The 113,906-nt window shown below is 68.3% G+C and carries 98 protein-coding genes, 1 tRNA gene and 1 pseudogene (1 of these 100 running past the window's edge); 52 read left to right on the top strand and 48 right to left on the bottom strand.

What is annotated here, in order from left to right; all coding sequences use genetic code 11:
* Both WFQ05_RS15950 and WFQ05_RS15945 read right to left on the bottom strand, forming a co-directional pair.
* Nucleotides 1-501, bottom strand: the 5' portion of a protein-coding gene (locus WFQ05_RS15950) for a 2-dehydro-3-deoxy-6-phosphogalactonate aldolase (protein WP_337054519.1). The gene continues 126 nt to the left of window position 1, outside the view; the window shows 501 of its 627 coding nt (coding positions 1-501); it begins with the start codon at nucleotides 499-501; its stop codon lies beyond the left edge, outside the window.
* 4 nt (nucleotides 502-505) lie between these two features.
* A complete protein-coding gene (locus WFQ05_RS15945; RefSeq protein WP_130529310.1) occupies nucleotides 506-1,246 on the bottom strand; it encodes an SDR family oxidoreductase in 741 nt (246 codons plus the stop codon).
* A 285-nt stretch (nucleotides 1,247-1,531) separates the two neighbouring features.
* Here WFQ05_RS15945 and WFQ05_RS15940 point away from each other — a divergent pair, with 285 nt between their 5' ends.
* From WFQ05_RS15940 to galA, 4 genes and pseudogenes are all read left to right on the top strand, one after another.
* Entirely contained in the window at nucleotides 1,532-2,449 is a 918-nt protein-coding gene (locus WFQ05_RS15940; RefSeq protein ID WP_337054518.1) for a LysR substrate-binding domain-containing protein, read from the top strand.
* Nucleotides 2,450-2,750: 301 nt separating this feature from the next.
* Nucleotides 2,751-5,432: a TonB-dependent receptor gene (locus tag WFQ05_RS15935; protein WP_337054517.1), complete on the top strand. Its 2,682-nt coding sequence runs from the start codon at nucleotides 2,751-2,753 to the stop codon at nucleotides 5,430-5,432.
* Between the two features lie 49 nt (nucleotides 5,433-5,481).
* Nucleotides 5,482-6,567: pseudogene (locus tag WFQ05_RS15930) on the top strand (arabinogalactan endo-1,4-beta-galactosidase); the annotation flags it as partial.
* 17 nt (nucleotides 6,568-6,584) lie between these two features.
* Nucleotides 6,585-9,137, top strand: coding sequence for a beta-galactosidase GalA (gene galA, locus WFQ05_RS15925; RefSeq protein WP_337054516.1), 2,553 nt, complete (start codon nucleotides 6,585-6,587; stop codon nucleotides 9,135-9,137).
* Between the two features lie 99 nt (nucleotides 9,138-9,236).
* On the opposite strand, the gene WFQ05_RS15920 is transcribed toward galA, so the two are convergent.
* From WFQ05_RS15920 to WFQ05_RS15910, 3 genes are all read right to left on the bottom strand, one after another.
* Complete coding sequence (locus tag WFQ05_RS15920) at nucleotides 9,237-10,769, bottom strand: aldehyde dehydrogenase family protein (RefSeq protein ID WP_130561818.1); 1,533 nt, start codon at nucleotides 10,767-10,769, stop codon at nucleotides 9,237-9,239.
* A gap of 669 nt (nucleotides 10,770-11,438) precedes the next feature.
* Entirely contained in the window at nucleotides 11,439-12,266 is an 828-nt protein-coding gene (locus WFQ05_RS15915) for a S1/P1 nuclease (RefSeq protein WP_337054568.1), read from the bottom strand.
* Nucleotides 12,267-12,460: 194 nt separating this feature from the next.
* Nucleotides 12,461-13,084 carry an OmpW family outer membrane protein gene (locus WFQ05_RS15910; RefSeq protein ID WP_130523572.1) on the bottom strand — a complete coding sequence of 208 codons (624 nt, stop codon included), beginning with the start codon at nucleotides 13,082-13,084 and terminating at the stop codon, nucleotides 12,461-12,463.
* A gap of 224 nt (nucleotides 13,085-13,308) precedes the next feature.
* Here WFQ05_RS15910 and gap point away from each other — a divergent pair, with 224 nt between their 5' ends.
* The 6 genes from gap (at nucleotide 13,309) to WFQ05_RS15880 (ending at nucleotide 20,545) form a co-directional block, all read left to right on the top strand.
* The gene (gene gap, locus WFQ05_RS15905) at nucleotides 13,309-14,313 is read left to right on the top strand and encodes a type I glyceraldehyde-3-phosphate dehydrogenase (protein WP_130520189.1); all 1,005 of its coding nucleotides are present in this window, start codon (nucleotides 13,309-13,311) and stop codon (nucleotides 14,311-14,313) included.
* A 230-nt stretch (nucleotides 14,314-14,543) separates the two neighbouring features.
* Nucleotides 14,544-15,056, top strand: coding sequence for a hypothetical protein (locus tag WFQ05_RS15900; RefSeq protein ID WP_130520191.1), 513 nt, complete (start codon nucleotides 14,544-14,546; stop codon nucleotides 15,054-15,056).
* 845 nt (nucleotides 15,057-15,901) lie between these two features.
* Nucleotides 15,902-17,077 (top strand): phosphoglycerate kinase, encoded by a 1,176-nt coding sequence (locus tag WFQ05_RS15895; RefSeq protein WP_130519304.1) that lies wholly within the window; start codon nucleotides 15,902-15,904, stop codon nucleotides 17,075-17,077.
* Between the two features lie 75 nt (nucleotides 17,078-17,152).
* Nucleotides 17,153-17,815 (top strand): HAD-IA family hydrolase, encoded by a 663-nt coding sequence (locus tag WFQ05_RS15890; RefSeq protein ID WP_337054515.1) that lies wholly within the window; start codon nucleotides 17,153-17,155, stop codon nucleotides 17,813-17,815.
* A gap of 185 nt (nucleotides 17,816-18,000) precedes the next feature.
* Nucleotides 18,001-19,470 (top strand): pyruvate kinase, encoded by a 1,470-nt coding sequence (pyk, locus tag WFQ05_RS15885; RefSeq protein ID WP_130523576.1) that lies wholly within the window; start codon nucleotides 18,001-18,003, stop codon nucleotides 19,468-19,470.
* A 70-nt stretch (nucleotides 19,471-19,540) separates the two neighbouring features.
* The gene (locus tag WFQ05_RS15880; RefSeq protein ID WP_337054514.1) at nucleotides 19,541-20,545 is read left to right on the top strand and encodes a class I fructose-bisphosphate aldolase; all 1,005 of its coding nucleotides are present in this window, start codon (nucleotides 19,541-19,543) and stop codon (nucleotides 20,543-20,545) included.
* Nucleotides 20,546-20,783: 238 nt separating this feature from the next.
* Here WFQ05_RS15880 and WFQ05_RS15875 read toward each other — a convergent pair whose 3' ends face one another.
* The 3 genes from WFQ05_RS15875 to pilB form a co-directional block, all read right to left on the bottom strand.
* Entirely contained in the window at nucleotides 20,784-21,647 is an 864-nt protein-coding gene (locus WFQ05_RS15875) for an A24 family peptidase (protein WP_130523577.1), read from the bottom strand.
* Between the two features lie 3 nt (nucleotides 21,648-21,650).
* The gene (locus WFQ05_RS15870) at nucleotides 21,651-22,910 is read right to left on the bottom strand and encodes a type II secretion system F family protein (protein WP_337054513.1); all 1,260 of its coding nucleotides are present in this window, start codon (nucleotides 22,908-22,910) and stop codon (nucleotides 21,651-21,653) included.
* A 140-nt stretch (nucleotides 22,911-23,050) separates the two neighbouring features.
* Nucleotides 23,051-24,787 carry a type IV-A pilus assembly ATPase PilB gene (gene pilB / locus WFQ05_RS15865; RefSeq protein WP_337054512.1) on the bottom strand — a complete coding sequence of 579 codons (1,737 nt, stop codon included), beginning with the start codon at nucleotides 24,785-24,787 and terminating at the stop codon, nucleotides 23,051-23,053.
* A 145-nt stretch (nucleotides 24,788-24,932) separates the two neighbouring features.
* Between pilB and WFQ05_RS15860 the strand changes: the two genes are divergently transcribed.
* Together WFQ05_RS15860 and WFQ05_RS15855 are read left to right on the top strand one after the other, a co-directional pair.
* Nucleotides 24,933-25,784 (top strand): glycosyltransferase family 2 protein, encoded by an 852-nt coding sequence (locus WFQ05_RS15860; RefSeq protein WP_337054511.1) that lies wholly within the window; start codon nucleotides 24,933-24,935, stop codon nucleotides 25,782-25,784.
* Complete coding sequence (locus WFQ05_RS15855; RefSeq protein ID WP_337054510.1) at nucleotides 25,777-26,931, top strand: glycosyltransferase family 4 protein; 1,155 nt, start codon at nucleotides 25,777-25,779, stop codon at nucleotides 26,929-26,931. Before WFQ05_RS15860 ends, WFQ05_RS15855 begins: the two co-directional genes overlap by 8 nt.
* An 18-nt stretch (nucleotides 26,932-26,949) precedes the next feature.
* Here the strand turns inward: WFQ05_RS15855 and WFQ05_RS15850 are convergent, their stop codons facing one another.
* The 15 genes from WFQ05_RS15850 to WFQ05_RS15780 all read right to left on the bottom strand — a co-directional run bounded on the left by WFQ05_RS15850 (nucleotide 26,950) and on the right by WFQ05_RS15780 (nucleotide 44,202).
* Nucleotides 26,950-28,026, bottom strand: coding sequence for a glycosyltransferase (locus WFQ05_RS15850; RefSeq protein ID WP_337054509.1), 1,077 nt, complete (start codon nucleotides 28,024-28,026; stop codon nucleotides 26,950-26,952).
* The gene (locus WFQ05_RS15845; RefSeq protein ID WP_337054508.1) at nucleotides 28,023-29,204 is read right to left on the bottom strand and encodes a glycosyltransferase family 1 protein; all 1,182 of its coding nucleotides are present in this window, start codon (nucleotides 29,202-29,204) and stop codon (nucleotides 28,023-28,025) included. Before WFQ05_RS15845 ends, WFQ05_RS15850 begins: the two co-directional genes overlap by 4 nt.
* Nucleotides 29,201-29,956 (bottom strand): methyltransferase domain-containing protein, encoded by a 756-nt coding sequence (locus WFQ05_RS15840; protein WP_337054507.1) that lies wholly within the window; start codon nucleotides 29,954-29,956, stop codon nucleotides 29,201-29,203. Before WFQ05_RS15840 ends, WFQ05_RS15845 begins: the two co-directional genes overlap by 4 nt.
* Nucleotides 29,953-31,074, bottom strand: a complete 1,122-nt coding sequence (locus tag WFQ05_RS15835; protein ID WP_337054506.1) for a DegT/DnrJ/EryC1/StrS family aminotransferase — start codon at nucleotides 31,072-31,074, stop codon at nucleotides 29,953-29,955. Before WFQ05_RS15835 ends, WFQ05_RS15840 begins: the two co-directional genes overlap by 4 nt.
* Nucleotides 31,071-31,526 carry a hypothetical protein gene (locus tag WFQ05_RS15830; protein WP_337054505.1) on the bottom strand — a complete coding sequence of 152 codons (456 nt, stop codon included), beginning with the start codon at nucleotides 31,524-31,526 and terminating at the stop codon, nucleotides 31,071-31,073. Before WFQ05_RS15830 ends, WFQ05_RS15835 begins: the two co-directional genes overlap by 4 nt.
* Nucleotides 31,519-31,953: a hypothetical protein gene (locus WFQ05_RS15825; protein WP_337054504.1), complete on the bottom strand. Its 435-nt coding sequence runs from the start codon at nucleotides 31,951-31,953 to the stop codon at nucleotides 31,519-31,521. Before WFQ05_RS15825 ends, WFQ05_RS15830 begins: the two co-directional genes overlap by 8 nt.
* A gap of 274 nt (nucleotides 31,954-32,227) precedes the next feature.
* Complete coding sequence (locus WFQ05_RS15820) at nucleotides 32,228-33,568, bottom strand: oligosaccharide flippase family protein (protein WP_337054503.1); 1,341 nt, start codon at nucleotides 33,566-33,568, stop codon at nucleotides 32,228-32,230.
* The gene (locus tag WFQ05_RS15815; RefSeq protein WP_337054502.1) at nucleotides 33,568-34,503 is read right to left on the bottom strand and encodes a GDP-L-fucose synthase; all 936 of its coding nucleotides are present in this window, start codon (nucleotides 34,501-34,503) and stop codon (nucleotides 33,568-33,570) included. The genes WFQ05_RS15820 and WFQ05_RS15815 overlap by 1 nt, the downstream gene beginning before the upstream one ends.
* Before the next feature lie 4 nt (nucleotides 34,504-34,507).
* Nucleotides 34,508-35,617: a GDP-mannose 4,6-dehydratase gene (gene gmd, locus WFQ05_RS15810; protein ID WP_337054567.1), complete on the bottom strand. Its 1,110-nt coding sequence runs from the start codon at nucleotides 35,615-35,617 to the stop codon at nucleotides 34,508-34,510.
* Between the two features lie 197 nt (nucleotides 35,618-35,814).
* The gene (locus WFQ05_RS15805; RefSeq protein WP_337054501.1) at nucleotides 35,815-37,854 is read right to left on the bottom strand and encodes a tetratricopeptide repeat protein; all 2,040 of its coding nucleotides are present in this window, start codon (nucleotides 37,852-37,854) and stop codon (nucleotides 35,815-35,817) included.
* Nucleotides 37,851-38,213: a hypothetical protein gene (locus tag WFQ05_RS15800; RefSeq protein ID WP_337054500.1), complete on the bottom strand. Its 363-nt coding sequence runs from the start codon at nucleotides 38,211-38,213 to the stop codon at nucleotides 37,851-37,853. Before WFQ05_RS15800 ends, WFQ05_RS15805 begins: the two co-directional genes overlap by 4 nt.
* A 41-nt stretch (nucleotides 38,214-38,254) precedes the next feature.
* On the bottom strand, nucleotides 38,255-40,165 hold the full coding sequence (locus tag WFQ05_RS15795) for a hypothetical protein (RefSeq protein WP_337054499.1): 1,911 nt from the start codon (nucleotides 40,163-40,165) through the stop codon (nucleotides 38,255-38,257).
* Nucleotides 40,166-40,233: 68 nt separating this feature from the next.
* Nucleotides 40,234-40,668: a pilin gene (locus WFQ05_RS15790; protein WP_337054498.1), complete on the bottom strand. Its 435-nt coding sequence runs from the start codon at nucleotides 40,666-40,668 to the stop codon at nucleotides 40,234-40,236.
* 351 nt (nucleotides 40,669-41,019) lie between these two features.
* Entirely contained in the window at nucleotides 41,020-42,483 is a 1,464-nt protein-coding gene (locus tag WFQ05_RS15785) for a sigma-54 dependent transcriptional regulator (protein WP_337054497.1), read from the bottom strand.
* A 90-nt stretch (nucleotides 42,484-42,573) separates the two neighbouring features.
* Nucleotides 42,574-44,202, bottom strand: a complete 1,629-nt coding sequence (locus tag WFQ05_RS15780) for an ATP-binding protein (RefSeq protein ID WP_337054496.1) — start codon at nucleotides 44,200-44,202, stop codon at nucleotides 42,574-42,576.
* A 188-nt stretch (nucleotides 44,203-44,390) separates the two neighbouring features.
* Between WFQ05_RS15780 and sucC the strand changes: the two genes are divergently transcribed.
* From sucC to tsaB, 3 genes are all read left to right on the top strand, one after another.
* A complete protein-coding gene (gene sucC, locus WFQ05_RS15775) occupies nucleotides 44,391-45,560 on the top strand; it encodes an ADP-forming succinate--CoA ligase subunit beta (RefSeq protein ID WP_130519285.1) in 1,170 nt (389 codons plus the stop codon).
* A 23-nt stretch (nucleotides 45,561-45,583) separates the two neighbouring features.
* On the top strand, nucleotides 45,584-46,459 hold the full coding sequence (gene sucD / locus WFQ05_RS15770; protein ID WP_130519284.1) for a succinate--CoA ligase subunit alpha: 876 nt from the start codon (nucleotides 45,584-45,586) through the stop codon (nucleotides 46,457-46,459).
* A 403-nt stretch (nucleotides 46,460-46,862) separates the two neighbouring features.
* The gene (gene tsaB, locus WFQ05_RS15765; RefSeq protein WP_337054495.1) at nucleotides 46,863-47,582 is read left to right on the top strand and encodes a tRNA (adenosine(37)-N6)-threonylcarbamoyltransferase complex dimerization subunit type 1 TsaB; all 720 of its coding nucleotides are present in this window, start codon (nucleotides 46,863-46,865) and stop codon (nucleotides 47,580-47,582) included.
* 288 nt (nucleotides 47,583-47,870) lie between these two features.
* Here tsaB and WFQ05_RS15760 read toward each other — a convergent pair whose 3' ends face one another.
* Together WFQ05_RS15760 and gshB are read right to left on the bottom strand one after the other, a co-directional pair.
* Nucleotides 47,871-48,746, bottom strand: a complete 876-nt coding sequence (locus WFQ05_RS15760; protein WP_130523587.1) for a TonB family protein — start codon at nucleotides 48,744-48,746, stop codon at nucleotides 47,871-47,873.
* A gap of 8 nt (nucleotides 48,747-48,754) precedes the next feature.
* Nucleotides 48,755-49,705, bottom strand: a complete 951-nt coding sequence (gene gshB, locus WFQ05_RS15755) for a glutathione synthase (RefSeq protein WP_337054494.1) — start codon at nucleotides 49,703-49,705, stop codon at nucleotides 48,755-48,757.
* 196 nt (nucleotides 49,706-49,901) lie between these two features.
* On the opposite strand from gshB, the gene pilG reads away from it, so the two are divergent.
* From pilG to WFQ05_RS15725, 6 genes are all read left to right on the top strand, one after another.
* Entirely contained in the window at nucleotides 49,902-50,303 is a 402-nt protein-coding gene (gene pilG, locus WFQ05_RS15750) for a twitching motility response regulator PilG (RefSeq protein ID WP_130519276.1), read from the top strand.
* An 83-nt stretch (nucleotides 50,304-50,386) separates the two neighbouring features.
* Entirely contained in the window at nucleotides 50,387-50,917 is a 531-nt protein-coding gene (locus WFQ05_RS15745) for a chemotaxis protein CheW (protein ID WP_337054566.1), read from the top strand.
* Nucleotides 50,918-50,993: 76 nt separating this feature from the next.
* A complete protein-coding gene (locus WFQ05_RS15740) occupies nucleotides 50,994-53,027 on the top strand; it encodes a methyl-accepting chemotaxis protein (RefSeq protein WP_130519273.1) in 2,034 nt (677 codons plus the stop codon).
* A 60-nt stretch (nucleotides 53,028-53,087) separates the two neighbouring features.
* Nucleotides 53,088-60,446, top strand: a complete 7,359-nt coding sequence (locus tag WFQ05_RS15735; protein ID WP_337054493.1) for an Hpt domain-containing protein — start codon at nucleotides 53,088-53,090, stop codon at nucleotides 60,444-60,446.
* Nucleotides 60,433-61,980 (top strand): chemotaxis protein CheB, encoded by a 1,548-nt coding sequence (locus WFQ05_RS15730; protein ID WP_337054492.1) that lies wholly within the window; start codon nucleotides 60,433-60,435, stop codon nucleotides 61,978-61,980. Before WFQ05_RS15735 ends, WFQ05_RS15730 begins: the two co-directional genes overlap by 14 nt.
* 4 nt (nucleotides 61,981-61,984) lie before the next feature.
* On the top strand, nucleotides 61,985-62,455 hold the full coding sequence (locus WFQ05_RS15725; protein WP_130519269.1) for a chemotaxis protein CheW: 471 nt from the start codon (nucleotides 61,985-61,987) through the stop codon (nucleotides 62,453-62,455).
* A 241-nt stretch (nucleotides 62,456-62,696) separates the two neighbouring features.
* Here the strand turns inward: WFQ05_RS15725 and WFQ05_RS15720 are convergent, their stop codons facing one another.
* Nucleotides 62,697-63,431 (bottom strand): 16S rRNA (uracil(1498)-N(3))-methyltransferase, encoded by a 735-nt coding sequence (locus tag WFQ05_RS15720; protein WP_130519268.1) that lies wholly within the window; start codon nucleotides 63,429-63,431, stop codon nucleotides 62,697-62,699.
* 118 nt (nucleotides 63,432-63,549) lie between these two features.
* On the opposite strand from WFQ05_RS15720, the gene nudE reads away from it, so the two are divergent.
* From nudE to WFQ05_RS15680, 8 genes are all read left to right on the top strand, one after another.
* A complete protein-coding gene (gene nudE, locus WFQ05_RS15715; RefSeq protein ID WP_286577184.1) occupies nucleotides 63,550-64,098 on the top strand; it encodes an ADP compounds hydrolase NudE in 549 nt (182 codons plus the stop codon).
* Nucleotides 64,095-64,889, top strand: a complete 795-nt coding sequence (gene cysQ, locus WFQ05_RS15710; RefSeq protein ID WP_130519264.1) for a 3'(2'),5'-bisphosphate nucleotidase CysQ — start codon at nucleotides 64,095-64,097, stop codon at nucleotides 64,887-64,889. Before nudE ends, cysQ begins: the two co-directional genes overlap by 4 nt.
* A gap of 39 nt (nucleotides 64,890-64,928) precedes the next feature.
* Nucleotides 64,929-65,750, top strand: coding sequence for a nucleoside triphosphate pyrophosphohydrolase (mazG, locus tag WFQ05_RS15705; protein WP_130523593.1), 822 nt, complete (start codon nucleotides 64,929-64,931; stop codon nucleotides 65,748-65,750).
* Nucleotides 65,747-66,070: a YnfA family protein gene (locus WFQ05_RS15700; RefSeq protein ID WP_130523594.1), complete on the top strand. Its 324-nt coding sequence runs from the start codon at nucleotides 65,747-65,749 to the stop codon at nucleotides 66,068-66,070. Before mazG ends, WFQ05_RS15700 begins: the two co-directional genes overlap by 4 nt.
* A 73-nt stretch (nucleotides 66,071-66,143) precedes the next feature.
* Nucleotides 66,144-66,446, top strand: a complete 303-nt coding sequence (locus WFQ05_RS15695; protein ID WP_130519258.1) for a DUF962 domain-containing protein — start codon at nucleotides 66,144-66,146, stop codon at nucleotides 66,444-66,446.
* 179 nt (nucleotides 66,447-66,625) lie between these two features.
* A complete protein-coding gene (locus WFQ05_RS15690) occupies nucleotides 66,626-67,327 on the top strand; it encodes a response regulator transcription factor (RefSeq protein WP_014159900.1) in 702 nt (233 codons plus the stop codon).
* Between the two features lie 60 nt (nucleotides 67,328-67,387).
* Entirely contained in the window at nucleotides 67,388-68,650 is a 1,263-nt protein-coding gene (locus WFQ05_RS15685; protein WP_337054491.1) for a HAMP domain-containing sensor histidine kinase, read from the top strand.
* 12 nt (nucleotides 68,651-68,662) lie between these two features.
* Entirely contained in the window at nucleotides 68,663-69,592 is a 930-nt protein-coding gene (locus WFQ05_RS15680; RefSeq protein ID WP_337054490.1) for an isoaspartyl peptidase/L-asparaginase, read from the top strand.
* A 4-nt stretch (nucleotides 69,593-69,596) separates the two neighbouring features.
* Here WFQ05_RS15680 and WFQ05_RS15675 read toward each other — a convergent pair whose 3' ends face one another.
* Complete coding sequence (locus WFQ05_RS15675) at nucleotides 69,597-70,175, bottom strand: SGNH/GDSL hydrolase family protein (protein WP_130519337.1); 579 nt, start codon at nucleotides 70,173-70,175, stop codon at nucleotides 69,597-69,599.
* A 419-nt stretch (nucleotides 70,176-70,594) separates the two neighbouring features.
* Between WFQ05_RS15675 and WFQ05_RS15670 the strand changes: the two genes are divergently transcribed.
* From WFQ05_RS15670 to WFQ05_RS15630, 9 genes are all read left to right on the top strand, one after another.
* Nucleotides 70,595-70,996, top strand: coding sequence for a diacylglycerol kinase (locus WFQ05_RS15670; RefSeq protein WP_130519253.1), 402 nt, complete (start codon nucleotides 70,595-70,597; stop codon nucleotides 70,994-70,996).
* 16 nt (nucleotides 70,997-71,012) lie between these two features.
* On the top strand, nucleotides 71,013-71,750 hold the full coding sequence (locus tag WFQ05_RS15665; protein ID WP_130523597.1) for a TerC family protein: 738 nt from the start codon (nucleotides 71,013-71,015) through the stop codon (nucleotides 71,748-71,750).
* A gap of 94 nt (nucleotides 71,751-71,844) precedes the next feature.
* A complete protein-coding gene (locus WFQ05_RS15660) occupies nucleotides 71,845-72,513 on the top strand; it encodes a LemA family protein (RefSeq protein ID WP_130519249.1) in 669 nt (222 codons plus the stop codon).
* Between the two features lie 19 nt (nucleotides 72,514-72,532).
* On the top strand, nucleotides 72,533-73,435 hold the full coding sequence (locus WFQ05_RS15655) for a TPM domain-containing protein (RefSeq protein WP_337054489.1): 903 nt from the start codon (nucleotides 72,533-72,535) through the stop codon (nucleotides 73,433-73,435).
* Nucleotides 73,435-73,923: a TPM domain-containing protein gene (locus WFQ05_RS15650; RefSeq protein WP_130529356.1), complete on the top strand. Its 489-nt coding sequence runs from the start codon at nucleotides 73,435-73,437 to the stop codon at nucleotides 73,921-73,923. Before WFQ05_RS15655 ends, WFQ05_RS15650 begins: the two co-directional genes overlap by 1 nt.
* 365 nt (nucleotides 73,924-74,288) lie before the next feature.
* The gene (locus WFQ05_RS15645; RefSeq protein ID WP_131660052.1) at nucleotides 74,289-74,858 is read left to right on the top strand and encodes a hypothetical protein; all 570 of its coding nucleotides are present in this window, start codon (nucleotides 74,289-74,291) and stop codon (nucleotides 74,856-74,858) included.
* 108 nt (nucleotides 74,859-74,966) lie between these two features.
* Nucleotides 74,967-75,866: a prolipoprotein diacylglyceryl transferase gene (gene lgt / locus WFQ05_RS15640; protein ID WP_130519243.1), complete on the top strand. Its 900-nt coding sequence runs from the start codon at nucleotides 74,967-74,969 to the stop codon at nucleotides 75,864-75,866.
* Nucleotides 75,866-76,660: a thymidylate synthase gene (locus WFQ05_RS15635; protein ID WP_130519240.1), complete on the top strand. Its 795-nt coding sequence runs from the start codon at nucleotides 75,866-75,868 to the stop codon at nucleotides 76,658-76,660. The genes lgt and WFQ05_RS15635 overlap by 1 nt, the downstream gene beginning before the upstream one ends.
* Nucleotides 76,657-77,193, top strand: a complete 537-nt coding sequence (locus WFQ05_RS15630) for a dihydrofolate reductase (protein WP_337054488.1) — start codon at nucleotides 76,657-76,659, stop codon at nucleotides 77,191-77,193. The genes WFQ05_RS15635 and WFQ05_RS15630 overlap by 4 nt, the downstream gene beginning before the upstream one ends.
* A 141-nt stretch (nucleotides 77,194-77,334) precedes the next feature.
* Here WFQ05_RS15630 and WFQ05_RS15625 read toward each other — a convergent pair whose 3' ends face one another.
* The 9 genes from WFQ05_RS15625 to WFQ05_RS15585 form a co-directional block, all read right to left on the bottom strand.
* Nucleotides 77,335-78,180: a symmetrical bis(5'-nucleosyl)-tetraphosphatase gene (locus WFQ05_RS15625; protein ID WP_130523602.1), complete on the bottom strand. Its 846-nt coding sequence runs from the start codon at nucleotides 78,178-78,180 to the stop codon at nucleotides 77,335-77,337.
* 5 nt (nucleotides 78,181-78,185) lie between these two features.
* Nucleotides 78,186-78,566: a Co2+/Mg2+ efflux protein ApaG gene (gene apaG, locus WFQ05_RS15620; protein WP_130519236.1), complete on the bottom strand. Its 381-nt coding sequence runs from the start codon at nucleotides 78,564-78,566 to the stop codon at nucleotides 78,186-78,188.
* Between the two features lie 20 nt (nucleotides 78,567-78,586).
* Complete coding sequence (rsmA, locus tag WFQ05_RS15615; protein WP_337054487.1) at nucleotides 78,587-79,399, bottom strand: 16S rRNA (adenine(1518)-N(6)/adenine(1519)-N(6))-dimethyltransferase RsmA; 813 nt, start codon at nucleotides 79,397-79,399, stop codon at nucleotides 78,587-78,589.
* A gap of 171 nt (nucleotides 79,400-79,570) precedes the next feature.
* A complete protein-coding gene (gene pdxA / locus WFQ05_RS15610; RefSeq protein WP_337054486.1) occupies nucleotides 79,571-80,551 on the bottom strand; it encodes a 4-hydroxythreonine-4-phosphate dehydrogenase PdxA in 981 nt (326 codons plus the stop codon).
* A gap of 10 nt (nucleotides 80,552-80,561) precedes the next feature.
* Nucleotides 80,562-81,995, bottom strand: coding sequence for a peptidylprolyl isomerase (locus tag WFQ05_RS15605; RefSeq protein ID WP_130519232.1), 1,434 nt, complete (start codon nucleotides 81,993-81,995; stop codon nucleotides 80,562-80,564).
* A gap of 8 nt (nucleotides 81,996-82,003) precedes the next feature.
* The gene (gene lptD, locus WFQ05_RS15600; RefSeq protein ID WP_130523604.1) at nucleotides 82,004-84,433 is read right to left on the bottom strand and encodes an LPS assembly protein LptD; all 2,430 of its coding nucleotides are present in this window, start codon (nucleotides 84,431-84,433) and stop codon (nucleotides 82,004-82,006) included.
* 113 nt (nucleotides 84,434-84,546) lie between these two features.
* Nucleotides 84,547-85,455 (bottom strand): histone deacetylase family protein, encoded by a 909-nt coding sequence (locus tag WFQ05_RS15595; RefSeq protein WP_130529370.1) that lies wholly within the window; start codon nucleotides 85,453-85,455, stop codon nucleotides 84,547-84,549.
* Nucleotides 85,452-86,015 carry a cob(I)yrinic acid a,c-diamide adenosyltransferase gene (locus tag WFQ05_RS15590; RefSeq protein ID WP_130519226.1) on the bottom strand — a complete coding sequence of 188 codons (564 nt, stop codon included), beginning with the start codon at nucleotides 86,013-86,015 and terminating at the stop codon, nucleotides 85,452-85,454. The genes WFQ05_RS15595 and WFQ05_RS15590 overlap by 4 nt, the downstream gene beginning before the upstream one ends.
* 16 nt (nucleotides 86,016-86,031) lie before the next feature.
* Entirely contained in the window at nucleotides 86,032-86,652 is a 621-nt protein-coding gene (locus WFQ05_RS15585) for a hypothetical protein (RefSeq protein ID WP_337054485.1), read from the bottom strand.
* On the opposite strand from WFQ05_RS15585, the gene WFQ05_RS15580 reads away from it, so the two are divergent.
* The 8 genes from WFQ05_RS15580 to WFQ05_RS15545 are packed head-to-tail and all read left to right on the top strand — an operon-like array spanning nucleotide 86,546 to nucleotide 97,189.
* Nucleotides 86,546-87,478 carry a GspH/FimT family pseudopilin gene (locus tag WFQ05_RS15580; RefSeq protein ID WP_337054484.1) on the top strand — a complete coding sequence of 311 codons (933 nt, stop codon included), beginning with the start codon at nucleotides 86,546-86,548 and terminating at the stop codon, nucleotides 87,476-87,478. The two genes, WFQ05_RS15585 and WFQ05_RS15580, sit on opposite strands and share 107 nt — an antisense overlap.
* On the top strand, nucleotides 87,475-87,960 hold the full coding sequence (pilV, locus tag WFQ05_RS15575) for a type IV pilus modification protein PilV (protein ID WP_235872411.1): 486 nt from the start codon (nucleotides 87,475-87,477) through the stop codon (nucleotides 87,958-87,960). The genes WFQ05_RS15580 and pilV overlap by 4 nt, the downstream gene beginning before the upstream one ends.
* Nucleotides 87,957-89,150, top strand: a complete 1,194-nt coding sequence (locus WFQ05_RS15570) for a PilW family protein (RefSeq protein WP_337054483.1) — start codon at nucleotides 87,957-87,959, stop codon at nucleotides 89,148-89,150. Before pilV ends, WFQ05_RS15570 begins: the two co-directional genes overlap by 4 nt.
* Nucleotides 89,140-89,619, top strand: coding sequence for a PilX N-terminal domain-containing pilus assembly protein (locus WFQ05_RS15565; RefSeq protein WP_130519218.1), 480 nt, complete (start codon nucleotides 89,140-89,142; stop codon nucleotides 89,617-89,619). The genes WFQ05_RS15570 and WFQ05_RS15565 overlap by 11 nt, the downstream gene beginning before the upstream one ends.
* Nucleotides 89,616-94,331, top strand: coding sequence for a PilC/PilY family type IV pilus protein (locus WFQ05_RS15560; protein WP_337054482.1), 4,716 nt, complete (start codon nucleotides 89,616-89,618; stop codon nucleotides 94,329-94,331). The genes WFQ05_RS15565 and WFQ05_RS15560 overlap by 4 nt, the downstream gene beginning before the upstream one ends.
* Nucleotides 94,332-94,352: 21 nt before the next feature.
* Complete coding sequence (locus WFQ05_RS15555; RefSeq protein WP_337054481.1) at nucleotides 94,353-94,760, top strand: type IV pilin protein; 408 nt, start codon at nucleotides 94,353-94,355, stop codon at nucleotides 94,758-94,760.
* 45 nt (nucleotides 94,761-94,805) lie between these two features.
* Entirely contained in the window at nucleotides 94,806-96,014 is a 1,209-nt protein-coding gene (gene ubiH / locus WFQ05_RS15550) for a 2-octaprenyl-6-methoxyphenyl hydroxylase (protein WP_337054480.1), read from the top strand.
* Nucleotides 96,011-97,189 (top strand): UbiH/UbiF family hydroxylase, encoded by a 1,179-nt coding sequence (locus WFQ05_RS15545; RefSeq protein ID WP_337054479.1) that lies wholly within the window; start codon nucleotides 96,011-96,013, stop codon nucleotides 97,187-97,189. Before ubiH ends, WFQ05_RS15545 begins: the two co-directional genes overlap by 4 nt.
* Nucleotides 97,190-97,488: 299 nt before the next feature.
* Here the strand turns inward: WFQ05_RS15545 and WFQ05_RS15540 are convergent, their stop codons facing one another.
* From WFQ05_RS15540 to WFQ05_RS15515, 6 genes are all read right to left on the bottom strand, one after another.
* Nucleotides 97,489-98,208, bottom strand: a complete 720-nt coding sequence (locus tag WFQ05_RS15540) for a hypothetical protein (protein WP_130519209.1) — start codon at nucleotides 98,206-98,208, stop codon at nucleotides 97,489-97,491.
* Nucleotides 98,209-98,358: 150 nt separating this feature from the next.
* Entirely contained in the window at nucleotides 98,359-99,408 is a 1,050-nt protein-coding gene (gene rlmM / locus WFQ05_RS15535; RefSeq protein ID WP_337054477.1) for a 23S rRNA (cytidine(2498)-2'-O)-methyltransferase RlmM, read from the bottom strand.
* A 49-nt stretch (nucleotides 99,409-99,457) separates the two neighbouring features.
* Complete coding sequence (locus WFQ05_RS15530; RefSeq protein WP_337054476.1) at nucleotides 99,458-99,967, bottom strand: GNAT family N-acetyltransferase; 510 nt, start codon at nucleotides 99,965-99,967, stop codon at nucleotides 99,458-99,460.
* A gap of 53 nt (nucleotides 99,968-100,020) precedes the next feature.
* Complete coding sequence (locus tag WFQ05_RS15525) at nucleotides 100,021-100,578, bottom strand: nucleoside deaminase (protein ID WP_130519203.1); 558 nt, start codon at nucleotides 100,576-100,578, stop codon at nucleotides 100,021-100,023.
* A complete protein-coding gene (locus WFQ05_RS15520; protein WP_337054475.1) occupies nucleotides 100,578-101,021 on the bottom strand; it encodes a hypothetical protein in 444 nt (147 codons plus the stop codon). Before WFQ05_RS15520 ends, WFQ05_RS15525 begins: the two co-directional genes overlap by 1 nt.
* The gene (locus WFQ05_RS15515) at nucleotides 101,021-102,799 is read right to left on the bottom strand and encodes a glutamine--tRNA ligase/YqeY domain fusion protein (RefSeq protein ID WP_337054474.1); all 1,779 of its coding nucleotides are present in this window, start codon (nucleotides 102,797-102,799) and stop codon (nucleotides 101,021-101,023) included. Before WFQ05_RS15515 ends, WFQ05_RS15520 begins: the two co-directional genes overlap by 1 nt.
* A gap of 427 nt (nucleotides 102,800-103,226) precedes the next feature.
* Between WFQ05_RS15515 and WFQ05_RS15510 the strand changes: the two genes are divergently transcribed.
* The 3 genes from WFQ05_RS15510 to WFQ05_RS15500 all read left to right on the top strand — a co-directional run bounded on the left by WFQ05_RS15510 (nucleotide 103,227) and on the right by WFQ05_RS15500 (nucleotide 105,024).
* Nucleotides 103,227-103,493, top strand: coding sequence for a DUF2007 domain-containing protein (locus tag WFQ05_RS15510; RefSeq protein ID WP_130519198.1), 267 nt, complete (start codon nucleotides 103,227-103,229; stop codon nucleotides 103,491-103,493).
* A gap of 93 nt (nucleotides 103,494-103,586) precedes the next feature.
* On the top strand, nucleotides 103,587-104,258 hold the full coding sequence (gene msrA, locus WFQ05_RS15505; RefSeq protein ID WP_337054473.1) for a peptide-methionine (S)-S-oxide reductase MsrA: 672 nt from the start codon (nucleotides 103,587-103,589) through the stop codon (nucleotides 104,256-104,258).
* 124 nt (nucleotides 104,259-104,382) lie between these two features.
* Nucleotides 104,383-105,024: a hypothetical protein gene (locus WFQ05_RS15500; protein ID WP_337054472.1), complete on the top strand. Its 642-nt coding sequence runs from the start codon at nucleotides 104,383-104,385 to the stop codon at nucleotides 105,022-105,024.
* A gap of 30 nt (nucleotides 105,025-105,054) precedes the next feature.
* Here the strand turns inward: WFQ05_RS15500 and WFQ05_RS15495 are convergent, their stop codons facing one another.
* Nucleotides 105,055-105,630, bottom strand: coding sequence for a type 1 glutamine amidotransferase family protein (locus tag WFQ05_RS15495; protein ID WP_337054471.1), 576 nt, complete (start codon nucleotides 105,628-105,630; stop codon nucleotides 105,055-105,057).
* A gap of 120 nt (nucleotides 105,631-105,750) precedes the next feature.
* Here WFQ05_RS15495 and WFQ05_RS15490 point away from each other — a divergent pair, with 120 nt between their 5' ends.
* From WFQ05_RS15490 to WFQ05_RS15480, 3 genes are all read left to right on the top strand, one after another.
* Nucleotides 105,751-106,317, top strand: a complete 567-nt coding sequence (locus WFQ05_RS15490) for a YqgE/AlgH family protein (protein WP_130529401.1) — start codon at nucleotides 105,751-105,753, stop codon at nucleotides 106,315-106,317.
* 76 nt (nucleotides 106,318-106,393) lie between these two features.
* On the top strand, nucleotides 106,394-106,843 hold the full coding sequence (ruvX, locus tag WFQ05_RS15485) for a Holliday junction resolvase RuvX (RefSeq protein ID WP_337054470.1): 450 nt from the start codon (nucleotides 106,394-106,396) through the stop codon (nucleotides 106,841-106,843).
* Between the two features lie 93 nt (nucleotides 106,844-106,936).
* The gene (locus WFQ05_RS15480) at nucleotides 106,937-107,878 is read left to right on the top strand and encodes an aspartate carbamoyltransferase catalytic subunit (protein WP_130519186.1); all 942 of its coding nucleotides are present in this window, start codon (nucleotides 106,937-106,939) and stop codon (nucleotides 107,876-107,878) included.
* 52 nt (nucleotides 107,879-107,930) lie between these two features.
* Here the strand turns inward: WFQ05_RS15480 and WFQ05_RS15475 are convergent, their stop codons facing one another.
* The 5 genes from WFQ05_RS15475 to WFQ05_RS15455 all read right to left on the bottom strand — a co-directional run bounded on the left by WFQ05_RS15475 (nucleotide 107,931) and on the right by WFQ05_RS15455 (nucleotide 113,338).
* Nucleotides 107,931-108,587, bottom strand: coding sequence for a thiopurine S-methyltransferase (locus WFQ05_RS15475; RefSeq protein ID WP_130529403.1), 657 nt, complete (start codon nucleotides 108,585-108,587; stop codon nucleotides 107,931-107,933).
* A gap of 33 nt (nucleotides 108,588-108,620) precedes the next feature.
* Nucleotides 108,621-108,860, bottom strand: a complete 240-nt coding sequence (locus WFQ05_RS15470) for a hypothetical protein (protein ID WP_130529405.1) — start codon at nucleotides 108,858-108,860, stop codon at nucleotides 108,621-108,623.
* An 84-nt stretch (nucleotides 108,861-108,944) separates the two neighbouring features.
* Nucleotides 108,945-111,191 carry a DNA topoisomerase IV subunit A gene (gene parC, locus WFQ05_RS15465; protein ID WP_130519180.1) on the bottom strand — a complete coding sequence of 749 codons (2,247 nt, stop codon included), beginning with the start codon at nucleotides 111,189-111,191 and terminating at the stop codon, nucleotides 108,945-108,947.
* A gap of 79 nt (nucleotides 111,192-111,270) precedes the next feature.
* Nucleotides 111,271-113,097, bottom strand: a complete 1,827-nt coding sequence (locus WFQ05_RS15460; protein WP_130523733.1) for an SLC13 family permease — start codon at nucleotides 113,095-113,097, stop codon at nucleotides 111,271-111,273.
* 156 nt (nucleotides 113,098-113,253) lie between these two features.
* A tRNA-Leu gene (locus WFQ05_RS15455) sits at nucleotides 113,254-113,338 on the bottom strand.
* Between the last annotated feature and the right edge of the window lie 568 nt (nucleotides 113,339-113,906).

The following is a 113,906-nucleotide window of genomic DNA, read 5'->3' as shown; positions in this document are numbered from 1 at the left end:
GCCGGCCAGCGTGTCGGGGGTGACGCCGCCGACCACGTACACCGGCACCGTCGCCGGCAGCACCGAGCGCAGCGCGCGCACATGGCCGGCGCCGTAGGTGGCGGCGGGGAACAGCTTGAGGATCTGCGCGCCGGCATCGATCGCATCGAAGGCCTCGCTGGCCGTGGCGAAGCCGGCCACCACCGTCATGCCGCGTTCGACCGCATGGCGGATCAGCGAGGGCCGGGCGTTGGGCGTGACGATGAAGCGCGTGCCGATCTCGGCCAGCGCATCGACCTGCTCGTTGCGCAGCACGGTGCCGGCGCCGATCCGCGCGTGCGCGCCGTATTCGCGATGGGCCAGGGCGATGCTGTCGCGCCAACGTGGCGAATTGAGCGGGATCTCGATGGCATCGAAACCGGCGCCCACCAGGGCGTCGACATGCGCCGCGGTCTCTTCCGGCGTGATGCCGCGCAGGATCGCGACCAGCGGCAGCTTGAACAGGCGCGTGTCGTGGGACATGGACTTACTCGTGATAGAGCTGGGAGCGGCCGCCATCGATCAGGATGTCGGTGGCGTTGATGAAGCGGGCCTCGTCGCTGGCCAGGAACAGGGCGGTGTAGGCCACTTCCTGCGGCGTGCCGATGCGGCCGGGCGGCAGCAGCGCGGTCTGGCGTTCGCGCGCGCCCGGCTCGCGGGCGAACCAGGCCTCGATGCGCGGCACCAGGATCAGGCCGGGCGAGATCGAGTTCACCCGCACGCCGTGCGCGGCGTATTCGATGCCCAGCGCCTTGGTCATGCCGATCAGGCCGTGCTTGGCGACCGGGTAGGGGAAGGCGTGCGGGATGATCTTGTGGCCGTGCACCGAGGCGATGTTGACGATGCTGCCGGCGCCGGCGGCGACCATCGCCGGCAGCGCCGCCTTGCATAGGTTCCAGGCGCCCTTGAGATTGAGATCCAGGCAGCGCTGCCAGTCGGCGTCGGTGAGCTGGAGCGGATCGGAGAACACGTCCGCGCCCGCGTTGTTGACCAGCACGTCGAGGCGGCCGTGGCGCGCCAGGATGTCGGCGACGAGCGCCTGCACGCCCTCACCGTCGGTGATGTCGCCCTGCACCAGCGCCAGGCGCGCGTCGGCCGCGGCCGGCGCGTTGCGATCCAGGCCGATCACCGTGGCGCCGTGCTCGGCGAACAGCGCGGCCGTGGCCGCGCCGATGCCGCTGGCCGCGCCGGTGACCAGCGCGACCTTGCCGGACAGCCGGCCGCTCATGCGCAAGGCGCCGGCGATGGGCCGGCGTCTGTCTGCGAATGCGTCATGGAACCCCTCCTCGGTTCATCACGATCCGTGACGGAATGGTCCGGTGCGTCCGTCAGGACGCGACGCTACCGGATTGGACACCCCGGCGGACCATGCGGGGCCGGAGCGGCGCTGATTATTGGAAGCCAAGCTATACCTGGCAAATGAAATTTTTCGAGTGTTCTATTTCGCCACGGAATACGTTACGGTCCGCCACCGTCCGCGTCGTCGACGCCGGTTGAGAATGGGGGCTGGACCATGCTGCTGAAGACGCGCCACCTGCTGCTCTTGCAGCACCTGCACGAGCAACGCTCGGTCCTGCGCGCCGCCGAGGCGACGCGGATGACCCAGCCGGCCGCCTCCAAGCTGCTGGCCGAGATGGAGAGCCTGCTGGGCGTGCCCTTGTTCGAGCGCCACGCGCGCGGCGTCGAACCGACCCGCTACGGCGAGGTGCTGGCGCGCCACGCGCGGGCGGCGCTGTCCGAGCTGGCCCACGCCGGCGATGAGATCGCCGCGCTGCGCGAGGGCCGGCTGGGCCAGGCGGCGCTGGGCACAGTGGTCAACCCGGGCACCAACCTGGTGCCGCTGGCGGTGGCGCGGGTCAAGCGCGCCTTCCCCGGCATCCTGGTGCGGGTGGAGATGGACTACAGCCGGCCGCTGGTCTCGCGCCTGCTCGATGGCCAGCTGGACATCGTGGTGGGGCGGATCATGGATGCCGAGCTGCGCGATGAGCTGGAGTTCGAGCGCCTGGCCGACGAGCCGCACGCGGTGATCGCCCGCGCCGGCCATCCGCTGGGCGGGCGCTCGCTGTCGCATGCCGACCTGGCCGGATGCGGCTGGATCGTCCCGCCGCGCGAGAGCGTGCTGCGCGCGCGGCTGGGCACGGCCTTCATGCGCTACGGCATGCCCTGGCCGGACAACGTCATCGAGACCTCGGCCCTGCCGGTGATCACCGCGCTGCTGGCCGAGAGCGACTTCCTGACCGTGCTGCCGGCGCGCTCGGTCGCCGCCCACGTCCAGGCCGGGCAGCTGGCCGTGCTGCCGATCGACATGGACGTGCAGATGGAGGATTTCGGCATCGTGCGCCGCCGCGGCCATCAGCTCTCGCCCGCGGCGGCCTGCGTGCTGGAGGCGCTGCGCGAGACGGCCCGGACGCTCTACGACACGCCGGACTAAGGCGCGCACGTATTCCAGGGCTGGATAGCTCCCTGTGAATATTTCATTTGTGCGGCATGTCTGCCGTTCCTATGCTGCCGCCCGTAGACACACCGTGGCCCTGCGGGGTCCTGCCGAACCTGCCCAGCGTGGCGGGCCAGGCTCCCCTGACACGGGTGCGCCCCCGGCGGGACCTGAGGGTCCGGCCGATCGGCACCGCGGCACCGCCTTCGGGTGACTGCCGCACGGTGGGGCCGCCACGGGCGACCCGTGCACATCACAACTTAAGTTCGGCCAATTTGTCCTTGGGAGGGAGCAAATCATGCCAATGCACCAAGTGCGCGCCCCGCAACGCGGCGCGTCGGAACGTCTCGTCCGTCATCTGCTCACCGTCGCCGTGCTGGGCATCCTGGGTGGTGTGGCCGGGCAGGCGCTGGCCCAGGACGCGGCCGCCAAGCCGGACGCGGCCCAGGACGGCGAGGCCGTCACCCGTCTGGACACCGTCACCGTCACCGGCCAGCGCGCCGCGCTGGACAAGGCGGTGTCGGTCAAGCAGATGGAAGATCACGTGGTCGAGGTGATCTCGGCCGACAACATGGGCCAGATGCCCAACGTCACCGTGGCCGAGGCGCTGGCGCGCCTGCCCGGCGTGACCGCCTCGCTGGACCGCGGCAACGCCAGCCTGGCCACCGTGCGCGGCCTGGGCCCGCGGATGACCATGGGTACGGTCAACGGCCGCGAGATCGCCTCCTCCGAGCCGGACCGCGCGGTGCGCTGGGAGATCTTTCCCACCGAGATCGTCTCCACCGTCAAGGTCTACAAGACGCCCTCGGCCGACCTGATCGCCGGCGGCATCGCCGCCACGGTGGACATCGCCACGATCGATCCGCTGACCTATACCGGCCCGCGGTTCGTGGCCAGCGCCGGCCCGGTGTTCTACGACCAGGGCAAGGACGTGGACGGCTACAGCCCCTGGGGCAGCCGCTTCGGCGCCAGCTGGGTGCACAAGATCAACGACGACCTGGCCATCGCCATCGGCGCGACCTACCAGAAGCAGAAGAACGCCAACGCGCTGATCGGCAGCTGGGGCTATACCGACGACGCCAGCGCGGTGGACGTGGATGGCGACGGCACGCGCGACTACACCCCCTGGGGCGCGGCCGACCAGCTCAAGCTGATCGACCAGACGCGCACCGGCGCGATGGCCGCGCTGCAGTGGCGCAGCGGCAACTTCGAACTCAAGGCCGACGCGCTCTATTCGAGGGTGCGCATCGACGAGGACCAGTCGCAGACCTGGTACCGCAACTGGGACGACAGCATCTGGTCGTGGTGGAACCCCTACGGCCAGCCGGGCTCGTCGATCCACATGATCGACCACAGCGTGGTTGGCGGCACGCTGATCAACTCGCAGTGGGGCACGCCGCTGGAGATGGACCAGGTGCTGGCCAAGTACAGCGAGGTCAAGACGCTGACCGCCGGCGGCCTCAACGGCAAGTGGACCGGCGAGGTGTGGACCCTCGGCGCCGACCTGTCGGCCTCGGAGGCCAAGCGCGAGAACCGCTGGCGCTCGGTGCAGTTCGGGCTCAACCCGGACAGCGTGTCCTTCGACTTCGCGCCGGGCCACGCGCCCTGGATCTCGGCCAGCAGCGCCACGCCGGCCTGGGGCATCGCCGGCAGCGACGAGCCGCAGGCGCTGCACGACCGCATCGCCGCGCTGGCGCTGGATGCCAGCCGCCCGCTCGATGGCGCGTTCAACCGCCTGTCCTTCGGCGCGCGCGTCTCCGACCGGGTCAAGCGCAACCGCCACGAACTGGCCAACTACTCGGACTACAACCAGCCGATCTCGGCCTATGCCGACCTGATCCATCCCCTGGACATTCCCGGCCTGAACGTGCCGCCGGTCTATGCCGGCAACGTGGACGACATCGCCGAGCGCGGCTTCGGCGGCTTCGCCCCCTCGGCGCTGGCCGAACAGATGCTGGACCACTGGAAGGTGCAGGAGCGGGTCAAGGAAGCCTTCGCCAAGGCCAACTTCAGCTCCAACTGGCTGGGCGTGGATGTCACCGGCAACGTCGGCGTGCGCGTGGTCGGCACGCATACCCGCAGCGATGGCTACGACACCGTCGATGGCAATACCTATGCGCCCAGCAGCGCCAGCAAGGACTACACCGACGTGCTGCCCAGCGCGACGGTCAACTTCCTGATCGCCGACGACAAGATCCTGCGCCTGTCCGCGGCCAAGGTGGTCGCGCGGCCGCCGCTGGACGAGCTGCGCACCGGCCGCTATCTGGACAATCCGGCCACGGTCAGCGGCCAGCTCACCGGCAGCGGCGGCAACCCGCGGCTGGATCCGTTCCGCGCCACCCAGCTCGACCTGTCCTACGAGTGGTACTTCCACAAGGAGGCGCTGGCCGCCGTGGCGGTGTACCGCAAGTGGGTCGATTCGAGCATCGGCTACAAGACCGAGCACGAGACCATCGACGGCCGCGACTATCTGATCAGCGGCCCGTTCAACGGCGGCGGCGGTTACATCGACGGCGTCGAGCTGACCTTCCAGACCCCGTTCTGGTTCATCCCGGGCATGGAGAACTTCGGCATCTATTCCAACCTGTCGCTGGTGGATTCCAACCTGCACGAGTTCTCGCCGGCCAACAATCCGCTGCCGCTGAGCGGGCTGGCGCGGCGCACCGGTTCGGCCGACCTGTGGTACAGCAACGGCAAGCTGGAGGCGCGCGCGGGCTATAGCTACCACAGCCCCTACAGCACGGCGTACGGCTGGAACGCTTCCCATCTGGTGCGCCTGGACAGCATGGGCACCTGGGACGCCAGCCTGGGCTGGCAGTTCAATCCGCGCTGGGCGATGAAGCTGCAGGTCAGCAACCTCACCAACGAGGCCATGCGCGCCTATACCGACAACCTGCCGTATCGCCTGGCCAACATGGACGATGGCGGCTACCAGTTGTTCGGCCGGCGCTTCTCGCTCGAAGCCACGTTCCGGTTCTGAGAGGGCGATGACTGTGAGCGATCGAAACAGAGGCTGGCTGCGTGCGGCGATGCTGGCGGCGGTGCTGTTCGCGCTGCCGGCCGGCGGCGAGGAGCGCGCACGGCCGTTCTACCTGGGGGCGGACCTGTCCTTCGCCAACGAGATGGAGGACTGCGGCGTGCAGTACCGCGACGGCGGCAAGGTCGAGGACGTGTTCTCGATCTTCCGCGCCCATGGCGCCAACCTGGTGCGCGTGCGGCTGTGGAACGACGCGCGCTGGACGCGCTACAGCGACCTGTCCGACGTCAAGAAGACCGTACGCCGGGCCCGCGCCCAAGGCATGCAGGTGCTGCTGGACCTGCACTACTCCGACGACTGGGCCGACGGCGACAAACAGTACATCCCCAAGGCCTGGGCCGATATCGCCGACACCGACGACCTGGCGCGCACGCTCTACAACTTCACCTACGACACGCTGATGGCGCTGGACCGCGAAGGGCTGATGCCCGAGCTGGTCCAGGTCGGCAACGAGACCAATCCCGAGCTGATGAGCTCCAGGGTCTGGGACAAGCGGAAGGACCGCATCGACTGGACGCGCAACGCGGCCCTGTTCAACGCCGGCATCCGCGCGGTCCACGATGCCGGCGCCCACTCCAGGATCCAGCCGCGGGTGATGCTGCATATCGCCCAGCCGGAGAACGTGGAGCCGTGGTTCGCGGCGGCCGACCGCGCCGGGGTGCGCGGCTTCGACCTGATCGGCATCAGCTACTACCGCAAGTGGTCCACGCAGACGATGGCGCAGCTGGGCCAGACCATCGCGCGCCTGCGCAAGACCTATCCGGACAGGGACGTGGTGGTGGTGGAGACGGCCTACCCGTGGACGCTGGAGGCGGGCGATGAATCGCACAACCTGCTCGGCGAGGACTCGCTGATTCCGGGCTATCCGGCCACGCCCGATGGGCAGCTGCGCTACCTCACCGACCTGACCCAGCTGGTGGCCGACAACGACGGCAGCGGCGTGGTCTATTGGGCGCCGGAGTGGACCACCAGCCGCTGCAAGACGCGCTGGGGCACCGGTTCGTCCTGGGAGAACGCCACGTTCTTCGATTTCCGGCACGGCAATGCGTTGCTGCCGGGCATCGACTTCATGCGCCACGACTACCGTCTGCCGCGATGAGCGAGCTGAGCCGTCGCGAACTGCTGCGCGCGCTGATGGCCGGCGGCGTGGCGGTCACCGTGCCGGCGGGCCGCGCGGCGGCGACGCCGAGCGCCGCCGGTGACGCGGCCGTCGCGCAGGCATCCTCGGCACTCGCATTGCCGCGGGCGCCGGCCGGGCGTCCAACGCCTGGCGCGCGCCAGCGCGACCGTCTGGATGCCGACTGGCGCTTCGCCTTCGGCCATGCCGACGACCCGACGCGCGACTTCAACTTCGGCACCTACCAGCGCACCTACGCCAAGGCCGGCAAGGACACCGCCGATGCGGCGCTGATCGCTTACGACGATGCGGGCTGGCGCGCGCTGTCGCTGCCGCACGACTGGGCGGTGGAACTGCCCTTCGTGCCCAATCCCCATCCGCCCGCCGGCGTGGACGATCCGGCCGCCGCGCACGGCTATCGCCCCGTGGGCCGCGACCATCCCGAGACCAGCATCGGCTGGTACCGGCGTGAGCTGGACATTCCCGCCAGCGATGCGGGCCGGCGCCTAGTGCTGGAATTCGACGGGGTGTTCCGCGACTGCATCGTGTTCTGCAACGGCCATATCGTCGGCACCAACGCCAGCGGCTATATCGGCTTCGAGGTGGACATCACCGATGTGGTCGACTACGGCGCGCGCAATGTGATCGCGGTGCGCGTGGACGCCACCCTGGGCGAGGGCTGGTTCTACGAAGGCGCCGGGATCTATCGCCATGTCTGGCTGCGCAGGACCGACCCGCTGTACATTCCTGCCGGCGGGCTCGTGGTGCGGGCCACACCCCGCGCTGGGCAGGCCGCCTGCGCTGTAGAGGCGACGCTGCACAACGCGGGCGACCAGGCCGAGGCCTGCGTGCTGGTGCTGCAGGTCCTGGACGACGACGGGCGCATGGTGGCCAAGGCGCAGCTGCCGGCAACGCAGGTGGCGCCCGGCGATGCGACCACGGTGCAACACGCGCTGGCCTTCGACGCACCGCAGCTGTGGTCGCCCGAAAACCCGGTCCTGTACCGGCTGCTGGCCGAGCTGCGTGTGGACGGTGTCGCATGCGACGCAGTCCAGGTCGCGTTCGGCGTGCGCAGCATCGCCTTCGACGCCCAGCGCGGCTTCCTGCTCAATGGCGCGCCGTACAAGCTCAAGGGCACCTGCAACCACCAGGATCATGCCGGCGTGGGCACCGCCATCCCCGACGCCTTGCACGCCTGGCGCCTGCAGCAGCTCAAGGCCCTGGGCTGCAACGCCTGGCGCATGGCGCACAACCCGGCCAGCCCGGCGCTGATGGACCTGTGCGACCGTCTGGGCATGCTGGTGATCGCCGAGACCCGGCGCATGTCCTCCGACCCTGAGGCGATGCGCGAACTGCAGCGCTTGCTGCTGCGCGACCGCAACCGGCCCAGCGTGATCGCCTGGTCGCTGGGCAACGAAGAGCCGCAGATGGTCACCGCGCGCGGCGCGCGCATCGTCGGCACGATGCAGGCGCTGGTGCGCCGGCTCGATCCGACCCGGCCGACCACCTTCGCCATGGACAAGGGCTTCGGCGAGGGCGTGGGGCAGGTGGTGGACGTGGTCGGCTTCAACTACCGCACCAACCAGATGGACGCCTTCCACGCGCGTGAGCCGCAGCGGCCGGTGTACGGCAGCGAGACCGCCAGCACCGTGTCGGTGCGCGGCAACTATTTCGTCGACGACGCCCGCGGCTATACGCGCGCCTACGACGTCGACCACCCGTGGTGGGCATCCACGTCCGAGTCGTGGTGGGCGTTCGTGGCCGAGCGGCCGTGGATCGCCGGCGGCTTCGTCTGGACCGGGTTCGACTATCGCGGCGAGCCCACGCCGTACAACCGCTGGCCCAACGTGGCCTCGCAGTTCGGCGTGCTCGACAGCTGCGGCTTCCCCAAGGACAACGCCTGGTACTACCGCGCGCAGTGGACGCAGGCGCCGGTGCTGCACCTGTTCCCGCACTGGAACTGGGACGCGCTGCCGGCCTTGGCCAACGGCATGGTGGATGTATGGGTCCACAGCAACCTGGACGAGGTCGAGCTGTGGGTCAACGGCGTCAGCCAGGGCCGGCGCCGCGTGCCGCGCTACGGCCATGTGGAGTGGCGCGTGCGCTACGCGCCGGGCGCGATCGAGGCGCGCGGCTATCGCGGCGGTGAGCAGGTGCTGGTGCAGCGGCGCGAGACCACCGGTGCGCCGGCCGCCATCGCACTGCGCTGCGAGCGCGACAGTCTGCTGGCCGACGGCCAGGACGTGGGCATGATCGAAGTGGCCATCGTGGACGCGCAGGGCCGGCAGGTGCCGACTGCCGCCGACGAGGTCCGCTTCCAGGTGAGCGGGGCGGGAGCGCTGATCGGCGTCGGCAACGGCGACCCGGCCAGCCACGAGGCCGACAAGGCCGATCGGCGCCGCGCCTTCAACGGGCTGTGCCAGGCGATCGTGCAGAGCGCGCGTGCGCCGGGCCGCCTGCGGCTGCAGGCCAGCGCGCCAGGCTTGCGGGGTGCGACGCTGGAGCTGGAAGTTTTGGACGCGCTCGCCTAGGTGAGCGCGGCCTGAGTTACGCCGTCTCCGAGCGTGCGGCGACGACGACAAGGTCAGGCACGGATCGGCCCCAAGGCCGGTCCGTGCCGTTCGGACCCTTTAAAGATCGAACTTGATGCCCTGCGCCAGCGGTAGCGAATCGGAGTAGTTGATCGTATTGGTCTGGCGGCGCATGTAGGCCTTCCACGCATCCGAGCCGGACTCGCGCCCGCCGCCAGTGTCCTTCTCGCCGCCGAACGCGCCGCCGATCTCCGCACCGGAGGTGCCGATATTGACGTTGGCGATGCCGCAGTCGCTGCCGGCCGCGGAGAGGAACTTCTCGGCCGCCTTCAGGCTGTTGGTGAAGATCGACGAGGACAGGCCCTGCGGCACGCCGTTCTGCATGTCGATGGCCTCCTCCAGCGTCTCGTACTTCATCACGTACAGGATCGGGGCGAAGGTCTCGTGCTGGACGATGGCGTCGGTGTTCTTGAGGCCGGAGATGATGGTCGGCAGGACGAAGTTGCCCGCGCGCTCCAGCGCCTTGCCGCCGGTTTCCACCGTGCCGCCGGCGGCCTTGGCCTGCTCGACGGACTTCAGGAAGGCATCGACCGCGGCCTTGCTGTTGAGCGGGCCCATCAGATTGGCCGCATCCAGCGGATCGCCGATCTTGCCTTCCACCTGCTTGTAGGCCTTGACCAGCGTGGCCAGCACGGTGTCGTAGATCGAGGCGTGCACGATCAGGCGGCGGGTGGTGGTGCAGCGCTGGCCGGCGGTGCCCACCGCGCCGAACACGATGCCCGGCACGGCCAGCTTCAGGTCGGCGGTCTCGTCCAGGATGATGGCGTTGTTGCCGCCCAGTTCCAGCAGGCTGCGGCCCAGGCGCCGCGCCACGCGTTCGCCGACGATGCGGCCGACCTCGGTCGAGCCGGTGAAGCTGATCAGCGGCACGCGCTTGTCGTCCACCAGCTGCTGGGACAGTTCGATGCCGGCATCGTTGATCAGGAAGAACAGGTCGGGGAAGCCGGCGTCCTTGAGCGCGTCGTTGCAGATCTTCTGCGTGGCCAGCGCGGTCAGCGGGGTCTTATTGGACGGCTTCCAGATGCAGATGTCGCCGCAGATGGCAGCCAGGAACGCATTCCACGCCCACACCGCGACCGGGAAGTTGAACGCGCTGATGATGCCGACCAGGCCGATCGGGTGGTACTGCTCGTACATGCGGTGACCCGGGCGCTCCGAATGCATGGTGTAGCCGTAGAGCATGCGGCTCTGGCCCACCGCGAAGTCGGCGATGTCGATCATTTCCTGTACTTCGCCGTCGCCCTCGGGCTTGGACTTGCCCATCTCCAGCGCCACCAGCGAGCCGAGCAGATCCTTGTGCTTGCGCAGCGCCTCGCCGCACAGGCGCACGGCCTCGCCGCGACGCGGCGCCGGCGTGGTGCGCCAGGTCTTGAACGCCGCCTGCGCGCGTTCGATGACCGTGTCGTAGTCGGACTGGCTGCTGGCATGCACCGTGGCGATGACGGCATTGGTGGTCGGGTTGACCGACTCCAGCACCCCGGCATCGGTGGTGCTGGACCACTGGCCGTTGCCGAGATAGGTGCCGGGATTGGTCGGGCCAAGGCCCAAGGCCTTGAGCAGGTCAGCAGACATGGAAACTCCGTGTTCGGGGACGCGATGCGCCGCGGGCGGGGGACGCGGCAGGGCCGGCAATTTTAGCAGGCCGTCCGGGCCGGACTGGGCTGGGTCAGGGATGGCCATCTTGTGGCAGCTGCGTCGCTAGCTCCGGCCGTGAATTTATGGCGCGCGGGCAGGTGCCGTCAGCGCCACGATCGTCGGGATTCGGGATTCGGGATTCGGGATTCGGGATTCGGGAATCGGGAATCGGGAATCGGGAATCGGGAATCGGGAATCGGGAATCGGGAATCGGGAATCGGGAATCGGGACCAGGGACCAGGGACCAGGGACCAGGGACCAGGGACCAGGGACCAGGGACCAGGGACCAGGGGCTCGCAGCCAACATCAAGACCTCACCAAAGCCGCCCCCTCCCTTGCGCGCAGCGCAGGGGAGGGTTGGGGAGGGGTGCTTTTCGCGGTAAAGCTAAGGGAGGCGAAAAGCAGCAAGTGCTGACAGCACAGCGCCCGCAAGCGCTAGGAGCAACGGCAAAGACAAAAGCCAACCCCTCCCCAACCCTCCCCTGCGCTGCGCGCAAGGGAGGGGGCGCATCATTGGGAGCCGACCAACTTTGCGAGGCGGCGAGCGACCTTGAAGTGGCGCGCCCAAATCTCTGCGTTTCGCGCGCTCACGACAAGAAGCTTTCGTCAGCCGCCCTGCGCCTGCCCCAGCGCCGCGTTCAGCACAGCCGCCAGGCGCACGCCGGCCAGACGCAGCTGCTGCTCGGCCACCGGTGTCCAGGTGGTGAAGTAGGCCGGGTCCAGCTTGGCCCGGGCCGGGTAGAACCCCGGCGAGCGGACGATGCGGCAGGACGCCTCGGCCCACGAGGTCGCGTCCGGCGGGAAGCCGGTGCCGGCGCCGGGCGCGGGCCGGGGCAGGGCGCGGATCTGCGCCAGCAGCGCGTCCTCGTCCAGGCCGGTGCGGCGCAGCAGCCCGCTGTCCCACAGCGAATGCAGATTGCTGCCCTGGCCGTCCACGTTGATCTGCACGGTGTTGCCGCCCTTGTCGCGGGCGAAGCCGGCGTGCAGCGGCTGGTGGGCATCGCCGACCAGATGCACGACGAACTTCAGCGCCTGCAGGCGGGCGGCGGCCGGTGCGCTGCGGTCGGCCAGCAGCTTGGTCTGCGCGGTGAGCGCGGCGATCGTGCAGTCGCCGTTGCGGCAGTCGCGCGGCGGGTCGTAATGGCAGTCGTCCTCACCCAGGTTGACGTAATGCCAGGCGGCGGTGCGCTTGCCCAGGTTAGGGTCGGATTCGCGCAGTTCGTCGGGCCAACTGGCGATGCCGGGCAGCGTCGCGCCGGGCTCCAGCGCCAGCAGGGCGTCGATCTGCGCGCGCGTCTGCGCGGTGAGGTCGGGCTCGGCCAGCTCGGCCACTAGCCGATGGCCGGTGCGGCCCCAGGCCAGAGCGGACACGGGGCAAGCCAACAGGCTCAGGGACAGCAGCGCGGCCAGCGGCCGCACGAACGGGATCTTCAACACGCAGCATCCGGCTTTCGAAGCACGAGGGCCCGGATGATACCCGCGCCTGCGCGCCGGCTCGATGTCACCTCCGCGCGGCGACGCGCCTGAACCGCCCTCCGTGGCGGCGACACACCCGGCCTCCCTGGCCGGTCCCCATCCGGCCCGCGCTGCGTGCGTACGCTGCCGGCCCGCGCGCATCGCAGGCTGGCTCAGAAGCGGTACACCCAGGCGGCGCCGTAGACCATCGGATCGATGTTGGCCGTGCCCAGCTTGGCCCCGTTGAGCTTGACCTTGGTGTCGATATCGGCCCAGCGCACGTCCACGCGCAGGGCGCTGCGCGCGCTCAGCGCGAAGTCCAGGCCGGCGTGCGCGGCCAGGCCCCAGGAGTCGCCCAGATCCAGGTCGCTGCCAGCCAGGGCGCCCTTGGCGTCGGTGCTGAAGAACTTGGTGTAGTTCACGCCCAGCCCCACGAACGGCGACACCTTGCCGGCGCTGTTGAAGTGGTACTGCAGCGACACCACCGGCGGCAGCTGCTTGGTGGTGCCGACCTTGCCCAGGCCCTTGATGTTGATGTCGTGCTGGAACGGCCAGGCGGCCAGCACCTCGATGCCCAGGTTGTCGGCCACGAAGTACTCGCCGGTGACGCTGGGGCGGGTGCTGCTGTCCACGCTGACCGGCAGCGTGCCGCCGGCCAGCTTGCCGTTGTCCGACTTCGGATTGACCTGGTGGATGCCGACGCCGACGGTGAAATCGCCGCGCGACTGGGCAGCGGCCTGGAGGCAGACGCCGCCCAGGGCCAGGGCGAGCAGGCAGGGGAGGAGGGACTTGCGCATGACGATGAGACTCCGTTGTGTGTGGCGCACATGCTCCAACCGGGCCTGGGCGCCCGCCTTGATCCGGATCAAGGCGCACGGCGGGCGGCTGTCGTCCTGGGATCGCCGCCGGGTTCAGCCCGGCGCGGGTCACGACCCGGCGGCAACGGGGCGCGCTGCTAGAATGCGGACCCCTTCACCGCCGCGTCGCGCACCCGCGTGCCGCTTACAGGAGTCCTCCAGCAATGAGCATCAAGGTAGGCATCAACGGCTTCGGCCGCATCGGCCGCAATGTGCTGCGTTCGGCCGTGCAGAATTTCGAGGGCGAGATCGAGATCGTCGCCATCAACGACCTGCTCGAACCCGACTACCTGGCCTACATGCTGCAGTACGACTCGGTGCACGGGCGCTTTGAGGGCACCATCTCGGTCGAGGGCACCACGCTGATCGTCAACGGCAAGAAGATCCGCCTGACCGCCGAACGCGACCCGGCCGCGCTGAAGTGGGACGAGGTGGGCGCCGAGGTGGTCATCGAGTCCACCGGCATCTTCCTGACCAAGGAAGGCGCGCAGAAGCACCTGGACGCCGGCGCCAAGAAGGTCATCCTGTCCGCGCCGTCCAAGGACGACACGCCGATGTTCGTCTTCGGCGTCAACGACAAGACCTACGCCGGCCAGGCGATCATCTCCAACGCCTCGTGCACCACCAACTGCCTGGCGCCGCTGGCCAAGGTCATCAATGACAAGTGGGGCATCAAGCGCGGCCTGATGACCACCGTGCACGCCGCCACCGCCACGCAGAAGACCGTCGACGGCCCGTCCAACAAGGACTGGCGCGGCGGCCGCGGCATCCTGGAGAACATCATTCCCTCGTCCACCGGCGCGGCCAAGGCCGTGGGCGTGGTGATCCCGGAGCTCAACAAGAAGCTGACCGGCATGAGCTTCCGCGTGCCGACCTCCGACGTGTCGGTGGTGGACCTGACCTGCGAGCTGGAAAAGCCGGCCACCTATGCCGAGATCTGTGCCGAGATGAAGGCCCAGAGCGAGGGCGCGCTGAAGGGCGTGCTGGGCTACACCGAGGACAAGGTCGTGGCCACCGACTTCCGCGGCGAGACCCGGACCTCGGTCTTCGATGCCGAGGCCGGCATCGCCCTGGACTCCACCTTCGTCAAGCTGGTGTCCTGGTACGACAACGAATGGGGCTACTCCAACAAGTGCCTGGAGATGGTCAAGGTCGTCGCGGGCAAGTAAGCCGCGCGATTCAGGACAAGGGCGCCTTTCGGGCGCCCTTTGTCTTGATGCGGTCACGGGAAACGGGTAGGTCCGCTCGGCGGAGGGGACGATGGAGCCCGGGGGGAGCGCGAGCAGGGGTGCGGGTCTCTTTTTTCGGGCCGGGTGTCGTGCTATCAATCACCCGCGGATCGTCCAACGGCCCGTGCCGTGGGCAGGGAAGCGAATTTCACTCAAGGGGTAAGTGTTTCATGAAGATCAAGCAATGGTTTGGAAGCGGCCTGATTGCAGTGGCCGCCGTGCTGATGGCGCCGGGTGCATGGGCGCAGACGGCCGACATCTTCGACATCGATTACGTGCAGGGCCACCTGGTGGCCGGCAAGACGACCAAGGCCCAGGTGCTGGAAAGCTTCGGCGAGCCGACTTCAAAGAAGGCCAAGCTGAGCTCGTCCGGCGGCGCCTCCGAGACCTACGTGTACATCAAGGGCGCGGCCAAGAAGCCCGCGGCTTCGGCCGGCTCTGGCTTCGGCAAGATGGTGGGCTCGCTGCGTGGCGTGCTGGGCGATGTCTCCGACCTGACCGGCAAGAACGTCGGTGGCGAAGTGGCCTCCAACAGCTATCGCGCCCAGCGCAGCGCCAACGCCGCCGATCGTCTGTCCGCGCGCGCGGGTACCGACGCCGATGCGTCGGCCGGCGCCGATGGCGCCTCGCGGCTCACCATCCAGATCCAGGGCGGCGTGGTGACTTCGTTCGATATGGAGTGAGGTGGGCCCTGCGACCGCTTGCGCTCAGCCCCCGCGCCGAAAGCGCGGGGTTTTTCGTTTGGATCGTCTCCGCGGTGCAGGAGTCAACCCAGGAGTGACGTGAGCGAGGTGGGCGAAAGCGTTTCGCCAACCAACCTCGACCGGCTCGGTGTGGCTCCTCGACTCGGTCCTCCATCTGCGGCGGACTCGCCGCCGCGTGTCATCTGGCCCGCCCTTCGCCCGCCCGCCCGGGTCGAGGCTCTGCAGCGAATAGATCAGGACTTCTTACAACTCGAAGGTATCGAGCAAGCGCTCTGCCCCCTCCCTTTCGCCGCAGGCGAAGGGGAGGGCCGGGGTGGGGTGCTTTTGCTCTTGCTTCTGTGGCTTGACCGGTAAAGCCACTACCCCTCCCCATCCCTCCCCTGCGCTGCGCGCAAGGGAGGGGGCCCTCAAACCGCTAATTTCCCGTCACTGATCGCGGTCTGCGCGAACGAGGGGTTCGAACGACCCCGCAAACCGAAGCCCTGTGGCCTGACGCTCGAGGCAGCGGGCTGGCGGGCGGTGGCCGCGCCTAGCGAGGCAGGAAGCCGAGCGCCCGAATCAGGGCAGGATGCCCTGATTGAGGGATAAGCGGCCGCCGCCCGCCGGCCCGCTGCCCTTCCGAAGCAGGGCAGCCAAGGCGCTGAGATGCGTCGGTGAAGAAAGAGCCCACTTGGGCACAAAGGTGGCCAGTGAGCGGCTCGAGATGCGATGCACAAGGCCCGACACGTCGCGCAGTGCACCTCCCAACGCCGCTGTAGGTTTGCCGCACCTCCACGCAGCGCGGACAATGGGTGTCTGATCTTTCCCCTGCACAGGACCCAAGCATGACCATCGTCCGCATGAGCGACCTCGACCTGTCCGGCAAGCGCGTGCTGATCCGTCAGGATCTCAACGTGCCGATCGAGAACGGCCAGATCACCTCCGAACAGCGCATCACCGCCTCGGTGCCGACCCTCAAGGCCGCGCTGGAGCAGGGCGCGGCGGTGATGGTCACCTCGCACCTGGGCCGGCCGAAGGAGGGCACCTGGAGCGAGGAGGATTCGCTGGCGCCGGTGGCCGAGCGCCTGACCGCCTTGCTGGGCACCAAGGTCGAGCTGGTGCGCGACTGGGTCGACGGCGTGGACGTCAAGCCCGGCCAGATCGTGCTGCTTGAGAACTGCCGCATGAACGTGGGCGAGGCCAAGGACGACGAGACGCTGTCTAAGAAGTACGCCGCGCTGTGCGACGTGTTCGTCATGGATGCCTTCGGCACCGCGCACCGCGCCCAGGCCTCCACCCACGGCGTCATCAAGTACGCGCCCATCGCCGCCGGCGGCCCGCTGCTGATGGCCGAGCTGGATGCCCTGGGCAAGGCGCTGGACAACCCGGCCAAGCCGCTGCTGGCCATCGTCGCCGGCAGCAAGGTCTCGACCAAGCTCGAGCTGCTGTCCAACCTGGTCGGCAAGGTCGACCAGCTGATCGTCGGCGGCGGCATCGCCAACACCTTCATCGCCGCGGCCGGCTACAGCGTCGGCAAGTCGCTGTGCGAGCCGGACCTGATCGGCACCGCCCAGCAGATCGTCGCCGACGCCAAGGCACGCGGCGCCGAGATCCCGCTGCCCACCGATGTGGTGGTGGCCAAGCAGTTCCTGCCCGACGCCCCCGCGACGGTGAAGCGCGTCGATGCGGTCGAAGCCGATGACCTGATCCTGGACATCGGCCCGGACACCGCACAGGCCTACGCCGCGCTGATCGCCAAAGCCGGCACGGTGGTGTGGAACGGTCCGGTCGGCGTGTTCGAGTTCGACGCCTTCGGCAAGGGCACCGAGACCCTGGCGCGCGCGATCGCCGCCTCGCCGGCGTTCTCCATCGCCGGCGGCGGCGACACGCTGGCGGCCGTGGACAAGTACGGCATCGCCAAGGACGTGTCCTACATCTCCACCGGCGGCGGCGCCTTCCTGGAGTTCCTGGAAGGCAAGACCCTGCCGGCGGTCGCGGCGCTGGAAGCGCGCGGCAGCTGATCGGCGCGCTGCTGTCACTTCAGAGGCCCGGCCCTGGAAAGCCGGGCCTTTTCGCTTCTTATTCGAGGTATCCGCATGACTCCGCTTCCCACCCTGTTCTTCGACCTGGATGGCACGCTGATCGATTCCGAGCCCGGCATCGTCAACGGCATCGCGCATGTGTTCGCGTCCCTGCAGCGGCCGACGCCATCGCGCGAGGCACTGCGCGCGTGGATCGGGCCGCCGATGCGCGACAGCTTCCAGGCCGCGTTCGGCGACGAGGATTTGGTGGCACGCGCGCTGGCGCTCTATCGGCAGCGTTACGACGCGCTGGGCTGGACCGAGCTGACGGTGTACCCCGGCATTCCTGAGCTCATCGAGGCGCTGGCGCAGGCCGGCCATCGGCTGGCGGTGGTGACCTCGAAGAACGAGCGCGCGGCGCGGCGCATCCTGGGCGCACTGCCGTTCGGCGCGGCGTTCGAGGAAATCGTCGGCGCCAGCGACGACGGGGCCCGCCGCTTCAAGCGCGACCTGATCACCGAAGCGCTGACGCGGCTGCAGGTCCCGGCATCCGACTGCGTGATGATCGGCGACCGCCGCATGGACATCGAGGGCGCCGCGGCGCACGCCATGCGCAGCATCGGCGTGCTGTGGGGCTTCGGCGATCGCGACGAACTGCTTGCCGCAGGCGCCGGACAGGTAGTCGAGACGCCATCCGCGCTGGCCGATGCGCTCGGTGTGGCGCTGCCGCGCATTTGAATACCATTACAAAGCCATTTCAATCATTCGCGCCGTGAGGTTCGTGACGCCAAGACCCTTTCGCATCAAGGAGTTGGCCAGGAATGGGTGTTGTGGAGCGCTGACACACCGTTCCATGCTGCAGTGCAGAAGCGGACCACCACCAGTCCTGTGGTAGCGTTTACGGCAAGACGGAGACCCTCGCCATGACCCAATCCAACGCCCGCCGCACCAAGATCCTGGCCACCCTCGGCCCTGCCACCGACCCGCCCGGCGTGCTGGAGGACCTGCTGCGCGCCGGCGTGAACGTGGTGCGGCTCAACTTTTCCCATGGCGACCCGTCGGCCCAGCGCGATCGCGCCGAGGCCGTGCGCAGCGCCGCCAACAAGCTCGGCCTGGAAGTGGGCATCCTGGCCGACCTGCCCGGTCCCAAGATCCGCATCGAGCGCTTCGCTCAGGGCAAGGTGCAGCTGAAGACCGGCGCGCGCTTCGACCTGATCGCGCGCGAAGGCGTGCCGGCCGGCGATGAGACCCAGGTCGGCGTGAGCTACCTCGACCTGCCGGGCGACGTGGCGCCGGGCGATGTGCTGCTGCTGGACGACGGCATGATGCAGCTGCGCGTCACCGCCGTGGAAGGCGAGCGCATCGTCACCCAGGTGCTCAACGACGGCGTGCTGTCCGACCGCAAGGGCCTGAACAAGCAGGGCGGCGGGCTGTCGCTGGGTGCGCTCAGCGACCGCGACCGCGAGCTGATCGCCATCGTCGCCGACATCGGCGTGGACTTCATCGCCGTCTCCTTCTGCCGCAACGCGGCCGACATGGAGGAGGCGCGCAGCCTGGCGCGCAAGCACGGCAGCGACGCCTTCCTGGTGTCCAAGATCGAGCGCACCGAGGCCATCGAGAACCTGAAGGAGATCGTCGGCGCCAGCGACGTGGTGATGGTCGCGCGCGGCGACCTGGGCGTGGAAATCGGCGATGCCGAGCTGCCTGGCCTGCAGAAGCAGATCATTCGCGAGTCGATCGAGCAGAACAAGGTCGTCATTACCGCGACCCAGATGCTGCAGTCGATGGTCGAGAGCCCGCTGCCCACCCGCGCCGAGGTCATGGACGTGGCCAACGCGGTCATCGACGGCACCGATGCGGTGATGCTCTCGGCCGAGACCGCCGCCGGCACCTATCCGGTGCGCGCGGTCGAGGCGATGGCGCGCATCTGCGTCGGCGCCGAGCGCTCGTTCTCGATGGACACCGATTTCGAGGCGGCCCAGCGCAACCTGCAGCGCGCCGACCACGCCATCGCGATGGCCACGATGTTCCTGTCCGAGCACATCAAGCTGGGCGGCGTGGTGGCCTTGAGCGAATCCGGCGGCACGGCGGGCTTCCTGTCGCGCTTCCGCTCCACCGTGCCGGTCTATGCGTTCTCGCGCCATGGCGGCGCGCGCCGGCGCATGGCCCTGATGCGCGGCGTCCATCCCATCGCCTTCGACAGCCGCGGCATGGTCCCGCGCGAGGCCGCGCGCGCCAGCATCCAGATGCTGGTCAAGGCCGGCGCGCTGGGCCCGGGCGACCGCGTGGTGTTCACCAGCGGCGAGCACATGGAGACCCACGGCGCCACCAACACCCTGCGCCTGCTGGAAGTGGGCGAAGACGGGCGCGCCAGCGGGCTGGGCGAGCTTTAAAGCGCACCTGGGCTGTGAGGGGGCGCCGCTATACTGCGGCCCCCTCGCAGTGCGTTCTCCAGGAGCTCCAATGAGCATCGAATCGCTCGCCGAAACCGCGCAGGCGTTGGTCGCCCCCGGCAAGGGCATCATCGCCATCGACGAATCCACGGCCACCATCGGCAAGCGCTTCGCCGCGGTCGGCATCGAGAACACCGAGGCGCATCGCCGCCGCTACCGCGAGCTGCTGCTGACCACGCCCCGGCTGAGCGATCACATCTCCGGCGCGATCCTGTTCGAGGAGACCCTGCGCCAGAGCACCGAGGATGGCACGCCGTTCCCCAAGTACATGGCCAGCCACGGCGTCATCCCCGGCATTAAGGTCGACAAGGGCACCTCGCCCCTGGCCGGCTGCCCGGGTGAACGGGTGACCGAGGGCCTGGACGGCCTGCGCGACCGGCTCAAGGCCTACTACGCCCTGGGCGCGCGCTTCGCCAAGTGGCGCGCGGTGATCACCATCGGCGAGGACATCCCCTCCGGCACCTGCATCGAGGTCAACGCCCACGCCCTGGCCCGCTACGCGGCGCTGTGCCAGGAGCAGGGCCTGGTCGCCATCGTCGAGCCGGAAGTGCTGATGGACGGCGACCACGATATCCAGGTCTGCTACGAGGTCACCGAGGCGATGCTGCGCTCGCTGTTCGGCGCGCTGCACGATCAGGGCGTGCTGCTGGAGGGCACGCTGCTCAAGGCCTCGATGGTCGTGCCGGGCCAGGACTGCGAGGAGCGGGCCGACATCGAGGAAGTCGCCGAGTCGACCGTGATGTGCCTCAAGAGCACCGTGCCGGCGATCCTGCCGGGCATCGTCTTCCTCTCCGGCGGCCAGTCCGACGCGGACGCCACCGCGCACCTGGATGCGATGAACCGCCTCGGCAACCTGCCATGGCCTTTGAGTTTCTCTTACGGCCGCGCCATGCAGCAGGCCGCGCTGGCCCACTGGGCCAAGGATCCGGTCGGCAACTTCGCCAAGGCCCAGGCCATCGTGCTGGAGCGCGCGAAGGAGAACGGGCTGGCGGCGCTGGGGAAGTGGAAGGGGTAGGGCGCGGGCTTGCGGCGTTGAGGGTCGGCGGATCTGCGCTGAGGCGGAACCTTGTGTTGCCGTTGAGGATGGCCTTTGCGCGGTATGGCGGCCGGGGGCGCAGAAAGTGAGCTCGTCATCTCCGCGCAGGCGGGGATCCAGCGGCTCTCCCTGGGCTCCATACTCACTTGAGCGCACCTAACGAAAAACGCCGGCTTCGAGCCGGCGTTTCATCATCAAGGGTCGAATCGGCCCCGCGTTACCGCAGCCCCGACAGCCGCAGATATCCGTCGATGATCTGGTCGCCCCAGAAGAACACCACCCATCCGGCCACGGCCAGATAAGGCCCGAACGGGATCTGCGTCGAGCGGTCGCGCCCCTTCGTCGCCAGCCACGCCGCACCCACCACCGCGCCGATCAGCGAGGAGAACAGGATCACCGGCAGGATCCCGCGCAACCCGACCCATGCGCCGATCGCGGCCAACAGCTTGAAGTCGCCGTGGCCCATGCCTTCCTTGCCGGTGAGCTGCTTGAACAGCCACCACACCGACCAGAGCGACACATAGCCCGCCATCGCCCCCAGCAACGCGGGCTTGGGCGGCAGATAGAGATGCTCCAGGCTGGCGACCAGCCCCAGCCACATCAGCGGCAGCGTCAAGGTATCGGGCAACAGCCGCGTGCGCAGATCGATCCCCGACAGCGCCACCAGGAAACAACTCAACACCGCCGCGCCAAAGCCCTGCCAGCCGAAGCCGAAGCGCCATACGCAGAGCACCGCTAGCAGCCCGACCAGCAGCTCGACCGCCGGGTACTGCACCGAAATCGGCGTATGGCAGTACCGGCACTTGCCGCGCAGCGCCAGCCAGCTGAACAGCGGAATGTTCTCAAACCAGGCCAGCTTGTGCTTGCAGTGCGGGCAATGCGAAGGCTCGACCACGATCCCGGGCGGCGGCGGGTCGTACAGATCGGGCTGCTCCAGGATCTCGGTGGCATCGCGCCGCCACTGCCACTCCAGGCGCCGCGGCAGCCGCAGGATCACCACATTGAGGAAGCTGCCGACCATCAGGCCGAGCGCGCCCACCACCGGATACCCCAGCTCGGGGTGTTGATCGAGAAACGCCATGCTTTAGATCGCCGCGCCCAACTTGAAGATCGGCAAGTACATGCCGATGACCATGCCGCCGACCAGGACACCAAGAATCACCATGATCATCGGCTCGATCAGGCTGCTCAGCGCATCGACCGCGTTGTTGACCTCTTGTTCGAAGTATTCAGCAACCTTGAACAGCATCGTATCGAGCGCACCCGCCTCCTCGCCGATGGCCGTCATCTGGATCACCATGTGCGGAAACAGGTTGGTCTGCTTCATCGCCATGTTTACCGGATAACCCACGGCAACGTCATCGCGGATCCGGTGTACCGCCTGCTCGTAGAGCGTGTTGCCGGTTGCGCCTGCGACGGTATCCAGGGCCTCAACCAGTGGAACGCCGGCCTTGAACGTCACCGCCAAGGTACGGGAAAAACGGGCGATCGCGCTGTTATGCAGGATCTTGCCCATGACGGGCACCTTGAGCAAAGAACGATCGACAAAATGCTGGAACTTCAAGGATCGCTTCATGAAAAAGATGAAGGCAAAGATCCCTCCGCCGATCACCAGGACGGCGAGCCACCAATAGGAGATGGCCACGTCGGAGGCGGCCACAATCATCTTCGTGAAGGCTGGCAGATCGGCACCGAAGCTTTCGAACACCGCTTGGAACTGGGGGACGACGAAAATCAGCAGGATCGCGCTGACGATCAAGGCGACCGCGATGGTCATGGCGGGATAGAAGAGCGCCTTCTTGATCTTTCCCTTCAAGGATTCGAGGTTCTCCTTGTAGGTGGCGACCGTGTCGAGCACAGTCTCAAGCACACCAGCGCCCTCGCCGGCGCGGACCAGGTTGCGGTACAACTCGTCGAACTGAACGGGGTACTTGCTGATCGCTTCCGTCATCGATGAGCCTCCCTCGATGTCCGTGCGGATGCCCTCGAGCATCTTCTTCATGCGAGGATTTTTATGGCCGCCGCTGATGATCTCCAGCGAGGTGATGATCGGGACGCCCGATTTCATCATGGTTGCCATCTGACGGCTGAAGAAGGCGATATCGCCCGGCTTGATGGGCTTGCCGGCAGCGCCGAACAGAGGCTTCGGCTTGGGCTTGAGGACCGACGGGGTGATGCCCTTGCCGCGCAACTCGGCACGAAGCAGGTTGGCGTTGCGCGCCTCCTGTTCGCCCTTCATCTTGACGCCGCGCTTGTCGGTCCCTTGCCAAACGAAGGTGATCAGCTGCTTGGTGTCGCGCGCGACCGGTACGGACTTCTTGGCGGCTGAACGGCTTACGGCCATGTGCGTTCCCCAGTTGCCGGCATCCCCATGCCGGGTAGCTCGACCCGCATGGTAGCGGGTTCTGCTGGCAAAACAACGTGCAAGTGCGCGATTCCACTGGGCATTTGTCCAGTGTCTCCGTACTTCTGGACGGACTTCGCCTAGTCCTTGGTTACGCGGTTGATCTCGGCCAGGCTGGTCAGCCCCTGCTTGACCTTCCACAGGGCCGACTGGCGCAGGTCGCGGATGCCGGAGCGCTGTGCGGCCTCCGCGATCTGGATCGCGCCGCCACCCTCCAGGATGATCGTGGCGATCTCGTCGGTCATCGGCATGACCTGGTAGATGCCCACGCGGCCCTTGTAACCCTCGGTACACTCATCGCAGCCCACTGCCTCGAAGACGCTGAGGCCCTCGTCCAGTTCCGCCTGGCTGAATCCTTCGGCCAGCAGCGCCTTAGCCGGAATGGTGGCGGGGCGCTTGCAACGCGTGCACAGGCGGCGGGCCAGGCGCTGGGCGATGACCAGGGTGACCGAACTGGTGATGTTATAGGGCGCGATGCCCATGTTCATCAGGCGCGCAATGGTCTGCGGTGCATCGTTGGTGTGCAGGGTCGAGAGCACCATGTGGCCCGTCTGCGCCGCCTTGACGGCGATCTCGGCCGTCTCCAGATCGCGGATTTCGCCGACCATGATGATGTCCGGATCCTGGCGCAGGAACGAGCGCAGCGCGGCGGCGAAGGTCATGCCGCGTTTGTTGTTCTGCTGGACCTGGTTGACGCCGGGAAGACGAATTTCGACCGGGTCCTCGGCCGTGGAGATGTTGCGGGTATCGTCGTTGAGGATTCCCAGCGCTGTATACAGCGACACGGTTTTGCCGGAGCCGGTCGGGCCGGTCACCAGCACCATGCCGTAGGGCTTGTGGATGGCATCCAGGAACAGCTTCTGCTGGTCCTCCTCGTAGCCCAGCTTGTCGATGCCCAGCTTGGCGGCGCTGCCATCCAGGATGCGCAGCACGATCTTCTCGCCGAACAGCGTCGGCAGGGTGCTGACGCGGAAGTCGATCTGACGTGTCTTGGAAAGATTGAGCTTGATGCGTCCGTCCTGCGGAACGCGCTTTTCGGCGATGTCCAGCTGCGACATGACCTTCAGGCGCGCGGCGATGCGCTGGTTGAGCTTCTGCGGGGCCCGCGCGACGGTCTTGAGGATGCCATCGATGCGCAGGCGCACGCGGTAGTCGGTCTCGTAGGGCTCGAAGTGGATGTCCGACGCGCCCCGGCGGATCGCGTCGACCAGCATCTTGTTGACGAACTTGACGACGGGCGTGTCCTCGCCCTTGGCGTCGATGCCGGTGTCGCCGCTCTCCTCGTCGCCCGCTGCGGTGTCTAAATTGCCGAAGTCCTCATCTTCGCCACCCATGCCAGCCAGAGCGTCCGATGCGTTTCGCCATGTTTCCAGCGTGCGACGCAACTGGTCATCGGCGACCAGGATGGGCTCGACCACCAAGTTGGTATGGAACTTGATTTCGTCCAAGCCCTGCATGCGCGTCGGATCGGAGACCCCCACATACAGCTTGTTGCCGCGCTTGAACATTGGCAGCACCTGATGCTTTTGCAGCAGCTCCTCGCTGACCAGCTTCAAGGCATTTTGCGCGGAATCGAACGCAGAGACGTCCATCAACGGAATGCCGAACTCGATGGCGTTGGCTGCCGCCAATTGCGCGGGGCTCACCAGCTTCTTGTCCTGGATCCACTGCGCAAGCGGAACCCTGGCCTGGCTGGCCTCGGCCATGGCTGTCCGTGCTGCCCCCTCCTCCATTGCACCATCCATGACCAGACGGCGGGCAATGCCGGTGATGCCGACAAGATTTGCGTTCAGGGCGGAGGGCGCGATCGCGTTCATACAAGGATTCTGCGTGAATTGATGAGTGGAGCTGCAAGAACCGGGCCAGCTTCTCCACTTTACCCCAGCGAAGGCCGGAGCGCCCCGGGGAGGGCGCTTTAGTGGGTAGATGCTTTAAGCTCTGAGCGGACGACAGGGGGCCCGAATGAAGATCAGCGTCATCCTTCCCGCCAAGAATGAAGCGGGAGGCTTGCCCAAGACACTTGCCGCGCTCCGGTCGTTGCTGCCGGACTCGGAAATCATCGTCTCCGACGACGGTTCGACCGATGAGACCGCCAAGCTCGCCCTGGAGGCGGGTGCAAAAGTCGTCAGCTCGCCATATTCGATGGGCAATGGGGCCGCGATCAAACGAGGCACGCGGGCAGCGCGGGGTGATGTGCTTGTTTTCATGGACGCGGACGGCCAGCACGACCCGGTCCACATCACACGCCTGCTGGCGCGGCTTGAGAACGGCTACGACATGGTGGTCGGCGCGCGGGATTGGGCCGGACAGGCCGGTGTGCACCGCGGAATGGCGAATACCTTCTACAACTGGCTCGCCAGTCGCATGACCGGCGCCAGAGTCATGGATCTGACGTCGGGTTTCAGAGTCGTCAAGGCAGACAAGTTTCGCGAGTTCCTGCACTTGCTTCCCAATGGGTTCTCATATCCCACCACCAGCACCATGGCGTTCTTCCGCAGCGCCTATGCGGTGGCCTACGAGCCCATCCCGGTCCACAAACGCATCGGCAAGAGTCATATCAAACCGGTGCGTGACGGGATCAGATTTCTGCTGATCATCTTCAAGATCGCCACACTCTACTCGCCGTTAAAATTGTTCGTGCCGATAGCGCTGGCGTTCTCGTTCGGTGGACTAGCTTGGTATGCATGGACCTTCGCTACGATGCATAGGTTCACCAACATGAGCGCGCTGTTGTTCAGTGCCGCGGTGATCGTATTCCTCATTGGATTGATCTCGGAGCAGATCACCGCATTGACGTTCAAGCGAAATGACTGACACCTCGAAGTGTCGAAAGCGTGCGTTGCTCATCACGCGCAATCTGCCACCCTTGCGCGGGGGAATGGAAAGACTGAACCAGCAGCTTGCAATAGTGCTTGCTGAAGAATTCGACCTCGTCTTGATTGGTCCGCTTGGATGCGCCGAGCATCTTCCTGAAAGGATCTCAGTGCATGAAGTCCCCATTGCACACCTGTCGATCTTTCTTTTTCGCGCCTTGCAGATTGCTTGGCATCTGTCATCTCAACCATTCGACGTAGTGATCGCAGGGAGCGGGCTGACTGCGCCTGCCGTGGTAGTTGCAGCACACAGGGCAGGCGCGAAGTCGGTTGCTTATGTTCACGGTCTAGATATTGTGGCATCTCATCCGATCTACCGTGCCATATGGAGGCCTTTTCTGAGGCGACTCGATGCCGCGCTTGCTAATAGTACTAATACGGCAAATCTTGCGATCACCGCCGGGGTTGCACATGGTAATGTGGCGGTGCTGCATCCTGGCACGGCTCTGCCGGACGAGATATCCCCCGGAGATTTCCGCGATCGTTTCGGACTTGGTGCGGGGCCATTGCTGCTCAGCGTCGGAAGACTGACTCAACGCAAGGGGTTAGCTGAATTTATCACTCATGCATTGCCGGCGATCATTTCAGTCTATCCCGATACTAAGCTCATCTTGATCGGCGATGAAGCGCCAAATGCGTTGCGGAAAACCAGCACTGACCCAGCTCAAAAACTGTTGGCCAGTATTCGATCAAGTGGTATGGAATCTCATGTTATTCGCCTGGGCGTCTGTAACGACATTACGCTTTCGCAGGCCTATGCGGCAGCTGACGTTCACGTGTTCCCTGTTCTGCATATCCCGGATGACGTCGAAGGCTTTGGTATGGTCGCGATCGAGGCCGCCGCACATGGATTGCCGACGGTTTCATTCGATGTTGGAGGGGTTACGGACGCGGTGTGTGACCATGTTAGCGGATACGTCGTGAAGCAAGGGGATTACAAAGCATTGTCTGCGGCTGTATGCCGTTGTTTGCTTGATGAACCAAGCCCGGACCGTGTGCGTGAATTCGCGAGCTCCTTCGCGTGGTCTAATTTTGCTGGTAGTTTATACGCTAGGTTGCGCCACGTCATGGATGGAGCCGCCTTTTAACGGATGATGAAGCTGGGCCTATTGCGCACTGCAGCGCAATGCTTCTTCGAGAATGGCCGCGCTGTCGGCCCACGAGGGAGGTGGTGGGTAGTTCGCTGCTCCTTCAGAAAGCTGATCGACGATCCGAGCTGCGAGCTCGGTTGCTGAGCCTTGCGGCACGAGAGATTGCGCATCATCCTTCAGCATCCAGCGAACCGGCTCTGAGTCACTTGCAACTACAGGTATCCTGCAGGCCATAGCTTCGCAAAGCTTTGACGGATAACTGAAACGGCCGAATCTGGAATTTGCGGTGATCACGCACGCGACATTCAACGAAGAAAGTACGAGTGGTAGCTGCATATCCGCCACATAGCCCAGCGCAATAACGCCCGGTTGAGTGGTTGCATACCTCGGTGGCTTTCCTGTCAAAACAAGCCGCACACTGGGATGTTGTTGACGCACGAGCTCGAATGCCTCCAGCAAAGTATCGGTTCCTCGGTTGCGAGCCCAGCTCCCCGTATAACCGACTAATGGTGCGCCGTCGGGCAGGCCAAGCGCGATGCGGGATTCGGCTTTATCATTGGGAGTGAAAACTGCGTCGGCCGCCATGGGCACAACGATGGTGGGTGCGCGGCCGTGACGGTGACGATCGAGCAACTGCGCCAACTGTGGGCCAGCTGCTGTGACAAGATCAGCCGCTCGAAGCGAATCGCGCCATGCTAGGTGCAATGGCCAGTTCCAAGGCATATAGGCTTCGTAGTCGTCATAAGCATCAAGGGCGAGGCACGCATGGACCTTCCGGGCCAAATGTTTCGCTAGCGGCCCGTACCATGCGTCAGAACAGCCGATGACCCAGTCCGGCGCAAAAACGAGAGCTTCCTTGCAAAGGTAGTCTCGCAAGCCGATCGGGCCGAGGAAGCGGATGTCATGGCTGATACATTCGACTCCCTCAAATGCTCGACGCTCCGAGAGCAGGTGATGGTGACTGCAAAGTAGCACGCGTACCTCGTGACCACGACGTGCAAGTTCCACAGGTAAGTTATAGAACCTGCCATAGGGGCGAGCTAAAAGATCGCGTTGTTGTGGGCTGCGCTTAGTTACGAAGAGGAACTTCACGGAGGCATGGCCGCTCGGAGGATGGACGCGAAGCGATCGTTGAAAGCGGATTGCGACAATTCAGCGCTCCGAGCAGTGCCATTTGCAAGAAGCCTGCCCCGGGTGCTTACATCCTCCACCAATTTGATCATCGCTGCAGCGATCGCGTCGACAGAAGCTGGATCGAAGTAAATGGCAGCCTCTCTGGATTGTTCTCGCATCGCGTAGATGTCTGAGAGCGCCATTGGAGTGCCGGTCGCCATCGCTTCCAGGGGAGGAATGTTTGTGGGGCCGAAAAAGGTCGGCATGATCAAGCCCTGGGAGCGCCGGTATAGTTCGGCCATGTCGTCGTCTGGAACATATCCGAGAATGGTAACTGCGCTGGACATTCCTAAGCCATACACCTCTTCCTTCATGGCCTTGCTGTTGTTCTTGGGTGAGCCGACTAGAACGAGCGAAAGAGCTGGCAATTTTTTCTTGGCAACCGCAAGTGCTCTTATAAGATTGACATGATTCTTGTGCTGCCAGAACTGGGCCGGATAGAAGAGATACTGCGTGGGCAGGCGATAGCGCTCGTCGAATCCGAGCGGGGCGTCCCTTTGATGGATGTAGGGCGGTGCCACATATGGTAATATGTGGATTCGGTCATCTGCGATGCCGTACGCGTCTAGAACATGCTGCTTTCCTGTCTGAGAATCGACCAGGATTGCAGTAGCGTTTCTGCAAGTATTAAGGTAGTGCCGTTCGCGGCGGCTATAGAGACCCAGCGCTGAGACTTCAGGGAAGCTGGGTTCGTATCGGTGCATCAAGTCATGAATGGTGCCAATCGTGGGTCCGGGCATCGAATAGGCAAGGTAGTCCTGCGCCGGGAAAATCCAGATGTCGCACCCCAGTCGCGTCAATTGTCGCTCCACGCCGCCAATGCGTGAGGCAAGTGCCCGCCGCCATGTACGCGCGGGCATTCCGAGCCGGAGCAATAGCCGGATAGCGGTATCGCGGCGGTCTGGCGCGACCGCATGAGACTCGATCCCAATGGAGTCCCGTTGCAGTCTTTCGGCCCATGCTGGGTGCGCGTGCGCTACCACTGCGCGATAGTCGGCTGTGGGCAATGCGCGGAGCGCCACTAGCAAGGAGGCTGCATACTGGAATGCGCCCCCCCCTTGCGGCGGGAAACCAAGATAGAGGCCGATCCGCTTCATCGCATCGCAGTGAAGCAGGCGTACCAGGGTAGGCCGTCGCCGAAATCCTCGCGTTCCCATGCAGTTGCACGAACGCAGTGCAGATCGGCCTCTTCGAGGAAGCTCCGGATCTCGTTCGCGAAGAAATAACGCATCGGGTGCAATTCGTTTATGTGGGCATGGGTTTTGTCGATGCGCACATCGATCTGGAATCGTACTTCCACGCGGTGCCTGTCCGGATAGTGGTCTGCGTGCGCGGTGCGCACGACGGAGACGCCGTTTCCCGATAGCTTGCGCGTACGTTGGCTGGGTGGATCGGCAAGGACGCCAGGCCCGTACCAGCAATCGAAGACGAACACGCCGCCCGGCGCAAGGTGAGTGGCGGCGGTCGCTATCGCTGCGCGCAAATCGTCATCCCCGACTTGGTAGCTCATCACATGGAAGAGCGACACCACCGCATCGAAGCGTTGATCGGTGCGGAAGCTGCGGAGGTCGGCCACCATGAAGGTAGGCGCCGCCGCACCGGCAGGGACACGCTTGGACTTCGCCAACGCGATCATCGCAGCGCTGAGGTCGATGCCCTGAACGACGTATCCCTTTTGCGCAAAGTGGATGGCGTGGCCGCCGGTGCCCGAGCCGAGCTCGAGCAGGGACTGGGCATCTGGCCGGTACTGGCGGATGATGCGGTCGACGTAGCCCACCTCGCCCGCGTAGTCCTTCTGCGCATAAAGCAGGTCGTAATAGGCGGCGTAAGCGTCGAAAGGCTTGCTCAACGCAGTAGATCCCGCACGCATTCCGCAACGCGTTCGATCTCTTCCGCGTCCAAGCCGAGGCCGCTGGGGATGTAGAAGCCGCGCCTATACAGCCTCTCGGCCACCGGGTGGCGGTCATGTTCGAACAAGCCCTTTCGTCTCAACACTGGCTGCTCGTGCATTGGGCAGAAGAACGGGCGTGTCCCGATCCCCACCTGCCCGAGTCGGCGCATCGCCTCATCGGCATCGAAAGGGACATCGTCATCAAGCACCAGCCCAAAAACCCAGTAGTTGTTCTCGGCGTATTCTGTCCGCGCAAGCGGCAATTGGAGTCCGCGCGTACCGGAAAGGAGCTCGCGATAACGATGGCCCATGGCGATCTTGCGCCGGATGAAGTCATCCAGTCGTTCCAACTGTGCGACTCCGATCGCCGCCTGTAAATTTGTCATGCGCATGTTCCATCCAAGCCGCTCGTGCACGAAGCGGCGTCCGGGCTGGAAACAAAGATTGCGCAGCTCGCGGCAGGTGTCGGCGAGTGCGTCGTCGTCCACCAGCACCATGCCGCCTTCGCCCGTGGTGACATGCTTGTTCGGGTAGAAGCTGAAAGTGCTGATGTCGCCAAAGCCGCCGCAGGGGTGTCCTCGATAGGTCTGCCCATGCGCTTCGGCGGCGTCCTCGATGACCCTCAGCCCGTGGCGCGCAGCGAGATCCAGCACCGGGTCCATGTTCACCGGCAGGCCGTAGGTATGCACGACCATGATGGCCTTGGTGCGCGGGGTGATACGGCCCTCGATGGCGGCAGCGTCCATGTTCCAGCTGAGCGGATCGCTGTCGACCAGTACCGGGGTGGCACCGGCGCGCACGATCTGGCTGATGCAGGAGATGATGGTAAAGGCCGGTAGGATGATCTCGTCACCTGGGCCAATCCCGAGCGCATCAATGGCAGCGTCTATCGCCGCCGTGCCGTTGCACACCGCAATTCCGTGCTTACGCCCGGTGCGCGCTGCGAATTCCGACTCGAACCGTTGCACGAACGGCCCTTCGGACGAAATCCATCCGCTGTCGATGCATTCGACCAAGTAGCGGCGTTCATTGCCGTCTAGCAATGGTTCATTTACTGGGACAGGGGGGAGTTTCACGGCTCGCCGCCGTCGAAGTTCAAATTGCTGGGTTTTACCGGCTCGAACCGTGTCTTGTCCTGCTCGCCGCAATATGGGCCCTGCTTCACTTCGATCATCTCGGTCGGTTCCAACATCTCGAAGCCGTGACCACCAAAGGCCAGGAGGATCACGTCGCCGCTTTCGAGCACGGTGCTGCGCAGATAATCCTGTGATTCGCTATAGAAGTCTACGCGCACGCGGCCGCTGCGGACAAACAGGACTTCCTTAGTATATTCCACAGACCTCGCTACCGGGTTGTGCACGTGCGGCGGGATGATGTGTCTCTTGGGACGGTTCATGTACCCCAGTTGCTGGGAAAAGTCGCCGGGCGTGAAGAACGCGATCCCCTCGACGCGAAATTCGCGGCGGATGATCAGCGCAAGAAGCCTCCCTTGGTCGCTTATCCTTTCGATCCCGGCCGCTTCAGACATGCCCTTTTCCCTGGATGCCGCCGCGCTTCGCGCGCCTGGCGAAGGTTGCACCCGTCAGAAGCGCGCGAATGCCAACAACAATAAAGGGTGGGCCCAGTACTTCCCAGGATGAAACCATGTCGGAACCGGCGGAGGTCCCCAAATGATCGTCCTCGGGCAACAACCATGTAGGGTAGGGGGCCCGGTAAATCGAGCGTGACACATGCTGCCCCACGCAGGCCCGTTCGCTGGAATCCGTCGTCGCCGGATTAGGTTTGAGGAATATCACCTGGGCATCATCGATTCCGCTGAGAAAAGGTCTGGCTTGGTGATAAAAGCTGCCAAACGCGCGGTTGAAGCCGAGTATCCGGAGGCCGTCGGGCGGTGAATTGCATGCGCGCAGCGCACTGATCTGACTCGCAGGCTCCGAAGTGGCAGGAAACAGCACTGAATCGCGCGCGAACGCGGAGTCACCTCGCACGACGGCGCTATTCGCGCATAGTACTCTCTCAAGTTCTCTCTGGCTTTCGTAACCGGTTGACGCGACGGCCACGGAAGCCCCGTCGGGGTATGGCCCTTCGAAGGTTCTGAGGAGGCAGGCCCAACGGCTCACCAGTGCACGGACGGGCCCGAGCACGATGGATCGGAGCAAGCTTATGGCGATGGCCGAAAACAACGCCATGGCGACGTCAGTCGCCGCTCGCATAGACGTATGCCGCATCTCAGTAGACCCTCGCTTGGAGATTCCGCTTCATCCTGGGCCAGAGTATGGTGAGCGGAATCATATCGATCAGCAAGAAGCACGTTAGCGTAGCCCAGGGCAGCAAGGCGATGTGGCCATGGGCCACCAGCCAGAACTTCGCGGCAAGCGTAGCCGCCGACAACAGGATGGCGGTGACCACGAGGAATCGGAACATTCCGGCTGCGTTGAGGAACGTTCCATAGGCGCCTCCCGCCGCGTCGGCGACCGCCCATGCGGCCATGCCGGCCAACAACTCTGGTCGGGGTGAAACGGAGACGCGCATCCACGCGCCGGAAATCGCGTCGAACCAATGCCAGCACAGTGCCGCCACTCCTGCGGACGCCAGGATTGCGCCTGCGACAGAGCGGCGCAGCGTGCGGAATGCCCAAGCGTACTCCTGCCGTGCAAATGCTTGCCGATAAACCGGCCAAAGCGGTGTCCACAACAGCCCAAGCGCAAGTGGTCCCAGCGAGAAAAGTCGTTGCACGACAGCATATCGCCCAGCCTCATCCGCGCCGGCCAGTGCGGAAATCAGCGGCAGGTCAGAAGCATAGGCGAGCGCCGCGGCCAGTTGCAGTACGAAGAACAGCAAGCCTTCGCGCTGGATTGCCACCACCCGCGTCTGGTTGGTGCCCGCGCCGATCGGCGTCGAGCCCCTCAACCGGCGTGCGAACCTCAGCGTATTGGCCATCGACGCGAGGGCCGGCGGCCAGAGCGTGGCGGCGACCAAGACCGGCAGGCTGGCGCCATGATGCGCAAGTAGGATGGTGGTGATGCAGGCCAACACATGCCCGGCTGCGCCGAGCCTGTAGCCCGACTTAGCGCTGCCTATAGCTAACTGCATTCGAAGCGCCAGCCCGAGGGGCACACCCGCGACCATCGCCAAAAGCGTGGCCGCTGCCGCCGCACGTGCCTGCGGGCCCATATCCTTGTCAAGTCCGAGCAGGTCGCTCCATGGCAGGCATGCGAGCAGTACCAGCGCCACCAGGGACAGCAGCACGGCAGTCCGGGTCAGGATGCGCCAGGCTCCCAGGACAAGGCTATAGACTTCACGGCGGTCTTCGCGCGCATGGGCGGCTGCGACGAGGTTCATCGCGCCATTGGCAAGCCCGAAGTCGAGGAATGCCCCTAGGGTCGCGATGGACGCCAGTGTCACCCAGGCGCCAAAGCCCGAAGGATTTAATGCGTCATGCACGAGGGGCATGGACACGAACAAATTCCCGACTGCGCAGGCTTTAGTGAGGAGCGCATAGGCGCCGGTGCGGAGCACTGCGACGCCGCGCGCGCCTACCGGCAGGCGGCGAAGCAGCCGATCGCGCATCATCTTGCCCCGTGCCGTGCCGCATAGTCCGCCAACGCCGAATGTATGCCATCCCGGAGGCTGATCTTCGCTCGCCAGCCCATGCGTTCGATTCGCGTCGAATCCAGTAGCTTGCGCGGCGTGCCATCGGGTTTCGAAGGGTCGAAGCGCAACACGCCGCGATAGCCAACGACCGCGGCGATCAATTCGGCCAGTGCCGCAATGCTCGTCTCTTCACCGGAACCGATGTTGACCATTTCCGAGTCGCTGTAGTTCCGCATCAGGAAGACCAGCGCATCCGCAAGGTCATCCGCGTGCAGCAGCTCCCGCAGCGGAGTGCCGGTGCCCCAAATCGTTACTTCGGGGATGCCGGCGACTTTGGCGTCGTGGAAGCGCCGGATCAGGCCGGGCACCACGTGCGAGTCCTGCGGGTGGAAATTATCGCCGGGGCCGTACAGGTTGGTCGGCATCGCCACGATCGCGTCGAAGCCATGTTCGACGCGGTAAGCGCGGCACATTTCGAGGCCAGCGATCTTGGCAATTGCGTAGGCCTGGTTTGTCGGCTCGAGCGCCCCAGTTAGCAGGGCATCCTCGCCGATCGGTTGCGCCGCGAACTTCGGGTAAATGCATGAAGAGCCCAAGAACAGGAGCTTCTTTGTCCCGTTCTTCCATGCCGAATGGATCACGTTAGTTTGGATGGATAGGTTGTCGCGGATGAACTGCGCGGGATGACTGCCGTTCGCATGGATTCCACCTACCCTAGCAGCGCAAAGAAACACATAGTCCGGCTTTTCCGAAGCGTAGAACGCCTCAGAGGCGGCTTGGTCAGTCAGGTCAAGTTCCTCGCGCGTCCTCAGCAGTAGATTGTCCGCGCCCTCAGCTTGGAGGCGTCGCACGATTGCACTTCCGACCAACCCACGGTGACCGGCTACATGGATCCTCGCGCGCATGTCCATCGGTTCAGTCCTGCGGTGACTGCGCTTGATAACCAGCATGGACGATCAGCGCGTCACGCCGGGCCAGCGCAAGGTCCGCCTGCACCATCTCGCGAACCAGGTCGTCGAATTTGGTGCGCGGCTGCCAGCCGAGCTTCTCGCGTGCCTTGGTGGCGTCGCCCAACAGGGTGTCTACTTCGGCTGGGCGGTAATAGCGCGGGTCGATGGCGACGATGCATGCGCCACGCCGGACTCGCGACCCGTCTGCCGCGTCCGTGACGACGCCGTGCTCGCGTTCTCCCTCGCCGCGCCATTCAAGAGAGATGCCCAGATGCGCAGCCACGCGTTCTACGAACTCCCGCACGGAGTGCTGCACACCGGTGGCGATGACGTAGTCCTCCGGCTCGGGTTGTTGCAGCATCAGCCACTGCATCTCCACGTAGTCGCGCGCATGTCCCCAGTCACGCCTTGCATCGAGGTTGCCGAGGTAGAGGCAGTCCTGCAGTCCGAGGTGGATACGTGTGAGCGCGCGGGTGATCTTGCGAGTAACGAAGGTCTCCCCACGAATCGGCGACTCGTGATTGAATAGGATGCCGTTACAGGCATATAAGCCGTGCGCCTCGCGATAATTGACGGTGATCCAGTAGGCGTAGAGCTTGGCGACACCGTAGGGCGATCGCGGGTGGAACGGCGTGCGTTCGGTCTGTGGGATTTCCGCGACCCTGCCGTAAAGCTCGGACGTGGACGCTTGGTAAAACCGCGTCTTCGCGTCGAGCCCAAGGATGCGGATTGCCTCCAGCAGGCGAAGGGTGCCCATGCCGTCAGCATTGGCTGTGTACTCCGGCGCCTCGAACGACACCTGCACATGACTTTGTGCACCGAGGTTGTAGACCTCGCTCGGCTGCACTTGCTGGAGGATTCGGATCAGGTTGGTGGCATCGGTCAGATCGCCGTAGTGCAGAGTGAACTTGCGGTCGGCCTCGTGCGGGTCTTGGTAAAGATGGTCGATGCGCTCCGTATTGAAAGACGAGGAGCGTCGCTTGATGCCATGGACCTCGTAACCTTTCCCGAGTAAGAATTCTGCGAGGTAGGCACCATCCTGCCCTGTGATGCCGGTGATCAAGGCCCGTTTCATTTGTTGCTCGCTGAAGTGCACCCCGCGCAAGTTTCCATCACCTGCGGCCCGCCCACAAGTGGGTTGGGTCATGTTAGAGATTGCCGTGCGAGGAGGTTTGGAGGGATGCGATGCGCGTGCCGGCGCATGCTCGTTATCCTGCTGCGCGATAGCTTCTCCTGGTCGCTCGCTCTTTCTAGTCCTCATGCGGGGTTTGATCATTGTGTGCGGATTCTCTCGTCATCAGTCTCATGTTTCTCGTCCTCGACCAAAACGTCGCGTAGTCTCTCCCATTCCGTATCCCAGTAGCCGTCACGTGCAATGAGCCAGTCGCGCAGTCTCAGGGCGGGCGACGGTGCTGGCGCGATTGGCTGGGCTGAGGTCTGATAATGGTCGAGCAACGCAATTCCATCACGTGCCGAACAGTGCGTAGCAAGCAGCACGATCTCGCTTTGTGCGGCCTCCGGCCGGCGCTGAACGTCGAGGCGCTTCTTAAAGGCGTCCAGCGCGGATGGGCACTTCTTTTCCTTAAGCGCCAGAAGCCCTCGTATGTAATAGGCGCGCGACCTTGGTTCGATCAAAGAGAACTCACGGACCAGTGATGAGGCCGCAAAGTTGTGCAGTACCGTGGTTGGGAGTCCCGCGCATGGTTCGGTTGAGCCTGGCACAAGCAACTTGACCAGCCACTGATAAGCAACATCTGCCTGCAGGCCGCTGTGCCGCAGCGCGCCAATGGTGGACTGCAGGGCGAGATCTGGCACATGTCCCATCTCACAGTAGGCGGATGTAAGCACAACGGCGTACTGAATCTCACCAGGCACCAGCCTCGAGAGCGGCGCGAGGCGCTGGATGGCGAGCTCTGGGTGACCGGCCACCATTTCCATAGTCGCTGCATAGCTCTGTGCTCGGGCTGAGGTGGGATTAACTGCAGCCCAGCGGTCCGCCAAAGCGAGCGGGTTGGACCAGTCGTGCGTCAGTTGCAGAGTCAGCGCGGCGAGCAGGCAGCACGATATGGAAAGTGCTCCCACCCTGTAGATCAGCAATGGACCGGTCCGAAGGCACACATGCGCGATGGGCCAGAACAGCAGCATAGCGGGCAGGTAGTTTCGGTGCTCGAAGTACAACTCCAGTCCGATGAAGGAGCTCTCCATCACATGACCAGCGAGGAAAAACAGAATCGCCGCGCTGGGGATGGGCCACCGTAGGCGATATCGCCACGCCGAAAATGCAAGCAGTACCAAGCCAATAATTGCCGGCAGCGTCGTCCACGGTTGCAGCAGTTTCGTCGAGACACGCACATCATCGGCGAAGACGCCCGAGGTGTCGGTCCGCGGGATGAGCAGCAGATGGAAGTAGTCAAGCAAAACCCTGGGTTCGGTCATTAGGCGCTGTGTTAGCGTCCAGCCGCGTTCTGCAGGCAGGCCCGGAGCCGCAGCGACTCCCATCACCATTATTCCCGCCAACACGGCCACGGCAGGAACATGAAGCATGATCAAGCGCGCAAGTGCTGGTGAAGTAGAGGGCTCAGCCGCGCGCGCGCGTTGCGCAGCCATGATGGTTGTATCAAGTGTCCAGAGCAGCAACGGAAGCAGGAAGCCATTTGCCTTGCTCAGGCCAGCCAGTAGGCCACAGACCGGGACAGCCAGGATCGCGAGAATCCAGCCAGTCTTGGTGCGCCCGCGTGCGAACGCATGTATCGCGGAGTTCCAGGCCAGCACGCCGACCAGACTGAACGTCGCCGCTAGCATTGCCTGTCGCTGGATGATGTACAGGACGGTAGAGACCCATAGCGGATGCAGCAACCATAGTGTGGCGCCTCCCAGTGCGACCCAATCCGATTGGCGTTCAGGCAGAATCCGCCGCCCAAGTACGCGTAATACCAGCCAGAGCAGAACGCCGTTGAGCAAGTGAATGCAAACATTGGTGCGCTTGAACGAAAATGCCGCAGCGGGCCAGTTATGCGCGTCGACCAAGAATGACAGTAGCGCAACTGGGCGCCCGGCAGGATCGGCGATGCCAGAGGTCAGGTACCAGAGGAGCGAATGCAGGTCGCGTACTCCGCCGTATCGCCCCAACGCGGGAAGATTAGCGAAGTCATCGAATAAAAATCCGCCCGCCAGTCCTGGTCGATAGACTGCGAAGGAGATTGCGAGTACCACTAGTAACAGCAGACCTCCCAGGCACGGACGCAAGCGTTTTAGCACGCCTGTCGAACAAGTGAATAAAGCATGGAAATGCGAGCGGCGCATCAACGTCACGCGGTTCGCATGTAATGGAGTGGGAGTCCAGCGCAGTTCCAGAGCCGCTTATGGCTTTCATTCTTTAACGAAAGCCGGTGGGTCTGGCCTGCAAATTTCAGATTGGCGGAGTCCCTATATGCAATTGCAACTTGTCCCTTGGCGTGCAAGGTGACGAAAGTGAAATACCTGCCGTTGATCGAATCTGCCGGAGCGATGCCCGCGCTGGTATTGTCGCTCGGACTGCTTGCGGCGTCGTATGCGGCTGCATCTGACAATGAGTGCGTAGCCGAGAAGAGGTCTTCAGCGATCAGCGTCCGGATCGTGGAGTTAAGGTAGTCCGGCAGTCCGATGGCGGCGGGGATGTCGGTGATGAACATCACGTTCAACAGCTCCATCGGGGTAAATGCACTATCTCCGTTCATCGCGCTTTCTCTGCTGGTGCCGCGGCGCGGGCAAGCATGTGCAGCGTACGCAGTTCCTCCCACGACACACTGCCAGGTTTGCGTTCGAGCTGCGACAACATCTCCATGCCCTCGCCATGCGCGCCTGAGGCGAGCAGGAACTTCGCCAAGGCGACGCGGTAACCCCCGGAAACCGGATCCAGACGCACGGCCTTGCGTTGGAGCGCGATAGCCTCGTCGGGATCGTGCGAGATGTTCCAAGCGGCATTTGCGCGAAGTGTAAGCACTTCGGGACTGGAAGGATTTCGCTCTAAGACGCGGTCCAGTGTCGCAATCAACCGTCGATCGTCGAGAATGCAGCGGCCTTCGATCCGACATTGGATGATCGCGTAGAGGGAGTTGAGGGTCTCCGGGTCGACAGTTCGCCGGACCAGCGCATCGCCAAGACGGCTCCAGCGGGAGGCAGGTATGGGCTGTTTAGCTTGGCTCTCCATCAGAATGATGGCCTGCAGAGGCAGGGGCGACGGCTCGGCCTCCGATGCGGACTTCTCGAACTCTGCCTTGGCCATAGACCAGTTGGTACTGCCGGTGTCGCCCCGGGCGCTTTGCAGCAGACGCGCACCCAGCGCATAGGTGGCGCGCATCGAACCCGGATTGCGATTCTCCAGTGTCCAGTCAAGGCGTGCGGGGTTAGCCCATGTGCGGACCTCAAGCGCGCACAGGGTTGCGAGCCAAGCGACGACGCAAAGCAAGAGGGCAATGCGTGCATGAACGCTGAGTCGTCTCAGAGCCCATTGAACTGGCTCAACAAGCGCCAGCGGAATGCCGAGCAATGGCAAGTAATTGCGGTGCTGGAAGGCAAGCTCCAGCATCAGGACATTGCTTGTCAGCGCGTGCCCCATGAAGAACCATGTTATTCCCAGCCCGGTCAATGACCACGCAGGCTTGGCAAGCGCTGCGACGGTGAGCAGGATGATCACGAACGCAGCGCTCACTGCGGTTGCAGGTGGTGACCACCATCCCCGTGAAATGGGGAAGTTATCGTAATAAAAGGTCAGGCTGTCCAATCGCGGGAGCATGATCTGTTGCAGATAGGTGGTTAGGACCGGGCCCTGTGTCATCAGGCGTTCAAAAGGCGTAAAGCGCCGAGCCGAAAGATTGACGGGCAGCGAGAGCGTTGGCAGAACGATCCAACGGGCGACGGCGGCCGCCGCTACAACGCCCAGCACCACGTAAAGCAGGATCAATCCGCGGGACGCCAGGCCGCTACGCGTGTGGAAGCGAAGGACGAATAGTTCGATCAGGAAGCAATAGCCGGGCGCAAGAAGCGCCGTTTCCTTGAAGCCTGTGCCAAGTAGTATGAAAAGAATCGTCAACATAAAGCCGGGCCACGCGTGCAAGCCCTGGCATTGACGTTGACGCGCAACGACATAGGCAAGCACGGCGGCAAGCGTGCCTGTGGCAGCGCCGATTTCCATGCGCTGGACGACGTACAGAACTGTCGAAACTTGCAGGGGATGCAGCATCCAGATGGCCGTGACCGTCCAGGCGGCATATTCAGAGGCCGGCTTGCGGGTTCCTGCGAGGACAAGGAGGCGGTTTATCAGCGCCCACACCAGAAAGGCATTGACCAGATGCATAGCCAACGAAGTGAGCTTGAGAGCGAAGGGATCGAGCCCCGTCGCTAGGTAGTTCAAATTAAAGCTCAGGAGTGCTAGCGGGCGACCCGTGGGACTGCTAATGCCGGATTGAAATAGGCGCCGTACCTCGTCCCAGGACAGATGCTGGAATCTCCAGCTGTCGTCGAAGACAAGGTTGGGAAAGTCGTCAAAGATGAAGCCTCCTGACAGGCCGGGGAAGTAGATGCAAGCCGTCAACGCCATAAGTAGGCTACCCAGCCTCGCGCTCACTCCGGCACGTCTTGCCATGAGATAGTCCCTAAAAAAAAGGGCCGCGCTAGCGGCCCTTCATATTCGATATCGCGTTGCTGCTCAAATTAGCGGCAAGCGCTCGGCAGGTACTTGGAATTGATAGTGGTACCAGCGGCAGCATTGCAAGACCAAGTGACCGAACCGCCGGTGTCGATCGGGCTGTAGACGAGATTGCCTGCGGCCTTGGCGCTAGCGGAATTACCCATGGCAGCCGTAATCTTGCCGGCAGCAACGGTTACAGATGTAACATACTTGCCACTGATGCTGGCAGCGGGAGCCAGCCCAGCGGTCGAGTTGGTGATACCGCTGAAATCCCCCACATTGGCGTACTGCTCGGTCACGGCGGTCTTCGCCCCTGAGGCCAGCGTGGCGGCCTCGGACACCTGCGAGCGAGCGACATAGTCCTGATAAGCCGGCAGCGCGATGGCGGCCAGGATGGCGATGATGGCGACCACGATCATCAGTTCGATGAGGGTGAAGCCCTGCATGTTCTTCTTCATGAGCAATTCCTTCGAAGGGTGGTGGAACTGGTTGAGGGACACTGTCTCCCCGTGTCCCTGGTATGTCGCGGACCGTGGGCGCCGTGGATACCCACGTGCGAGTGGTGTATAGCACGAAGCGTGCCAACGCCGTCATGGCTGCATGGCCCAGTGGTGGGCAAGTCACCCGCAGTTGGGGCGGTTGCGCAACGGACCCTCGATCCGCTTCTGCCTTGTTGCGTCAAAAAGTGACGCATCGCGTCAGTCGCTGGTCAATGGAGAAAGATTTACTGAAAGAAGCGGGCCGAAGTCTCAATTCAAGTCGCACACCAAGTCTCACTTTCAGGTCGCTCGCGATTCCCAGGCCCGACCTCATTCGATGCCGAGCTTCTTGAGCTTGTAGCGCAGGGCGCGGAAGGTGATGCCGAGCTGGGCCGCAGCCTTGGTCTTATTCCAGCGGTTGTCCTCCAGGGCCTTGTGAATGGCGGCGCGCTCCATCTGTTCGATGTAGGAGGGGAGCGGACCTTCGGCTTCATTGGCCGTTGGCGCGGACGAGGCGCCGGATTGCGACGGCACGCCTTGGCCGAACTGGGGAGCGGGTGCGGAGCGGAACGGGTCATAGTCCTGGGGCGGCGGGGACTGCGCGGGAGGCTGCGCCGCGGCAGATCGGCGCTCACCCTGCGGCAGGCGCAGATCGCTGGCATCGATGGCCTCCTCGTCGGCCATGGCCATGGCGCGCTCGAGGATGTTCTCCAGCTCACGGACGTTGCCAGGGAACGCGTACTGCGACAGCGCATCCGCCGCGGCTGGGGTCAGGCGCGGGGCCGGGCGTCCCTGGCTGCCTGCCAGCCGGTTAAGGATGGCGCCGGTCAGCTGCGGCAGGTCGCCGGTGCGTTCGCGCAGCGGGGGGACGCGCAGTTCGATGACGTTGATGCGGTAGTACAGGTCGTGGCGGAAGCGGCCGTCGTGGGCCAGTTCGCCCAGGTCCTTGTGGGTGGCCGACAGGATACGCACGTCGACCTGGATCTCTCCCGAGGCGCCGACCGGGCGCACGGCCTTCTCCTGGATGGCACGCAGCAGCTTGACCTGCATGGGCAGCGGGAGTTCGGCCACCTCGTCCAGGAACAGGGTGCCGCCGCTAGCCGCCTGAAACAGACCCTGCTTGTCGGCGTGCGCGCCGGTGAAGCTGCCTTTCTTGTGGCCAAAGAACTCGCTTTCCATCAGCTCTGCGGGGATCGCGCCGCAGTTGACCGGCACGAAGGGGCCGGACGAGCGCGCGCCCTGCTCATGAATCGTACGGGCTACCAGTTCCTTGCCCACGCCCGACTCGCCGAGGATGTAGACCGGCGCCTGGCTGCGCGCGACCTTGGCGATGGTGTCGCGCAGCTCGCGCATGGCGGACGACTCGCCCAGCAGGCGCATGGCGTGCTGGGCCGGCGCGGGCGCCGGCGAGGGGCGTTCGACGTTGTTGAGTTCCAGTGCGTGCTTGACCAGGCCGCGCAGGACGTTGATGTCCACCGGCTTGCTGACGAAATCGAAGGCGCCGGCCTTGAGCGCTTCCACCGCCAGTTCGACATTGCCGAACGCGGTGATCATCGCCACCGGCGTCTTGGGGAACTGGCGCGAGATCTCGCCCACCAGCTCGATGCCGTTGCCGTCGGGCAGGCGCATGTCGGTGAAGCACAGGTCGTAGGCATTGCGGGCCAGTAGCGCGCGTGCCTCGCCCAGGTTGGCGGCGGTGTCGATGCGGATGCCCATGCGGCCCAGGGTGAGGGTCAGCAGTTCGCGGATATCGCGTTCGTCATCGACGATCAGGGCGCTTCGGGGGTCGCTCATCGTGGTCTCGCGTGGTTCGCCGCCAGTCTACCGGCTGAACGGGCCGGCGAGCGAGAGGCGCGCCGCGGAATCGGCGCAACCCCTCACGCGTCAGTTCGTCAGCAGGGCGTTGGGCCCGGGCATGGCGATGCGGAAACAGCTGCCGCCTCCGGGCACCGAGACATAGTCCAGCGTCGCCTGGTTGGCCCGGCACAGCTCCTGGGCGATATACAGGCCCAGCCCGGTGCCGTGCTCGGAGGTGGTGAAGAACGGCCGGAACAGCTGCGCCGCAACCGAGGGCGGGATGCCGGGTCCGCGATCGAGCACGTCGATCATGGCGCGTTTGTCGAGCTGGAACACGCGCAGGCGCACGCGCGCCGGCTCGCCTGGCAGGCGGCCGTAGTTGAAGGCGTTGTGGACCAGCACCGTGCAGACCTGGTGCAGGTGGCGCGGATCGACCAGGGCGGTGACCTGATGCCTGCCGGTAACCGCTTCCAGGCTGTCGGTCTCGATCGACATCGACTGCTGGTACTCGTCGACGAACTGGCGGGCGAAGAGGTTGAGGTCGGTGTGCTCGGGGATGGCGCGCTCGCGCCGGGCCAGGCCCAGCACGCTCTCGACGATGCCATTGGTGCGCTGGCACTGCTGGTGGATGATGCCCAGCAGGTGGCGATCGCTGGCATTGAACTCGCGCGATTCTTCCAGCAGCTGCACCGCGTAGTTGATGGCGGCCAGGGGATTGCGGATCTCATGGGCCAGGCTGGCCGAGAAGCGTCCCAGCGCCGCCAGGGTCAGCGATTCGGCCCGGCGCGAGACCACCGTGGCGTCGTCCAGGAACACGAGCGAGAGGTCGCTGCCGGCCAGCAGGCGGGCGAAGCGCGGTTGGATGTCCGGCTGGTCGGGCGAGAGCGCCAGCGGGGTCTCGTCCTGCTGCCAACCGTTGCGCCAGCGCTGCATGCGCCGGGCCAGCTCCGGGGACACGTTCTGCAGCAGATTGCCCTCGCTGGCCTCGGGCACCTCGGCGACCGCGCCTATCAGGGCCGTCGCCGCTTCGTTGGACAGGCGGATGCGCCCGCCGCCGTCGACCACCAGCACGCCGGTGCGCATGCGGCGGATGATCAGCTCGTTGACCTCCACCAGGTTGGCGACCTCGGCCCCCCGTTCGTCGGCCAGCTGCTGGCTGCGCCGCGCGCGCAGGCCGACCTGCACCGACAGCAGGCCCACGGCCAGGTAGCTGATGCAGAACATCACGACCTCGGCCACAGGCCGCGGGGGTGCGTTCAGCGCGAAAGCGGCCACTAGGTATTGCGAGAAGTGCGCCGCCGTCGCGAACACGGCCACGCCGATGCCCCAGCGCAGCGGCAGCAGGGCGCAGGCGGCGGCCACGTTGAACAGCAGCAGCATGGCCACGCCCGGCGCGGCTTCGGGCAGGGCCGAGGTCACCACGCAGGCCACTGCGATGTCGACGCAGACGCCGACGATCACGATCGGTAGCAGGCGTTTTTCGTTGCGGCCGAAGACCAGCATCGCCACCGAGAACAGCAGGTAGAACACCGTGGCGCAGGTGGCCAGCCAGGGCGAGCGGACTTCGCCGCTGCTCAGGATGTCCGAGAGTGGGCTGAACAGGATGCCGGCGAGAATGCCGGCCTCCAGGACCCGGTACAGGGCCAGCGAATACAGCTCGCGCCGCGGAACCGAGGCCAGTGGCAGGGTCGGCGTCTTGGCGGGCCCGTTACTCAAGTTGGACGAATCCTTCCACTGGATGGAACGAACCCGAGTATAGGAGCCCGGCGCCAAAACCGCCGCTTTTGCGTCGCAACAGCGCCATGGGCGACAATGTGCGGCCCATCGGCGCCCAGGCTGCCCCCGTCTTGAGGAGGGCGCGCCGACGCGCGCGATGCGTACTGACCTTATCTATACGGTGACGCATGAATTTCCACGAATACCAGGCAAAACAACTGCTTGCCGAATACGGCATCCCGGTCCCGGCCGGCAAGGTCGCCGCGACCCCGGACGAAGCGGTTGAAGTGGCCAAGTCGCTGGGGCAGGGCCCTTGGATGGTCAAGGCCCAGATCCACGCCGGTGGCCGCGGCAAGGCGGGTGGCGTCAAGTTCTGCAAGACGACCGACGATGTGAAGGCGGCCGCGGCCAAGATGCTCGGCACCAAGATGGCGACCTACCAGACCGCCGGCGTCGAACTGCCGATCGGCCTGGTGCTGGTGACCACCGCCGGCGAGATCGTCAAGGAGCTGTACCTGTCGGTCCTGGTCGACCGTGGCACCAAGACCATCACCTACATCGCCTCTTCCGAGGGCGGCATGGAGATCGAGCAGGTCGCCGCCGAGACCCCGGACAAGATCCACACGCTCAACGTGGACTTCGTCGAGGGCGTGCAGGGCTACCACGGCCGCGACATCGGCTTCAAGCTGGGCCTGACCGCCAAGCAGGCCGGCCAGCTGGCAAGCATCATGGTCAACCTGTACCGCATCTTCAACGACAAGGACCTGGCGCTGGTCGAGATCAACCCGCTGGCGATCCTGGACGATGGCAACCTGTACGCGCTGGACGGCAAGTTCAACAGCGACGACAACGCCAACTTCCGTCACAAGGATCTGGTCGCGATGCGCGACAAGACCCAGGAAGATCCGACCGAGGTGATCGCCTCGGAGCTGGACATCAACTACGTGACCATGGACGGCAACATCGGCTGCATGGTCAACGGCGCCGGCCTGGCCATGGCCACCATGGACGTGATCAAGCTCAACGGCGGCGAGCCGGCCAACTTCCTGGACGTGGGCGGCGGTGCCAACAAGCAGCGCGTGATCGAGGCCTTCAAGCTCATCCTGTCCTCGGACAAGGTGCAGGGCATCTTCGTCAACATCTTTGGCGGCATCGTGCGCTGCGACATGATCGCCGAGGGCATCATCGCCGCGGTCAAGGAAGTGGGCGTCAAGGTGCCGGTGGTCGTGCGCCTGGAAGGCACCAACGTGGAGGAAGGCAAGCAACTGCTGCGCGACAGCGGCATGGCCATCATCCCGGCCGACAACATCAACGACGGCGCCAAGAAGGTCGTTGAAGCCGTCAAGAACGCCGCCTGATCCACGACACCGAAGGAAATCCAATGTCTGTCCTTATCAACAAGAACACCAAGGTGATCGTGCAGGGCTTCACCGGCCAGCAGGGCACCTTCCACGCCACCCAGATGCTCGATTACGGCACCCAGGTGGTCGGCGGCGTGACCCCCGGCAAGGGCGGCACCACCCACCTCGAGCTGCCGGTGTTCAACACCGTGGCCGATGCGGTGCAGGCCACCGGCGCCGACGCCTCGGTCATCTACGTGCCGCCGCCGTTCGCGGCCGACGCGATCCTGGAAGCGGCCGCGGCCGGCATCAAGGTCATCGTGTGCATCACCGAAGGCATCCCGGTGCTGGACATGCTGCGCGTCAAGAACGTGCTCACCCGCGCCCACCCGGACACCGTGCTGATCGGGCCCAACTGCCCCGGCGTGATCACCCCGGGCGAGTGTAAGATCGGCATCATGCCGGGCCACATCCACAAGCCGGGCAAGATCGGCATCGTCTCGCGTTCGGGCACGCTGACCTATGAAGCGGTCAAGCAGACTACCGAGGTCGGCCTGGGTCAGAGCACCTGCATCGGCATCGGCGGCGACCCGATCAACGGCCTGAACTTCGTCGACTGCCTCAAGCTGTTCAACGAAGACCCGCAGACCGAGGGCATCATCATGGTTGGCGAGATCGGCGGCGACGCCGAGGAAGCCGGCGCCGAGTACATCGCCAAGCACGTCAAGAAGCCGGTCGTCGGCTTCATCGCCGGTGCCTCGGCCCCGGCGGGCAAGCGCATGGGCCATGCCGGTGCGATCGCCTCGGGCGGCAAGGGCACGGCCGAAGGCAAGTTCGCGGCGATGGAAGCCGCGGGCGTCAAGACCGTCCGCTCGCCGGGCGATCTGGGTGCCGCGATCGCTGCGCTGGTGAAGTAAGCCGCGCCGCCAGCTGCTTGTTGCACACGACGGGTCGCCTTCGGGCGGCCCGTTTTGCTTTTGGCGCCTTCGCGTGGCCGACGGCGGCTCGAGGTGAAGGATGAGGCAAGCGCCTCGCTTCGGCCCCCGCTGCAGAAGGCGAAGCGCCGTCGACAAACCTTCTATCGTCGTTCCCGCGAAAGCGGGAACCCAGTGCCTCTGGCTCCTGCGCGCGAAAGTCGCTGGGTTCCCGCTTTGTCGGGGACGACGGTAATGAGCACTTTCCCCAGCAAGCGCGAGCTGCACCGTGCGTGTGCATGGCAGCGACGGGGAGGCCTGTGGGTACAGGCAACCCTGGCGCGTTTGGCCGCGCCGGTGCGAGGGGGCAGAATGGCGCACTGCCTTTTCGCTTCCGATCCGCCGCATGCGCCTGCTCGCCTTTGAAACCTCCACCGAAGCCTGTTCGGTTGCCCTGTCCGTCGATGGTCAGGTGATCGAGCGCTTCGAGCTCGCGCCGCGTCGCCATGCCGAACTGGCGCTGCCGTGGGCGCAGGCGCTGCTGGACCAGGCGGGCGTGGCCAAGTCTCAGCTCGATGCGATCGCGGTGGGGCGCGGGCCCGGCGCGTTTACTGGCGTGCGCTTGGCGATCGCGCTGGGCCAGGGCCTGGCGCTGGCCCTGGACCGGCCGCTGCTGCCGGTGTCGACGCTACAGGCGCTGGCGCTGCGTGCCCCTGCCGAGGCTACCCGCGTGGTGACCGCGATCGACGCGCGCATGGGTGAGGTGTATTCCGCCTGCTATCGCCGCCAGGGCGAGGTGCTGGAGGCGCTGGATGCCGAGACGTTGGGCGCGCCCGAGGCGGTCGCGCTGGCCGATGGTGAAGGCGGGTGGCAGGCCGTGGGCACCGGATTCGCCGCGGTTGACGGCGCGCTTGCCGCGCGGCTGCAGGACCAACTCATCGCCGTGGAAGCAGGCGCGCTGCCGCATGCCGCCGACGTGGCCACTCTGGCGCTGCAGGCCTGGGCGCGCGGTGAGCGCCCGTCTCCCGAATCCGTCGAACCGGCCTACCTGCGCAACAACGTGGCGCTGACGCTGGAGGAGCAGCAGGCGCTGCGCGCGGCGAAGGCGGCGAAGACAGGAGGATGAATATGTGGGGTCTTGTGCGAAGCGGCTTCTTCGGGAAAGCCTGATCGCCGCCAGGGCAGCCCACACGATGCGATGCGCCGCGTGCCTGGGGAGCACCTGTCTCTTCACATCACCTCGCGGCCGTGTAGAGCGGAGCTTGCTCCGCTGGGGCTTTGCCAACGATCCTGCACAAGCGCAGCGGAGCAAGCTCCGCTCTACACGGGGGTGGTCAACGGTGGCGAGGCGGATCCGTCGGCACCGCCCACCGGCTCTCATCTGTCCGCTCTGCCGCCCATGTTTTGCGTGAACCTACTGGTCGCGCAGCTCACCCGCCGGCAGGAACACCCAGGTCCGGGTGACGTGCAGGATGTCCACGTGCTCGTCGGTGTCGGGCAGAGGCGGGAAGGGCGCGGCCAGCGCGACCACGCGCAGGGCGGCCGAATCCAGCAGCGGCACGCCGCTGGACTGGATGATCCGGCTCTGTTCGACCGTGCCGTTGCGGCGCACCGCCACCGAGATCACCACCTGCCCGGACAGGCGCTTGCGGCGTGCCTCGTCGGGGTAGTTGAGGTTGCCTACGCGCTCGGCGCGGTCGACCCAGGCGCGCAGATAGTTGGCCCAGGCGTATTCCTGGGTGCTGGCCGAGACGAACTTGCGCTTGGGCCGCTTGGCGTACAGGTCCGAGCGCAGATGGATCTCGGCGGCCAGGCGCGCCATTTCCATGTCGTGCTCGATCTTCTGCTCGCCCGGCGGCAGGTCCGGCCGGTCGGGGCGCGGATGCGCTTCCTGCGGCGGGACGATGATGTCCGAGTCGGCGGCGGTGACGACCCGGGTCTGCGGCGGCGGGGCGGCGTCGGGCGCCTGCGCGCGCAGCGGCACCGGCGAGACGCCGGCCTCGGCCTGCGGTACCACGCCGGCCTGGCTTTCGCGCGGCCGCCGCGACTTCTGCGCATCGCCGCCGCCCTGCTGGCTGGCGGCCGCCAGGAAATCGGCCTGCTTGGGCGTCAGCGGCGTGCTGGTCTGGCTGAGGATCACGTCCAGAGTCGGCACCACCGGCGCGTTGTCGTCCAGCGCGAAGCCCAGCCCGAGCAGCACGATGCCGTGGATCAGCACCGACAGCGCCAGGGTGGCGCCGAGTCGGGCGTTCTCGTCGAGCGGGGGCGCGGGCAGCGCGGCGGACGACATGGCGCGGATCAGACCGCGAGCTTGCGCTCGATCGCGTCGAACAGCTGGCCGGCGATGTTCAGGCCGAACTGGGCGTCCAGCTCGCGTACGCAGGTCGGGCTGGTGACGTTGACCTCGGTCAGGTAGTCGCCGATCACGTCCAGGCCGACGAACAGCATGCCGTGCGCCTTCATCGCCGGGCCGACCTGGCTGGCGATCCAGCGGTCGCGCTCGCTGATCGGGCGGCCCTCGCCGCGGCCGCCGGCGGCCAGGTTGCCGCGGAACTCGTCGCCCTGCGGGATGCGCGCCAGGCAGTAGTCGATCACCTCGCCATCGACCAGCAGCACGCGCTTGTCGCCGGCGCTGATGTCCGGGATGAACTTCTGCGCAAGCGCCAGTTTGCGGCCGCCGTCGGTCAGCGTTTCCAGGATCACGTTGAGGTTGGGATCGCCGGTGCCGGTGCGGAAGATCGAGCGACCGCCCATGCCGTCCAGCGGCTTGAGCACCGCCTGGCCGTGCTCGTGGACGAAGGCCTTGAGCTCGGCGGCGCTGCGGCTGACGCGCGTGGGCGGGCAGCACTGCGGGAACAGCAGTGCGGCCAGCTTCTCGTTGTAGTCTCGCAGGCCCTGCGGGTTGTTGACCACCAGCGCGCCGGCGCGCTGGGCGATCTCCAGCACCTGCGTGTCGTAGACGTATTCCGGATCGACCGGCGGATCCTTGCGCATCAGCACGACCTGGCCCGGGCCGAACACGGTCTCGGTCTCGGCCCCCAGGGTGAACCAGCCGGCCTTGTCGTCTGCCACGGCCAGCGGCGCGGTGCGCGCCAGGGCCGCACCGCCGCGCAGCGACAGCCCGCCCGGAATGACGTAATGCAGCCGGTGGCCACGCCGCTGGGCCTCGAGCAGCATGGCGAAGGTGGTGTCCTTGGCGATCTTGATCGACCCGATGGGGTCCATCACCACGATGACGTCGAGAGGCATGAGGCGTACGGGAAGGGGGTGCGACAGGGTCTTGATGGTAACAGGCGCCGGCCGCGCCCCACGGTTCTGCAATGGGCGTCACAGAGCGCGCGCCACCGGCTGCGCCGTCTTGACAGGCCGCGTAGACGGGTGGGATATAAGGCGCTTCGCAGCGATGCCGCCGATGAAGCGTCGCGCGCCAGGGGAATGCTCCGCCATGACAGACAACGATAGCCAGGCCGGTGGATTGGACGGCCTGCGGGTGATGGTGATCGACGATTCGAAAACCATCCGGCGCACGGCCGAGACCCTGCTCAAGCGCGAGGGCTGCGAGGTGGTGACCGCCACCGACGGCTTCGAGGCGCTGGCCAAGATCGCCGATCAGCAGCCGCAGATCATCTTCGTGGACATCATGATGCCGCGCCTGGACGGCTACCAGACCTGCGCGCTGATCAAGAACAACCAGGTCTTCAAGAGCACGCCGGTGATCATGCTGTCCTCCAAGGACGGCCTGTTCGACAAGGCGCGCGGGCGCATCGTCGGGTCCGAGCAGTACCTCACCAAACCGTTCACGCGGGAGGAGCTGCTCGAGGCCATCCGCACCCACGTCGCCGCCTGAGCCGCAGGGAACGCCATGGACGCCGTTTCCCATCGCCCCGCCGCCCACGCCTCCGGCCTCGCGCCGTCGCAGGTGTCGGCATGATCCGCACGCCGTTCGACATCCTGGCCGACTACGAGCGCCGCAGCCTGGCCCACGCGGTGGCCCTGCCGCAGGCGCGCGCCGAGGAGGATCAGTGGCGCGGGGTCGCCTACCGGATCGGGTCGCGCCGGCTGGTGTCCAGTTTCGATGAGGTGGTGGAGATCGTGCCGATCCCGCCGGTGACGCCGGTGCCCGGCGCGCAGCCGTGGATGCTGGGCGTGGGCAATCTGCGCGGCAACCTGTTCCCGGTGATCGACCTGAAGCAGTTCCTTCAGGGCGAGCTGACCGTGCTGCACGAGGGGCAGCGGGTGCTGGTGATGCGCCAGGCCGGTGGCGATGTGGCGCTGACCATCGACGAGCTGTACGGGCAGCGCAGCTTCGGCCGCGACCAGGTCACCGCGCCTGGGGCGCTGGCCGATGGCCGCTTCGGACATTTCGTCTCGCAGGCGTTTTCCAGCGACGGCCAGGATTGGGGGGTGTTCGCGCTATCGCTGCTGGCGCGAACGCCGGAGTTCCGGCAGGCCGCGCAATAGCGCGGCGCCGGAGACGCAGCGCCGCTGGGGTGGCGGCGCGCGTGCATTCACTGATGTTCTTTTCGGGGATCAAGCAATGAGTACTGCCGCGGAAACGCCCAAGGCCAGGCTGGGCGGCATGGGGACCACGTTCTGGGCGATCCTGCTGGTGCTGTCCTTCCTGGTGGTGACGGCCAATACGGCCATGTCGACCTATCAGGGCAGCCGTTTGTCCGGCGCCGCGACCGGCGCGGCCGATCTGCAGGTGCTGTCCCAGCAGCTGGCCAACCAGGCCAACGAGGCCGTCGGCGGCAACGCCCCGGCCTACGCCGCGTTCAAGGCCACCCGCGGCCAGATCAACAAGACGCTGAGTGGCTTGCAGGAGCGCTTCGGCCAGGAGCCGGGCGTGCAGGGCGCGCTGCAGCAGCTGCTGACCACCTGGAAACCGCTGGACGCAAGCGCCGGCCAGATCGTCAACGCCGAACCGGCCGTGCTGGCGCTGGCCGGCAACGCCAACCGCTTCGGCGCGCAGGTGCCGCAGCTGCAGGCGCAGCTCAACGAGGTGGTGCGCGCCATGTCCGCCAGCGGCGCACCGTCCTCGCAGGTCTACAGCGCGCTGCAGCAGGTGGTGGTGGCCGGCCGCATGGCCCGCAACGTCACCGAGATGCGCGCCGGCGGCAGCACGGCGACCATGGCCGGCGACGCGCTGGCGCGCGATGCGCTGCTGTTCGGCCAGGTGATCGAAGGCCTGCGCAATGGCAACGAGGAGCTGGGCATCGCCCCGCTGCGCGTGCCGGCGGCGGTGCAGGCGCTGGAGCAGTCGCAGACGCTGTGGACCGGCATGAAGCGCGACCTGGACGCGATCCTGGGCAGCGCGCGCAGCCTGTTCGCCGCGCAGTCGGCCTCCGGTGCGATCACCGAGGGTTCGGGCAAGATGCTGGAGGACAGCAAGAAGCTGTTCGACGCGTTCTCGGCCTTCGGCTCGGTGCGCGACACGCGCGTGTTCCCCAACCTTTGGTACACCATCGTCGGCGGCGCCATCCTGGTGCTCTCGCTGATCGCGTTGCTCTACAGCCTCTACGCCGGGCGCCAGCGCGAGCAGGAAATCCGCTACCAGACCCAGGTCGAATACAACAGCCGCAACCAGCAGGCGATCATGCGCCTGCTCGACGAAATCTCCTCGCTGGGCGAGGGCGACCTGACAGTTAAGGCCTCGGTCACCGAGGACATGACGGGGGCGATAGCCGACGCGATCAACTATGCGGTGGACGAACTGCGTCACCTGGTGACCACGATCAACGACACCTCCGTGCAGGTGGCCGCCTCGACCCAGGAGACCCAGGCCACCGCGCTGCAGCTGGCCGAGGCGGCCAACCATCAGGCCGAGCAGATCACCACCGCCTCGGACCGCATCAACGAGATCGCGGTCAGCATCGAGGAGGTCTCGCGCAACTCCACCGACTCGGCCGAGGTGGCGCAGCGCTCGGTGCTGATCGCCACCGAGGGCGCGGGCGTGGTGCGCGAGACCATCCGCGGCATGGACCAGATCCGCGACCAGATCCAGGAGACCTCCAAGCGCATCAAGCGCCTGGGCGAGTCCTCGCAGGAGATCGGCTCGGTGGTGGAACTGATCAACGACATTTCCGAGCAGACCAACATCCTGGCGCTCAACGCGGCGGTGCAGGCGGCCTCGGCCGGCGAGGCCGGCCGCGGGTTCGCGGTGGTGGCCGACGAAGTGCAGCGCCTGGCCGAACGCACCTCGGGTGCGACCAAGCGCATCGAATCGCTGGTCCAGGCGATCCAGGCCGACACCAACGAGGCGGTCAGCTCGATGGAGCAGACCACCTCCGAAGTGGTCTCCGGCGCGCGCCTGGCCGAGGACGCCGGCACAGCGCTGGGCGAGATCGAGCGGGTGTCCAGCGACTTGAACGAGCTGATCAAGAACATCTCCGCCGCCGCCCAGCAGCAGTCCACCGCGGCCCTGGACATCACCCAGACCATGGGCGTGATCCGCCGCATCACCCTGCAGACCTCGCAGGGCGCCGGGCAGACCGCCGAATCGATCGGACACCTGACCCAGCTGGCATCGGATTTGCGTCGCTCCGTGGCCGACTTCAAGCTGCCGGGCTGAGGACATTGAACGCATGACCAGCATCGTCCACCACCCGGCCTTCGGCATGCGGGGCTCGCCATGAGCGCGCTGCGCGAGGCGATGAGCCACGCCGTGCTCGGCTGGGTCAAGCCCGAGCTGGACCAGACCCTGCGCCTGGTGCGCGGGGAGATCGAGTCCTTCGCCGAGCATCCGGCCGATGTCTCGCGCATGCACCTGTGCGTGGGCTACCTGCACCAGGTGCAGGGCACCTTGCACATGGTCGAGCTGTACGCGCCGGCGATGGTGGCCGAGGAGCTGGAAAAGCTCGCCCAGGCCCTGCAGGACGGCCAGGTCGCCGACCCGGCCGAGGGCTGCGCCACGCTGATGCGCGGCACCGTGCTGCTGCCGGACTATCTGGAACGCCTGCAGAGCGGCCATCGCGACATCCCGATCGTGCTGCTGCCGCTGCTCAACGAGATCCGCGCCGCGCGCGGCGAGGCCGGCCTGAGCGAGAGCGTGCTGTTCGCCCCGGATCTGAGCCGCCCGCTGCCGCAGGACGTGCCGGCCACCGAGCCGCTGCCCTCCAGCACGCGCGAGGCGCGCTTCGCCCAGGCGGGCGATCATCTCGAACGCACCTTCGCCGGCTGGCCCGAGGACGGGACGCCGGGCGACGCCGGCGCCCTGGCGTCGGCCCTGATCCCGCTGCAGCGCCTGGCCGAGCACACTGCCGCCCGGCGCATGCTGTGGGTGGCCAGCAGCGTGGCCGAGGCGCTGCGCGACGGCGCGCTGACGCCCAGCCCGGCGCTGCACCAAGGCTTCGCCGCGGTGCTGCGCGCCCTACGCCAGCTGCGCCAGGGGCTGGTCCCCGGCGCCACGCCCGGGCAGGAGCCCACCCGGCTGCTGCTTTATCAGGTGGCGCAGAGCGATGCGCGACATCCGGCGCTGGAAGACCTGCGCCGCGCCTTCGACCTGTCCGCGGCCTCGCCCAGCCAGGCCGAGATCGACCACGCCCGCAGCAGCCTGAGCGGGCGCAACCGTGCGCTGCTGGACACCGTCGGCGGTGTGGTCAAGGAAGAGCTGATGCGCGTCAAGGACGCGCTGGACCTGCAGCTGCGCACCGGCGCGGACATCGCAGGCCTGGCGCCGCAGGTGGCGCAGCTGGGCAGCGTGGCCGACACGCTCGGCATGATGGGCCTGGGCCTGGCGCGCAACGTGGTGCTGCAGCAGCGCGATTGCCTGGCCGAACTGGTCGATGGCCGGCGCGCGCCCGACGAGAGCGCGCTGCTGGATATCGCCGGGGCGCTGCTCTATGTCGATGCCTCGCTGGACGACCAGGTCGCGCACCTGGGCGATGCCGGCGGCGCGCCGGACGCCCAGGCCGCCGAGTCGCGGCGCACGGTCGAGGCGCTGGCCGGCGAGGCGATGCGCAATTTCGCCGAGGCGCGCCAGCAGTTCGTGGCCTTCATCGAGACCGGCTGGGACCACGCGCAGCTGGAGGCGATGCCGCGCCTGCTGGGCGAAGTCGGCGGCGCGCTGCGCATGCTCGAGCTGGCCGAACCGGCCGACTATGTCGAAGGCGTGCGCCGCTACATCGGTACCGAGCTGATCGAGCGCCGGCGCGTGCCGGGCGGGGCGCAGCTGGACACGCTGGCCGACGCGATGGCCAGCCTGGAGTACTACCTGGAAGCGCTGCGCGAGCACCGCCCCAACCGCGAGGAAATCCTCGGCATCACCCGCTCCAGCCTGGAGACGCTGCGCTACTGGCCGCTGCCGGTGCCGCAAGTGCCGGAGGCGCGGCAGGCGGAAGCCGAAGGCGCGCACGATGCTGACGATTCGAGCGCGCCGGCGTCGGTCGGTCTGACGCCGGAGGCCGCCGACAGCGTGCCCGCCGGCGAGGCGCTGGAGATCGAACGTGCGCCGGCGCTGCCGGCGTTCGAGCCGCAGGCGAGCAGCGCCTCGGCGTTCGACCCGGTGGCCAGCGAATTCGAGGGCCAGGACGATGCGCCCGCGCAGGCGATCCGCCTGGACCTGCACGATGCGCTCGAGCATGCCGACGCTTTGCCGGCCTTCGAACCGACGGCCAGCGATGCCTCGGTGTTCGATCCGGTGGCCAGTGAACGCGACGAGGTGCCGTCGCTGGCCGGTGCGGCGGAGCTTGAGCTGCGCGATGAGGCGCCGGACGTGGACGTGCCGCCCCTGGCCGCGCCCGACGAAGACGTCGCGGCAGACACGGACGCGACGGCATTCGATCTCGCCGCCGAGGCGCCCGTCACCGAGGCCACCGAGCAACCCTCCGAGCGCTCGCCCGAATCCGAGCGAGCGCCGGAAGACGCACTGCGGCCCGATCCCGCGCTGGAAGCGCTGCTGCCTTCGGTCGGCCAGCCGGCCTTCGCCTACGAGCCCGAGGCCGCCGCGCCCGCGCAGCCGTCGCCGACGACGACAGCCGTCTCAGAGGACGCCGCCTATCCGGTCTCCTCGCTCCCGCCGCAGGGCGTGGCGCCTGCGACCGATGCGCCCGCGCTGGCCGCCGGCTTCGACGTGTCCGGCCACGATATCGACGACGAGATCCGCGACGTCTTCCTGGAGGAGTTCGACGAGGAGATCGGTAACCTGCGCCAGCTGCTGCCGCTGTGGCTGGCCAAGCCGGACGACCTGGAGCGCCTGCGCCCGATCCGGCGCGTCTTCCATACCCTCAAGGGCAGCGGCCGCCTGGTCGGCGCGCGCCTGCTCGGCGAGTTCTCCTGGAAGATCGAGAACATGCTCAATCGCGTGCTGGACGGTTCGCGTCCGCCCAGCGCGGCCGTGCAGACGCTGCTGCAGCAGGCCACCGACACGCTGCCCCAGCTCGATGCGGCCCTGCGCGGCCGCGCCGGCGTGCAGGCCGACCTGGCCGGGATCGAGGCGATCGCCGAGCGCCTGGCCAGCGGTGAGGAGGCGTGGTACGACGCCGCCCCGGTTAGCGAAGTCCCCACTGCCGCCGCCGCGCAGGACGAGCCCGAAGCCGCCGCGCCCTCGCACGAGGGCACGCCCGCCACCGTGGACAGCGTGCTGCGCGAGATCCTGGAAACCGAGGTCGCCAACCACCTGCAGGTGATCGATGCCTGGCTGGCGCAGGCGCGCAACGCCCAGTCCGCCGCGGCGAGCGAGCCGCTGCTGCGCGCCTTCCACACGATCAACGGCGCCTTCGCGATGGCGGATGTGCCGGAGATCACCGAGGTCACCGGCCGCGCCGAGCAGTACGTCAAGCGGCTGCTGGCCAACCAGGTGCAGGCCGATCCGGCCGGCGTCGAGGGACTGGCCTCGGCGGCCGCGGCCGTGCGCGCCACCATCGCCGCGCTGCAGGAGCCGCAGCCACGCATCCCGCAGTTCCTGGTGCTGCGTGCGCTGCTGGAGGAGCGGCGCGACAGCCTGCCCGCGGCCCAGCGCCTGTTCACCGCCTCGGTAGACGATCAGGATCAAGCCACCTATCCGGGGCTGGCGCCCGTGGCGCCATTGAAGCTTGAGACGCCGGTCGATCTGGAGCTCACCGGCGCGATGGACCTCTCGCGCTTCGTCGACGGACACGTGGAATTCGTGCCGACGCTGGACGCGTTCGAGCCGCCGGCGCCGCACGCCCCGCCGGTGGACGACGGGCAGGCGACCTGGTTCGACCTGCGCCTGGACTATCAGGCCGAGCGTCCCAACAGGGCGACGGCCGAGCCGCCGGTGCCGACGTTCGAGGCGCCGCTGCCGCCGGAACTGGCCGCTTTCGATACCGGCGCGCCGCAGCCGGAAGGCGCGGCCGATGACGTCTCGCTGGAGGCCCACGCCGAGCGCGATCCACAGATCGACCCGGACCTGCTCGCCTTCGAGGATCTGCCCGAGACCGCCGACGACGCCGATGTGCGCGCGCTGGACGACGAAGAGTCGCTCAGCGAGGAGGAGCGGGCCGAGCTGGAGGCGCTGGCGCAGACACCGGCCGATGGCGATGTCGCCCTGACCGAGCCGGAAGCGGCGGCCGAGGCCATGGCCTGGTACGAACACGCGCAGGCCTTCGCGCCGCAGGCGCCAGCCGCGCCGGAGCCGAGCGAGCCGACGGTCGCCGAGGTGAGCGAGGTGGTGCAGGGCGGCCCGGTCGCGCTGGAAGCCGCCGCCGAGACCGCCGAAGACGCGCCGTTGCCCGAACCGACGGACGCCACGTTCGCCGCCACGCCGGCCGCGCCGACGCACATCGCCGACGCCCAGGACGACTACGCGCCCGAGGCGCTGTTCGCCGAAGACCAGGCCGAGGACATCGAGGCCCTGGATGGTGCGGCGGGCCATGGTCCGGCGCACGAGGAGGCGCATGCGACCGCGGCGAGCGTCGCGGAGGCCGACAGTGTGACGGATCAGACCGAGCACCTGCTGGATTTCAGCTTGCTCGACCGCGACCTGGTCGATATCTTCGTCGAGGAGGGTAACGACCTGCTCGACCACTCCGACGGCCTGCTGGCGCGCCTGCGCCAGGCGCCGGACGACCGCAGCCTGGTGATCGGGCTGCAGCGCGACCTGCACACCATCAAGGGCGGCGCGCGCATGGCCGGCATCGAGCCGATCGGCGACCTCGGCCATGCGATCGAGTCGCTGCTGGAGCAGGTCGCCGAACACCGCACCGACGTGGACCGCGGCGTGATCGGCCTGCTGGAGCGCGGCTTCGACGCCCTGCACGGCATGCTCGGACGCACGGCCGCCTACCGCGTCGTGGCCCCGCAGCCGGCGCTGGTGGCCGAGTTCGACGCGCGTGCGCGCGGCGAGGTGACCACGGACGAGGGTGCCGCCGCGCCGGTCGAATCGCCAGCGTCCGATGAGCTGCAGATCGAGGAAGTGTCGTTCGACGACGTGGCACCGCCCGAGGCGGCCTCGCCTGAGGCGACGTCGTTCGACCAGGCGCCGCCGTCGATCGAAGCGGCCCCGTCCGGCGCTGACGCCGATGCGGAAGCCCTGGACGAGCAGGAGCCGGGCGTCCAGGAACCCGCCGCCGACCAGCAAGCCGAGCCGTTCGCCTTCACCGTCTCGCCAGAGCGCGAGGACGCGCTGCCGGCCGAACCGGCCGAGGCGCTGGACGCCGTCGACGAATCGATGCCGGACAGCCAGGATGCCGAGGCCTTCGGCTTCCTGCCGGAGGCCGATGCGAGCCAGGCGCCGCACGAGCCGGTATCAACGGAAGAGCATCGCGATCCCGCGCCGCCGGCCTGGGATCTGCAGGACGAAACGCAGCCCTCCTCGCAGCCAGGCTTCGCTGAGGAGCCTGCGAGCGTAGAACCCGAGCCGGCCACTGCCTCGTCGGCCGACTATCTGGACGCGGAGCTGCTGGCCGCGCTGGACGTGGCCCTGGGCACCTCCTACGCCAGCGCCATCCGCCAGGCCGAGGCCGAGCGTGCGGCGATGTCTTCGGACGAACCGGCCAGCGACGCGGCCTTCGTCGACGCCGAGCCGCGCACGCCGTGGGCCATCGAGGCCGCCGCCGAGCCGACACCGCCCGCCGCGGAGAAGAGCGCCGAGTCGCTCGCGCCCGCGCCCGTGGCCATCGCGCCGCTGGTGCCGCAGCCGATCCCGGACCTGCCGCCGCTGTCGGCTCCGCTGGACCTGCACGGCCAGGGCGAGGACGAGCAGGCCTCGTCGGGCAGCGGCCAGGAGCAGGTGCGCGTACGCGCCGATCTGCTCGACCAACTGGTCAACCACGCCGGCGAGGTGGCGATCTATCGCGCTCGCCTCGAGCAGCAGATGGGCGCCTTCCGCGCGGCCATGGCCGAGCTGGACCGCACCAATACGCGTCTGCACGATCAGCTGCGCCGCCTTGACCTGGAGACCGAGGCGCAGATCGTCGCCCGCTATCAGCGCGAGCAGGACACGCGCGACACCGCCTTCGATCCGCTGGAGCTGGACCGCTTCTCCACGCTGCAGCAGCTGTCCCGCGCGCTGGCCGAATCGGCCGCCGACATCAGCGGCCTGCAGGGCGTGCTGGACGACCTGGCGCGGCAGAACGACAGCCTGCTCGGCCAGCAGTCGCGGGTGAGCTCGGAACTGCAGGACGGCCTGATGCGCGCGCGCATGGTGCCCTTCGAAGGCAGCGTGCCGCGGCTGCGCCGGGTGCTGCGCCAGGCCGCCGCCGACACTGGCAAGCAGGCCCAGCTGCAGCTGGAGGGCGCCCACGGCGAACTGGACCGCAACGTCCTCGAGCGCATGACCGCGCCGCTGGAACACCTGCTGCGCAACGCCGTGGCCCATGGCCTGGAGTCTCCGCAGGCGCGCCGCGCGGCGGGCAAGCCGGAAGAGGGCACGGTGCGCGTGGTGCTGCGCCGCGAAGGTTCGGAAATGGTGCTGCAGGTGGCCGACGACGGCGCCGGCATCGACCATGCCGCCATCCGCCGCCGCGCCGAACAGCGCGGGATGCTGCAGCCCGGCGCGGAGATCGCCGACGTCGACCTGGAGCGGCTGATCCTGGAGCCGGGCTTCTCCACCGCCGAGGAAGTCAGCCAGCTGGCCGGACGCGGCGTGGGCATGGACGTGGTCCACAACGAGGTGCGCCAGCTCGGCGGCTCGCTGGAGATCGGCTCGACCCGCGGGCAGGGCACGCGCTTCACCCTGCGCCTGCCGCAGACCCTGGCGGTGACCCAGGCGGTGTTCGTGCAGATCGGCGAGACCCAGTTCGCCGTGCCGGTCGCGGCGGTGGGCGGCGTCGGCCGCATCAGCCGCGAGCGCTACGAGTCCGGCAGCGGCTCCTATGTCTACGGCGGCGAGGAATACGCCCTGCACGATCTGGGCACGCTGGTCGGCCAGGCCCCGGCCAAGGCCGAAGGCCAGCCGCAGGTTCCGCTGCTGCTGGTGCGCGCCGGCGAGCTGCGCGCCGCCGTGGCGGTGGACCAGGTGCTGGGCAATCGCGAGATCGTGGTCAAGCCGGTGGGCCCGCAGATCGGCTCGATCCCGGGCATCTACGGCGCCACCATCACCGGCGACGGCAGCGTGGTGGTGATCCTGGACGCCGCGCCGCTGGTGCGCCGCTATATCGCCCAGCCGGTCTCGGCCGTGCCGGCCTCGGCCCAGGTCGAGCAGCGCCACGTGCCGCTGGTGATGGTGGTCGACGATTCGCTGACCATGCGCAAGGTCACCGGACGCGTGCTGGAGCGGCACAACTTCGAGGTGGCCACCGCGCGCGACGGCGTCGAGGCGCTGGAGCGGCTGGAGGAGCGCGTGCCCGACCTGATGCTGCTGGACATCGAGATGCCGCGCATGGACGGTTACGAGCTGGCCACCGCCATGCGCGCCGATCCGCGCTTTGCCGGCGTGCCGATCGTGATGATCACCTCGCGCACCGGCGACAAGCACCGCCAGCGCGCGCTGGAGATCGGCGTGCAGCGCTACATGGGCAAGCCGTACCAGGAGCTGGATCTGATGCGCAACGTGTACGACCTGCTGGGGATCGCCCGTGTCCGCGACTGAGGCCGCCCTGTCCGCGCCGCGCGTGGTGCTGCTGGCGCGCCCGGGCGCGGCCCGCGAGCAGCTGCGCGGCGCGCTGCTCGGCGCCGGCGCGCGGATCGCGCTGGAAGACGACCCCAACAGCCTGGATGCCGACACGCTGGCCGCCAGCGGCCCGCAGGTGGTGCTGGTGGCGCTGGAGCCGGCCATCGAGGACGCGCTGGCCCGGCTGGAGGCGGTCCTGGCCGATCCCGCCCTGACCGTGATCTACGACGAGGCCGCGCTGGCCAGCGCCCGCGAGGGCTGGGACGCGCAGCGCTGGGCGAGGCATCTGCGCGCCAAGCTGCATGGCCACCGCGACGTGCTGCCGCCGGGCGCGGAGATCGAACCGCCGCAGGCGCCCGAACCCGGCCGCCCGCCGGCGCCGGAACAGCTGCACGAAGGCGCGCGGCTGGAGCTGCATCTGGACGAGGCCGCCGGGCAGTCGGCCGCGCTGCCGGTCGATCCGGGCTTGAACGCGCAGACGGACGCGCTCGAGGCGTCGGTCGACCAAACCGTTGGCGTGGACGCGCAGACTGCGTCGCCTTCGCCCGTGTCCTGGTCGTTGGCGGATGTCCCGGATCCGCAGCCCGGCGATCGCGACCCGGCCACGCTGCCGCCGCTGGAACTCGAGGACGAGGCCGCCGGCGCACAGCCGGCCGATGCGTTCGTCATCGACCTGGACAACTGGACACCGCCCGAAACGCCGACGCGCCAGGCGCTGGTCGACACGCCCGTGCTGGCGCCGCTCGAACCAGCCGAGCCGGCCGCGGAGGCGCCTCCGGCTGCGGTCGAACCGCCGCCGCCTCCTCCGCGGCCCTCGTTCGGCACGCTCTCGCTGGTCGAGGATTTCCAGGTCACGGTGCCGGAGAAACGCGCGCCGGCCGAACCGCCGCCGCTGCCGCCGGGGTTCGGCGATCTGAACCTTGAGCTCGAGGCGCTGGACCCGGCGCATGGTGTGGCGGCCGATCCGCAGCCGAAGGGCGAGATCGTGCCCGGCGCGGTGCTGCTGTTCGCCGGCATCGGCGGGCCCGACGCGGTCCGTCGCGTGCTGGCCGAGCTGCCCGACACGCTCGAGCAGCCCGTGCTGGTGCACCTGCGCCTGGATGGCGGTCGCTACGACAACCTGGTCCGGCAGATCGAGCGCGTCTCGCCACTGCCGGTGAGCATCCCGGTCGCGGGCATGGTCGCCCGCGCCGGCGTGGTCTACGTGGTGCCCGACGATCTGTCGGCGCGCGCCACCGCAGGCAAGGTCGAGTTCGTCGCCGAAGCCGTCGATGTCACCGCGCTACTGGGCGGGCTGCCGCCGTACCGCACCGCCGTGCTGCTGCTCAGCGGCGCCGACCCGGCCCACGCCGAGCCCGCGCTGATGCTGGCCGCGCGCGGCGGCCTGATCGGCGGCCAGTCGCTGCAGGGCTGCTACGACTGGGCGGCCTCGCGCGCCCTGGAAGCCGGCGGCGGCGACATCGCCGCGCCGGAGGAACTCGCCCGCCGCGTCGCACAACACCTGGGAATCTGACGCCATGTCCCGAGCCAATGACGAAATCCGCGGCGTGCTGGTGCAGACCGGCGACGAACGCGTGCTGCTGCCCAACGCGACCGTGGCCGAGGTCCTGGCCCGGGTGCCGGTCCAGCCGGTGGCCGAGGCGCCGCACTGGCTGCCAGGCACCATCGACTGGCACGGCTGGCAGGTGCCGCTGTTCTCGATGGTCGCGCTGGGCGGGCTGGGGCGCGAGAGCGTCAACGCCGCCAGCAAGTTCGTGGTGCTCAAGACGCTGACCGGGGGCGAGGGGATGCCGTACATCGGCCTGCTGACGCAGTCCTTCCCGCGCCTGATCTCGGTGCCGCGCGATGGCCTGCTGGCCGACGCCAGCGAGGAGGCGCTGCCGCACGGGGTGCACATGCGGGTGCTGCTGGGCGACGAGGCGGCGCTGCTGCCGGACCTGGAGGCGATCGAGGCGATGCTCGCCCAGGTGATCGCCGAGCCGGCCTGAAGTCCTGTGCCTGCGGATTCACGCCTCATACGCGGGGCGATGGCACTGAAACAGCGCGTCGCGTCAGTGTCGCGTGCAGGATGAGCTGCGAGCCGTCAGCGAACGTCTTTTGAAGCGGTTCTCATCGTAAAGCCGCTGAAACGTCTCTACCGTCGTTCCCGCGAACGCGGGAACCCATGGACTTTCGCGCACAGCGCGAGAAACGCACCCTCCCGAAACAACCACGCGATCGCGGCCTGCGTTACAGATCCCCCAGCCGCGCCTGCAGCGCGGCGATGGCAGCCAGGCCGGCGGTCTCGGTGCGCAGCACGCGTGGGCCCAGGCGCAGGCCCTGGAAGCCGGCGGCCTCCAGCGCCTGGCGGTCGCGCGGCGACCAGCCGCCCTCGGGGCCGATGGCGATCACCACCCGCTGCGAGGCCGGGGCCTGCAGCGTGCTCAGGGCGTGTGCGCCCTGCGGATCGAGCAGCAGGCGCAGGGCATCGTCGGGCAGGGCCGCGGCGGCGGCGATCAGGGCCTGCGGGGAGGCGACCTCCGGCACGCGGGCACGCCCGGACTGTTCGCAGGCGGCCACGACCACGCCCTGCCAGTGCGCCAGTCGCTTGTGCAGGCGCTCGCCGGACAGCTTGACCTCCGAGCGCTCGGAGTCGACCGGCAGAATCTGCGCCACGCCCAGTTCGGTGGCCTTCTGCAGGATCAGGTCCATCTTCTCGCCGCGGGCGATGCCCTGCAGCAGCACGATGCGCAGCGGCGATTCGTTCTGCAGCGGCTGCGCGGCCTCGATGCGGGCGCGCACCTGACGCTTGTCCAGCGACACCAGGCGCGCCGGGTAGTCGTGGCCATCGCCGTTGAACAGCACGCAGGCATCGCCTTCGCGCAGGCGCAGCACGCGCGCCAGGTGCGCGGCGGCGTCCTCGGGCAGGGCGACCTCGTGCCCCGGTGCCAGCGCCGCCTCCACGTGCACGCGCGTCACGCGCATGGTTCGCGCCTGAAGACGGGCGCAGCGCTGTTCTGCTCTGCTAGCATTCGCGGCTGATGATCGACTCGCATGCGCCCATGATATCGACCGCTGCCGCGCGCGGCAGCAGGCTGGGCGCGTGAGCCGCAGGTTGCCGCTGATCCATGGCGTGACCGAGCACCAGGTCGGCCCGCTGCGCATGGAGAAGCTGGACCTGGAATTCTCCAACGGCGAGCGGCGCGTGTTCGACCGCCAGGTCAGCAGCGGCCATGGCGCGGTGGTGGTGGTGCCGTTGATCGACAAGGACACCGTGCTGCTGGTGCGCGAGTACGCCGCCGGCATGCACCGTTACGAGCTGGGCCTGGTCAAGGGCCGCATCGACGCCGGCGAGACGCCGCTGCAGGCCGCCGACCGCGAGCTCAAGGAAGAGGCCGGCTATGGCGCGCGCCAGCTGGACGTGCTGCGCGCCCTGACCCTGGCGCCGACCTACATGAGCCACCAGTCCTGGCTGGTGGTCGCGCGCGATCTGTATCCCGAGCGATTGCCGGGCGATGAACCCGAGGAACTTGAAGTGGTGCCGTGGAAGCTTGATGCATTGGACCAGTTGATGCTGCGCGAGGACTTTTCCGAAGGCCGATCACTGGCGGCGCTGTTCATCGCCCGCGAGTGGCTGGCGGCCCAGGCATGAGTCGCATCACCGCGGACTTGCACGAGGCGGTGCTGACCATCGCGCGCGACGCCTCCGACGCGATCATGCAGGTCTATGCCGAGGACTTCGAGGTCGAGCACAAGGCCGACAACAGCCCGCTCACGCGCGCCGACCTGGCCGCGCACCGGATCATCGCCGACGGGCTGGCGCGGTTGACGCCGGACCTGCCGCTGCTGAGCGAGGAGGGCGCCAAGACGCCGTGGGCCGCGCGCCAGGACTGGCACGCCTACTGGCTGGTCGATCCGCTCGACGGCACGCGCGAGTTCGTCAAGCGCAACGGCGAATTCACCGTCAACATCGCACTGATCGAGGCGCACCAGCCGGTGTTCGGCGTGATCATGGCGCCGGTCACCGGCACGCTGTGGCACGCCCAGGCCGGGCAGGTAGCGCTGCGCCGCGACGGCCAGACCGACCGCGAACTGCGCACGCGCCAGCCGGCGCGCGCGCCGCTGCGGGTGGCCGCCAGCCGCTCGCACCGCGATCCGCGCACCCAGGCGGTGCTGGACCAGCTGCCGGGCGCCGAACCGGTGCCGCTGGGCTCGTCGCTGAAGTTCTGCCGCATCGCCGAGGGCACGCTGGACGTGTACCCGCGCTTCGGTCCGACCTGCGAATGGGATACCGCGGCCGGGCAATGCATCCTGGAGGCCGCCGGCGGCGCGCTGCTGGCGCCCGATGGCCGCGCCTTCCGCTACAACCGACGCGAGAGCCTGCTCAACGGCGACTTCATGGCGCTGGGCGACCCTGCGCTGCCGTGGCGCGACTGGCTCTGACGCGCCGCCGATCTTCCCCACATCGCAGGAGGTGACCCCATGGCCGAGCCGGGCACGCAGATCGCACGCCTGCTGTCGATCATGGCGCAGCTGCGCAATCCCGACGGCGGTTGCCCCTGGGATCTGGAGCAGGACTTCTCCACCATCGCGCCGTACACGATCGAGGAGGCCTACGAGGTCGCCGATGCGATCGACCGCGGCGACCTGGACGATCTGAAGGACGAGCTCGGCGACCTGCTGCTGCAGGTGGTGTTCCACGCGCAGATGGCGGCCGAGCAGGGCGTGTTCGCCTTCGAGGACGTGGCGCGCACGATCTCCGACAAGCTGGTGCGGCGCCATCCGCACGTATTCGCGCAGACCCAGGTGGACGGCAGCGCGGCGGTCAGCGCCAACTGGGAGGACATCAAGCGCCAGGAGCGCGCGGCCAAGGGGCAGACCGATTCTTCGGCGCTGGCCGGGATCGCGCGCGGCCTGCCCGAATGGCAGCGTGCGACCAAGCTGCAGTCGCGCGCGGCGCGGACCGGCTTCGACTGGCCGGGCCCGGCGCCGGTGCTGGACAAGCTGTACGAGGAGATCGACGAGGTGCGGGCCGAGCTGGCGCGCGGCGAGGACGATCCGCAGCGCGCGGCGCGGCTGGAGGACGAGATCGGCGATGTGCTGTTCGTCTGCCTCACCCTGGCGCGCAAGGCCGGCGTGGACGCCGGCGGCGCGCTGCGCCATGCCAATGCCAAGTTCGAGCGCCGCTTCCGCGCGATGGAGGCCGAAGCCACGCGCGAGGGCCGGGTCTTCGCCGAGCTGGAGCTGGAGGCGCAGGAGGCGCTCTGGCAGCGGATCAAGCGGCACGAGCGCGCTGGCGCATGACCACTGTCCTGCTGTTCTTCGCCACCGCGCTGGCCGAGATCGTCGGCTGCTATCTGCCATGGCGGTGGCTGCGCCACGGGGGCAGCCCGTGGCTGCTGTTGCCGGCGGCGGCGAGCCTGGCGTTGTTCGCCTGGTTGCTGACCCTGCATCCCACCGCTTCGGGTCGCGTGTACGCGGCGTACGGCGGGGTCTACATCGCCGTGGCGCTGGGCTGGCTGTGGGCCGTCGACGGCGTGCGCCCGACGCGCTGGGACGTGCTGGGCGCGGGCCTTTGCCTGTGCGGGATGGCCGTGATCATGTTCGGACCGCGCCACGCCTGACGCCGCGTCGCAGCGTGACCTTCGCGGACACGGGCGCGACACTGCGCGCGTCTTTCGCCAGTGCCGCCCGGACATGCGCCGCTTCGCTTCCTTTCGCGCGTTCTATCCGTTCTATCTGAGCGAGCACGCCAACCGCACCTCGCGGCGGCTGCACTTCCTGGGCAGCTGCGGCGTGCTGGCGCTGCTGGCCGCGGCGCTGGCCACCGGCCGCTGGGGCTTCGCGCTGGCCGCGCTGGTGTGCGGCTACGGCTTCGCCTGGGTCGGGCACTTCTTCTTCGAGAAGAACCGGCCGGCGACCTTCCGCCATCCGTTCTATTCGCTGGCCGGGGACTGGGTGATGTTCGTGGACATCCTGCGCGGCAAGGTGCGCCTCTAGCAGGCCACGCGCGCATCGAAATCTCCCAAAAACGCATCTGTCGCGCAGTCGCCCGAGCCTGCGCCTGCACCCGATCACGGTCGATCACGTGATCGGGACACCGCCTTCACGCATCGTCGACTCCACGCCCGATAGTTTCACAAACCTGAAAGTTTGGGCACTTTTTCGGAGATCACGTTATGCGTCATGCACAGGAAACCTCGGGACTGGTCCTGGTCGTCGAGGACAACCGCAACATCTCCGAGATGATCGGTGAGTATCTGGAGGGCAAGGGCTTCGAGGTGGATTACGCCTCCGACGGCCTGGATGGCTACCGCCTGGCCACCGAGAACAGCTACGACGTGCTGGTGCTGGACCTGATGCTGCCGCGCATGGATGGCCTGGAAGTCTGTCGCCGGCTGCGCAGCGAGGCGCGCAAGTCCACCCCGGTGCTGATGCTGACCGCGCGCGACACGCTGGACGACAAGCTCAGCGGCCTGGGCACCGGCGCCGATGACTACCTGACCAAGCCCTTCGCGATCCAGGAGCTGGAAGCGCGCCTGCGCGCGCTGATCCGCCGCGAGCGCCGTCAGGTCGGTTCGGAAGTGCTCAAGGTCGCCGACCTGGTGCTGGACCCGGTCAGCATGCGCGTCACCCGCGGCGGCACCGAGCTGATGCTCTCGCCGATCGGCCTGCGCCTGCTCACCATCCTGATGCGCGAATCGCCGCGCGTGGTCACCCGCCAGGAGATCGAGCGCGAGATCTGGGGCAACGGACTGCCGGATTCGGACACCCTGCGCAGCCACCTGTACAACCTGCGCAAGGTGATCGACAAGCCGTTCGACAAGCCGCTGCTGCACACCGTGCAGAGCGCCGGCTACCGCGTCGCCGACATCGCCTGATGCGTACAGGCGCCTTCCGGCGCGGTGGCGTGCGGTTCTCCTGAAGACTGATCGCGCGTCGTGCCCCAGGAACTTCCCCATAGCATCCGCATCGCGTTCATCCTCAGGGTGGCCCTGGCCAGCCTGGCGGTGATCGCGTCGGTGCTGATCGTCTCGGCGGTCATCAAGCGCAGCCTGGTGCAGACGATGCTGCACGAGGAGGCCGCCCATTATTGGGACCTGTACGCCACCTCCAAGGCGCAGCCGCCGCCCAATACGCACGATCTGCGCGGCTATCTGGTCCTGCCGGGCCAGTCCACGCTCAACCTGCCCGAGCCCTTGCGCGAGCTCGAGCCCGGCGTGCATACCGTCGGCAGCGAGGTGGTGCTGGTCGACGAGCGCCCACAAGGGCGGCTCTACCTGGCCTGGCTGGGCACCCAGGCCGAGCGCCTGTTCTTCTGGTCCGGCGCGCTGCCGATGCTGCTGTGCCTGGGCGCGCTGTATGGCGCGTCCTATCTGACCTATCGCTTCTTCCGTCCATTGGTATCGCCGACCTCGTGGCTGGCGCGCCAGGTCTCGCAATGGGATCCGCGCGCGCCGGACACCTCGGCGCTGGCCTCGGACAAGCTGCCGCGCGAGGTGCAGGGCGAGGCGCGCAGCCTGGCCGAGGCCCTGCACGGCCTGTCTCAGCGCGTGGAGGCCCACGTCGCCCGCGAACGCGACTTCACCCGCGACGCCAGCCACGAGCTGCGCACGCCGCTGACCGTGATCCGCGTGGCCACCGACCTGGCCCTGGCCGGCGAGCTGCCGCCGCGCGCGGTGCGCTCGCTGCAGCGCATCCAGCGTTCGGCGCGGGAGATGGAGGCGGTGATCGACGCCTTCCTGATCCTGGCGCGCGAGGCGGACGTCGAGCCGCAGAGCGAGGAGTTCGAACTGGTCGATGTGGTCCTGGACGAGGCCGAGAGCGCGCGCGACCTGCTGATCGGCAAGCCGGTCGACCTGACCGTGGTCTGCAACGCCAGGCCGCGCCTGCACGCGCCGCCGCGGGTGATGCATGTGGTGGTCAGCAATCTGCTGCGCAACGCCTGCAGCTATACCGACGAGGGCCAGATCGAGGTGCGCGTGGAGAGCGACCGCCTGGTGGTGCGCGACACCGGCATTGGCATGACCGCCGACGCGGTGCAGCGCGCCTTCGAGCCCTTCTATCGCGCCGACGACACGCGTCAGCACAGCACCGGGCTGGGCCTGTCGATCGTCTCGCGGCTGTGCCAGCGCTTCGGCTGGAAGATCGAGCTGGACAGCGTGCTGGGGCAGGGCACCACCGCCACGGTGCGGTTCTTCTAAGCGCCGCCCGGCATGCCTGCGCCCGATGCGCCCATCGCCCTGGCCGTGCACGGCGGCGCGGGGGTGATCGATGCGCTGGCGCCGGACCAGGAGCAGGCCATCCACGCGGCCCTGGCGCAGGCGCTCGACGCCGGCCACGCGGTGCTCCAACGCGGCGGCGCCGCACTGGACGCGGTCCAGGCCGCGGTGGTCGCGCTGGAGGAGGCGCCATGGTTCAACGCCGGCCATGGCGCGGTCTTTACCGCGCAGGGCGACCACGAGCTCGACGCGGCGCTGATGGAAGGCCACACCCGCCGCGCCGGCGCGGTGGCCGGCGTGCGCACGGTGCGCAACCCGGTCCAGCTGGCGCGCGCGGTGATGGAGCACAGCCCGCACGTGCTGCTGGTCGGGCCGGGCGCCGAGCGCTTCGCCGATGGCCAGCCCGGGATCGCGCGCGTGGACAACATCTGGTTCGACACGCCGGCGCGGCTGGCCCAGCTGCAAGGCGCGCAGGCGGACGAACGCGAGGGCGCGGCGGCCGCGGGCCGCTACTTCGGCACGGTCGGCGCGGTGGCGCTGGACCGGCACGGCCACCTGGCCGCGGCCACGTCCACCGGCGGGATGACCAACAAGCGCTGGGGCCGCGTGGGCGACTCGCCGCTGATCGGCGCCGGCACCTGGGCCGATGCGCGGGTCGCCGTCTCGGCCACCGGCTGGGGCGAGGCCTTCATCCGCTGCGCGGCGGCGCACGACATCGCCGCGCGCGTGGCCTACGGCGGCGTCAGCGTGGGCGAGGCGGCCGACGCGGTGATCTTCGGCACGCTGCCGGCGCTGGGCGGCGACGGCGGGGTGATCGCCGTCGATGCGCAGGGCCGGCTGGCGCTGCCGTTCAATACCGCCGGCATGTATCGCGGCTGGATCGATCGCGACGGCCGGCGCGGCACCGCGATCTTCGCCGCTTAGGCACTCAGCGCGCGCTGCCTTCCACGTATGGCTTCAGCGCACGGGTCCAGATGGCATAGCCCTCCGGCGTCATGTGCAGCATGTCCTCGCGGAACAGTTCCCTGCGCGGCTGGCCGTCGGCGCCCAGCATCGGGGTGAACACGTCGACGAAGTGCACGCCCTGCAGCTGCGCGGCGCGGGCGGCGATCTGCGCATTGACCTGGCGGATCTGCGGCAGCAGCTGCGCGCGCGAGGGGCTGGGCTTGATCGACAGGTAGACCACCGGCACGCCGGGCAGGTCGCGGCGCACGCGGGCGATGAAGGCGAAGGTGTCCTGCACGACCTGCTGCACGCTGCGGCCGGCGGCCAGGTCGTTGTCGCCGGCGTAGAACACGATCTCGCGCGGCTGGTAGGGCACCACGATGCGGTCGGCGTAATACGTGCTGTCGCGCACCTCCGAGCCGCCGAAGCCGCGGTTGATTACCGGCGTGCCGGCGAAGTCCTGCGCCAGCGTGCTCCACATGCGGATCGAGGAGCTGCCGATGAACAGCACGGCGTGCCTGGGCGGCGGGTTGGCCGCGTCCTGCGCGGCGAAGGCGTCCATGTCCTTGGCCCAGGCCGGGTTGGACACCGCGCCGCTGGCCACTTCGGGCGGTGCGGCCGGCGCGGTCGCGGGCGGCGGGGTGGGCGCGGTGGCGAGCTGGGTCTGCGCACAGGCGGTCAGCAAGGCCACGCAGGCGGCCAGCACAAGGGAAGCACTCGACTTGATCGACACGGTAGAACCCTCCACGGAACCTTCGAACAGCGGCGCACAGTGAACCAGCCCGAGGCCTGCCGTCCACCCCGACGGCCCGCGCCGCCCTGCCTGCCCGGAAACGCACGACGGGCCCGCCGGCATGCGGCTAACCCGGCCCGTGTGCCGGCTATGGCAAAATCGCCGCTTTCCGCCGCTGCCCTCCCGACCCGGCCCATGCTCCAGCCGCTTCCGTCGTCCCCGATCCGCCCGCGGGACGCGCGTTGACCATGGCCGACCTGTACGGCCACACCCCGCGCGGCCCCGCGCGCCTGCTCAAGGCGGCGCGCTGGTCCTGGCAGGGGCTGTGCGCGGCTTGGCTGCACGAATCCTCCTTCCGCCTGGAAGTGGTGCTGTTCGTGGTGCTGGCGCCGCTGGGCCTGTGGCTGGGCGGCGACGGCGTGCAGCGCGCGCTGCTGGTCGGCTCGCTGCTGCTGGTGCTGGCCGTGGAGCTGCTCAATTCCGCCGTGGAGGCGGTGATCGAGCGCTACGGCGCCGAGTTCCACGAACTGGCCGGCCGCGCCAAGGACATGGGCTCGGCCGCGGTGCTGATGACGATGCTCAACGTGCTGCTGTGCTGGGGGCTGATCGCCGGCCCGCGCCTGTGGCTGCTGTTCTCTCCCTCGCTCTAGAAGGTTTCCCCCGCGCATGAACCTGGACTTCCTCGCCGACCCCAACACCTGGCTGACGCTGCTGACGCTCAGCACGCTGGAGATCGTGCTGGGGATCGACAATCTGGTGTTCATCTCGATCGCAGTCAGCCGCCTGCCGGAGAGCCAGCGCTCGAAGGCACGCAAGCTGGGCATCGCGGTGGCCTGCATCACGCGCATCGCGCTGCTGGTGTCGCTGGCCTATCTGTCGCGCATGAGCAGCGATCTGTTCGAGGTGGGCGGCATGGGCATCTCGATCCGCGATCTGGTGCTGATCGTGGGCGGCGTGTTCCTGGTGGTGAAGGGCATCGGCGAGATCCGCGAGCTGATCACCGGTGGCGACGACGGCGACCCCAACACCACCAAGGCCTCGGCGGTGTTCGGCATGGTGATCGCGCAGATCGCGATCATCGACATCGTCTTCTCGCTGGACTCGGTGATCACCGCGGTCGGCTTCGCCAGCCACATCCCGGTGATGGTGGCGGCGGTGGTGCTGGCGGTGCTGGTGATGCTGCTGGCGGCCAATCCGCTGGGCCGCTTCATCGACGCCAACCCGACGGTGAAGATGCTGGCGCTGGCCTTCATCGTGCTGGTCGGCGTGGTGCTGGTGCTGGACGGCCTGGACGTGCACGTGCCCAAGGCCTACGTGTACTTCGCCATGGGCTTCTCGGCGCTGGTCGAGGTGCTCAACCTATTGATGCGCCGCCGCGCCCAGGCGCACGGGGTCGACGCCTGAGGGCAGGCGGCCACGGCGTTTTAATGAAAGCCTGTTCATGATGCGCGGCGTGCGCACCTCGCGCCGCCGGTCGACCCCTCAGGAGAGTCACGCCATGCGCCATGTCTTCCGTTCCCTGCTGATGCTCGCGGCCCTGACGCTGCTGGCCGGCTGCGGGTACAACACCATCCAGCAGAAGGATCAGGCGGTGAAGGCCGGCTGGTCCGAGGTGCTCAACCAGTACCAGCGCCGCGCCGACCTGATCCCCAACCTGGTGCGCACCGTGCAGGGCTACGCCCAGCAGGAGCGCCAGGTGCTGACCGAGGTCACCAACGCCCGCGCCCGCGTCGGCCAGATCCAGGTCAACGCCGATGACGCGAACTCGCTGCAGCAGTTCTCCCAGGCGCAAGGGCAGCTGGGCAGCGCGCTGAGCCGCCTGCTGGTGGTCAGCGAGAACTATCCGACCCTGCAGTCCGACCAGAACTTCCGCGACCTGCAGGCGCAGCTGGAAGGCACCGAGAACCGCATCACCGTGGCCCGCGGCCGCTACATCCAGGCCGTGCAGGACTACAACACCTACATCCGCCAGTTCCCGCAGGCGCTGACGGCCAAGGTGACCGGCGCCAAGGAGAAGCCCAACTTCTCGGTCGCCAACGAGGCGCAGATCTCGCAGGCCCCGACCGTGGACTTCAGCCAGCCGCCGCCGAGCGCGCCGGCGCAGCAGCAGGCCCTGCCGGCGCAGGCGCCGCAGCAGACGCCGCCGGCCACGACCCCGGCCCAGTAAGCTGCCGCCGCAACACGCGATGAAACCGCTGCTGCGCCTGGCTGCGCTGCTGCTGGTCCTGCTGCTGGCGCCCGTGGCGCTGGCGCAGGAGGCGGCCATCCCGACGCTGGACTCGCCGGTCATCGACACGACCGGCACGCTCTCGGCCGAGCAGGCCGGCGCGCTGCGCCAGCAGGCGCTGGACCTGCAGCAGCGCAAGGGCGCCCAGCTGCAGGTGCTGATGGTGCCGACCACCCAGCCCGAAGAGATCGAGCAGTACACCCAGCGCGTCTTCGACCAGTGGAAGCTGGGGCGCAAGGGCGTGGACGACGCGGTGCTGGTGGTGGTGGCCAAGGACGACCGGCGCGTGCGCATCCAGCCCGGTTACGGGCTGGAAGGCGCCATCCCCGACGCCATCGCCAACCGCGTCATCCAGGAATACCTGGCGCCCAAGTTTCGCCAGGGCGACTACGCCGGCGGCCTGACCGACGCCACGGCGGTGCTGGTCAAGCTGATCGATGGCGAGCCGCTGCCGGCGCCGGAGAGTTCGCACCCGGCCGGCGGTCGCCAAGGCGGCGGCGACTGGCTGTTCGCGCTGATCGCCGGCCTGATCGTGGCCGGCTTCGCCCGCACCGTGCTGCGCGCGCTGCCGCGGCCGCTGCGTGCGCTGGCCGGCGGCGTGGCCGGTGGCGCGGTGGCCTGGCTGCTGGCCTCCGTGCTGGTGGGCGGGCTGGCGGGCGTGATCGGCCTGCTGATGGGACTGCTGGGCGGTTCGGGCGGACGCTTCGCCGGGCCGGGCGGCTTCGGCGGCTGGGGCGGTGGCCTCGGCGGCGGCGGTTGGGGCGGCGGTGGATTCGGTGGCGGGGGCGGCTTCGGCGGCGGCGGTGGCTGGAGCGGTGGCGGCGGCTCGTCTGGAGGCGGTGGCGCCTCGGGGAGCTGGTGATGCGCTGGCTTCGGCACCTGTTCGCGCCGTCCGCGCACCGGCTGTTCCCGGCCGATCGCCTGCAGCGCATCGCCCAGGCCGTCGCCGAAGGCGAGCGCCTGCACAGCGGCGAGGTGATGTTTGCGGTCGAGTCCGGCCTGCACCCGTCCGCGGTCTGGGCGGGCGTGGACGGGCGCGCGGCCGCGCATGCGGCCTTCGCCCGGCTGCGCACCTGGGACACGGCCGCCAACAACGGGGTCCTGATCTACCTGCTGCTGGCGGATCACCAGATCGAGATCGTCGCCGACCGCGGCCTGGAAGGCCGGGTCAGCACCGAGGAATGGGACCAGGTCTGCGCGCAGATCGAAGCCGGCATGCGCCAGGGCGATCCCGAAGCGGCGGTGATTGCCGGGGTGCAGGCCGCCTCGGCACTGCTGGCCCGCGCGTTTCCGGCGGTGCCCGGGCAGCGCGGCGACAACGAGCTGCCCGATCTGCCGCGGATTCTCTGATCGTTGTAGAGCGGAGCTCGCTCCGCTGGGGCCTTCCCCACGAACCGGACGAAGAGAAGCTGAGCTTGCTCCGCTGGGGCTCTCCCACGAACTGGACGAAGAGCAGCGGAGCGAGCTCCGCTCTACAGGTGGGTGAATCGACGTGCCACCTCTGCATCCCACCGATGCCGTCCTGTGATCTCGACCACAGGAATGCCCGCCGTTCGCCGATATTCATCACGCGCCCTTCACGGGGCTGCCGCACTGCGGCATCATCCAAGCACCTGCTTCGCCGCCAGGCACGGTCCGTGCAGCGAAATCCAGGCAGGCGCCGTGCGCGCCGCCGGCCTCTGCGCCGCCCCCGCCCGCCGCGCCAGGATGTCCTCATGCACCCAGCCCTCACCGCCACGCTGACCCGCCTGCCCGGGCTGTACACCGCCGCCATGCGCCCGCGCCGCCGCGACCTGGCCATCGCGGTGGCCGCGTCCAGCGCGCTGGTGCTGGCCGGCTGCAACGCGCTGGCGGCCTTCGCCCTGGTGCTGACCTGGTTCGAATACCTGCATCACCAGCGCTGGCAGATGCCGGGCGAGAACACCCGCGCCACCCTGGTGCGTGCCCTGGCCTGCGTGGCCTTCGCCTGGCTGACCACGGCGCGCGGCGTAGGCGATGCGGCCTGGGGCATCGGCGCCTTCCTGCTGGTGCAGACGGTGCTGGCGCTGCGCGGCTCGCTGCGGCTGCGTCAGGTGTTCCTGCACGACGTCGCCCAGGCCAGCCCGTCGGTGCCGGCGCACGAGCTGCTGCTGGCCTGCCGCGGCGACCGCACGCTGGTCGAATCCTGGCTGGCGGGCGAAGAAGACCTCGCCGGGCCGGCGCAGTCCGCGCTGAACGCCGCGGGCCTGCGCCTGTTCCGCCTGCGCCCGCCGCTGCCGGCGGTGGAAGAGGGCTCGGCGCCCTGATCCGGCGGCGCTGAGCGCGGCCGCGGCTCGCCGCGTTGCGGCGCGCCGCATGCGCGCGCCAGCCGGGTACGTCAGAATGTCGGCTGTTTCGTCCGCCGTCGGCCACGCATGATCTTCCTGCACCACCTCGACCCCATCGCCTTTTCCATCGGCCCGGTCGATGTGCACTGGTACGGCATCGCCTACGCGCTGTCCTTCTTCGCCGCCTGGTATCTGGGCCGCCGTCGCGTGCAGGCCGGGCGCCTGCCGGGCGTGAACCTGGAGCATTTCTCCGACCTGATGTTCTACGCCATGCTCGGCGTGGTGCTGGGCGGGCGGCTGGGCTACATCCTGTTCTACGACCTGCCGGTCTACCTGGACAACCCGCTGAAGGTGTTCAAGGTGTGGGAGGGCGGCATGAGCTTCCACGGCGGCCTGCTCGGCGTGCTCACCGCCGCCTGGCTGTGGTCGCGCCGGCATCGGCTGCACTTCTTCGACACCATGGACTTCCTGGCGCCGCTGGTGCCGGCGGGCCTGGGCCTGGGCCGCCTGGCCAACTTCGTCAACGGCGAGCTGTGGGGCAAGTACACCGGCACCAACTGGGGCGTGATCTTCCCGACCACCGATCCGGCCCTCTACGAGCAGCACCTGAGCCAGGCGCAGCTGCAGGCGCAGTACGCGGCCGGCGCGCTGGACCGCTACGCGCGGCATCCTTCGCAGCTCTACGAGGCGCTGCTCGAGGGCGTGCTGATGTTCACGGTGCTGTGGGTGTTCTCGATGCGGCCGCGCCATCGCTACGCGGTGTCCGGCCTGTTCGCGCTGCTCTACGGCCTCTCGCGCTTCCTGGTCGAACTGGTGCGCGTGCCGGACGCGCAGCTGGGCTATCTGGCCTTCGGCTGGGTGACGATGGGCCAGCTGCTGAGCCTGCCGCTGGTGGCGCTGGGCCTGTTCCTGCTGTGGCGCTCGCGCCGCGCGCCGGTGCTGCAGCCGGTGCCCCCGGCGCAGGCCACGCCCGCGGAGGCGCACTGATGCGCCAGTACCTGGAGCTGCTGCGCCACGTGCTGGAGCACGGCGCGGAGAAGTCCGACCGCACCGGCACCGGCACGCGCAGCGTGTTCGGCTGGCAGATGCGCTTCGATCTGGGCGAAGGCTTCCCGCTGGTCACCACCAAGAAGCTGCACCTGCGCTCGATCATCCATGAGCTGCTGTGGTTCCTGAAGGGCGAGACCAACATCGCCTATCTCAAGGACAACAAGGTCAGCATCTGGGACGAATGGGCCGACGCGGACGGCAACCTCGGCCCGGTCTACGGCAAGCAGTGGCGCAGCTGGGAGGGCGCCGACGGCCAGACCATCGACCAGATGCAGTGGCTGGTGCAGGAGATCAAGCGCAACCCGGATTCGCGCCGGCTGGTGATCAGCGCCTGGAACGTGGCGCAGCTGCCGCAGATGGCGCTGATGCCGTGCCACAGCCTGTTCCAGTTCTACGTGGTCGACGGCAAGCTCAGCTGCCAGCTCTACCAGCGCAGCGGCGACATCTTCCTGGGCGTGCCGTTCAACATCGCCAGCTACGCGCTGCTGACCCACATGGTGGCGCAGGCCACTGGCCTGGGCGTCGGCGATTTCGTGCACACGCTGGGCGATGCGCATCTGTATTCGAACCACTTCGAGCAGGCGCGCGAGCAGCTCACGCGCACGCCGCGTGCCTTGCCCAGGCTGCATCTGAATCCGGAGGTGACCGATCTGTTCGGCTTCACCTTCGAGGACATCGAGATCCTCGGCTACGACCCGCATCCGGCGATCAGGGCGCCGGTGGCGGTATGACGCAGGCCTCGTCCGAGGCGCCGGCGTCTTCCAGGCCCCGCATCTCGCTCATCGCCGCGCTCGACCGCCACAACGCCATCGGCCGCGACAACGATCTGCCGTGGCGCCTGCCCGATGACCTCAAGCGCTTCAAGGCGCTGACCCTGGGCAAGCCGGTGCTGATGGGGCGCAAGACCGCGCAGTCGTTGGGGCGTGCCTTGCCCGGTCGATTGAACCTGGTGCTGACGCGGGGTGGGCAGGTGCCGTTCGAGGGCATGGTCGCGGTCGATTCGCTCGATGCCGCGCTGCGCCAGGCGAGCGGGCAGGGCGCCGAGGAGCTGTGCGTCATCGGCGGCGGCCAGGTCTATGCGCTGGCCTTGCCGCTGGCCGACGTGCTGTATCTGACCCACGTGGACACCGAAGTGCAGGGCGCCGAGGCTTTCTTCCCGTGCTCCGATCCGGCGCAGTGGCGCGTCACGGCGCGCCAGCCGCATGCGGCCGACGACCGCCACGCGCTGGCGTTCGAGTTCGTGGATTACGTCAGGCAGGCCTAGCGGCTGCCATCGAGGCAGGCCCGAAAGCCGCTGCAAAAGTCCTCCACCGCCGTTCCCGCGAATGCTGGAACCCAGCGCCTCTGGGGCTTCCCCGAATCAACGTCCATGGGTTCCCGCTTTCGCAGGAACGACGACCTGATGCTAATCGCGCCGTGCCGTGCCCGGGTCGACATCGCGCCCCGGTACCTGCACCACGCGCAGCTCATCGGTATCCAGCTGCAGCGCGGTGAGCCTGCCGCCCCAGACCGCGCCGGTGTCGATGGCGTGCACGCCCAGGCCCAGCATCAGCCCCAGCGTGGACCAGTGGCCGCAGACGATCTTCAGTTCGCGCGGCTCGTGGCCGGGCACGGCGAACCAGGGATACAGGCCCTGCGCCTGCGTGCCCGGCGTGCCTTTCTCTTCCATCGCGATGCGCCCGCGCGGCGTGCAGTAGCGCATGCGGGTGAGCACGTTGATGATCGCGCGCCAGCGGTCCGGGCCGGCCAGGCCGGTGGACCAGTTGGGCTTGTCGCCGTACATGCTGCGCATCAGCTTGCGAAAAGCCGGGCCGCGCAGCTGCTTCTCCACCTCGCGCGCATAGCCCTCGGCTGCGGCGCAGTTCCAGCGCGGGGCCAGGCCGGCATGCACCATCATCCAGCCCAGCTCGCGGTCCACGTGCACCAGCTCGCGGTGACGCAGCCATTCCAGCAGCGTGTCGCGGTCGTGCGCCTGCACGATCCGGCCCAGGTCCGGATTGACCTTGCGCTGCTCCTCTTCGGTGCGCGCGCCGATGGCCAGCAGCGACAGGTCGTGGTTGCCCAGCACCACCTCGCAGTGGTCGCGCAGCGAATGCACCAGGCGCAGGGTCTCCAGCGACTGCCCGCCGCGGTTGACCAGATCGCCGCAGAACCAGATCCGGTCGCGCGCGGGATCGAAATCGAGTTTTTCCAGCAGCCGTGCCGTGGCGTCGTAACAGCCCTGCAGGTCGCCAATCGCCCAGACCGCCATGGCGCTTAGTGCAGCGTACGCGGCACCGACAGCGCGAAGGGCGCGATCGGGGCATCGAAGTGCGTGCCGTCGTCGGCCACCATGTCGTAACGACCGCGCATGGTGCCGTGGTCGGTCTCCAGCACCGCGCCGGAGGTGTACTGGAACAGCTCGCCCGGACGCAGGCGCGGCTGTTCGCCGACCACGCCCTCGCCATCGACGCGCTCGGTCTTGCCGTTGCCGTCGGTGATTTCCCAATGGCGCGCGAGCAGGCGCGCCGGCTGCGTGCCGCGGTTGCGGATCACGATGGTGTAGGCGAAGACGTAATGACCGCTGGCAGGTTCCGAGCGTTCTTCCAGGAACCGGGTGGCGACATCGACATCGATGGCGTAATCGTTGCTGCTCATGCGCACAGTGTACTCAAGCCTCAGCCCGGTTCGGCCGCCTCGCCGTACGGCAGATTGGCCAGCGCGATGAAGTCGCGCACGGCCACCTGTTCGGCGCGCGCATCCGGGCGGATGCCGGCGGCCTCGATCTGGGCCACGTCGCACACGCTGGACAGCGCATTGCGCAAGGTCTTGCGGCGCTGGCCGAAGGCCGCGCGCACCACCGCTTCCAGGCGCTTGGGATCGCGTACGTCGATACGCGCCGGATCCCGCGGCACCAGGCGCACCACGGCCGAATCGACCTTCGGCGGCGGGCTGAACGCGCCCGGCGGCACCACGAACAGCGGCGTCACCTCGCAGTAGGCCTGCAGCATCACGCTCAGGCGTCCGTACACCTTGCTGCCCGGGCCCGCGGCCATGCGATCGACCACTTCCTTCTGCAGCATGAAATGCATGTCCGCGATCGCCGCGGCATGGTCCAGCGCATGGAAGAGGATCGGCGAGGACAGGTTGTAGGGCAGGTTGCCGACCAGGCGCAGCGTGCGGCCCTGCGCCAGCTCGGTGAAATCGACCGAGAGCACATCGCGGTGGAGGATGGTCAGATCGCCCACGTCCTCCGCGGCGGCGGTGAGCGGGGCGATGAGGTCGCGGTCGAACTCGATCGCGGTCAGCGCACCGTGCCGGCGCAGCAGCGGGAAGGTGATCGCGCCCTGGCCTGGGCCGATCTCCACCAGGGTGTCGCCCGGCTTGGGATCGACCGCCTGCACGATGCGGTCGATGTAGTGCCGCTCGTGCAGGAAGTGCTGGCCGAGCGACTTCTTGGCCGGTGCACTGAAGTGGGGGGTAGCGGTCATTGCGACAGTTTACCCGGCATGGGCAGGCCGTCCTCTTTGTCGTATCCCGGCATCCTTGTAGAGCGGAGCTTGCTCCGCTGCTCTCCGGCCGAATCATCGGGAAAGCCCCAGCGGAGCAAGCTCCGCTCTACAGGGGGGCGGGTGCTCCCAGGCGGGGGCTTGCCGCTGAGTTCACCGTGTGCGCCTGCGCGCGGCCATCGCCGCGCAGGTGCGCACCGCGGCGAACAGGCTGGAGGGGTCAGCCACGCCCTGGCCGGCCAGCGCCAGCGCGGTGCCGTGATCGACCGCCACGCGCGGGTAGGGCAGGCCCAGGGTGAGGTTCACGGCCTGCTCGAAGCCGCTGTACTTGAGCACCGGCAGGCCCTGGTCGTGATACATCGCCAGCACCGCGTCGAAGCCGGCCAGCTTGTCGGGCAGGAAGGCCGTGTCGGCCGGCAGCGGGCCGATCAGCTCCAGGTCTTCCCCACGCAAGCTCGCCAGCGTCGGGATGATCAGGTCCAGCTCCTCGCGGCCCAGGTGGCCTTCCTCACCGGCGTGCGGGTTCAGGCCGAGCACGCACAGGCGCGGACGGGCGATGCCGAAGTCCTCGCGCAGCGCCTGCACGGTCGTGTGCACGGCGTGGCGCAGGGCGGCCTCGGTAATGGCATCGGGCACCGCGCGCAGCGGCAAGTGGGTGGTGACCAGCGCCACGCGCACGATCTGGTTGGCCAGCATCATCACCACCGCGCGGCCGGCATGATGGGCCAGCAGTTCGGTGGTGCCGGTATAGGCGATGCCGCCTTCGTTGATCACCGCCTTGTGCACGGGGCCGGTGACCACGCCGGCGAAGCGGCCGGCGATGCAGCCATCGGCCGCGGCGAGCAGGGCGTCGATGACCGCGGCCGCGTTGCGCGGATCGGTCCTGCCGAAGCGGCTGGGCACCGCGTTGGGTACCGGCACGAAGGCCAGGTCGCCCGGCGCCTGGGGCTGCGCGTCGGCGGGCAGCAGGTTCAGCGGCAGCGCAAGCGCCTGGGCCGCCGCGTGCAGGGTGTCGGCATCGCCGAAGGCGACCAGCCGGCAGTCCTGGCGCGGCTGCTGGACCAGCCGGATGCAAAGTTCCGGCCCGATCCCGGCCGGCTCGCCGGGGACGAGCGCCAGGTCGGGCCGCATCACCCTGGCTGCCTTACGGCATCTGGCTGGACGAGGCCGAGCCGGGCATGTCGTTGTTGTCGCCGCCGCGCTGCTTCTTGCCGGCACGGGCCGCTTCCTCGGCCGCGCCCGGGGCGCTCATCGCGGTATCCGGCGTGGCGTTGTCGATCGCCGGGTCGCCGGTGCGGAAGCTGACGTAGGCTTCGCCGCGCAGCTCCAGCAGGTAGCGGTTGTATTCCTCTTCCAGCTTGCGCCGGCCGATCGTGTCGCGTACCTGGGCACGGCGGTTCTGATCGGTCACGTCGGTCTGGCGGGTGCCTTCGCGCTGGACGATGTGCCAGCCGGCCTCGGTACGGAAGGGCTCGCTGACCTCGCCGTCCTTCAGCGCGGTCAGGCGCTGGCCGAAGTCCGGGCCGAACTGGTCGGCGGTGAACCAGCCCAGGTCGCCGCCATCGTTCTTGGTGTTGGCGTCCTCGGAGTCGGCCTTGGCCAGCTCGGCGAAGTCCGCGCCGCCGGCGATGCGGGCGCGCAGGGTGTCGATCTTGGCCTTGGCCGCCGCGGCGTCCTGCACCGGCGTGACGCGCACTAGGATGTGGCGGGCGTGGTACTCGGTGGTCATCTGGCTGGGCGCCTGCGAGGCGTCGCGGGTCTCGACCAGCTTGAGCAGCTGGAAGCCGGACGGACCGCGGATCGGGCCGACCACCTGGCCGGCCTGCATGCTCTTGAGCGTGTCGACGAAGGCCACCGGGATCTCGTCCAGGCTGCGCCAGCCCAGGTCGCCGCCTTCCAGCGCGTTGGGGCTGTCCGAATAGCGCACGGCTGCGGCCGAGAAGTCCATCTCGTTGCGGTCCAGCAGGCTCTTGACGCCCTCGGCCTTCTTCTGGCCGGTGGCGATCTGCTCGGCGGTGGCGCCCTCGGGCAGGCCGATCAGGATGTGCGCCAGGTGGTACTGCACGCCGCCGTTGGCCTGGGCCTTGAGCGCGGCGTCGACCTCGGCCTCGCTGACCCGGATGCGGCTCTGGCCGTAGCTCTGGCGCAGGCGCTGGACGGTGATCTCGTCGCGCAGCGAGCTGCGGAACTCGTCGAAGGACAGGCCTTCGGCGGCCAGGCGCTGGCGCAGGCCGTCGACCGTGGTGTTGTTCTGCTGGGCCACGCTGGCCACAGCGCTGTTGACTTCCTCGTCGCTGACGCTGATGCCGTTTTCCTGGGCGCGGGCGACCTGCAGCTTGACCAGCACCAGGCGCTCGAGCACCTGCCGGCGCAGCACTTCAGGCGGCGGCAGCTGGGCGGGGTTGCTGGCGTACTGGGCCTGGACGTTGGCCACGGCGCGGTCCAGCTCGCTCTTCAGCACCACGTCCTCGTTGACCACGGCGGCGATGCCGTCCAGCGGCTGGGATTCCTGCGCGCGCAGCGGCGCGATGACGGTAGCGGCCAGCAGGCCGGCAACGAAAAGGGATCGAATGGTCATGGATGTCTTCAGAACGGATCGGAACCGGTGTCGTCGTTGTCGTCGAGATCCGGGGCGGCGACGCTGGGAGGCACCAGATACAGGTCGTCGCGGTAATAGCCGAGAATACCACGGCGCAAGGTCTTGTCCGTGTTCTGGCCCAGCGAGGACAGGCCCTTGAGCACGAACTCCATCTGGATCTGGTTGTCCGAATCGCCTTGGCGATTGCGCACGTAATGGCGGCCGAGCAGGCGCACGGCCAGGCAGCAGCTGTCCCACTGCACGCCGCCGATCGCTTCCAGCACCTTGTTGTCCTGGAAGGAGTAGTAGTAGCGCCCGACCACGCTCCACACCGGGTTGATCGGGTAGAGGAAAGACAGGTCGGCCTGCTTGAGCAGGTCGCGGCGGTAGCGGTAGGACAGGTTGACCACGCCGTCGTTGCCGATCAGATAGCGCGAACGGAAGCTGATCAGGTCGGCGCGGCTGTTCTTGGCGTCGTACTGGTAGGACGCGCCCAGCGTCCAGCGGTCGGTGGGCATGTAGTTGGAGTCGACGATCCAGGCCGACTTGCCCTTCTCGATCGGCTGCGAGTTCTGGTTCAGCAGGACATTGGAATCCTCGAAATAGAGGATCTGGCCCAGGCTGATGTTGAACTTCTCCAGACCGTCGGTCTGGCGGATGCTGCGGCTGGTCAGCGCCAGGGTCAGCTGGTTGGCATCGGTCTGGCGGTCGGCGCCGGAGAAGCGGTTGTCGCGGAACAGCTGGCCCCAGCTATAGGTCATGTCGCCGGTGTCGAACAGCGGCAGGTTGTTCTGGTTGCGGTAGGGCACGTTGAGGTAGTACAGCCGCGGCTCCAGCGTCTGCAGGTAGGGCGTGTCGCCCCACTGCGTGTCGCGGTCGAAGAACAGCCCGGCGTCCACCGTGGCGATGGGCGTGGAGCGGGTCGGCGAGCGGTCGCCGCCGAGCTGGTCGGCCAGCCCCTGCTCCAGGTGATAGGCGGTGTAGCGATAGGCCAGGCCCGGCTCGATGAACCATGCCGCGCCGCGCAGCGGCAGCGACACATAGGGCTTGAGGTCCAGGCGGCTGCCGCCGTCCTTCTCGCTGTGGTCGAAGCGGCTCAGGTCGCTCTTGAAGCCCACGGTCAGCCAGTCCAGCACCGGCCGGTCGTAGTTGAAGAACAGCCGCGGCAGGCTGTTGTAGGGCAGGGTGGCCTTGTCGACGGTGTAGTCGGCCGAGGTGTAGGTGATCGTCTCGGCGCCGGCGTTCCAGTACTGGGAGCGCCCATAGATGCCCACGGTGCTGGTCAGGGCCGAGGTGGCATAGCCGTAGCCGCCGTTGGTGCCGTTGGAGATGCCGCCGTTGTCCTCCAGATAGCGCGAGTCGCTGATCCAGGAGAAGTCGGCGCGGGCCTGCCAGGTGCTGCTGAGGTCGTGATGGCCGCGGAAACGGAAGAAGCCGCGGTTCTTGTCCTGCAGCGGATCGTTGTAGATGTTCTCGTCGCCGCTGCCGGGCAGGGCGTTGGCGTAGTCGCGGGCGCGGCGGCGCACCAGGTCGTCGCTGGGCATCCAGGCGCCTTCCAGCTTGCCTTCGCCGCCGTGGTAGAGGTAGCGGAACTCGCCGCCGAACACCACGCCTCGGTCGCTCATGTAGCGCGGATACAGCGTGGAGTCGTAGTTGGGCGCCAGGTTGAGGTAGATCGGCTGCTCGTAGCTCAGGCCGTTCTTGCCCGACAGGCCCACGCGCGGGAACAGCAGGCCGGTCTGGCGGCGGTCGTCGATCGGGAACTTGAACCAGGGCGCGTACAGGATCGGCACGCTGCCGATGCGCACCACCGCGTGGTGCGCGGTGGCGAAGCCTTCGTCGGTGTTGACGTCGATCTCGCGCGAGCGCAGGTACCAGCGCTGCCAGGCCGGGTCTTCCGGGTCGCAGGTGGTATAGGTCGAGCCCATCAGCTCGCCCTGCGGGCCGACCATGTTGATCGTGTCGGCCACGCCGTTGCCGCGGCGGGAGATCAGCTGGTACTGCACGTCCTCGATGTGATGCGAGTCGTCGTTCTGGTTGCCGCTGGCGCGCTTGGCGATGACGCGGATGCCCGAGTCCTGGTAGCGCACATTGCCGTCGGCGGTGTAGGTGCCTTCTTCCTGGTTGAGGAAGAGGTTGTCGGCATTGAGGAACTGATCGCCACGGATCAGGCGCACATTGCCTTGGTAGTTGGCGGTGCCGTCGATGTTGTTGCCGTTGAGCGTGTCGCCGGTTACATCGGTGGGCAGCAGCTGGCTCTGCTGGCGCTGGGCGGCCTGATCCTTCGGCGCGACGGCCGCAGGCGCCCCGTCGAAGGCGGGGATCGCATCTTGGACCGGGCACAGCGCGTAGCTGACGGGTTTTTCATCCGCGGCCATGGCCGGCAGGGCCAGGGCAATGCTGAACGGAATGGGCAGCAGGCGAAAGGCTCGGCGCACGCGTTGGGGAATCCGGACGAAAAACGGCCGTTAGCTTGCCGTATCGGGATGGACGGGGCAATGAAGACGCGCCGACAACGGCCGGCTCGGGTTCAGGGCAGGCCCGGCGGCCGTCAGCGCAGCGCCGCCACGTGCGCGCTGGCGCACTCGCGCAGGGCGTCCAGGTCGTAGCCGCCCTCCAGCGCCGAGACAATGCGGCCGCCGGCGTGGGTCTGCGCGATCTGGCGTAGGCGCCGGGTGATCCAGTCGAAATCCTCGGTGTCCAGCATCAGGTCGGCCAGCGGATCGCGCATATGGGCGTCGAACCCGGCCGAGATCATCACCAGCTGCGGGCGGAAGGCCTCGATCGCCGGCAGCATCCGGTCCTCCCACAGGTTGCGGAAGGCGAAGCTGCCGCTGCCCGGCGGCAGCAGGGCGTTGAGCACGTTGCCGACGCCGCGTTCGGACGGGGCCCCGCTGTAGGGGAACAGCCCCGACTCGTGGCTGCTGAAGTAGGCCACCCGCGGGTCGTCCTGGAAGATGGCCTGGGTGCCGTTGCCGTGGTGCACATCGAAATCCACCACCGCCACGCGCTCCAGCCGGTGGTGCTCGCAGGCATAGGCCGCGCCGATGGCGATGTTGTTGAGCAGGCAGAAGCCCATCGCCGTGCTGGCCGTGGCGTGGTGGCCGGGCGGGCGCACGGCGCAGAAGGCGACCGGGTCGCGCCCGTCCATCACCGCATCGACCGCGGCGATCACCGCCCCGGCCGCGCGCAGCGCCGCGGCGCGCGAGCCCGGGCTGACCACCGTGTCCGGGTCGAGCATCACATGCCCGCTGAAATCGTGTTCCATCACCGCCTGGATGTGCTCGGGCGTGTGGACCCGGCGCAGGTCGCCGAGCTTGGCCGAGGGCGCCTCCCGCCAGTCCAGGTCGCCGTGGTCGCGGCGCAGCGCCTCGAGCACGACCTCCAGCCTGGCCTGGCGTTCGGGATGCTCGGGGCCGGGGTCGTGGCCCAGGCAGGCCGGGTGGGTCAGGATGATCACGGCGCGGCGAGCCGGCGCCGGTGGTCCCACAGCACTTCGCCGGCGCCATCGGCGCGGGCCAGCACGCGGGCCAGCACGAACAGCAGGTCCGAGAGCCGGTTGAGATAGCCGATCGCCTCCGGCCGCACCGGCTCCAGGCGCGACAGCGCCACGGTCTCGCGTTCGGCCCGGCGCACGATGGTGCGGGCCAGGTGGCAGCGCGCGGCCGCCTCACCGCCGGCCGGCAGGATGAAGTCCTTCAGCGGCGGCAGGTGCTCGTTGTAACCGTCCAGCTGGCGCTCCAGCGCGTCCACGTCGGCCGCGGTGATGGCCGCATGGCCCGGGATGCACAGCTCGCCGCCCAGGTCGAACAGCTGGTGCTGGACCGTGGTCAGCAGGGCCTGGATGTCGTCGGCCACGCCGGGCGCGGCCAGCACCACGCCGATGGCCGAGTTGGCCTCGTCCACGGTGCCGTAGGCACTCACCCGGGCCGAATCCTTGCCGGTGCGGCTGCCGTCGCCCAGGCCGGTGGTGCCGTCGTCTCCGGTCCGCGTATAGATGCGCGACAGGCGGTGTCCCATGCGCGGCGCGCCGGCTTCAGCCGGCGGTGCGGTCCTGCGGTCGGGCCAGGCGCACGACCTGCTGCACGCCCACATGGACGATCACGCCCAGGCCGACGTAGATGGCGGTGCTGCGCAGGAAGGGCAGGAACCAGTCGGAGTAGTTCTTCCACCAACCGGCCAGCGTCGCCGGCTGCGGCACGCTGTCGCTGAGCCAGTAGAAGCTGCCCTGGCTGATCAGGTGGCAGACCGCCACCGAGGCCACCAGCGCGACCACGGCCGCGCCGAGGGTGCGCTCCTGGCGCAGGCGGACGGCGGCGCGCGCGGTCAGGCTGCCGCCGAGCCACAGGGCCAGGTAGGCCGGCACCAGGCACCAGTAGGCCGGCGAGACGCAGTAGTGCTTCCAGAACTCCAGGCCCTGGCCGGTGATGACGGCGTAGTCCACGCCCACCGCCAGCGCCATGAACAGCGGGAAGGCCCAGCGCGACCAGCCGCGCAGGTAGAACCCGGCCATGAAGAACACCGCCCAGGAGGCGTCGGGCAGCGCGCCGATGTGCGTGGACAGCGCCGGCAGGTGCAGGCGGGTGGCGATCATCACGGCGGCCAGCAAGGCCAGGATGGCCGCGCGCGGGCCGGTACGGGTGGGGAGCGGGGTCATGGTGGCAGTCTGGTGCATGAACGGCGATTCTACCGTGCGCGTCCCCAGGCGTGGGGGCGCCATCCGTTCACGGCGCGCCGCCGACCGCTCATCGGTGTCGCGGGCACGCTCCTGCCGTTGCTTGCCCGCGCTGCGTGCCGGCGACACATGGCGCAAAAGATGGACATCGGCCGCGGCTTGGCCGGGATTAGCGTGCGCCCGCGCTCGCCAAGCCGTGGAGGTGCCCGGCTCGTGCGCAGGGGGGGGCATGCCGGTGGATGCTTGCGAACGGTTCGGAAGAGGGGCCAGGGCCTGGCGCGCCGGAGGATGGCGCGGTGGGAGCGCGGGCTTCACCCTGCTCGAGCTGATGGTCGTGGTGGTGGTGCTCGCCATCCTGGCGGCCATCGCCTTTCCCAGCTTCAAGTCGGTCATCCAGCAGACCCAGCTGACGACCCAGGCCAATTCGCTGGTGGCGGGGCTGGCCCTGGCCCGGTCCGAGGCCATCCGCACGATCCAGGCGTCCGGGCTGTGTCCCAGCACCGACGGCAGCAGCTGCGCGGCCAGCTGGTCCGGCGGCTGGCTGGTGTGGGACGACACCAATGGCGACGGCGTCCTGAGCGCGGGCGAGCCGGTGGTGCGCTACGAGGCCGGCAACGACCGGCTGCAGCTGAGCGGGACCGGCGGGGCGGTGGTGAACTTCGATTCGCGCGGGCGCCGTGCCTCCGGCGTGGATCAGGTGCTGAGCCTGCAGCCGGTGGACTGCGCGAGCGGCGCGGCGGGACTGCGCCGCGACATCGCCGTGGCCGCGACCGGCTCGGTGAAGGTGGTCTCGGGAGCCTGCTCGTGAAGGTCGTGACCTTTCCGGTGAGTGCCCGCGCTCGAAACCAGGGCGGCTTCACCCTGCTGGAGGTCCTGATCGCCCTGCTGGTGCTGGCGGTCGGGCTGCTCGGCTTCGCGATGCTGCAGGTGGTCAACGTGCGCTACACCGAGAGCGCCAACTACCGCACCAAGGCCACGCAGCTGGCCGACACCTTGCTGGACCAGGTGCGCGCGGATCGCAAGTCCGTCGCGGCCTACGCCACCACGTATACCGGGACCGCCGACGCCAGCGCCTGCGCGCTGGCGACCGGCGCGATGACCGCGGCGACCTTCAAGACGCTCTGGCAATGCCAGCTGGGTCGCGCGCTCGGGGCCGATGCCTCGGCCACCGTCACCCAGACGCCCAGCGGCGATGCGACGACGCTGACGGTGTCGATCAGCTGGACCGACGATCGCGGCAACGCCGCCTCGACTGGCCAGCAGGTCTTCAGCACGAGCACGACGCTATGAGCCGCCTTCGCCGGGCATCCCGTTTCAGGCAGGCGGGCCTGTCGCTGATCGAGCTGATGATCGCCCTGCTGATCGGCTTGCTGCTGCTGCTGGGCGTGGTGCAGGTCTTCTCGGCCTCCAGCAACGCCTATCGCCTGGCCAAGGCACAGGCGCGCCTGCAGGAGGGCGGGCGCTTCGCCATGGACTACCTGAGCCGGGACCTGCGCATGGCCGGGCACATGGGCTGCAGCAGCGACACCATCCTGACCCGCGACGGATCCTCGCTGCTGACCACGCGCACTACCTTCGGCGCCGGCGCTGACGCCGCGCTGCAGTTCAACTTCGCCGTGCGCGGCTATGGGGCGAACGGGACCACGCCGGGGACCACGGTGACCCTGAGCAGCACCCCCACCGTGGGCGGCAGCTTCACCCCGGCGCTGCCCGCGCAGATCGCCGCCGCCTTGACCAACCGCGTCGCCGGCAGCGACATCCTGGTGCTGCGCTATCTGGAAGGGCAGGGCCTGCCCATCGCCACGGCGGTCAACGGCGCAACCCCCACGTTCGCCATCTCGCCCAGCGCCGCGGACTGGACGCTGTTCAAGGGCGGCATCGCAGCGCCCGGCCTGTTCGGCATCACCACCTGCGACAACGCCATCGTCTTCCAGGCCGCCGCCGTGTCTCCGGCGGCGAGCGTGTCGGTCGGGGCGACGGCGCTCAATGCCGGCCTGGCCAACGTGAACTTCAAGTTCCCGCAGGGGGCCGAGCTGTATCGCGCCGAGAGCGAGGTGTACTACGTCGGCCTCAACAGCCAGACCCAGCGTCCCTCGCTGTATCGGGTGCGCTTCACGGCCGCGCCGGGCGGCGTGCTGACCACCCAGTCCGAGGAACTGGTCGAAGGCGTGGAGAACATGCAGCTGCTCTACGGTCAGGAGCAGGCCTCCGGCACCACGCCCAGCGGCGCGGTGACCCAGCTGCTGACCGCCGCCCAGGTCGATGCCTCGATGGGCGATCCGGAGAAGGCCTGGCGCCGGGTGGTCAGTGTGCAGATCGGGCTGGTGATGGCCAGCCCGGAACCTGCGTCGGCCACCCAGGCCACGGCCGACAACCGCCTGACCACCCAGGGCGTCACCTTCATCACGCCGGACGATGCGCGCGCGCGCTCGGTCTACCAGTCCACCGTCACGTTGCGGAACCGCCTCTATGGAAACTGAGCGCAAGCTCCGTGCGCCGCGCACGCCGGGCCGGCAGGCCGGCGCGATCCTGTATGTCGCTCTGGTCATGCTGTTGCTGCTGGCCCTGCTGGGGCTGAGCGGCATGACGGTGGCCTCGATGCAGGAAAAGATGGCCTCCAACTACCGCCAGTCCGATCTGGCCTTCCAGAACGCCGAGGCGCAGGCCAGGCAGAAGGAGGCCGCGCTGAAGGCCTCGGCCCTCTCCGTGACCAAGGACAGCACGGCCTGCACCTTCGATGCCCTGGCGTGGTCGCGGACGCAGGGCGCCGCCAATGCGGTGTACGTGCGTCGCCTGGTCTGCGACGCCACCACCGGCACCTCGAGCAACCTGGGGGCCACGCTCGACGCAAGCTCGGTCGGCAGTGCCTACGAGATCACTTCGCTGGCCGTCGACACGCCCTCCAGCCCGGCCGCGACCGCGGTCGTCCAGACGATCTACATCCCATGACCTCCCCGGACCTGCCCGCCCGCGCTCCGCTGCGGCTGTTGCGCGCCGTGGCCGCGATCGCGCTGCTGCTGATGGTGTTCATGCCGCTGCTGGCGTCCACCAGCGACTTCGCCATGTCGCAGAGCCCGATGTATCTGGGCGACAGCGAGCCGCCGCTGATGATGATGGTGATGTCGCGCGACGAGCAGCTGTTCAACCGCGCCTACTCGGATTACACCGACCTGGATGGCGACGGGCGGATCGACACCACCTATACCGACACCTTCAGCTATTCCGGCTACTTCGACCCCAATCTCTGCTACGCCTACACCGGCTCGGTGTTCAAGGCGTCCGCCGCGGCCAGCGGGGCCAATGCGCACCAGTGCGCGGGGACCTGGTCGGGCAACTTCCTCAACTGGGCCACGATGAGCCGGCTGGACCTGCTGCGCTATGTGCTGTACGGCGGCAAGCGCAGCACCGACACGGTCGGCAGCAAGGGGGCCTACCAGACCATCCTCGAGAGGTCTTACGTGCCTAACGATCTGCATGCCTGGGTGAAGGTGTATTCGGGCAGCGACATCGGCCAGTACACGCCATACACCTCCACCATGTCCTTCTGCAACGCCTCGCTGTCGGTCGGCGGGGCGCCGCTGATGCGCGCGGCCGCCGGCAGCTATACCGAATGGGCGGCCACCTCGAACAGCCAGTGCACGGTGGGCTCGACCACCGACGACCCGAGCAGCGTGAAGCAGGATTTCAGCGTCCGCGTGGACGTGTGCGACAACAGCGATGCCAGCCTGCGCGAGTCGTTCTGCCGCAGTTACAGCGACGGCACCTACACCTACTACCGGCCTGCCGGGCTGCTGCAGCAGTACGGCGAGAGTGGCAAGCTGCGCTTCGGCCTGATCAGCGGCACCTACGACCAGCCGCGCGCCGGCGGCGTGCTGCGCCGGAACATCGGGCGCTTCGCCGGCAACGGTACCAGCGCCTGCGCCACCGGCGATGAGGTCAACACCCAGAACGGGCGCTTCTGCTATCTGATCAGCACCGCCGCCGGCGACGAGGGCATCGTCAAGGCGGTGGACAACTTCACGATCAGCTACAAGAACGGCGCCAGCACGGTCGGCTGGACCGGCTCGGTCTGGAACGACTGCGGCACCTACGGCATCCTCAACCGCAACGGCTATCCCGCCGGCGCCGGCAACGGCTATCTGAACGACCCGGGCAACAGTTCCGGCTACGCCTGCAGCGCCTGGGGCAATCCGCTGGCGGAGATGTACGGCGAGGCGCTCAAGTACATCGCCGGCGGCAGCAAGACCGCGGCCTTCGGCACCAACAGCAGCGCCGACAGCGCGCGCAGCATTCCGGTGGGGCTGACCTGGAAGGATCCCTACGGCGCGGCCTCCGGCAACGGGCTGGGCTATTCCTACTGTTCCAGCTGCAGCATCCTGGTGCTGTCCTCCGGGGTGCCTTCGTTCGACAGCGACGAGATCCCCACCGTCACCGGCAGGAGCAGCAGCCTCAGCCTGGATGCGGACTCGGCGACCAAGACCGTGGGCGATGACGAGGGCATCACCGGCGGCAGCTATTTCGCCGGCCGCATCACCAATACGCTGGCGGTGGGCGCGCCCGCGGACACCTATGCCGACTACTGCCAGTCGCAGACGGTGACCAGCCTGGGCAAGGTGCTGGGCCTGTGCCCGGATGCGCCTTCCACAGAAGGCAGCTACCGCATCGCCGGCCTGGCCTTCAAGGCGGCCACCACCGACCTGCGCCCGGACCTGGTGGGCAGCAACGGCAAGACCGCCAGCTACAAGAACGTGGTACGCACCTATGCGGTGCAGATGGCCGAGAGCCTGCCCACCTTCAGGATTCCGGTCGGTGGCTCCTTCATCACCATCTCGCCGGTGTGCCAGGCCAACAACAATGGCTCGGCTACCGCGACCAGCAGCGGCTGGCGCACCTGCACGCTGGGCAACATCGGCGCCGGCAAGACCGCCTCACAGGTCTCGCCGCGCTATGTCTATGGCCGCGACCTGCAGTACGACGGCAGCGGCAATCTGGTCGCCGGCAGCTACAAGATCGTGTGGGAGGACTCGCTGTGGGGTAACGACCACGACAACGACGTGGTCACCATGCTCAGCTTCTGCGTGGGCAGCGCCTGCACCAGCACCGGCGGCGTCAACGATGCGACCTATGCCGGCTACGACATCTGCTGGCGCTCGGATTCGGCCCTGTGCACGGGCAGCGGCGACAAGCCGGCGGTCGGTGGTGGCCAGATGATGCTGCGCGTCGAGCTGCTGTCGGCCTATGCGGGCAACGCGCTGCTCTCCGGCTTCACCGTGACCGGCTCCGGGGCCGATGGCACCTACCGCGATCTGCTGCGCCCGGGCAGCAACGATGGCTCCTACCTGACCGCCACCAGCGCGCAGTACGGCCGGTGGAGCCGGCCCAAGGTCTATCTGTTCAATACCGGCAGCGGCAATACCGGCGTGCTGCAGAACCCGCTGTGGTTCGCGGCCAAGTACGGCAACTTCACCGACCGCAACGGCAACGGCAAGCCCGACGCGGGCGAATGGGACAGCGCCACCAGCGGCACGCCGGATGGTTACTTCCTGGCGCGCGATCCGACCAAGCTCAAGACGCGCCTGCAGCAGATCTTCGATTCGGCCGCCAGCAGCGCGGTGGCGGTGTCCGGCAATTCGTCCAGCAGCAGCATCGACAGCAGCGCGTTTTCGGTCTACGCCTCGTTCGCGGCGGGCAGCGACAACGACTGGACCGGCGATGTCATCGCCACCTCGCTGCAGACCAAGGCCCGGCTGTGGTCGGCGGCCAACAAGCTCGACGCCGTCGCCAGCCCGGACACCAGCCGCAACCTCTTCACCGCGATCGCGCCGACCCTGATCCGGAGCGATGGCAGCGTCAGCATGGCGGTCAAGACCGGCGCGCTGGTCTCGACCAACATCCCCGGCGGCTCGCGGACCGCGCAGATGGCGGCCCTGGGTCTGAACACCGGCGACAGCGATACCCAGGCCTGGCTGGGCAGCACCACGGTCGACAGCCTGCTGGCGTATCTGAAGGGGCAGAGCAACAGCACGCTGCGCACGCGTTCCTCGCGGCTGGGCGACATCGTCAATTCCGGCCCGGTGGTCTCGCTGCCGACCGACGACTACGGCTATGGCGCGGCCTGGGGCTCGGCCACGGGGCTGACCGGCCTGGCCACCAGCTACAAGGCCTTCCTGACCAGGAAGGCCGGCCGCACGCCGGCCGTTTACGTGGGGGCCAACGACGGCATGCTGCACGGCTTCGACGCCAGCACCGGCAACGGCGGCAATGAGCTGTTCGGCTTCGTGCCCTACAGCGCACGCCAGCATCTGGGCGAACTGGCCGACCCGGTGACCAGCACCACCAACGCCACCAGCGGCTTCCAGCATCGCTATTACGTGGACGGCCCGGTGTCGGTGGGCGATGCCTACTACGGCGGCGCCTGGCGCACCGTGGCGATCGGGTCCACCGGCGCGGGCGGTGCCAGTGAGACCAACGCCGGCACGCTGCCGCAGGGCTCGGTGTTCGCGCTGGACGTCACCGATCCCACGGCGGTCAGCGCGGCCAGCGTGCTGTGGGAGCTGTCCGGCCAAAACGATGCCAACCTGGGCCAGGTGCTCGGGTCGGCCGTGGTGGTGCCGGTCAAGACCAGCAGCGGCGTGCGCTTCGTGGCCATCTTCGGCAACGGCGCCAATTCGGTGAACGGCAACCCGGTGCTGTACGTGGTCGATGTCGGCACCGGCCAAGTGATCAGCAGGCTGGCCCCGACCGCGGGCGCGTACCTGGGCAAGAACGGCATCGTCAACGTGGCGGTGGCCGCGCTGGGCAACGGCCAGGGCCTGGCCGACACCGTCTATGCCGGCGACCTGCGCGGCAACGTGTGGAAGTTCGATCTCAGTGCCACCGACCCGACCGCCTGGTCGGTGGGGTTCGGCGGCAAACCGCTGTTCAGCGCCGTCGACGCGCAGGGCAACGAGCAGCCGATCACCGGCCATCTGCTGCTGAAGGAGGCCGCCTCCGGCGCCGGCGGGGTCATGGTGTACTTCGGCACCGGCCGCTACTTCGTCAACGGCGATGCATCCAGCGTCAGCGTGCAGAGCCTGTACGGCATCCAGGACAACCTGAGCACGCCGGTCGGCGGCCGCTCGGCGCTGGTCGGGCAGAGCGTCACCGCGACCAGCTCGCCCTCGTCCAACTACGCCGCGCGCGCGGTGTCGAGCAACCCGGTCAACTACGCCAACAGCCGCGGCTGGTATGTGGACCTGGAGGTCGGCTCGGATGCGCAGGGCGAGCGCTTCATCGGCGCGCCTTATCTGCTCAGCGGCGTGGTGTATTTCGCCACCTATACGCCCACGGTGGGCAACAACTGCTCGGGCGGCGGCGAGAACTGGCTGTACGGGCTGGGCGTGCTGACCGGCGGCGGCGCGATGTCGGGACTGACCGATGCCAACGGCAACGCGATCTGCACCGCCAGCTGCGGCGCGGTCAGCGCCAGCGCGTCCTCCAACACCTCGGCCACGGCCACCTCGACCGCGCCGGTGCTGTCGCTGGGCTGGCTGCGCGGCGTGGAAAGCGCGGGCACGCAGCAGACCGGCCAGTGCACCGTCGCCGGCATCGCCAACGGCAGCGTCACCGGCCTGTACGGCAGCGTGCCGTGCGGGCGCCAGTCCTGGCGTCAGCTGAAATAACCTGGGAAGAGAGGCGCAACGATGTCCAGCAAGCACGACGGCGTGCGCGGCTTCACCCTGGTGGAGCTGATGATCGTGGTGGCGGTGGTCGCCATCCTGGCGGCGATCGCCTATCCGTCCTATACGCGCTACGTGCTGCGCAGCTACCGGGCGCAGGCCAAGGCGGATCTGGCCGAGTATGCCAGCCTGGCCGAGCGCTTCCATACCGCCAACAACACCTATCTCGGCTTCGCCCTGCCGAACAACGCTTCGCCGCGCGAGGCCACCAGCCCGCGCTATACCCTGGTGTTGTCAGGTCAGGGCGCCAGCACCTTCACGCTCACCGCCACGCCCACGCCGGTCCAGGCGGCGGACAGCTGTGGCGCGCTGAGCATCAACCAGGCCAACGTCAAGACCGCCTCCGGCGACACCGTCGCCAACTGCTGGTAAACGGTTCACCACAAGCCCGGATGGGTCAGGTCGTATCATGGCGACATGAGTGCACGACATGATGTGGTGATCGTCGGCGGCGGCCTGGTCGGGGCCAGTCTGGCGATCGCGCTGGACCGGCTGGGGCGCGATGTCGCCCTGATCGAGGCGACGCCGTCGGGACAGATGCCGGCGGTGTTCGACGAGCGCAATCTCAGCTTCGCCGCGGCCACGGTCAATGCGCTGACGGCGCTGGGCGTGATGTCCCGGCTGCACGCGCCCACCGGCGCGATCCGGCGCATCCACGTCAGCCGCCGCGGCGATTTCGGCCGGGTGCTGCTGGAGGCGGCCGATTACGGGCGCGAGGCCTTCGGCCAGGTGGTGGTCGCGCGCGACTTCGGCCAGGCGCTGGAAGAGACGCTGGACGCCTGTTCGCATGTGACCCGCTACCGGCCGGCGCGCTTCGTCGCGCTGGCCGGCCTGGCCGACGGCCTGCGCCGGCTGCGCATCGCCACCGACGCGGGCGAGCAGGAGTTGCGCACGCCGCTGCTGGTCGGTGCCGATGGCAGTGCCAGCAGCGTGCGCGACGCGCTGGGCATCGAGGCGCAGCGCCACGATTACGGGCAGCGCCTGTTCGTGGCGCGCGTGCGCACCAGCCGCGCCCCGGACGGCAGCGCCTGGGAGCGGCTGACCGAGGACGGCCCGACCGCGCTGCTGCCGCGCGGCGATCGCCATTACGGGCTGATCCATGCGGTGCGCGAAGACGACGCCGAGGCGGTCGCCGCGCTGGACGAGGCGGCGTGGCTGGCGCGAGTGCAGGCGGTGTTCGGCTGGCGCGCCGGGCGCTTCATGGCCAGCGGGCCGCGCAGCGGCTATCCGATCGTGCGCGTGCTGGCCCAGCGCATCGTCGCGCCGCGCGCCGTGCTGCTGGGCAATGCCGCGCAGACCATCCATCCGCTCGGCGCGCAGGGCTTCAACCTGGGCCTGCGCGATGCGCTGACCCTGGCCGAGCTGATCGCCGCCGGCGACGATCCGGGCGAGGACGCGCTGCTGGCCGACTACGCCGCGCGGCGCGGTCCGGACCGCGAGCGCACGCTGCGCTTCTCCGATGGCCTGGCGCGGCTGACCAGCAATGCGGCGCCGCTGCTGCGGCCCCTGCGCAGCGCCGGGCTGCTGGCCATCGACCGGATGCCGAGCCTGCAGTCGATGCTGGTCGGCGGGGCGATGGGCTTCGCCGGCGACGTGCCGGCGCTGTGTCGGGAGGCGGCGCCATGAGTCGGCGCGCGCGCAGCGATGTGATCGTGGTCGGCGGCGGCGTGGTCGGCGCGGCCTGCGCGTTGGGCCTGGCCCAGCGCGGGCTGGACGTGGTGCTGATCGAGGGCCAGGCGCCGACCCCCTGGTCGGCGCAGGCGCCGGACCTGCGCGTCTACGCCTTCGCGCCGGACAACGCGGCGCTGCTGCAGCGCCTGGGCGTCTGGGACGCGGTGCGCCGCGCGCGTGCCCAGCCTTACCGCCGCATGCGGGTGTGGGATGCGGCTGGCGGCGGCGAGCTGATGTTCGACGCCGACCGCCTGGGTCGACGCGAGCTGGGCTGGCTGATCGAACACGGCCTGCTGGCCGATCGCCTGTGGGCCGCGCTGCCCGCGGCCGGCGTGCAGCTGCGCTGCCCGGCGCGGGTGGAGGCGATGGAACAGGACGCGGCCGGCGTGCGCCTGACCCTGGACGACGGCGCGCGGCTGGAGGCCCGGCTGGTGATCGCCGCCGACGGCGCGGCCTCCACCCTGCGTGAGCTGGCCGGACTGGGCACGCAGGGCCACGACTATCGCCAGCGCGGCGTAGTCGGCTACATCCGCACCGAACGCCCGCACGAGGACACCGCCTGGCAGCGCTTCCTGCCGACCGGGCCGCTGGCCGTGCTGCCCTGCACCAAGGGACGCAGTTCGATCGTGTGGACCTTGCCGCAGGCAGAGGCCGCGCGCGTGCTGGCGCTGGAGGAGGACGCGTTCTCGCGCGAGCTCACCCAGGCCTTCGCCGGGCGGCTGGGCGAGATGGTCATCGACTCGCCGCGCGCGGCCTTCCCGCTGCGGCTGCAGCTGGCGCGTCAGTACGTCGAGGGCCGCCTGCTGCTGGTCGGCGACGCCGCGCACGCGGTGCATCCGCTGGCCGGGCAGGGCGTAAACCTGGGCCTGCGTGACGTGGCCGGGCTGCTGGATAACGTGGCCCAGGCCCAGGCGCGGCAGGCGCCGTGGGACGGCGCGCACCGGCTGCAGCGCTGGGCGCGCACCCGCCTGAGCGAGAACGCCGTGGCCGCCTACACCTTCGACGGCATCAACCGCCTGTTCTCCACCGACGAGCTGCATACCACCCTGGCGCGCGGCCCGCTGCTCGGCCTGGCCGGCAGGCTGCCGCCGCTGACCGACCTGCTGTGGCGTCGCGCGGCGGGGCTCTGACGCGGCGCTGCTGTTGGTAGAGCGGAGCTTGCTCCGCTGTTCTTCGGCCAGGTCGCTTGGAAAGCCTCAGCGGAGCAAGCTCCGCTCTACAGGCAGTCCCTTCAACCCGCCCTCGGCGGTGGGGGCGATGGCCTTGGCGCCGAGACTGTTGAGCGCGTTGCGGGGCGCGGCGGGGCTCTGACGCGGCGTTGCTGTTGGTAGAGCGGAGCTTGCTCCGCTGTTCTTCGGCCAGGTCGCTTGGAGAGCCTCAGCGGAGCGAGCTCCGCTCTACAGGCGTTGGCATCTGCCGTCCGCTGCAATTACGGCAGGAACGGGAACACCAGCTTCAGCAGCCCCTTCAACCCGCCCTCGGCGGTGGAGGCGATGGCCTTGGCGCCCAGGCTGTTGAGCGCGTTGCGGGCATCGACCCAGCGCAGCTTGGTGACGTCCTTCTGCAGCAGGTCGGCCACCTCGGCCGCGGTCGGCTGCAGCTTCTTCAGCTCGCGCGTGATCGCGGCCGGATCCGGCTGCAGATAACCCCATTTCTCGGCGATCTTCAGCAGCGTGTCGAAGCGCACCGCGACCACCTCGCGGTTGCGCTCGTACACCGGCAGCGCGCCGACCTCGAGGATGGCCTGTTCGAACTGCTGCGCATCGTCGGGATGCTCGACGCGGATGGCGAGGAAGCCCTCCTTCTTGGCGCGCTCACTGACGTGCTTGGCGCCCGAGCGCAGGTTGTCCTCGGTCAGCACCGTGGCCACGATCCGCTGCAGGGCCGCGTCGGGTTCCTCGGGCACCAGGGCGCGCCAGCGCGCATAGCCGTCGCGGCGCAGGCTCTTGACCCGCGTGGCGGTGATGCGCAGCTGCAGCGCGGCGGCGGCGTTGGAACTGTCGCGCGGGATCGCGCCATCGCGCTCGAGCAGCACGAAGGTCAGCAGTTCCAGGTCGCGCTTGTTCAGCGACCCGAAGCCCTGCATCAGCGACAGGCGCAGGAACTCCTCGGCGAACCCGGCCGGGTCCTTGAGCTGGATCGGTTGCATGGCAAGGCCCTCCCTTTGACGGAGGTCAGCATCGCATGGGGCGATTGCAGCGTCTGAGACCGTCAGGGCTGGCGATCACGGGTTGCGCGAAGTGGGCAGTGCGTCAAGCCACGCGCCCAAGCGTCGTCGCCTGCTGCTACCGCGCTGCGCTCACTTCTCGCCCTTGGAGGCGAACACCGTGATCTCCTCACGGTCGTGATACAGCTGCTTGGCGCGCAGGGTGCGCAGGCCGCCGGACTGGGTGCGCAGGATCTCCAGGCACAGCACCGTCTCGTCCCAGCGCTTCTTCATCGGCAGCTTGAGGTTGAACACGCTGTGCCGGCACCAGCCCTCGCGCAGCCAGGTGGCCATGCGCTCGGCCACGCGGCGCGGCTGCTCGACCATGTCGCAGACCATCCAGTCCAGCGGCTGGGCGGGCTTCCAGTGGAAGCCGTCGGCGCGCAGATGGGTGACCAGGCCGGTGTCGAGCACGTGCTGGCGCAGCGGGCCGTTGTCGATGCTGGTGACCTGCAGCTGCTGGCGGGTGAGCACCCAGGTCCAGCCGCCCGGGGCGGCGCCCAGGTCGGCCGCGCGCATGCCGGCGCGCAGCAGCGCGGCGCGCTCGTCATCGAGCAGGGCCAGGAAGGCTTCCTCCAGCTTCAGCGCCGAGCGCGACGGCGCCTCGGGCAGCAGGCGCAGGCGCGGGATGCCCAGCGGCCAGGGCGCGGCATCGCCTGGCTGGGCCAGGCCCAGCAGCGCGTGATCGCCGGCGACGAACAGCACGTGCAGGCGCGGCAGCCGCGGGTCTTCCTTGGGGCTGAGCAGGCCGGCCTTGCGCAGCGCCGGGCGCAGCGCATTGCCGAAGCTGCGCGCCAGCCCGGCCAGCGGCTTGGCCGTGTCCGAATCCGGGTGCTCCACCCACACATCGCCGAGCCGGGGCAGGCCGTCCAGCGCGGCCAGCATCGGCGTGATGCGGTCGGCCGGGTCCAGCCCGCGCAGCTCGGCGATCAGCGCCAGCTTCTGGCGCGCGAACACCAGCGTGCGCCAGGGCAGGGCCTCGGCCAGCCCCGCGTCCTCGCAGGCGAAGACCGCATAGCCATCGTTGCGCTGGGTGCGGGCGTAGCCGGCCAGCCCGGCCTCGGCCGCGCGCTGGGTCAGCTCGGCCGCCAGCTCCGGCTCGAAGCCCTGGCGGCAATAGCACAGCAGGCCGATGGTCTTCATGCCTGCCTCCGGCGTGCGTACGGTTGCGCACCGGCCGTTGCGTGGCTGCTCATCGGCCCGGCGCCTGCAGCGCCAGCCGCATCAGGAGCTGGTCCTCATCCACGCCGTCCCGGCGCACGGCGCACGGTTCGATCCCGTAGACAGCGAAGCCGGCCTGCTCGTACAGGCGGCGGGCCGGCAGGTTGCCGGCGACCACGGTCAGCAGCAGCGTCTCGATGCCGCTGTCGCGCGCCTGCGCGATCAGCTGCGAGAGCAGGCGGCCGGCGATGCCCTGGCGGCGATGCGACGCGCGCACCACCACGCTGCGGACCTCGGCGACGTGGCGCCGCGCCCGCCGCGGGAAACGCACGGTGCGCATGAAGCCCACCAGCCGCTCGCCGTCGAAGGCGCCGGCATAGCGGATGTCGGCGTCGGCCAGTTCGGCCTCGAACTGCGCCACCGGCGTGGCCTCGATCTCGGCGGCCGTCGACAGGAAGGCCTCGGGCGTTTCCTGCAGCCCGGCCACGCGGCACGCCTTCAGCGCGGCCGCATCGGCCACGGTCAGGGGGCGGATCGTCACGGCCGAGCGGACGCGGGCGGCGGCTGTGTTCGCGGACATCGAAGCGATGGTCTTCAGTACTGCGGGCCGTGCTGGCCGTAGTGGGCCAGCACCGCGCGGGCGTCGTCGCGGTGCAGGTCGCGCACGACCTCGATGCCGCGCTTGCCCAGCTCGCCGACCCAGTCGGCCGGCAGCGGGCCTTCGTCGAAGTCGGTCAGCGATTCGACGTCCTCGGCGCGCGCGCCGATCAGCAGCCGGTCGATGCCGGCCCACACCGTGGCGCCGAAGCACTGGCAGCAGGGCTGGGCCGAGGTGGCCAGCGCGACCGGGCCGGACAGCACCGCGTTGAGGCGGAAGCTCTGCGTGCGCTGCTGGGCCAGCATGTAGGCCATGTTCTCGGCATGCGCCAGCGAGGTGTTGTGCGGCACCACGCGGTTGACGCCGGCCGCGACGATGCGGTCGCCGTCGAACACCACCGCGCCGAACGGGCCGCCGCTGGCGTGCTCGACGTTCAGCCGCGACAGGGTGATGGCCAGCGCCACCTTGTCGGCATCGCTGGCGTAGGCGCGACCCAGGTCCACGGCGTCGTGGACCCAGGCGGGCAGGGTGAGATGGACCTGGGCGTAAAGCATCAGCGGATCTGCAGCGGTGCGGGGGCGGGAGAATTCAGGCTGCCGGCGCCGTCGCCCGCCGGCTGGCAGGTGCCGGCCTGGCACTGGCAGGCGCTGATCGGGCGGAAGCCGCAGATGCCCATGCGGCCGCTGGCCTGGCACTGCGCCTGGACCGCGGCCGGGTCGGTGGGGCTGTCCACATTGACGCAGGCCGGCAGTTCGCCGCAGCAGCTGCCGATGTTCTTGACCACGCACTGCGCATCGCTGGTGCACTGGGTCTGGACCTTGGCCGGCGTGCTGGGGGGGCGCGAGGGCGCGGGCGTGGCGTTCGAGCCGCTCTGCGCGCTGGGAGCCGGCGCCGGGGCGGGGTTGGCCGGCACGGCCTGGGTGTTGGCCGGCGCGGCGCAGCCGGCCAGCAGCACGGCGGCCAGCAGCGGGGCGAGCAGGGCGCGCCAGGAACGCATCACGCCTGCGCCGCCCAGGTGTCGCGCAGGGTCACGCTGCGGTTGAACACCGGCTTGTCCGCGGTGTGGTCGCGGCGGTCGGCGACGAAGTAGCCGGTGCGCTCGAACTGGAAAGACTGCTCCGGCGCGGCCTGGGCCGCGGCCGGCTCGACGAAGCCGGCGACCACGCGCTTGGACTCCGGGTTGAGGTAGTCGCGGTAGGTCTTGCCCTCGCTCTCATCGTCCGGCTTGGCCACCGAGAACAGGCGATCGAACAGCCGGATCTCCGCCGCCACGCCCGCCCTGGCATCGACCCAGTGGATCGTGCCCTTGATCTTGCGGTTGGCGCCTTCCATGCCCGGGCGCGACTCGGGATCGAGCGTGCCGTGCAGCGCGACGATCCGGCCATCGCCGTCCTTGATCACCTCTTCGCACTTGATGATGCCGGCGCCGCGCAGGCGCACTTCGCCGCCGGGCACCAAGCGCTTCCAGCCCTTGGGCGGCACCTCGGCGAAATCCTCGCGCTCGATCCACAGCTCGCGCGAGAACGGCACCTGGCGCGTGCCGGCCGCCTCGTCCTTGGGGTGGTTGGCGAAGGTCAGCGACTCGGCGTGGTCCTCGGGCAGGTTGGTCAGCACCAGCTTGAGCGGGTCGATCACCGCCATGCGCCGCGGCGCGCTGGCGTCCAGGTCGTCGCGCAGGCAGCCTTCCAGCACCGAGAAATCGATCACCGAGTTCTGCTTGGAGATGCCGACCCGATCGACCAGCAGGCGCAGGCTCGCCGGGGTGTAGCCGCGGCGGCGCAGGCCCTGCAGCGTGTACATGCGCGGATCGTCCCAGCCTTCGACCAGGCCCTCGGTGACCAGCGTAGTCAGCTTGCGCTTGCTCATCACCGTGTAGTTGATGTTCAGGCGCGAGAACTCGATCTGGCGCGGCCGGTCGGCTTCGTTGGGGAAGCCCTTGTCCAGCAGCGGCTGCAGCAGCTCGGGGTGGCCGACCAGGTCGACCTTCTCCACGCACCAGTCGTACAGCGGGCGATGGTCCTCGAACTCCAGCGTGCACAGCGAATGGGTGATGCCTTCCACCGCATCGCTGAGCGAATGGGCGAAGTCGTACATGGGGTAGATCGGCCAGGCGTTGCCGGTGTTCTGGTGCTCGACGTGCTTGATCCGGTACAGCGCCGGGTCGCGCAGGTTGATGTTGCCGCTGGCCATGTCGATCTTGGCGCGCAGCGTGCGCGCGCCATCGGGGAACTCGCCGGCGCGCATGCGGCGCAGCAGGTCCAGGTTCTCCTCCACGCTGCGCTCGCGCCAGGGCGAGTTGCGGCCCGGTTCGGTCAGCGTGCCGCGGTACTCACGCACCTGCTCGGCGCTGAGGTCGCAGACGAACGCATCGCCCTGCTGGACCAGCTTCTCGGCGGCCAGGTAGAGCACGTCGAAGTAGTCCGAGGCATGGCGCAGGTTGGCCCAGTCGAAGCCCAGCCAGCGCACGTCGTCCTGGATGGCGGCGACGAACTCGGGGTCTTCCTTGGCCGGATTGGTGTCGTCCAGGCGCAGGTTGCACGCCCCGCCGAACTCGGCCGCCACGCCGAAGTCCAGGCAGATCGCCTTGGCGTGGCCGATGTGCAGATAGCCGTTGGGCTCGGGCGGAAAGCGCGTGCGCACGCCCTGGTGGCGGCCCTGGGCCAGGTCCTCGCGCACGATCTGGCGGATGAAATCGCGCTTCTCTACCGGCGCCTGGGCGTCGGGGGCGCGGGTTTCGGGCGCGGAATCGGCGGAAGCGGCAGGCGTATCGGACATGGGCAGCGGCAAGACGAGATCCAAACGCCAAGTCTAGCCCAAGCGGCCGCGGGCCCTCTGCCCGAAGTCTCGCGCTGCGCGCGCTGTGGGCGCTACAGCCGCAGTCTTGTTTGAGCCCTGCGGGAGCTTGGTGGAGGCTCGGTGGCCGCTCGGTGGGAGCCGCCATGGCGGCGATGAGGCTCTACCCAGACGGCTTGGGGACTCCCGGTAAGGCCCCATCGCCGCCATGGCGGCTCCTACCTCCTACCTGTAGAGCGGAGCTTGCTCCGCTGCTCTTCCTTCGGTTCGTGGGGACGGCCCCAGCGGAGCAAGCTCCGCTCTACAGGCAGGCCGCTGCGAGGTTTGAGGAGACAGAGCGGCACATCGACAGGCCAGCCGCCGCGCCGGGCGTATGCTCGCGGCCAATCCCGCCTTGCTGGAGGTCCGCATGCAAGTGGCCTATCGCGCCGACAACCTGTTCGATGCCCATCTGGCGCGGCATGCGCTGGAGGACGCGGGCATCCCGGCCTTCGTCTTCGGCGAATCGCTGCTGGGCGCCGGCGGCGAACTGCCGCTGTTCGGCGTGCTGCGCGTGTGCGTGCCCGACGTGGCCCTGCCGCAGGCCCGCGATGCGCTGCAGGCGGCGGGCTTGCTCGACCCCCCGTCCGACCCCATCTGTGGGGATCTGGACGCTCCCGACCTGCTGCCGGCCTAGCGCCGGCCATCCGCGCGGCGTCCAGGCGCCCCCCGGAGCGCGAAGACAGGCACTGGGCCGCCCGCCCCTCACATCGTCGCAAGGAGGTTTCCCATGCTCGAGTCCCTCACCAGCCGCCTTGGCATCGGCGCGTTCAAGCAGCGCCTGCCGCGCGCGGAAGAAGCCCTGCCGGGCCGTCAGACGCCGCTGCCGCTGCGCAATGTGCATTTCGTCAACGGCCAGCCGCTCAAGGGCGAGTTCCCGGGCATGGAGACGATCGGTTTCGGCATGGGCTGCTTCTGGGGCGCCGAACGCAAGTTCTGGCAGCTGCCGGGCGTGGTCACCACGGCGGTGGGCTATCAGGGCGGCTTCACGCCCAACCCGACCTACGAGGAAAGCTGCACTGGCATGACCGGCCACGCCGAGGTCGTGCGGGTGGTGTTCGACCCGGCGAGGGTGTCGCTGGACGAGGTGCTGCGCACCTTCTGGGAAAACCACGACCCCACCCAGGGCATGCGTCAGGGCAACGACCGCGGCACCGAGTACCGCTCGGCGATCTACTGCGAAACCCAGTCCCAGTACGACGCCGCGCTGGCCAGCCGCGACGCCTACCAGCAACGCCTGGGCGAGGCCGGCTACGGCCAGATCACCACCGAGATCGTCTACCCGGCGCCGCCGTTCTACTACGCCGAGGACTACCACCAGCAGTACCTGGCCAAGAACCCGGCCGGCTATTGCGGCCTGGGCGGCACCGGCGTGAGCTGCCCGATCGGCCTGGAGGCCTGATCGGTCCGCTGGCCGGATCGCGTGCGCGTCATCGGCCGCCCATGCCGGTGACGCGGCTCAACCGGGGCTGACCTGCTCCGCCTTGAGGCGGCGTTGGTGTCATCGAGCCCCCGAGTTGTCCGTCATGACCGCGCGCCGCCCGTACCGCCACCTCGGCTTCTTCTTCCTGGGCTTGCTGGCACTGGTCCTGGCCGGCTTCACGCCGCGTATCCCGGACACGCCGTTCTTCGGCTATCTCGGTCGCGCGCCGGACTTCGCGGGCGTGCCGGCCGCGGTCCACTTCCACGCGCTCGTCTGCGTCGCCTGGTTTGCGCTGCTGATCGTGCAGCCGTTCCTGATCGAGGCGGGCAGGCCGCGCGTGCACCGTTGGCTGGGCTGGGCCTCCATCGCGCTGGTGGTCCTGTTCGCGGGCAGCGTGGGCTGGCTGCAGTGGCGACGGTTTTCACCGGGCCTCCTGTTCGATCCGGCGTTCTTCGTGGCGTTCTACGCGCTCGCGCTGCTGTACCGGCGCCGCTTCTTCCGGCACGCCGCCTTCGTGGTCGCTGCCGCGCTGATGGTGGCCCAGCCTGGTCTGGCGCGGCTGGGGATCCACCTGGCCGGCGGCTTCGCGGGCGTGATCTACACGATGATCGCGCTGTATCTGGCGGTCATCGTCTTCTGGCTGCATGCCCGCTTCGCCTATGGGCGGCCGTTGCTGCGCAGCCCGTTTCTCGTGGTCCTGGCGATGTTCATGCTGGACCACGCGCTGACCTTCGCGGTCGGCTGATTTGGGGCCGCGCTGAGCCTGTCGATCAGGTCAGTCGGCGAACTCCGCGGCGAACATCGCCTCCACGCCGGCGATGTCCTCCTCGCGCTCGGGATGCAGCAGGCGCAGGCAGGCCGTGGCGAAGTTGACCGGGCTGGTGCCCGGCGCTGTGACCACGCCGTCGGCGCTGACCACCTTCTCCTGGCGGTAATGGGCCTGCCCGGCATAGACCGGGCCCAGGCGCTCGGTCAGGAAGGCCAGCGCATTGCTGGTGTGCGGCCGCGCGTCCAGCAGCCCGGCGTAGGCCAGGGCCAGGGTGGCCCCGCAGATCGCCGCGACCGGGCGCTGGGCGGCCACGCGCTCGCGCAGCAGGCCGCTCAGGCCGGGGATCTCGCCGGCCTGCCACTGGTCCGAACCGGGCAGGATCCACAGGTCTGCCTCCAGCGGCGCCAGGTCGGACAGGGCGAATTGCGGGACGATCTGCAGGCCACCGATGCTGGTCACCGGCTTGCCGTCGATGCTGGCGCTGAGCACGGTATCGCCGAACCACGCCCGTGCCGCCGGCAGGACCACGCCGATCTCCCAGTCCGCCACGCCATCGACCATCACCACCGCGATCGTGCCCATTGCCGCCTGCGCTCCGTCATAAGGTTGGAGGCCGAGTGTGGCAGGGCCATGCAGGCACGCAAGTGACCGGCCCGCGCCGCGGCGGCGTGCGCCCGACAGGCGATGCCCTAGAATGGCCGCATGCCCCTGCAGACCGACACCCTGGCCAATCAGCTGCTGATCGCGCTCCCGGCGCTGGACGATCCGCATTTCGCGCGCAGCGTGGCGCTGATCTGCCAGCACGACGACGAGGGCGCCATGGGCGTGGTCGTCAACCGCGCCTCGGAATACACGCTGGGCGAGGTCCTGCAGCAGATGAACCTGCACACCAGCGACGAGGCGCTGCGCAACCGCGTGGTGCTGTACGGCGGCCCGGTGCATCCCGAGCGCGGCTTCGTCCTGCACGATGGCGGCGAGGACTGGGATTCGACCATGCAGATCGGCGCCGGCCTGTACCTGACCACCTCGCGCGACATCCTGGAGGCCATGGCCCGCGGCGACGGCCCGGCCCATGCCGTGGTCGCGCTGGGCTGCGCCGGCTGGGGCGCCGGGCAGCTGGAGTTCGAACTGGGCGAGAACAGCTGGCTGACCGCGCCGGCCGATGGCGAGCTGCTGTTCGACCTGCCGCTGGATCAGCGCTGGCAGGCCGCCGGCGGCCGCATCGGCGTGGACATGACCCGCATGACGGATTACAGCGGACACGCATGATGACGGCGGCCGGACACCGTGCCGCAGGGCGCCGTCCGAGACCGGCGGCGCCGCACTTTTCGATCCCGGAGCGCCGATGAAGCTGGACGGCACCGTCCTGGGCTTCGACGTGGGCGCACGCCGCATCGGCGTGGCCGTGGCCAGCGCCTTCGGTACCGGCGCGCGCGCGCTGGCCGTGGTCGATGTGCATCCGGGCGGGCCGGACTGGGCCGCCATCGACAAGCTGCGCGGCGAATGGCGCCCCGACGGCTTCGTGGTCGGCGACCCGATGACCCTGGACGGCGGCGACCAGCCGATCCGCAAGCGCGCCCATGCCTTCGCCCGCGAACTGCGCCAGCGCTACCAGATGCCGGTGGTGCTGGTCGACGAGCGCTCCAGTTCGGTCGAGGCCGCGCAGCGTTTCGCGGTCGACCGCGCCCAGGGGCGCAAGCGCAAGCGCGACGCCGCGGCGCTGGATGCGGTGGCCGCGGCGGTCATCGTCGAGCGCTGGCTGGCCGCCCCGCAGGACGCCACGCATGTGCCATGAGCGCCCGCGCCCGGGCAGGCGCGGTGCCGAACGCCTGATTCCTTCCCGCCGCGCGCCGCGCGCGCGGCTCCTTCGCCTCACCACGAGCACACCATGAGCCAACTGGATTCCAACGGACGCCTGCTGCACCTGCTGACCCTGGAGGGCCTGCCGAAGGATACGCTGTGCCGCATCCTCGACCGCGCCGGCATGATCCGCGACACCGCGCTGGGCCGCACGCACAAGCGCGACACGCTGGTCGGGCGCACGGTGTGCACGCTGTTCTTCGAGCCCTCCACGCGCACGCGCAGCTCGTTCCAGATCGCCGCCCAGCGCCTGGGCGCGGACGTGGTGAACTTCGACGCCTCGACCTCCTCGGCGCGCAAGGGCGAGACCGCGCTGGACACCTTGCGCAACCTGGAGGCGATGGGCGTGCGCGGCTTCGTGGTACGCCATCCCGACGACGGCGCCGCGCAGATGCTGGCCGCGCACGCGCACGAGGGCACCACGGTGATCAACGCCGGCGACGGCCGCGCCGCGCATCCCACCCAGGGCCTGCTGGACGTGCTGACCATCCGCCAGGCCAAGGGCCCGGATTTCTCCAAACTCAAGATCGTGATGGTCGGCGACATCAAGCATTCGCGCGTGGCGCGCTCGGACCTGCATGCGCTGCGCACGCTCGGTGCCACCGACATCACCCTGTGCGCGCCGGACACGCTGCTGCCCGGCGGCGAGGTGTGCGACGGCTGCCGCACCACCGGCGATTTCGATGCCGCCCTGGAGGGCGCCGACGTGCTGATGATGCTGCGCCTGCAGCGCGAGCGCATGGAGGAAGGCCTGGTGACCTCGCTGGAGGATTACCACCGCGACTACGGCCTGACCGCCGCGCGCCTGAAGCGCGCCGCGCCCGAGGCGGTGGTGCTGCATCCGGGCCCGATCAACCGCGGCGTGGAGATCACCGACGAGGTGGCCGACGGCCCGCAGTCGCTGGTCCTGCGCCAGGTCGGCAACGGCGTGGCCATCCGCATGGCCGTGCTGGAGATGCTGCTGGGCTGAAGGCCCCAGGCGGTTTGGCCGCGCGCGCCGCATGACGCGCGCGGCCGGCGAATCAGCGCCGCTGCAGCCGATAGACCGTGGTGTGCAGCGCGGTCATGCCGTCGGCGGCGAAGCGCGGCTCATCGGCCAGGATCTCGCGCCGCTCCAGCGGCGCGATGGTCCAGTGCGCGGCATAGCGGGCCTGGACCTCGTCCGCATCGACCGAGAACGGCGGGCCGGCGCGCTCGTGCTGGGCGTATTCCAGCGTGATCAGCAGCGCCCGGCAGTGCGCCGGCAGGCGTCCGTAGACCTCGTCCACGTAGCGGGCCCGCAGCGGTTCGGGCAGGGCGATCAGCGCGGCGCGGTCGTAGACGCCGGCGCAGTCGGCCAGCAGTTCGGCATCGACATCGAACACGTCACCGCAGATCAGCTCGATGGCGCCGGCCGTGTAATGGGTGCCGTAGCGGGTGACGCGGGTCTGCGGCGTCAGCCCGTGCTCGGCGAAGAACTGCGCGACCGCCAGCGGCGACAGCTCCAGACCGAGCACGCGGTGACCCTGCGCGGCCAGCCAGGCCAGGTCCAGCGACTTGCCGCACAGCGGCACGAACACCTGGCTGCCGGCGGGCAGCTGCAGTGCCGGCCAGTGCTTTTCCAGCAGCGGCATCACCTTGTGCTGGTGGAAGGGGATCTGGTTGTCCTGCCATTTCTGAAGCCAGAAGTCCGGTTGCATTCACGTTCCTTTTCGCTTGAGCACTCAGGAAGTCTATTCGCGTTCTGCTTCCTCGCCGGATGGATTCACATGGCCAATCCAGCCTGCCTCGACTTCCGCGACAGCCGACAAAATCTGCTCCGCGAAGTGTCGCGCTTGCGCGACATCGAATTCCACCGCGCTGAGCCAAGGGGTCGCGCCGACCTTGATGAAGATCAGGCCTTCTTCAGCACGAGCCTGACAACTGACGATTTCCTGGTAGCGCTCGCTCGGCTCCTCGGGTACCGACGACATCAGGCCACGTCCACGTTCTGCCGCAACGATGCCAGTATCAGTCGCAGCGAGGACGAACGCGCCGCTGCGCGCGGGGAAGGTGAACTACTGGACATCCAGCCCATCAACCTTCTGCCAACCGCGCGGCAGCAGCATCCCCCGAGTAGCACGCGTCCCCGTGTAGAGATCCAGATCCTTGAACGACAGGGTCATGGTGCGCGCGCCGCTGTGCACGGCCAGCGTGCCGCCGGGACCGATGGCGGCGATGGCGACCACGCGCTCGGTGGCCAGCTTGGCCTTGGGGATGTCGATCAGCTTGTTGCCCTTGCCCTTGTCCAGCTCGGGCAGGTCGCTGGCGGCGATCGCCAGCAGGTTGCCGGCGCTGGTCACCGCGACGATACGGTCGGTGGCCGGGTTGGCCACCAGCGCCGGCTGCAGCACCTTGGCGTTGGGCGTGAGGTTGAACATCGCCTTGCCCGCCTTGTTGCGGCTGGTGAGGTTCTCGAAGCGGGTGACGAAGCCGTAGCCGTGCGAGGAGGCCAGCACGAAGCGGGTGTCGTTCTCGCCCGAGGCCAGCGCCTGGAACGAGGCGCCGGCCGCCGGCGAGAAGCGCCCGGTCAGCGGTTCGCCGTTGCCGCGCGCAGAGGGCAGGGTGTGCACCGCGGTCGAATACGCGCGCCCGGTCGAATCCAGGAACGCCACCTGGTGGTTGCTGCGCGCGCGCACCGCCGCCAGCAGGCCATCGCCATCGCGATAGGACAGCTTGGCGGTGTCGATGTCGCCGCCCTTGGCCGCGCGCACCCAGCCCTTCTCCGAGACCACCACCGTCATCGCCTCGCTGGCGACCAGCTCGGTCTCGTCCAGCGCCTGCGCGGCCTGGCGGGCGATCAGCGGCGAGCGGCGCTCGTCGCCGAACTTCTTGGCGTCGGCCAGCAGCTCGTCCTTGACCAGCTTCCTGAGCTTGGTCTTGGAATCCAGCGTGGCCAGCAGCTTCTCGCGCTCCTTGGCCAGCTCGTCCTGCTCGCCGCGGATCTTCATCTCCTCCAGGCGGGCCAGCTGGCGCAGGCGGGTCTCCAGGATGTAGTCGGCCTGTTCCTCTGACAGCGCGAAGCGCTGGATCAGCGCCGGCTTGGGCTCGTCCTCGCTGCGGATGATGCGGATGACCTCATCCAGGTTGAGGAAGGCGGTCAGCAGGCCTTGCAACAGGTGCAGGCGGCGCTCGACCTTCTCCAGGCGGTGCTTGAGGCGGCGGGTGACCGTGTCGTAGCGGAAGCCCAGCCATTCGCTCAGCAGCGACTTGAGGTTCTTGACCTGCGGGCGACCGTCCAGGCCGATGATGTTGAGGTTGACCCGATAGCTCTTCTCCAGGTCGGTGGTGGCGAACAGATGGCCCATCAGCTGGTCGGCATCGACGCGGTTGGAGCGCGGGATCAGCACCACGCGCACCGGGTTCTCGTGGTCGGACTCGTCGCGGATGTCCTCCAGCCAGGGCAGCTTCTTGGCGCGCATCTGCGCGGCGATCTGCTCGATCACCTTGGACGGGGAGACCTGGTAGGGCAGGGCGGTCACCACGATGTTGGCGTGCTCGCGGGTGAAGGTCGCCCGGGCGCGCACGCTGCCGTTGCCGGTCTCGTACATCGCGCGCAGGTCGGCCGGCGCGGTGATGATCTCGGCGGTGGTCGGGTAGTCCGGGCCGCGCACGTGCTCGCACAGGTCGGCCACGGTCGCGTCCGGGTCGTCGATCAGGCGGATCAGCGCGCTGACGATCTCGCCCAGGTTGTGCGGCGGCACGTCGGTGGCCATGCCCACGGCGATGCCGGTGGTGCCGTTGAGCAGCAGGTGCGGCAGGCGCGCCGGCAGCCAGGTCGGCTCCTCCAGGGTGCCGTCGAAGTTGGGCGACCAGTCGGTGGTCCCTTGGCCCAGCTCGCCCAGCAGCACTTCGGCGATCGGGGTGAGCTTGGACTCGGTGTAGCGCATGGCCGCGAACGACTTGGGATCGTCGGACGAGCCGAAGTTGCCCTGGCCATCGATCAGCGGATAGCGGTAGGAGAACGGCTGGGCCATCAGCACCAACGCCTCGTAGCAGGCCGAGTCGCCGTGCGGGTGGTACTTGCCGATGACATCGCCGACGGTGCGCGCCGACTTCTTCGGCTTGGCGGCGGCGCCCAGGCCGAGCTCGCTCATCGAATAGATGATGCGGCGCTGGACCGGCTTGAGCCCGTCGCCGATGAAGGGCAGGGCACGGTCCAGGACCACGTACATCGAGTAGTCCAGGTAGGCGCGTTCGGCGTACTCGCGCAGCGGGATCTGTTCGAATCCGTGGAAGGTGGGGCGGATGGCGTCGTCGGTCATGCGGCACTGCGGTTGAGGTGAACCCGCCGATTTTAGCCCCCCGCCCGTCGCAGTGCCCGCGACACGGCGGGCCCTAGCGTCAGCCGCCCCAGCCGAACGGCAGCAGCGGCCCGCCCAGCCACATCCAGCGCGCCATCCACGCCGTGGCCAGGGCGATCAGCGCGGTCAGGGGCGCGCCCACGCGCAGGAAGTCGCCGAAGGTGTACTGGCCCGGGTTGAGGATCAGCAGGTTGCCGTGGTGGCCGATCGGGGTCAGGAACGAGGCCACCGCGCCCATGGCGATGCAGATCACGAACGGGGTCGGCGGCTCGCCCAGCGCCTGGGCCATGGCCAGGGCGATGGGCGTGAGCAGCACGGTGGTGGCCGCATCGGAGAGGATCTGGGTCAGCAGCGCGGCACTGGCGAACATCACCAGCAGCAGGGTCAGCGCGCTCCAGTGCGCGGCATGGCGGCCGAGGATGTCGGCGAACCAGGCGGCCGTGCCGGTCTTCTCCATCGCCATGCCCAGCGGAATCACGCCGGCGATCATCACGTAGATGCGCACGTCGATTTCCTCGTAGGCGCGTTCCACGCCCACGCAGCGGGTGATGATCATGGCCACCGCGCCGGACAGGAAGGCGATCTGCGGGGTGAGCCAGCCGGTGGCCGCGGCGGCCACCGAGGCCACCATGATCGCCAGGGCCAGCGGCGCGCGCCGGCGGCTGCGCTGGTGCGCCTCGAACGGCATCAGCATCAGGAAGCCATGGTGCTGGGCCAGCTTGCCGAAGATGTTCTGCCGGCCCCACAGCACCAGCAGGTCGCCTTCCTCGAGCACCACCTCGGACAGCTCGCCGTGCAGCCAGCCCTCCTTGCGCCACAGGCCGACCACCACCACGCCCAGGGTATGCAGGAAGTCGATGCTGGCCACGCTGCGGCCGACGAACTCCGAATGCGGCGCCACCACCGCCTGCACCAGCTGTTCCTCGCCCAGCAGCTCGGTCTTGCGCGCATCCTCGCGCGGCTGCTCGCCGTACTTGACCACCGCGTGCAGCGACAGCCCGGGCTCGTCCTTGATCGAGGCGATCTCGTCGGGCGAGGCGCGCACCAGCAGCACGTCGCCGCGCTGCAGCGGGCTGTCGGCGCGCTGCCGGGGCCGGCGCACGCCGTGGCGCAGCCAGTTCACCACCTGCAGGCGCTCGCCGAAGTGCGTGCGGAAGGCCTCGTAGGTCTGGCCGATCCACGGCGAGTCCTCGTCCACCACCAGCTCGGTGTAGTAGCGCTCCAGGCGCATGTAGCTGTCGCTGCTGGACTCGCCGCTGCGCTTGGGCACCAGCCAGCGGCCCAGCAGCATGTAGACGGTGCCCAGCAGCACCAGCACCGCGCCGATCGGGGTGATGGCGAAGAACCCCAGCCCGTCCTGGCCCGAGCGCTTGAGCAGATCGTTGGCCAGCAGGAAGGCCGGCGCGCTGATCAGAGTCAGCGTAGTGCCCAGCGAGGCGGCCAGCGACATCGGCATCAGCAGGCGCGAGGCCGCCAGCTTCTGCTCGCGCGCCAGCCGCATCAGGATCGGCAGCATCATCGCGGTGACCATCAGATGGTGCGAGAACGCGGCCAGCGCCGCGGTGGCCGGCATTACCACCGCGATGGTGCGCCACTCGCTGCCACCGGCGGCCCGGCCGATGGCCTGGCCGATGCGGTCGGTGATGCCGGTGGCGGCCAGGCCCGCCGAGAGCACGAACACCGCGGCCACGATGATCGCCGGCTCGCTGGAGAAGCCCGACAGCGCCTCGCGCGGGTTAAGGATGCCGGTCAGCGTCAGGGCCAGCATCGCCAGCATCGCCACCAGATCCACGCGCAGCTTCTCGCTGACGAACAGCGCCAGCGTCACCGCCAGGATGACCAGGAAGAGCAGCTGCTGAGGTTCCAGTGACACGCGATGGCTCCGGGAAGGGCGCGCGCCAGCTTAAGCCCGGGCTTCCACGCGCACGGTGTAGGCGCCTGGACCTGAAGCGCCGCGCCGCGGTGGCAACAAAAAACCCCGCGCTGGCGGGGTTTGATGTGTGGCAGTGGCCTGCCGATCCGTTGGTGCCCAGGAGAGGACTCGAACCTCCACGGTTTTACCCGCTAGTACCTGAAACTAGTGCGTCTACCAATTCCGCCACCTGGGCAACGGGGCGCGCATTCTGCGGTCAGGGCGGGGCGCACGTCAACAGGTTTTGCACATCGCATATCGCGCGCGCGCGCAGGAAGATCGGAAAGTCGCCTGGCCGGCGTGCGGCGACGCGGACCTGTTGATGCGCTTGCGGCCGGTGAGCTCGCTTCGTTTACCAACCTCGACCCTGCTTGGTTGAGGCTCTACAGCGAAGAGATAGGACTCCGCTCGACCCGGAGGCATTGAGCAGGCGCTCTGCCCCCTCCCTTTCGCCGAAGGCGAAGGGGAGGGCCGGGGTGGGGTGCTGTTGCTCTTGCTCTTGCTTCGGTGGCTTGCCGGGTAAAGCCCCGACCCCTCCCCATCCCTCCCCTGCGCTGCGCGCAAGGGAGGGGGCCTCAAGTCGATCATTTCCCGTCACTGATCGCGTTATGCGCGAGGGAAGGTGGTCTAACGCTCTCCGCAAACCGCAGCCTCGCGACCTGACGCACGAGGCAGCGGTCCGGCGGGCGGGGGCCGCGCCTAGCGAGGCAGGACGCCGAGCGCCCGAATCAGGGCACGATGCTCTGATTGAGGGAAAAGCGGCC

Source organism: Pseudoxanthomonas sp. USHLN014, assembly GCF_037153335.1.
In the GTDB taxonomy this organism is placed as follows: Bacteria; Pseudomonadota; Gammaproteobacteria; order Xanthomonadales; family Xanthomonadaceae; genus Pseudoxanthomonas_A; species Pseudoxanthomonas_A winnipegensis.
This window is presented reverse-complemented; position numbering and strand designations above follow the sequence as displayed.

Bases quoted from the DNA above. Each gene is read 5' to 3' on its own strand.
- WFQ05_RS15725 (WP_130519269.1), top strand. From the start codon at position 61,985: ATGTCCCGAGCCAATGACGAAATCCGCGGCGTGCTGGTGCAGACCGGC.
- WFQ05_RS15830 (WP_337054505.1), bottom strand. From the start codon at position 31,526: ATGTCTGAAGCGGCCGGGATCGAAAGGATAAGCGACCAAGGGAGGCTT.
- WFQ05_RS15895 (WP_130519304.1), top strand. From the start codon at position 15,902: ATGACCATCGTCCGCATGAGCGACCTCGACCTGTCCGGCAAGCGCGTG.
- WFQ05_RS15560 (WP_337054482.1), top strand. From the start codon at position 89,616: ATGACCTCCCCGGACCTGCCCGCCCGCGCTCCGCTGCGGCTGTTGCGC.
- WFQ05_RS15815 (WP_337054502.1), bottom strand. From the start codon at position 34,503: ATGGACATGCGCGCGAGGATCCATGTAGCCGGTCACCGTGGGTTGGTC.
- WFQ05_RS15630 (WP_337054488.1), top strand. From the start codon at position 76,657: ATGACGCAGGCCTCGTCCGAGGCGCCGGCGTCTTCCAGGCCCCGCATC.
- WFQ05_RS15625 (WP_130523602.1), bottom strand. From the start codon at position 78,180: ATGGCGGTCTGGGCGATTGGCGACCTGCAGGGCTGTTACGACGCCACG.
- parC (WP_130519180.1), bottom strand. From the start codon at position 111,191: ATGACCGACGACGCCATCCGCCCCACCTTCCACGGATTCGAACAGATC.
- WFQ05_RS15920 (WP_130561818.1), bottom strand. From the start codon at position 10,769: ATGTCTGCTGACCTGCTCAAGGCCTTGGGCCTTGGCCCGACCAATCCC.
- WFQ05_RS15590 (WP_130519226.1), bottom strand. From the start codon at position 86,015: ATGGGACACCGCCTGTCGCGCATCTATACGCGGACCGGAGACGACGGC.
- WFQ05_RS15525 (WP_130519203.1), bottom strand. From the start codon at position 100,578: ATGCTTTACGCCCAGGTCCATCTCACCCTGCCCGCCTGGGTCCACGAC.
- WFQ05_RS15860 (WP_337054511.1), top strand. From the start codon at position 24,933: ATGAAGATCAGCGTCATCCTTCCCGCCAAGAATGAAGCGGGAGGCTTG.
- WFQ05_RS15800 (WP_337054500.1), bottom strand. From the start codon at position 38,213: ATGTTCATCACCGACATCCCCGCCGCCATCGGACTGCCGGACTACCTT.
- WFQ05_RS15740 (WP_130519273.1), top strand. From the start codon at position 50,994: ATGAGTACTGCCGCGGAAACGCCCAAGGCCAGGCTGGGCGGCATGGGG.
- WFQ05_RS15655 (WP_337054489.1), top strand. From the start codon at position 72,533: ATGAAACCGCTGCTGCGCCTGGCTGCGCTGCTGCTGGTCCTGCTGCTG.
- WFQ05_RS15900 (WP_130520191.1), top strand. From the start codon at position 14,544: ATGAAGATCAAGCAATGGTTTGGAAGCGGCCTGATTGCAGTGGCCGCC.
- WFQ05_RS15855 (WP_337054510.1), top strand. From the start codon at position 25,777: ATGACTGACACCTCGAAGTGTCGAAAGCGTGCGTTGCTCATCACGCGC.
- WFQ05_RS15845 (WP_337054508.1), bottom strand. From the start codon at position 29,204: ATGAAGCGGATCGGCCTCTATCTTGGTTTCCCGCCGCAAGGGGGGGGC.
- WFQ05_RS15500 (WP_337054472.1), top strand. From the start codon at position 104,383: ATGACCGCGCGCCGCCCGTACCGCCACCTCGGCTTCTTCTTCCTGGGC.
- WFQ05_RS15940 (WP_337054518.1), top strand. From the start codon at position 1,532: ATGCTGCTGAAGACGCGCCACCTGCTGCTCTTGCAGCACCTGCACGAG.
- pyk (WP_130523576.1), top strand. From the start codon at position 18,001: ATGACCCAATCCAACGCCCGCCGCACCAAGATCCTGGCCACCCTCGGC.
- WFQ05_RS15520 (WP_337054475.1), bottom strand. From the start codon at position 101,021: ATGCGTTCCTGGCGCGCCCTGCTCGCCCCGCTGCTGGCCGCCGTGCTG.
- WFQ05_RS15570 (WP_337054483.1), top strand. From the start codon at position 87,957: ATGAGCCGCCTTCGCCGGGCATCCCGTTTCAGGCAGGCGGGCCTGTCG.
- WFQ05_RS15875 (WP_130523577.1), bottom strand. From the start codon at position 21,647: ATGGCGTTTCTCGATCAACACCCCGAGCTGGGGTATCCGGTGGTGGGC.
- lgt (WP_130519243.1), top strand. From the start codon at position 74,967: ATGATCTTCCTGCACCACCTCGACCCCATCGCCTTTTCCATCGGCCCG.
- WFQ05_RS15880 (WP_337054514.1), top strand. From the start codon at position 19,541: ATGAGCATCGAATCGCTCGCCGAAACCGCGCAGGCGTTGGTCGCCCCC.
- rsmA (WP_337054487.1), bottom strand. From the start codon at position 79,399: ATGACCGCTACCCCCCACTTCAGTGCACCGGCCAAGAAGTCGCTCGGC.
- WFQ05_RS15475 (WP_130529403.1), bottom strand. From the start codon at position 108,587: ATGCAACCGGACTTCTGGCTTCAGAAATGGCAGGACAACCAGATCCCC.
- gshB (WP_337054494.1), bottom strand. From the start codon at position 49,705: ATGCCTCTCGACGTCATCGTGGTGATGGACCCCATCGGGTCGATCAAG.
- WFQ05_RS15675 (WP_130519337.1), bottom strand. From the start codon at position 70,175: ATGGACGCCTTCGCCGCGCAGGACGCGGCCAACCCGCCGCCCAGGCAC.
- WFQ05_RS15695 (WP_130519258.1), top strand. From the start codon at position 66,144: ATGCGCCGCTTCGCTTCCTTTCGCGCGTTCTATCCGTTCTATCTGAGC.
- WFQ05_RS15555 (WP_337054481.1), top strand. From the start codon at position 94,353: ATGTCCAGCAAGCACGACGGCGTGCGCGGCTTCACCCTGGTGGAGCTG.
- WFQ05_RS15720 (WP_130519268.1), bottom strand. From the start codon at position 63,431: ATGCGCGTGACGCGCGTGCACGTGGAGGCGGCGCTGGCACCGGGGCAC.
- WFQ05_RS15680 (WP_337054490.1), top strand. From the start codon at position 68,663: ATGCCTGCGCCCGATGCGCCCATCGCCCTGGCCGTGCACGGCGGCGCG.
- WFQ05_RS15545 (WP_337054479.1), top strand. From the start codon at position 96,011: ATGAGTCGGCGCGCGCGCAGCGATGTGATCGTGGTCGGCGGCGGCGTG.
- WFQ05_RS15650 (WP_130529356.1), top strand. From the start codon at position 73,435: ATGCGCTGGCTTCGGCACCTGTTCGCGCCGTCCGCGCACCGGCTGTTC.
- tsaB (WP_337054495.1), top strand. From the start codon at position 46,863: ATGCGCCTGCTCGCCTTTGAAACCTCCACCGAAGCCTGTTCGGTTGCC.
- WFQ05_RS15945 (WP_130529310.1), bottom strand. From the start codon at position 1,246: ATGAGCGGCCGGCTGTCCGGCAAGGTCGCGCTGGTCACCGGCGCGGCC.
- ubiH (WP_337054480.1), top strand. From the start codon at position 94,806: ATGAGTGCACGACATGATGTGGTGATCGTCGGCGGCGGCCTGGTCGGG.
- WFQ05_RS15490 (WP_130529401.1), top strand. From the start codon at position 105,751: ATGCCCCTGCAGACCGACACCCTGGCCAATCAGCTGCTGATCGCGCTC.
- WFQ05_RS15890 (WP_337054515.1), top strand. From the start codon at position 17,153: ATGACTCCGCTTCCCACCCTGTTCTTCGACCTGGATGGCACGCTGATC.
- msrA (WP_337054473.1), top strand. From the start codon at position 103,587: ATGCTCGAGTCCCTCACCAGCCGCCTTGGCATCGGCGCGTTCAAGCAG.
- WFQ05_RS15605 (WP_130519232.1), bottom strand. From the start codon at position 81,995: ATGACCATTCGATCCCTTTTCGTTGCCGGCCTGCTGGCCGCTACCGTC.
- WFQ05_RS15665 (WP_130523597.1), top strand. From the start codon at position 71,013: ATGAACCTGGACTTCCTCGCCGACCCCAACACCTGGCTGACGCTGCTG.
- WFQ05_RS15790 (WP_337054498.1), bottom strand. From the start codon at position 40,668: ATGAAGAAGAACATGCAGGGCTTCACCCTCATCGAACTGATGATCGTG.
- pilB (WP_337054512.1), bottom strand. From the start codon at position 24,787: ATGAACGCGATCGCGCCCTCCGCCCTGAACGCAAATCTTGTCGGCATC.
- WFQ05_RS15585 (WP_337054485.1), bottom strand. From the start codon at position 86,652: ATGACCCCGCTCCCCACCCGTACCGGCCCGCGCGCGGCCATCCTGGCC.
- WFQ05_RS15785 (WP_337054497.1), bottom strand. From the start codon at position 42,483: ATGAGCGACCCCCGAAGCGCCCTGATCGTCGATGACGAACGCGATATC.
- WFQ05_RS15515 (WP_337054474.1), bottom strand. From the start codon at position 102,799: ATGTCCGATACGCCTGCCGCTTCCGCCGATTCCGCGCCCGAAACCCGC.
- WFQ05_RS15635 (WP_130519240.1), top strand. From the start codon at position 75,866: ATGCGCCAGTACCTGGAGCTGCTGCGCCACGTGCTGGAGCACGGCGCG.
- WFQ05_RS15660 (WP_130519249.1), top strand. From the start codon at position 71,845: ATGCGCCATGTCTTCCGTTCCCTGCTGATGCTCGCGGCCCTGACGCTG.
- ruvX (WP_337054470.1), top strand. From the start codon at position 106,394: ATGAAGCTGGACGGCACCGTCCTGGGCTTCGACGTGGGCGCACGCCGC.
- WFQ05_RS15760 (WP_130523587.1), bottom strand. From the start codon at position 48,746: ATGTCGTCCGCCGCGCTGCCCGCGCCCCCGCTCGACGAGAACGCCCGA.
- WFQ05_RS15510 (WP_130519198.1), top strand. From the start codon at position 103,227: ATGCAAGTGGCCTATCGCGCCGACAACCTGTTCGATGCCCATCTGGCG.
- WFQ05_RS15910 (WP_130523572.1), bottom strand. From the start codon at position 13,084: ATGCGCAAGTCCCTCCTCCCCTGCCTGCTCGCCCTGGCCCTGGGCGGC.
- WFQ05_RS15495 (WP_337054471.1), bottom strand. From the start codon at position 105,630: ATGGGCACGATCGCGGTGGTGATGGTCGATGGCGTGGCGGACTGGGAG.
- sucD (WP_130519284.1), top strand. From the start codon at position 45,584: ATGTCTGTCCTTATCAACAAGAACACCAAGGTGATCGTGCAGGGCTTC.
- rlmM (WP_337054477.1), bottom strand. From the start codon at position 99,408: ATGAAGACCATCGGCCTGCTGTGCTATTGCCGCCAGGGCTTCGAGCCG.
- WFQ05_RS15795 (WP_337054499.1), bottom strand. From the start codon at position 40,165: ATGGCAAGACGTGCCGGAGTGAGCGCGAGGCTGGGTAGCCTACTTATG.
- pilG (WP_130519276.1), top strand. From the start codon at position 49,902: ATGACAGACAACGATAGCCAGGCCGGTGGATTGGACGGCCTGCGGGTG.
- WFQ05_RS15470 (WP_130529405.1), bottom strand. From the start codon at position 108,860: ATGTCGTCGGTACCCGAGGAGCCGAGCGAGCGCTACCAGGAAATCGTC.
- apaG (WP_130519236.1), bottom strand. From the start codon at position 78,566: ATGAGCAGCAACGATTACGCCATCGATGTCGATGTCGCCACCCGGTTC.
- galA (WP_337054516.1), top strand. From the start codon at position 6,585: ATGAGCGAGCTGAGCCGTCGCGAACTGCTGCGCGCGCTGATGGCCGGC.
- WFQ05_RS15700 (WP_130523594.1), top strand. From the start codon at position 65,747: ATGACCACTGTCCTGCTGTTCTTCGCCACCGCGCTGGCCGAGATCGTC.
- mazG (WP_130523593.1), top strand. From the start codon at position 64,929: ATGGCCGAGCCGGGCACGCAGATCGCACGCCTGCTGTCGATCATGGCG.
- WFQ05_RS15580 (WP_337054484.1), top strand. From the start codon at position 86,546: ATGTGCGTGGACAGCGCCGGCAGGTGCAGGCGGGTGGCGATCATCACG.
- WFQ05_RS15480 (WP_130519186.1), top strand. From the start codon at position 106,937: ATGAGCCAACTGGATTCCAACGGACGCCTGCTGCACCTGCTGACCCTG.
- gap (WP_130520189.1), top strand. From the start codon at position 13,309: ATGAGCATCAAGGTAGGCATCAACGGCTTCGGCCGCATCGGCCGCAAT.
- WFQ05_RS15735 (WP_337054493.1), top strand. From the start codon at position 53,088: ATGAGCGCGCTGCGCGAGGCGATGAGCCACGCCGTGCTCGGCTGGGTC.
- WFQ05_RS15870 (WP_337054513.1), bottom strand. From the start codon at position 22,910: ATGGCCGTAAGCCGTTCAGCCGCCAAGAAGTCCGTACCGGTCGCGCGC.
- WFQ05_RS15540 (WP_130519209.1), bottom strand. From the start codon at position 98,208: ATGCAACCGATCCAGCTCAAGGACCCGGCCGGGTTCGCCGAGGAGTTC.
- WFQ05_RS15690 (WP_014159900.1), top strand. From the start codon at position 66,626: ATGCGTCATGCACAGGAAACCTCGGGACTGGTCCTGGTCGTCGAGGAC.
- gmd (WP_337054567.1), bottom strand. From the start codon at position 35,617: ATGAAACGGGCCTTGATCACCGGCATCACAGGGCAGGATGGTGCCTAC.
- WFQ05_RS15820 (WP_337054503.1), bottom strand. From the start codon at position 33,568: ATGCGCGATCGGCTGCTTCGCCGCCTGCCGGTAGGCGCGCGCGGCGTC.
- cysQ (WP_130519264.1), top strand. From the start codon at position 64,095: ATGAGTCGCATCACCGCGGACTTGCACGAGGCGGTGCTGACCATCGCG.
- WFQ05_RS15935 (WP_337054517.1), top strand. From the start codon at position 2,751: ATGCCAATGCACCAAGTGCGCGCCCCGCAACGCGGCGCGTCGGAACGT.
- WFQ05_RS15670 (WP_130519253.1), top strand. From the start codon at position 70,595: ATGGCCGACCTGTACGGCCACACCCCGCGCGGCCCCGCGCGCCTGCTC.
- WFQ05_RS15565 (WP_130519218.1), top strand. From the start codon at position 89,140: ATGGAAACTGAGCGCAAGCTCCGTGCGCCGCGCACGCCGGGCCGGCAG.
- WFQ05_RS15645 (WP_131660052.1), top strand. From the start codon at position 74,289: ATGCACCCAGCCCTCACCGCCACGCTGACCCGCCTGCCCGGGCTGTAC.
- sucC (WP_130519285.1), top strand. From the start codon at position 44,391: ATGAATTTCCACGAATACCAGGCAAAACAACTGCTTGCCGAATACGGC.